Annotated in this window: 88 protein-coding genes, 1 other RNA gene and 1 pseudogene (1 of these 90 cut by a window edge); 81 read left to right on the top strand and 9 right to left on the bottom strand. The window is 46.1% G+C overall.

Features of this window, described 5'->3' with window-relative positions; genetic code table 11:
- Positions 1-195: 195 nt before the first annotated feature.
- From ACTO17_RS00955 to ACTO17_RS00940, 4 genes are read left to right on the top strand one after another with little or no spacing between them, the layout of a single operon-like run.
- A complete protein-coding gene (locus tag ACTO17_RS00955) occupies positions 196-1,233 on the top strand; it encodes an immunity protein Imm33 domain-containing protein (protein ID WP_482556540.1) in 1,038 nt (345 codons plus the stop codon).
- 18 nt (positions 1,234-1,251) lie between these two features.
- The gene (locus ACTO17_RS00950; RefSeq protein ID WP_482556539.1) at positions 1,252-4,791 is read left to right on the top strand and encodes a DNA polymerase III subunit alpha; all 3,540 of its coding nucleotides are present in this window, start codon (positions 1,252-1,254) and stop codon (positions 4,789-4,791) included.
- A gap of 43 nt (positions 4,792-4,834) precedes the next feature.
- Complete coding sequence (gene pfkA, locus ACTO17_RS00945) at positions 4,835-5,809, top strand: 6-phosphofructokinase (RefSeq protein ID WP_482556538.1); 975 nt, start codon at positions 4,835-4,837, stop codon at positions 5,807-5,809.
- An 18-nt stretch (positions 5,810-5,827) separates the two neighbouring features.
- The gene (locus tag ACTO17_RS00940; protein WP_482556537.1) at positions 5,828-6,637 is read left to right on the top strand and encodes a TrmH family RNA methyltransferase; all 810 of its coding nucleotides are present in this window, start codon (positions 5,828-5,830) and stop codon (positions 6,635-6,637) included.
- Positions 6,638-6,654: 17 nt separating this feature from the next.
- On the opposite strand, the gene ACTO17_RS00935 is transcribed toward ACTO17_RS00940, so the two are convergent.
- Complete coding sequence (locus tag ACTO17_RS00935) at positions 6,655-6,915, bottom strand: hypothetical protein (protein ID WP_482556536.1); 261 nt, start codon at positions 6,913-6,915, stop codon at positions 6,655-6,657.
- Between the two features lie 567 nt (positions 6,916-7,482).
- Between ACTO17_RS00935 and ACTO17_RS00930 the strand changes: the two genes are divergently transcribed.
- The 12 genes from ACTO17_RS00930 to ACTO17_RS00875 all read left to right on the top strand — a co-directional run bounded on the left by ACTO17_RS00930 (position 7,483) and on the right by ACTO17_RS00875 (position 20,245).
- Positions 7,483-8,049: a glycerol-3-phosphate responsive antiterminator gene (locus ACTO17_RS00930; RefSeq protein ID WP_482556535.1), complete on the top strand. Its 567-nt coding sequence runs from the start codon at positions 7,483-7,485 to the stop codon at positions 8,047-8,049.
- Between the two features lie 157 nt (positions 8,050-8,206).
- Positions 8,207-8,761: a hypothetical protein gene (locus tag ACTO17_RS00925; RefSeq protein ID WP_482556534.1), complete on the top strand. Its 555-nt coding sequence runs from the start codon at positions 8,207-8,209 to the stop codon at positions 8,759-8,761.
- Positions 8,762-8,905: 144 nt separating this feature from the next.
- The gene (gene glpK, locus ACTO17_RS00920) at positions 8,906-10,402 is read left to right on the top strand and encodes a glycerol kinase GlpK (RefSeq protein ID WP_482556533.1); all 1,497 of its coding nucleotides are present in this window, start codon (positions 8,906-8,908) and stop codon (positions 10,400-10,402) included.
- 39 nt (positions 10,403-10,441) lie between these two features.
- Positions 10,442-11,146: an MIP/aquaporin family protein gene (locus ACTO17_RS00915; protein WP_482556532.1), complete on the top strand. Its 705-nt coding sequence runs from the start codon at positions 10,442-10,444 to the stop codon at positions 11,144-11,146.
- A gap of 131 nt (positions 11,147-11,277) precedes the next feature.
- Positions 11,278-12,714: an NAD(P)/FAD-dependent oxidoreductase gene (locus tag ACTO17_RS00910; RefSeq protein WP_172535939.1), complete on the top strand. Its 1,437-nt coding sequence runs from the start codon at positions 11,278-11,280 to the stop codon at positions 12,712-12,714.
- Positions 12,715-12,749: 35 nt separating this feature from the next.
- A complete protein-coding gene (locus tag ACTO17_RS00905; protein WP_172535940.1) occupies positions 12,750-14,021 on the top strand; it encodes an NAD(P)/FAD-dependent oxidoreductase in 1,272 nt (423 codons plus the stop codon).
- 4 nt (positions 14,022-14,025) lie between these two features.
- Positions 14,026-14,385, top strand: coding sequence for a DUF1667 domain-containing protein (locus tag ACTO17_RS00900; RefSeq protein WP_482556531.1), 360 nt, complete (start codon positions 14,026-14,028; stop codon positions 14,383-14,385).
- A gap of 82 nt (positions 14,386-14,467) precedes the next feature.
- A complete protein-coding gene (locus ACTO17_RS00895; RefSeq protein WP_172535942.1) occupies positions 14,468-14,716 on the top strand; it encodes a YlmC/YmxH family sporulation protein in 249 nt (82 codons plus the stop codon).
- A 311-nt stretch (positions 14,717-15,027) separates the two neighbouring features.
- A complete protein-coding gene (locus tag ACTO17_RS00890; RefSeq protein WP_172535943.1) occupies positions 15,028-15,972 on the top strand; it encodes a flavodoxin family protein in 945 nt (314 codons plus the stop codon).
- Between the two features lie 27 nt (positions 15,973-15,999).
- Entirely contained in the window at positions 16,000-17,487 is a 1,488-nt protein-coding gene (locus ACTO17_RS00885) for an FAD-dependent oxidoreductase (RefSeq protein ID WP_482556530.1), read from the top strand.
- A gap of 80 nt (positions 17,488-17,567) precedes the next feature.
- Entirely contained in the window at positions 17,568-19,658 is a 2,091-nt protein-coding gene (locus ACTO17_RS00880) for an FAD-dependent oxidoreductase (RefSeq protein WP_482556548.1), read from the top strand.
- 11 nt (positions 19,659-19,669) lie between these two features.
- Positions 19,670-20,245 carry an NADH-ubiquinone oxidoreductase-F iron-sulfur binding region domain-containing protein gene (locus tag ACTO17_RS00875; protein WP_482556529.1) on the top strand — a complete coding sequence of 192 codons (576 nt, stop codon included), beginning with the start codon at positions 19,670-19,672 and terminating at the stop codon, positions 20,243-20,245.
- Positions 20,246-20,291: 46 nt separating this feature from the next.
- Here the strand turns inward: ACTO17_RS00875 and ACTO17_RS00870 are convergent, their stop codons facing one another.
- Positions 20,292-21,842 carry a PucR family transcriptional regulator gene (locus ACTO17_RS00870; protein ID WP_482556528.1) on the bottom strand — a complete coding sequence of 517 codons (1,551 nt, stop codon included), beginning with the start codon at positions 21,840-21,842 and terminating at the stop codon, positions 20,292-20,294.
- 175 nt (positions 21,843-22,017) lie between these two features.
- On the opposite strand from ACTO17_RS00870, the gene ACTO17_RS00865 reads away from it, so the two are divergent.
- The 12 genes from ACTO17_RS00865 (at position 22,018) to efp (ending at position 31,308) form a co-directional block, all read left to right on the top strand.
- Positions 22,018-23,328 carry a thiolase family protein gene (locus ACTO17_RS00865; RefSeq protein ID WP_482556527.1) on the top strand — a complete coding sequence of 437 codons (1,311 nt, stop codon included), beginning with the start codon at positions 22,018-22,020 and terminating at the stop codon, positions 23,326-23,328.
- A gap of 11 nt (positions 23,329-23,339) precedes the next feature.
- Complete coding sequence (locus ACTO17_RS00860) at positions 23,340-23,756, top strand: Zn-ribbon domain-containing OB-fold protein (protein ID WP_172535948.1); 417 nt, start codon at positions 23,340-23,342, stop codon at positions 23,754-23,756.
- 141 nt (positions 23,757-23,897) lie between these two features.
- Positions 23,898-24,137 (top strand): acyl carrier protein, encoded by a 240-nt coding sequence (locus ACTO17_RS00855; RefSeq protein ID WP_172535949.1) that lies wholly within the window; start codon positions 23,898-23,900, stop codon positions 24,135-24,137.
- A gap of 62 nt (positions 24,138-24,199) precedes the next feature.
- A complete protein-coding gene (locus ACTO17_RS00850) occupies positions 24,200-25,198 on the top strand; it encodes a phosphate acyltransferase (protein WP_482556526.1) in 999 nt (332 codons plus the stop codon).
- A gap of 6 nt (positions 25,199-25,204) precedes the next feature.
- Entirely contained in the window at positions 25,205-26,326 is a 1,122-nt protein-coding gene (gene buk, locus ACTO17_RS00845; protein WP_172535951.1) for a butyrate kinase, read from the top strand.
- Positions 26,327-26,365: 39 nt separating this feature from the next.
- A complete protein-coding gene (locus ACTO17_RS00840; RefSeq protein ID WP_172535952.1) occupies positions 26,366-26,875 on the top strand; it encodes a DUF1097 domain-containing protein in 510 nt (169 codons plus the stop codon).
- 110 nt (positions 26,876-26,985) lie between these two features.
- Positions 26,986-27,792 (top strand): MBL fold metallo-hydrolase, encoded by an 807-nt coding sequence (locus ACTO17_RS00835; protein ID WP_172535972.1) that lies wholly within the window; start codon positions 26,986-26,988, stop codon positions 27,790-27,792.
- Between the two features lie 11 nt (positions 27,793-27,803).
- Positions 27,804-29,069 carry an L-lactate MFS transporter gene (locus ACTO17_RS00830; RefSeq protein WP_482556525.1) on the top strand — a complete coding sequence of 422 codons (1,266 nt, stop codon included), beginning with the start codon at positions 27,804-27,806 and terminating at the stop codon, positions 29,067-29,069.
- A 101-nt stretch (positions 29,070-29,170) separates the two neighbouring features.
- A complete protein-coding gene (gene nrdR, locus ACTO17_RS00825) occupies positions 29,171-29,623 on the top strand; it encodes a transcriptional regulator NrdR (protein ID WP_172535953.1) in 453 nt (150 codons plus the stop codon).
- A gap of 78 nt (positions 29,624-29,701) precedes the next feature.
- Positions 29,702-30,223 carry a YqeG family HAD IIIA-type phosphatase gene (locus ACTO17_RS00820; RefSeq protein WP_482556524.1) on the top strand — a complete coding sequence of 174 codons (522 nt, stop codon included), beginning with the start codon at positions 29,702-29,704 and terminating at the stop codon, positions 30,221-30,223.
- A complete protein-coding gene (gene rpiB, locus ACTO17_RS00815; protein WP_482556523.1) occupies positions 30,220-30,660 on the top strand; it encodes a ribose 5-phosphate isomerase B in 441 nt (146 codons plus the stop codon). Before ACTO17_RS00820 ends, rpiB begins: the two co-directional genes overlap by 4 nt.
- Positions 30,661-30,750: 90 nt before the next feature.
- Positions 30,751-31,308: an elongation factor P gene (gene efp, locus ACTO17_RS00810; RefSeq protein WP_172535956.1), complete on the top strand. Its 558-nt coding sequence runs from the start codon at positions 30,751-30,753 to the stop codon at positions 31,306-31,308.
- A 50-nt stretch (positions 31,309-31,358) separates the two neighbouring features.
- Here efp and ACTO17_RS00805 read toward each other — a convergent pair whose 3' ends face one another.
- Positions 31,359-32,246 carry an AraC family transcriptional regulator gene (locus ACTO17_RS00805; protein ID WP_482556522.1) on the bottom strand — a complete coding sequence of 296 codons (888 nt, stop codon included), beginning with the start codon at positions 32,244-32,246 and terminating at the stop codon, positions 31,359-31,361.
- A gap of 225 nt (positions 32,247-32,471) precedes the next feature.
- Between ACTO17_RS00805 and ACTO17_RS00800 the strand changes: the two genes are divergently transcribed.
- From ACTO17_RS00800 to ACTO17_RS00780, 5 genes are all read left to right on the top strand, one after another.
- The gene (locus tag ACTO17_RS00800; RefSeq protein ID WP_482556521.1) at positions 32,472-33,386 is read left to right on the top strand and encodes a nucleotidyltransferase family protein; all 915 of its coding nucleotides are present in this window, start codon (positions 32,472-32,474) and stop codon (positions 33,384-33,386) included.
- Between the two features lie 6 nt (positions 33,387-33,392).
- Positions 33,393-34,496: a phosphotransferase enzyme family protein gene (locus tag ACTO17_RS00795; protein WP_482556520.1), complete on the top strand. Its 1,104-nt coding sequence runs from the start codon at positions 33,393-33,395 to the stop codon at positions 34,494-34,496.
- 320 nt (positions 34,497-34,816) lie between these two features.
- Complete coding sequence (galE, locus tag ACTO17_RS00790) at positions 34,817-35,833, top strand: UDP-glucose 4-epimerase GalE (RefSeq protein ID WP_172535960.1); 1,017 nt, start codon at positions 34,817-34,819, stop codon at positions 35,831-35,833.
- Positions 35,834-36,037: 204 nt separating this feature from the next.
- On the top strand, positions 36,038-36,463 hold the full coding sequence (locus ACTO17_RS00785) for a hypothetical protein (protein WP_172535961.1): 426 nt from the start codon (positions 36,038-36,040) through the stop codon (positions 36,461-36,463).
- On the top strand, positions 36,442-36,660 hold the full coding sequence (locus ACTO17_RS00780; RefSeq protein WP_172535962.1) for a type II toxin-antitoxin system HicA family toxin: 219 nt from the start codon (positions 36,442-36,444) through the stop codon (positions 36,658-36,660). Before ACTO17_RS00785 ends, ACTO17_RS00780 begins: the two co-directional genes overlap by 22 nt.
- A gap of 155 nt (positions 36,661-36,815) precedes the next feature.
- Here the strand turns inward: ACTO17_RS00780 and ACTO17_RS00775 are convergent, their stop codons facing one another.
- Positions 36,816-37,997 (bottom strand): HD-GYP domain-containing protein, encoded by a 1,182-nt coding sequence (locus ACTO17_RS00775; RefSeq protein ID WP_172535963.1) that lies wholly within the window; start codon positions 37,995-37,997, stop codon positions 36,816-36,818.
- A gap of 172 nt (positions 37,998-38,169) precedes the next feature.
- On the opposite strand from ACTO17_RS00775, the gene ACTO17_RS00770 reads away from it, so the two are divergent.
- From ACTO17_RS00770 to gpmI, 7 genes are all read left to right on the top strand, one after another.
- Positions 38,170-39,339 (top strand): cell wall hydrolase, encoded by a 1,170-nt coding sequence (locus ACTO17_RS00770; RefSeq protein ID WP_482556519.1) that lies wholly within the window; start codon positions 38,170-38,172, stop codon positions 39,337-39,339.
- Positions 39,340-39,715: 376 nt separating this feature from the next.
- On the top strand, positions 39,716-40,897 hold the full coding sequence (locus ACTO17_RS00765; protein ID WP_482556518.1) for an acetyl-CoA C-acetyltransferase: 1,182 nt from the start codon (positions 39,716-39,718) through the stop codon (positions 40,895-40,897).
- Between the two features lie 148 nt (positions 40,898-41,045).
- On the top strand, positions 41,046-41,885 hold the full coding sequence (locus tag ACTO17_RS00760; protein ID WP_172535966.1) for a 3-hydroxyacyl-CoA dehydrogenase family protein: 840 nt from the start codon (positions 41,046-41,048) through the stop codon (positions 41,883-41,885).
- A 135-nt stretch (positions 41,886-42,020) separates the two neighbouring features.
- Positions 42,021-43,175 carry an acyl-CoA dehydrogenase gene (locus ACTO17_RS00755; protein WP_172535967.1) on the top strand — a complete coding sequence of 385 codons (1,155 nt, stop codon included), beginning with the start codon at positions 42,021-42,023 and terminating at the stop codon, positions 43,173-43,175.
- 159 nt (positions 43,176-43,334) lie between these two features.
- Positions 43,335-44,120 (top strand): electron transfer flavoprotein subunit beta/FixA family protein, encoded by a 786-nt coding sequence (locus tag ACTO17_RS00750; RefSeq protein ID WP_172535968.1) that lies wholly within the window; start codon positions 43,335-43,337, stop codon positions 44,118-44,120.
- A gap of 79 nt (positions 44,121-44,199) precedes the next feature.
- Positions 44,200-45,246 (top strand): electron transfer flavoprotein subunit alpha/FixB family protein, encoded by a 1,047-nt coding sequence (locus ACTO17_RS00745; protein WP_172535969.1) that lies wholly within the window; start codon positions 44,200-44,202, stop codon positions 45,244-45,246.
- A gap of 394 nt (positions 45,247-45,640) precedes the next feature.
- Positions 45,641-47,182: a 2,3-bisphosphoglycerate-independent phosphoglycerate mutase gene (gene gpmI / locus ACTO17_RS00740; protein WP_482556517.1), complete on the top strand. Its 1,542-nt coding sequence runs from the start codon at positions 45,641-45,643 to the stop codon at positions 47,180-47,182.
- A gap of 187 nt (positions 47,183-47,369) precedes the next feature.
- Here gpmI and ACTO17_RS00735 read toward each other — a convergent pair whose 3' ends face one another.
- Positions 47,370-48,074, bottom strand: a complete 705-nt coding sequence (locus ACTO17_RS00735) for a hypothetical protein (RefSeq protein WP_482556516.1) — start codon at positions 48,072-48,074, stop codon at positions 47,370-47,372.
- Between the two features lie 203 nt (positions 48,075-48,277).
- Between ACTO17_RS00735 and ACTO17_RS00730 the strand changes: the two genes are divergently transcribed.
- The 13 genes from ACTO17_RS00730 to ACTO17_RS00670 all read left to right on the top strand — a co-directional run bounded on the left by ACTO17_RS00730 (position 48,278) and on the right by ACTO17_RS00670 (position 60,397).
- Entirely contained in the window at positions 48,278-48,559 is a 282-nt protein-coding gene (locus ACTO17_RS00730; RefSeq protein ID WP_482556515.1) for a carbon storage regulator, read from the top strand.
- A 232-nt stretch (positions 48,560-48,791) separates the two neighbouring features.
- A complete protein-coding gene (locus tag ACTO17_RS00725) occupies positions 48,792-49,994 on the top strand; it encodes a flagellin N-terminal helical domain-containing protein (protein WP_482556547.1) in 1,203 nt (400 codons plus the stop codon).
- 107 nt (positions 49,995-50,101) lie between these two features.
- A complete protein-coding gene (locus ACTO17_RS00720; protein WP_172539238.1) occupies positions 50,102-50,425 on the top strand; it encodes a hypothetical protein in 324 nt (107 codons plus the stop codon).
- Positions 50,422-52,302: a motility associated factor glycosyltransferase family protein gene (locus ACTO17_RS00715; protein WP_482556514.1), complete on the top strand. Its 1,881-nt coding sequence runs from the start codon at positions 50,422-50,424 to the stop codon at positions 52,300-52,302. Before ACTO17_RS00720 ends, ACTO17_RS00715 begins: the two co-directional genes overlap by 4 nt.
- Positions 52,303-52,342: 40 nt before the next feature.
- Complete coding sequence (locus ACTO17_RS00710) at positions 52,343-53,944, top strand: glycosyltransferase (RefSeq protein ID WP_482556513.1); 1,602 nt, start codon at positions 52,343-52,345, stop codon at positions 53,942-53,944.
- Positions 53,929-55,107 carry an FkbM family methyltransferase gene (locus ACTO17_RS00705; protein ID WP_482556512.1) on the top strand — a complete coding sequence of 393 codons (1,179 nt, stop codon included), beginning with the start codon at positions 53,929-53,931 and terminating at the stop codon, positions 55,105-55,107. The genes ACTO17_RS00710 and ACTO17_RS00705 overlap by 16 nt, the downstream gene beginning before the upstream one ends.
- Positions 55,108-55,157: 50 nt before the next feature.
- A complete protein-coding gene (pseB, locus tag ACTO17_RS00700; RefSeq protein WP_482556511.1) occupies positions 55,158-56,150 on the top strand; it encodes a UDP-N-acetylglucosamine 4,6-dehydratase (inverting) in 993 nt (330 codons plus the stop codon).
- Between the two features lie 70 nt (positions 56,151-56,220).
- Positions 56,221-56,853: a pseudaminic acid biosynthesis-associated methylase gene (locus tag ACTO17_RS00695; RefSeq protein WP_482556510.1), complete on the top strand. Its 633-nt coding sequence runs from the start codon at positions 56,221-56,223 to the stop codon at positions 56,851-56,853.
- Between the two features lie 13 nt (positions 56,854-56,866).
- Positions 56,867-57,574: a pseudaminic acid cytidylyltransferase gene (pseF, locus tag ACTO17_RS00690; protein ID WP_482556509.1), complete on the top strand. Its 708-nt coding sequence runs from the start codon at positions 56,867-56,869 to the stop codon at positions 57,572-57,574.
- 16 nt (positions 57,575-57,590) lie between these two features.
- Positions 57,591-58,640: a pseudaminic acid synthase gene (gene pseI, locus ACTO17_RS00685; protein WP_482556508.1), complete on the top strand. Its 1,050-nt coding sequence runs from the start codon at positions 57,591-57,593 to the stop codon at positions 58,638-58,640.
- A 19-nt stretch (positions 58,641-58,659) separates the two neighbouring features.
- Positions 58,660-59,793, top strand: coding sequence for a UDP-4-amino-4,6-dideoxy-N-acetyl-beta-L-altrosamine transaminase (gene pseC / locus ACTO17_RS00680; RefSeq protein ID WP_482556507.1), 1,134 nt, complete (start codon positions 58,660-58,662; stop codon positions 59,791-59,793).
- Positions 59,790-60,287 (top strand): GNAT family N-acetyltransferase, encoded by a 498-nt coding sequence (locus tag ACTO17_RS00675; protein WP_172536453.1) that lies wholly within the window; start codon positions 59,790-59,792, stop codon positions 60,285-60,287. The genes pseC and ACTO17_RS00675 overlap by 4 nt, the downstream gene beginning before the upstream one ends.
- 29 nt (positions 60,288-60,316) lie before the next feature.
- On the top strand, positions 60,317-60,397 hold the full coding sequence (locus ACTO17_RS00670) for a hypothetical protein (RefSeq protein WP_482556546.1): 81 nt from the start codon (positions 60,317-60,319) through the stop codon (positions 60,395-60,397).
- Positions 60,398-60,405: 8 nt separating this feature from the next.
- Here ACTO17_RS00670 and ACTO17_RS00665 read toward each other — a convergent pair.
- Positions 60,406-60,596, bottom strand: a pseudogene (locus tag ACTO17_RS00665) (helix-turn-helix domain-containing protein); the annotation flags it as partial.
- A 244-nt stretch (positions 60,597-60,840) separates the two neighbouring features.
- On the opposite strand from ACTO17_RS00665, the gene ACTO17_RS00660 reads away from it, so the two are divergent.
- The 7 genes from ACTO17_RS00660 (at position 60,841) to eno (ending at position 68,900) form a co-directional block, all read left to right on the top strand.
- On the top strand, positions 60,841-61,719 hold the full coding sequence (locus ACTO17_RS00660; RefSeq protein ID WP_482556506.1) for a phosphoribosylaminoimidazolesuccinocarboxamide synthase: 879 nt from the start codon (positions 60,841-60,843) through the stop codon (positions 61,717-61,719).
- A gap of 19 nt (positions 61,720-61,738) precedes the next feature.
- On the top strand, positions 61,739-63,181 hold the full coding sequence (purF, locus tag ACTO17_RS00655) for an amidophosphoribosyltransferase (RefSeq protein ID WP_482556505.1): 1,443 nt from the start codon (positions 61,739-61,741) through the stop codon (positions 63,179-63,181).
- A gap of 146 nt (positions 63,182-63,327) precedes the next feature.
- Entirely contained in the window at positions 63,328-64,779 is a 1,452-nt protein-coding gene (gene purB / locus ACTO17_RS00650; RefSeq protein ID WP_482556504.1) for an adenylosuccinate lyase, read from the top strand.
- A 155-nt stretch (positions 64,780-64,934) separates the two neighbouring features.
- A complete protein-coding gene (locus ACTO17_RS00645; protein ID WP_172536458.1) occupies positions 64,935-65,846 on the top strand; it encodes a hypothetical protein in 912 nt (303 codons plus the stop codon).
- Between the two features lie 132 nt (positions 65,847-65,978).
- Entirely contained in the window at positions 65,979-67,070 is a 1,092-nt protein-coding gene (locus tag ACTO17_RS00640; protein WP_482556503.1) for a hypothetical protein, read from the top strand.
- Between the two features lie 11 nt (positions 67,071-67,081).
- Positions 67,082-67,384: an STAS-like domain-containing protein gene (locus ACTO17_RS00635; RefSeq protein ID WP_172536461.1), complete on the top strand. Its 303-nt coding sequence runs from the start codon at positions 67,082-67,084 to the stop codon at positions 67,382-67,384.
- Positions 67,385-67,580: 196 nt separating this feature from the next.
- On the top strand, positions 67,581-68,900 hold the full coding sequence (eno, locus tag ACTO17_RS00630) for a phosphopyruvate hydratase (RefSeq protein ID WP_172536462.1): 1,320 nt from the start codon (positions 67,581-67,583) through the stop codon (positions 68,898-68,900).
- A 134-nt stretch (positions 68,901-69,034) separates the two neighbouring features.
- On the opposite strand, the gene ACTO17_RS00625 is transcribed toward eno, so the two are convergent.
- The gene (locus ACTO17_RS00625) at positions 69,035-70,801 is read right to left on the bottom strand and encodes an Ig-like domain-containing protein (RefSeq protein ID WP_482556502.1); all 1,767 of its coding nucleotides are present in this window, start codon (positions 70,799-70,801) and stop codon (positions 69,035-69,037) included.
- Positions 70,802-71,002: 201 nt separating this feature from the next.
- On the opposite strand from ACTO17_RS00625, the gene secG reads away from it, so the two are divergent.
- The 13 genes from secG (at position 71,003) to ACTO17_RS00560 (ending at position 83,258) form a co-directional block, all read left to right on the top strand.
- Positions 71,003-71,242 (top strand): preprotein translocase subunit SecG, encoded by a 240-nt coding sequence (secG, locus tag ACTO17_RS00620; RefSeq protein WP_172536172.1) that lies wholly within the window; start codon positions 71,003-71,005, stop codon positions 71,240-71,242.
- Between the two features lie 73 nt (positions 71,243-71,315).
- On the top strand, positions 71,316-73,469 hold the full coding sequence (rnr, locus tag ACTO17_RS00615; protein ID WP_482556501.1) for a ribonuclease R: 2,154 nt from the start codon (positions 71,316-71,318) through the stop codon (positions 73,467-73,469).
- A gap of 51 nt (positions 73,470-73,520) precedes the next feature.
- Entirely contained in the window at positions 73,521-73,985 is a 465-nt protein-coding gene (gene smpB, locus ACTO17_RS00610; protein ID WP_172536170.1) for an SsrA-binding protein SmpB, read from the top strand.
- 98 nt (positions 73,986-74,083) lie between these two features.
- The gene (locus tag ACTO17_RS00605) at positions 74,084-74,695 is read left to right on the top strand and encodes a hypothetical protein (protein WP_482556500.1); all 612 of its coding nucleotides are present in this window, start codon (positions 74,084-74,086) and stop codon (positions 74,693-74,695) included.
- A gap of 47 nt (positions 74,696-74,742) precedes the next feature.
- Entirely contained in the window at positions 74,743-75,468 is a 726-nt protein-coding gene (locus ACTO17_RS00600; protein ID WP_482556499.1) for a hypothetical protein, read from the top strand.
- Between the two features lie 97 nt (positions 75,469-75,565).
- Positions 75,566-75,912: a transfer-messenger RNA gene (ssrA, locus tag ACTO17_RS00595) on the top strand.
- 264 nt (positions 75,913-76,176) lie between these two features.
- A complete protein-coding gene (locus ACTO17_RS00590) occupies positions 76,177-76,872 on the top strand; it encodes a hypothetical protein (RefSeq protein ID WP_172538453.1) in 696 nt (231 codons plus the stop codon).
- Positions 76,873-76,967: 95 nt separating this feature from the next.
- The gene (locus tag ACTO17_RS00585; protein ID WP_172538454.1) at positions 76,968-77,645 is read left to right on the top strand and encodes a response regulator transcription factor; all 678 of its coding nucleotides are present in this window, start codon (positions 76,968-76,970) and stop codon (positions 77,643-77,645) included.
- Positions 77,642-79,111: a sensor histidine kinase gene (locus ACTO17_RS00580; protein WP_172538455.1), complete on the top strand. Its 1,470-nt coding sequence runs from the start codon at positions 77,642-77,644 to the stop codon at positions 79,109-79,111. Before ACTO17_RS00585 ends, ACTO17_RS00580 begins: the two co-directional genes overlap by 4 nt.
- A 117-nt stretch (positions 79,112-79,228) precedes the next feature.
- On the top strand, positions 79,229-79,963 hold the full coding sequence (locus ACTO17_RS00575) for a DUF4352 domain-containing protein (protein ID WP_482556498.1): 735 nt from the start codon (positions 79,229-79,231) through the stop codon (positions 79,961-79,963).
- 114 nt (positions 79,964-80,077) lie between these two features.
- Positions 80,078-81,004, top strand: coding sequence for a chemotaxis protein (locus ACTO17_RS00570; protein WP_172538468.1), 927 nt, complete (start codon positions 80,078-80,080; stop codon positions 81,002-81,004).
- Positions 81,005-81,304: 300 nt separating this feature from the next.
- On the top strand, positions 81,305-82,018 hold the full coding sequence (locus tag ACTO17_RS00565) for an IMP cyclohydrolase (protein ID WP_172538457.1): 714 nt from the start codon (positions 81,305-81,307) through the stop codon (positions 82,016-82,018).
- Between the two features lie 61 nt (positions 82,019-82,079).
- Positions 82,080-83,258, top strand: a complete 1,179-nt coding sequence (locus ACTO17_RS00560; RefSeq protein ID WP_172538458.1) for a phosphoribosylaminoimidazolecarboxamide formyltransferase — start codon at positions 82,080-82,082, stop codon at positions 83,256-83,258.
- Between the two features lie 162 nt (positions 83,259-83,420).
- Here the strand turns inward: ACTO17_RS00560 and ACTO17_RS00555 are convergent, their stop codons facing one another.
- The gene (locus ACTO17_RS00555) at positions 83,421-84,728 is read right to left on the bottom strand and encodes a tRNA(Met) cytidine acetate ligase (RefSeq protein ID WP_482556497.1); all 1,308 of its coding nucleotides are present in this window, start codon (positions 84,726-84,728) and stop codon (positions 83,421-83,423) included.
- The gene (locus ACTO17_RS00550) at positions 84,725-86,110 is read right to left on the bottom strand and encodes an MATE family efflux transporter (RefSeq protein WP_482556496.1); all 1,386 of its coding nucleotides are present in this window, start codon (positions 86,108-86,110) and stop codon (positions 84,725-84,727) included. Before ACTO17_RS00550 ends, ACTO17_RS00555 begins: the two co-directional genes overlap by 4 nt.
- A gap of 185 nt (positions 86,111-86,295) precedes the next feature.
- Here ACTO17_RS00550 and ACTO17_RS00545 point away from each other — a divergent pair, with 185 nt between their 5' ends.
- From ACTO17_RS00545 to smc, 8 genes are all read left to right on the top strand, one after another.
- The gene (locus ACTO17_RS00545; protein WP_482556495.1) at positions 86,296-87,486 is read left to right on the top strand and encodes an acetate/propionate family kinase; all 1,191 of its coding nucleotides are present in this window, start codon (positions 86,296-86,298) and stop codon (positions 87,484-87,486) included.
- 67 nt (positions 87,487-87,553) lie between these two features.
- Complete coding sequence (locus tag ACTO17_RS00540; protein ID WP_482556494.1) at positions 87,554-88,075, top strand: YceD family protein; 522 nt, start codon at positions 87,554-87,556, stop codon at positions 88,073-88,075.
- A 2-nt stretch (positions 88,076-88,077) separates the two neighbouring features.
- Positions 88,078-88,257: a 50S ribosomal protein L32 gene (gene rpmF, locus ACTO17_RS00535; protein WP_172538463.1), complete on the top strand. Its 180-nt coding sequence runs from the start codon at positions 88,078-88,080 to the stop codon at positions 88,255-88,257.
- Between the two features lie 182 nt (positions 88,258-88,439).
- Positions 88,440-89,102 (top strand): YesL family protein, encoded by a 663-nt coding sequence (locus ACTO17_RS00530; RefSeq protein ID WP_482556493.1) that lies wholly within the window; start codon positions 88,440-88,442, stop codon positions 89,100-89,102.
- A gap of 120 nt (positions 89,103-89,222) precedes the next feature.
- Positions 89,223-90,233 (top strand): phosphate acyltransferase PlsX, encoded by a 1,011-nt coding sequence (plsX, locus tag ACTO17_RS00525; RefSeq protein ID WP_482556545.1) that lies wholly within the window; start codon positions 89,223-89,225, stop codon positions 90,231-90,233.
- 12 nt (positions 90,234-90,245) lie between these two features.
- A complete protein-coding gene (acpP, locus tag ACTO17_RS00520) occupies positions 90,246-90,476 on the top strand; it encodes an acyl carrier protein (protein ID WP_135987546.1) in 231 nt (76 codons plus the stop codon).
- Between the two features lie 125 nt (positions 90,477-90,601).
- On the top strand, positions 90,602-91,318 hold the full coding sequence (rnc, locus tag ACTO17_RS00515; protein WP_482556492.1) for a ribonuclease III: 717 nt from the start codon (positions 90,602-90,604) through the stop codon (positions 91,316-91,318).
- 14 nt (positions 91,319-91,332) lie between these two features.
- Positions 91,333-92,981, top strand: the start of a protein-coding gene (gene smc, locus ACTO17_RS00510) for a chromosome segregation protein SMC (protein ID WP_482556491.1). It continues 1,912 nt past the right edge of the window; 1,649 of the gene's 3,561 nt are visible here — the first part of the coding sequence; the start codon lies at positions 91,333-91,335; its stop codon lies off the right edge, out of view.

Below are 92,981 nucleotides of genomic sequence, written 5' to 3'. Positions count from 1 at the left end.
AACTATAGTACAGCTAAAAAAAACAAGAAGTCATTTCTATTTGAGAAAAACATTTGTGGTAAACTCTGACCAATCAAACCCGAAAGTAAAGTTACACTATCATCCCGTAACAGTTTTTATTGCACTTTTTGGCAAATAAGGGTAAGATATATGCAAAGACATACTTTATTATGGAGAACAGGAAGGAAATCAGATATGAAAGAATATATTAAAGGGGCAGGCGGCACAGTTGTCAGCAAATCAATTCTGGAGGGGACGTCCAGGCTCAGGTGGTTTTTCCGGCAGGAGGCGGGCCATGGAAACGGCTGGATTGCCTTCGGAGACAAGGATACTCAGGAATATGTGGACAACCCGGACAATATGGCGGTGGTGGATTTTAATGTACTGGCAAATATTGAGCCGGCGGTGGTGAATGTTTTTTATCTTCCGGCAGGCACTGATTTGGAGTTCCGTTCAGATGGAACCGGCGCATATTTTATCAATACCCAGACCGGAGAAGAGATTCGGGAACGGGCCAAAAACCCGCTGCAGGAAGCCTTTGACAGGAATCTGAAATTTTTAAATCAGGAGACTTACCCGGAAGAATTATTCCGGGGCCTGTTTCAAAAGAGCGGCAAGTTAAAGACAGTTGTGATCGGCAAAGCGGATTTCCCCAGCGGGGAGGTGGTGCTGGCAGATCCTCTGGCTTATCTGGGAAGCGAATATACCATTACCCTGGAAAAACAGATTCCCAAAGGCAGCTATCCGGTGGAACTTGCAGTCTGTCCCTCAAAGCTTGCGGGAATGCGGATTGTGGCGGCCAGGCTGACAGTCAGCGGCAAAGAGTCGGTTCGCCATGAGATTGCAATGCCCAAAGGAAGCAAAATCGAAGATCTGGGGAAATCCGGCGTGTGGGGATTTTTCGGCGTAGACACGGGAATGGCGTGTTTTACCGATTCAAAGGTAGCCCAGAAATACAAAGAGTTTATTCAGAACTGGCAGGAAAAAAATCCGGGCAAAAATAAATACACAGATTATTTTGCGGCATTTTTCAAAGAGAGCGGTCAGAAATTTCCGGAAGTCCAAAGAGAAGGCGGCGATTTTATCCTCTGGCAGATTCCGGATACCAGGTATAAGCTGCCCATGTTTGCAAGCGGGTTTGGAGACGGAATTTACAGCGGCTACTGGGGACTGGATGTAAAGGGAAAACCGGCGGAGCTTGTGATTCCTTTTATCAATCCGGAATACATATAAGACGAAGGAACAGCTATTATGTCATTTGCACATCTTCATGTTCATACGGAATACAGTCTTTTGGACGGTTCCAATAAAATCAACGAATACGTGGCCCGGGTGAAGGAACTGGGCATGACTGCGGCGGCCATCACCGATCACGGCGTCATGTACGGAGTGATTGATTTTTACCGGGCGGCCCGGGAAGCCGGGATTAATCCGATTCTGGGCTGCGAGGTCTATGTTGCTCCGGGCTCCCGGTTTGACCGGGAGAAGGTGGAAGGGGAGGACCGGTATTTCCATCTGGTGCTGCTGGCGGAAAACAACCAGGGATATGCCAATCTGATGAAAATTGTATCAAGAGGGTTTACGGAAGGATATTATTACAGACCCAGGGTGGATCGGGAAGTGCTGGAGACTTACCATGAGGGGCTGATTGTTTTAAGCGCATGTCTGGCCGGGGAAGTGCAGAAGCTTCTTTCCAGAGGATTCTATGAGGAAGCAAAGGAAGCCGCCCTCTGGCACGATAAGACCTTCGGACACGGCAATTATTTTCTGGAGCTGCAGGATCACGGTCTGGCGGAGCAGCGGAATGTGAATCAGCAGCTGATGCGGCTGAGCCAGGATACCGGCATTCCCCTGGTGGCCACCAACGATATCCATTACACGTATGAAACTGACGTGGATTCCCACGATATCCTTCTGTGTCTGCAGACCGGCAAAAAGCTCTCAGATGAGAACCGGATGCGCTATGAAGGAGGCCAGTATTTTGTCAAATCCGAAGCGCAGATGCGGGAGCTGTTTCCCTACGCCCTGGAGGCTTTGGAGAATACCCAGAAAATTGCGGACCGGTGCCGGGTGGAAATTGAATTCGGCGTCACCAAGCTGCCGAAGTTTGACGTACCGAAAGGGTACACGTCCTGGGAATATCTGCAGAAGCTCTGCCGGGAAGGACTGGTTCGCAGATATCCGGCAGAACAGGAGGGTTTTGCCCGGGAGAAGCAGGTTTTTATTCCGGGCAAGGGGAAGCTCCCTCTGGCGGATTTGGAGAAACAGCTTCAATACGAGCTTGATATTATTCAGCAGATGGGATATGTGGATTATTTTCTGATTGTGTGGGATTTTATCCGGTTTGCCAGAGAGAATGGAATTGCAGTGGGGCCGGGGCGGGGCAGCGCAGCCGGTTCTCTGGTGTCCTATACGCTGGCAATCACCAATATCGATCCCATCCGCTACAGCCTGATTTTTGAACGGTTTCTGAATCCGGAACGTGTTACCATGCCGGATATTGATATTGATTTCTGTGTGGATCGCAGGCAGGAGGTCATTGATTATGTCAGTGAGAAATACGGCAGGGACCGGGTGGTGCAGATTGTCACCTTCGGTACCATGGCGGCAAGGGGCGTCATCCGGGATGTGGGCAGGGTAATGGACATGCCCTATGCCTTTGTGGACGGCATCGCCAAGCAGATACCCACGGAGCTGGGAATTACCATAGATAAGGCCATGGGAATGAACCGGGAGCTGCGGGAGCTGTATGAAAACGATGAAAGCGTCACCCGATTAATCGACATGTCAAAGCGTTTGGAGGGTCTGCCCAGACATACCTCCATGCACGCGGCGGGCGTGGTGATCAGCTCCAAGTCAGTGGATGAATTTGTTCCCCTTTCCAGAGGAAGCGACGGCGCCGTCACAACCCAGTTTACCATGACCACTTTAGAAGAACTGGGGCTTTTGAAAATGGATTTTCTGGGGCTTCGGAACCTGACGGTGCTTCAGAATGCCGTCAATCTGATTCAGGAAGGCCGGGGGGTTCAGCTTGATATTGACCGGATTGATTTTGACGATAAAGCCGTGCTGGATTCCATCGGAACCGGGAGGACGGAAGGCGTGTTCCAGTTAGAAAGCGGCGGGATGAAAAGCTTCATGAAGGAATTAAAGCCCCAGAGTCTGGAGGATATTATCGCAGGAATTTCCCTGTACCGGCCGGGGCCGATGGACTTTATTCCCGCCTACATCCGGGGGAAAAACAATCCGGATTCCGTCACTTATGACTGTCCTCAGTTAGAGCCGATTCTGGCGCCCACCTACGGCTGCATTGTCTATCAGGAGCAGGTGATGCAGATTGTGCGGGAGCTGGCAGGCTATACCCTGGGGCGCAGCGATTTGGTGCGCCGGGCCATGTCCAAGAAAAAAGGCTCTGTGATGGAAAAGGAACGGAAGAATTTTGTGTACGGCAATCAGGAAGAAGGAGTTCCGGGCTGTATCAGCAACGGGATTGAGGAGCGGATTGCCAATAAGATTTACGACGATATGATTGATTTTGCAAAATACGCCTTTAACAAATCCCATGCGGCGGCCTATGCGGTGGTGGCTTACCAGACTGCGTACCTGAAATATTATTATCCCCTGGAATATATGGCGGCTTTGATGACTTCCGTAATGGGGCATATCGGGAAAATATCAGAGTATATTTTCACCTGCCGGCAGATGGGAATTAAGGTGCTTCCCCCCAGCGCCAACGACGGGGAGAGCAATTTTTCCGTGTCGGACGGCGCAATCCGTTACGGTCTGTCCGCCATTAAAAGCGTAAATCATGCATTTATTCAGAATCTCTGCGAAGAACGCAGAGAGAGAGGGAAATTCACAAGCCTCAATGATTTTCTCACCCGGATGGCAGACAAGGAAATCAACAAGCGGGTGGTGGAGAATCTGATCAAAGCCGGCGCGCTGGATGATCTGGGCCCCACCAGAAAACAGTGTATGATGGTGTATGTGGGGATTATGGACGAAATTGTCCAGAATAAGAAAAATACCATGGCAGGCCAGCTGACGCTGTTTGATCTGGCGGACGAGGAGACGAAAGCGGATTTTGAGGTGAAGCTTCCGGATGTGGGAGAATATTCCAGAGAAGTATATCTGGGATTTGAAAAGGAAGTTCTGGGCATTTATATCAGCGGCCATCCCCTGGAAGAATATGCGGATAAAATGAAAAAAAACATTACCAGAGTGACCACAGACTTTATTCTGGAGGAGGAAACCGGGCAGACCAGGGTAAAGGACGGGGAACTGGCCGTGGTAGGCGGCATGATTGTGGATAAAACCATCAAATATACCAGAAATAACCAGACGATGGCGTTTCTCACCTTAGAGGATCTGGTGGGCAATCTGGAAGTGATTATTTTTCCTAAAATATATGAGAAATGCAGCAGCATTCTGAATGTGGATGAAAAAGTGTTTATCAAAGGCCGTGCGGTCACAGAGGAGGAGAAAAACGGAAAGCTGATCTGCGAGAAAATCTATTCCTTTGACGATACCCCCAAGGAATTGTGGCTGCAGTTTGCCACCCGAAAAGAGTATGAGCAGCGGGAGGAACAGGTATTGGATTTGCTGCGGGACGGATTTGGAAAAAACAGGGTTATCATCTATATTTCCGGTGAAAAAATGATGAAACGCCTGCCGGTAAACTGCAGCGTTGACGTCTCCTCTGAAAAAGTAAACACATTGACTAACATTTTCGGGGAAAAAAATGTAAAAGTTGTAGAAAAGAGCATTGAAAATCTTTCCAAAAGAGATTAGAATGTAAGAGACAATTCAGGATAGGAAAACAGGAGGGACGGTTATGGCAAAAGAAGTTCAGACAATCGGAGTGCTTACCAGCGGCGGAGATGCGCCGGGTATGAATGCTGCAATCCGTGCGGTGGTTCGTCAGGGCCTTGCGCGGGGCAAGAAAGTAAAGGGAATTAAGAGAGGATATGCCGGATTGCTTCAGGAGGAAATCGTTGACATGGAAGCAAAAGGTGTTTCAGATACGATTCAGAGGGGCGGCACGATTCTGCAGACCGCAAGATGCAGCGAGTTCCGTACGCCGGAGGGACAGGCGTTGGGAGCGGAGGTCTGCAGAAAACACGGCATCGACGGAATGATTGTAATCGGCGGCGACGGTTCTTTTAAAGGGGCTCAGAAATTGGCGGCTCTGGGAATCAACACCGTTGCAATTCCGGGAACCATTGATTTGGATATTGCATGCACCGAATATACCATTGGATTTGATACGGCAGTAAACACGGCCATGGACGCCATTGACAAGGTAAGAGACACGTCCACCTCCCATGAAAGATGCTCCATTATCGAGGTTATGGGCCGGGGCGCAGGCTATATCGCGCTGTGGTGCGGAATTGCCAACGGCGCAGAGGACATTCTGCTGCCGGAGAAATACGACTATGACGAGCAGAAATTAGTAAATAATATTATTGCAAACCGTAAGCGGGGCAAGAAGCACCACATTATTATCAATGCGGAGGGAATCGGACATTCCGCAAGTATGGCCAAGCGTATCGAAGCGGCTACCGGCCTTGAGACAAGGGCGACGATTTTAGGCCACATGCAAAGAGGCGGAAGCCCGACCTGTAAAGACCGTGTTTACGCCTCCACCATGGGCGCTTACGCTGTGGATTTACTGTGCGAAGGCAAGTCCAACCGGGTGGTGGGATACCGTCACGGAGATTTTGTAGACTTTGATATTGACGAAGCTCTGGCTATGGAGAAGCTGCTTCCGGAGTATCAGTTCCAGGTATGCAGAAACTTAAGCGTATAATTTCGGAAGGAAAAGGATATGATTACTAGCTCTGCCAATCCGCAGATTAAGCGAATCTTACAGTTGAATAAAAAGGCAAAAACCCGCTATGAGCAGCGGGTTTTTGTGGTTGAAGGAATAAAAATGTGCATGGAGGCCCCCAAAGAGCAGGTGGAGGCCATGTATGTTTCTGAATCTTTTCTGCAGGAGGAAAGCCGGCGGGAGAAGATTCAGGGGTATTCCTTTGAAGTGCTCGCAGACAGCCTGTTTCGGACCGTCTGCGATACCAAAACGCCCCAGGGAATTCTCTGCCTGGTCAAAATGCCGGAATACCGCCTGGAGGATTTATGGAAGCCTGCCCGGGCCTGCAGGGAAGGGCAGGAGAACCGGGGCAATCCCCATCTGCTGATTCTGGAAGGCATTCAGGACCCGGGCAATCTGGGAACCATGATACGGACGGGAGAAGGGGCCGGAGCGACAGGCATTATTATGGACAAAAACACGGTGGATATTTTTCATCCCAAGACCATCCGGGCCACCATGGGCTCCCTGTACCGGATGCCCTTTTACATTGCACCGGATCTGCCGGAGACAATTCTTTCTTTGAAGAAGCAGGGGATTTCCATCTATGCGGCCCATCTGGAGGGAGATATGGCCTACCATCAGCCGGATTACAGGAAGCCGGCGGGATTTCTGATTGGAAATGAGGGAAACGGGCTGAGCCGGGAAACGGCGGGGATGGCGGATACGCTGATCCGAATCCCCATGGACGGACAGGTGGAGTCTTTAAATGCAGCGGTGGCTGCGGCTGTATTGATGTATGAAGTAAGACGTCAGAGAGACAGATAAACAGACCGTTTCAGGATTTATTCTTCTATGATATGAATTTCCAGAAAGTCGAAATCAATGGTTTCCACAAAGTTGTCCTGACAGAACCGGGCTTTGCCGTGACGCTTGAATTCCGCAATCGTAGCGTCTAACCAGATTGGCTTGCTCAGATCGAAGGCATAACATGCCTGCTCCAGCGCGTCGAAAATTTTGTGGGTGCGTGTGTCCTCACTGTCATTGGTGATTACAGTGTCCTTTTGAAGATGATTGTTTTTCCATATTTTAAACCAGATACGCATAGGAGCTCCTCTCTTACTTTCATTCTGTTCCAAACCTTTGCAACACAGTAGAGTATATCGCAGGAAGAGAAGATTTTCAACTGCTTTCTATTTGAGCACCGGGACAAATGGAAAAGACCAGAGGTTCTGCCGGAGCAAAACCCTGGTCTAAAAGAGAGTGGGCAAAATTAAGTTATTCGTGACGGGAATCAGCCGTCACGCTTGACTGTGTCTGTATTATAGCTTCTCACGCAGGCGGTTGCAAGGGCAAAAAATGAGAAGTGTCAAAAAAACAGCGCGGTTTTTGACATTCGTTTCAAGATGTATGAAGTACTATACAATTCAACCAAATTGAAATGGCAGAATTTGAACGTTTTGGACATAATTTTATTTTTTTTGAAAGACGGCTTGAATTTTTCTGTTGAAAGTGCTAGTATAAAAACACAAGACAGAAGTTAACAAGGTGCCTGGAGAACGGAGAGTAAGGTTAGCACAGCAGAAATGTTGTTTATTAGCTTTGCTCTTTTTTCTTGTTTATTTAGGAGGTGAAAGAGTAGAGAGAAGTGAACGGAACTGGTATGGAGGCTTATGGAACAGAAATTTTATGATGCAATGACGGATTGCCCGGTAATTGCGGCGGTTAAAAATGTTGAGGGAATTGAGCGGTGCTTGGAATCTGATGTAAAAATCGTATTTGTATTGTTTGGAAATCTGTGCAGTATCAGCGGGATCGTGGAACGGGTAAAGGAAGCCGGTAAGATGGCCCTGGTACATATTGATTTGGTGGAAGGCTTAAGCGCCCATGAGGTTGCAGTGGACTATATCAGAAAAAATACCAGGGCAGATGGAATTATTTCAACAAGGCTGAATATGATTAATCGGGCGAAGGAGCTGTCCTTTTATACGGTTTTTCGGATATTTGTCCTGGATTCCAGAGCTTATCAGAGCATAGAGAAGCAAAGGAAGCAGATTCGGGCGGATTTTATTGAAATACTGCCGGGGGTTATGCCGAAGATTATACAGAAGATCAATAAGCTGAGCGTTCAGCCTGTAATCGCCGGCGGCCTGATTACGGATAAGGAAGACGTCATTGACGCATTGAATGCCGGAGCAATTTCAGTTTCAACCACCAACCAGGACATATGGTATATGTAAGGAGGAAACACCCTTATAGCGGTCTCTGCGCCGGAAGGCAGGGCGGAAAGAGAGACGCATGGGTACACCTCTGCGCCTGGAAAGCAGGGCGAAAAGGAGGAAGCGCCGAAAGGCACCCCTCTATGCCCAAAAAGCAGGGCGAAAAGGAGGAAGAGAGATGGGTAATACAAAGAGAAAGATTGCAGACGGACTGCAGGAAATGCTTCATGCAAAGCCGCTGCGCAAAATCACCGTACAGGATATTATGGACTGCAAGAATATGAAACGGCAGAGTTTTTATTATCATTTTCAGGATATTTACGGTGTGATTGAGTGGCTTTACAATGAAGATTTTGTAAAACAGGTTGCATACGATGAGAATGAAACCTTTGAAGACTGGATCAGCAAGGTGATAAGAATTATCAAAGAGAACCGATTCTTCTACCGGAAAGTTTTGGAGAACATCCGGAGAGAACGGCTGATGGAGGAATTGATTCCGGTGGTGGACGAACAGCTCAGAAAGCGGTTCTGGTCGGAGAAGCAGGGGAACTGCCTGGCAGAAAGCTTTATCGTCAAATCTGTCTGTCACTTCATGCTTGACTGTGTGGCAATGAAGAAGGGCCCCCAGGAGGAAGAAGTACTGGCGGCTGTGGAAAATATACGGGCAATGCTGCAGCATCCTTTTGGAAGCATTTTGGTGCTTCCCACAACAAAGTCCACGTTGACAGCCTGAGTTTTCGGCAGATGTACTGTGAAAATGGGGAATGCACAGTAAAAAATGAATAAATTGTACAAATAAGTATATGTGTCTAATGACAAAAACCAGGAAAAAAGATATAATAGCTTTATCAAGTTGAAACGGAGGAGGATTTTACAAATGGCAAAATATGTTATGGCGCTTGACGCCGGCACAACAAGCAACAGATGTATTCTTTTTAACGAAAAGGGTGAAATGTGCAGTGTAGCTCAGAAAGAGTTTACACAATATTTTCCAAAGCCAGGCTGGGTAGAACATGATGCCAACGAGATCTGGTCTACACAGTTGGGAGTTGCAGTAGAAGCAATGCAGAAGATCGGGGCTTCCGCAGATGACATCGCTGCAATCGGCATTACCAATCAGCGTGAAACCACGATTGTGTGGGATAAGAATACAGGCGAACCGGTTTATCATGCAATTGTGTGGCAGTGCCGCAGAACATCTGAATATTGCGACAGCCTGAAGGAGAAGGGCCTGGCAGATTCATTCCGTGATAAAACCGGTCTGGTAATTGACGCATATTTCTCAGGAACAAAGCTGAAATGGATTCTTGACAATGTAGAAGGCGTTAGAGAACGTGCAGAAAGAGGAGAACTTCTTTTCGGTACCGTTGAGACATGGTTAATCTGGAAACTTACCAAGGGCGCGGCTCATGTTACAGATTATTCCAACGCTGCACGTACCATGCTGTTCAACATCAACGATCTGAAATGGGATGAGGATATCCTGAAAGAACTGAATATTCCGGCCAGCATGCTTCCGGAAGCAAAACCCTCAAGCTGCGTATACGGAACCGCAGATCCTTCCTTCTTCGGCGGCCCGATTCCGGTCAGCGGAGCAGCAGGCGATCAGCAGGCAGCATTGTTCGGTCAGACATGTTTCACCGCAGGCGAAGCAAAGAATACATATGGAACCGGATGCTTCTTATTGATGAACACCGGCGAGAAACCGGTATTCTCCAATAATGGTCTGGTAACCACAATCGCATGGGGAATCGACGGGAAAGTTAATTATGCATTAGAAGGATCAATCTTCGTAGCCGGCGCTGCAATCCAGTGGCTGCGTGATGAGATGAGAATCATCGACAGCGCTCCGGATTCCGAGTACATGGCTAAGAAAGTAAAAGACACCAACGGATGTTATGTAGTTCCTGCCTTTACAGGACTGGGCGCTCCTCACTGGGATCAGTATGCAAGAGGAACCATCGTGGGAATTACCCGCGGCGTGAACAAATATCACATCATCCGTGCAACCTTAGAGTCTCTGGCATTCCAGGTAAATGACGTTCTGCAGGCAATCAAAGCAGATTCCGGCATTGAATTAAGCTCTCTGAAGGTAGACGGAGGCGCAAGCGCCAACGACTTCCTGATGCAGACACAGGCAGATATTATCAATGCTCCGGTAAACCGTCCGAGCTGCGTGGAGACAACCGCTATGGGTGCTGCTTATCTGGCAGGTCTTGCAGTTGGATACTGGGCAAGCAAAGAGGACGTTATCAAGAACTGGGCAATTGACCAGACCTTCAAGCCTCAGATTTCTGAAGAGGAAAGAGCGGAGAAAGTTATAGGATGGAATAAGGCTGTAAAATACTCCTATGGCTGGGCAAAAGAGGACTAGTAGACAAAAGTAGATTGAAGGCAGAAAGGGGAACACGAAATGTTACCATATATAGCAGAATTTGTAGGAACTATGATGTTGATCATGTTAGGTGATGGCGTAGTTGCTAACGTAACTTTGAACAAATCAGGAATGAAGGGCGCAGGCTCTATCCAGATTACCATTGCCTGGGGTCTTGCAGTTATGATACCGGCATTTATTTTTGGCGCTGCATCCGGCGCAAGCTTTAATCCGGCTTTGACACTGGCGTTGGCAGCAGACGGAAGTTTCCCGTGGAGCCAGGTGCCTGGTTATATTGCAGCACAGTTTGCAGGCGCATTTGTAGGCGCAATTATCGTATGGCTTGCATTCAGAGAGCATTTTGAAGCAACCGATGACCCGGGAACCAAACTTGGCGTATTCTCCTGTGGGCCGTCTATTCCAAACCTTCCAATGAACATCCTTGCAGAAGTAGTTGCAACATTTGTTCTGGTATTTGCAATCAAGGGTCTTCCGGCAGAAGCTCCTGCAGGCGTAGGCAACCTGTTAGTATTCGGAATTATCGTATCCTGCGGTATGTCCTTCGGCGGATTAACCGGATATGCTATGAACCCGGCCCGTGACCTTGGACCCCGTCTGGCGCATACCATTCTTCCAATCAGCGGAAAAGGAGATTCTAACTGGGGATATGGAATTGTTACATTAGTTGGACCAGTGATTGGCGCTTTGCTGGCAGTTGGTCTGTACTCAGTCATTCCATGGTAATTTCTTACACTGTGTGATGATAAATATGACATTGCGGAGATAGCAGAGAGGCAATGATTACATTCCCCGGACAGGGGAGTGTGATTGTTGCCTTTTGTATAACAGAAAAAAGAAAAGGATAGGTGAACAATATGTATGATGTAGTAATTATTGGTGCAGGCGTATCAGGAAGCGCTTCCGCAAGAGAGCTTTCCAGGTATAAACTGAATGTCTGCGTAGTGGAGAAGGAAGAAGACGTATGCTGCGGAACCTCCAAGGCAAACAGCGCAATTGTCCATGCGGGATTTGATGCAGAGGCCGGTTCTCTGATGGCGAAGCTGAATGTGGAAGGCAATCAGATGATGGAAGAGCTTTCCAAAGAACTGGATTTCCATTACAAAAATAACGGTTCTCTGGTGGTATGCCTGCACGAAGAAGAAAAGCCTAATTTACAGGAACTGTACGACAGAGGCATTAAGAACGGAGTGAAAGATCTGCGCATTATTGACAGGGACGAGTTGGTAAAATTAGAGCCTAATATCTCTGATGAAGCAGTGGCAGCTCTGTACGCGCCCACAGGAGGAATTGTATGTCCCTTCGGCATGAATATCGCTTTTGCTGAAAATGCGGCAACCAACGGCGTAGAGTTTAAGTTTGATACAGAAGTTACAGGGTTGGAGAAAAAAGACGGCAGCTGGGTTGTCAAAACAAATCAGGGTGAAATTGAGACCAGATATGTGGTAAATGCAGCAGGCGTTCATGCAGATAAGTTCCATAATATGGTAAGCGACAAGAAGCTTCATATCACACCGAGAAGAGGAGACTATTGTCTGTTAGACCGTTCAACAGAAGGATTTGTAACACATACGATTTTCCAGCTTCCAAGCAAGTTCGGAAAAGGCGTTCTGGTAACTCCTACCGTTCATGGAAATACACTGGTAGGGCCTACCGCAATTGATATTGAAAATAAAGAAGGCACCAATACCACACAGGAAGGTATTGACGAGTTAATTAATAAAGCAGGAACTACAGTGAAAGGGCTTCCCATCCGTCAGGTAATCACCTCTTTTGCAGGTCTGCGCGCCCATGAAGACGGCCATGAATTCTACATTGGCGAGCTGGAAGAAGCAAAAGGCTTTATCGACTGCGCAGGCATTGAATCTCCCGGATTAACCAGTGCGCCGGCAATCGGCAAAATGGTGGCGGAAATTGTCAAAGAACTGACCGGTGCAGAAGCGAACCCCGATTTCAACGGTTCCAGAAAAGGCATTTTAGATCCCAAGACCTTAAGCAACGAAGAGCGCGCAGCTTTGATCAAAGAGAATCCGGCTTACGGAAATATTATCTGCAGATGCGAGATGATTACCGAAGGCGAGATTATTGACGCAATCAAACGGCCTCTGGGCGCCAAATCCTTAGACGGCGTGAAACGCCGCACCAGAGCGGGAATGGGACGCTGCCAGTCAGGTTTCTGTTCTCCGAGAACCATTGAAATCCTTGCAAGGGAACACGGAGTAGATCCGGCAGAAATCACCAAAGCAGGCGGAAACTCCAAGATTATTGTAGGAATCAACAAGGATAGAATATAAATTGACGGGTAGTGCCAATTCAGGAGGGAAAGAACATGTTAAATTATGATATTGTAATAGTAGGCGGCGGCCCTGCAGGACTTGCAGCAGCCGTATCAGCAAAAAGAAGCGGAGTAGAATCTATCTTGGTGTTGGAAAGAGACAAGGAACTGGGCGGTATCCTGAATCAGTGCATTCACAATGGATTCGGGCTTCACACCTTCAAAGAAGAGCTGACCGGTCCGGAATATGCCGGAAGATTCATCGAACAGTTAGAAGAAGAGAAAATCGAATATAAGCTGAATACCATGGTTATGGACATTGCAGACAATAAAGTGGTAACCGCAATGAACCGGGAAGAGGGCATGTTTGAGATTCAGGCAAAAGCCATTGTCCTTGCAATGGGATGCAGAGAGCGTTCCAGAGGCGCGCTGAACATTCCCGGATACCGTCCCGCAGGTATCTACTCTGCAGGTACGGCACAGCGTCTGGTTAACATGGAGGGCTATATGCCCGGCCGTGAAGTTGTAATTCTTGGTTCCGGAGATATCGGACTGATTATGGCAAGAAGAATGACGTTAGAAGGCGCAAAGGTAAAAGTGGTAGCGGAGTTAATGCCTTATTCCGGCGGCTTAAAGAGAAATATTGTACAATGTCTGGACGACTATGGAATTCCTCTGAAATTAAGCCATACCGTAGTGGATATTGAAGGAAAAGAAAGAGTAGAGGCAATCACCATTGCAGAGGTAGGGCCGGACAGAAGGCCGGTACCAGGCACAGAGGAACGTTATACCTGCGATACACTGCTTCTGTCCTGCGGTCTGATTCCTGAAAACGAATTGTCCAGAAGCCTGGGCGTTGAAATGAGTCCTGTAACTTCAGGCCCGTTGGTAAATGAATGCCTGGAAACCAATGTGGAAGGCGTATTTGCCTGCGGCAACGTGCTCCATGTACACGATTTGGTGGACTTTGTTTCTGAGGAGGCTTCCGCTGCCGGAAAACATGCGGCAGAGTATGTCTTAAACGGCGCAAAGCATCAGGAATCCAGTGCAAAGGATATTCCGATTGTTGCAGTAGAAGGCGCTCGTTACACTGTGCCTAAGACCATCAATCCGGACAGAATGGATGAAAAACATACCGTTCGGTTCCGTGTAGGCGACGTATATAAGAACTGCTATGTATCCGTATATTTGAATGAAGAACGGATTATCCACAAAAAACGTCCGGTGGTAGCGCCTGGAGAGATGGAAGAAGTAGTATTGAAGAAAGAAGAACTGGCTGCATTTTCAAATCTGTCCCAGATTACTGTAAAAATTGAGGAGGCATAAATCTATGGAAACAAGAGAATTAATTTGTATCGGATGCCCCATGGGATGTCCGCTGAAAGTAGAAATGAACAATGATGAGGTAGTAAGCGTTAGCGGAAATACCTGTAAGCGCGGGGATGTATATGCCAGAAAAGAAGTAACCAATCCCACCAGAATCGTGACAAGCTCTGTCATTGTGGAAGGCGGAAGCCTTGCGGCTGTGTCTGTAAAGACCAAAGAAGATATTCCCAAAGGGAAGATCTTTGATATTATGAAAGATTTAAAAGGAGTAAAAGTTCAGGCGCCGGTACATATCGGAGATGTGATTGTCTCTGACGTGGCAGGCACAGGGGTAGATATTATCGCTACCAAGAACGTATTATAAGCCTATCCTAAATTTCATATAAAATTTTTAAATAACCAGCACCAATATCCCCCTGCGGCATACTATACAGCAGGGGGATATTATGCGTTTATGTGATTTAAAAGAAAAAGAGGTTATCAATGTCTGCAACTGTAAATGCCTGGGATTTGTGGTGGATTTGGACATCGATCCCTGTAACGGCTGCATCCTGGCGCTGATTATTCCGGGATGCGGAAGATTCTGGGGACTGTTCGGCAGGGAAAGCGAGCTTGTAATTCCCTGGAATCAGGTGGTAAAAATCGGGCCGGATATTATTCTGGTGGAAATTCCGGAGCCGAAGCCCCACAAATAACCTCTGAAATCAAAGAAAAAGGTTTGTCGGAAAATGAAATTCTGCGGCATATAGCTGTGATTGGCTCAAAAATCACGGCGTATATTGTGAGAATCCGTTTATGTTCCGGCAGCCTTTTTTCTTTTTCGGCCTGGAGCGTGTTTTTTTGCAGTGTTTGCAGGTGTTGTGCACCGACACAAAATGCAAAAAGGATTTTCATAAAATTTGAGGATGGAACACGATGTTAAAAAAAAGACAATTTAATATAATTACAGACAGAAAGAGTAAAGCATGTTTCAAACACGATCTAGGCCAAGAAAAGGAGAATCAACATGTCAGTGAAAGTAATGGGAATTGCGGCAGGCAGAAAGAACAGCAACAATGAAATACTGCTGAAAGAGGCGCTGATGTACTGTGAAGAGGCAGGTGCCGAGGTAACCATGATCAATTTAAAGGATTACAATATCCTGGACTGTACCGGCTGCACCTCCTGCACCATGGGGATGTCACAGGGAAAAAATACAGGCTGCGTACTGGATGAAAAGGACGATAAGAAAAAAATTATGGATGTGATGTTAGCGCAGGATGCAGTTATTTTTTCTGTGCCCACTTACGATTTGATGCCGGCAAGCGCGTATCTCACCTTTGCCCACAGAAGTTTAAGCTATGAGACGGCATTTTTAGAAACAATCGGCGCCATTGAACATAAAGACAGGGTTGCGGGGCTGATTGCAGTGGGCGGCTCCACCCGTTCCTGGCAGTCTATGGCATTGGAGGGACTGCAGGCAACCATGTTTACCACAGACCTGAAGGTGGTTGACATGATACTGGCAACCAGAGTTCCGGGACAGGCCCAATGTCTGTTGGATGATTCTCTGATTGCCCGTGCAAGGCAGCTTGGGGAACATATTATGACGGCGGTCAATACCCCGGTAAAAGAACGGAAATGGTTAGGAGAAGAAGATATGGGCTGGTGCCCCAACTGCCATTCCAATGCCCTGGTGTTGGGAGAACAGCAATGGGACGGGCTTTACTATCCCATTGAGTGCCAGGTTTGCGGCGCAGGGGGAACTTTGGAGCAGACAGAGGACGGAAAATGGAAATTTGTCATTCAAAAAGACGGCCTTCTAAAAGACAGGACTACCGTAGAAGGACGGGCAAAGCACCTGGAAGAGATTGCCCATACCCAGGGCGGCTTCTATTCCAATCCGGAAAACCGCAGAATTGTACAGGAAAAACTGGCAAAATACAAAGAAAAACAGTTTCAGACCATTTAATTACCAGAAAAAACAGGAGGTATCGCAATGAAAGAAATGAAGGCAGATGTGATTGTAGTGGCAGCAGGCTTATCCGGCCTTGCAGCAAGCATTGCGGCAGCAGAAAACGGAGCGCAGGTTTTGGTTTTTGAAAAGTCCAGCACCACAGGCGGGGCGGCAAATATGGGAATGGGGCCTTTGGGCGTAGGTTCCAGAATACAGAGGGAGCATATGATTTCTCTGACTCCGGGAGAAGCCTTCCGCAAACATATGTATTTTACCCATTACCGTGTGGACGCCCGTATGGTAAGAGATTATTATTTTAAGTCGGGAGATACCATTGACTGGCTGATGGATATGGGTGTGGAATTTGTAGGAGTGCAGCGTGCCTTCAGTGCGCCGGAGGATACCAGGGCCTATTCCGACGGAGAATTTACCTGGCATGTGTGCAAACCGGAAGGCGGCGGAGTTCCCGGTCCCCGCGCGGCCACTTCCATGACGAAAAAGATGACGGAGCATGCCGCAGAGCTGGGCGTGGAATTCCTGTTTGAGACGCCGGTTTCCAAGATTCTTATGGAGGATGGAAAGGCAGCAGGAGTTCTGGCAAAGACAAAAGACGGGGAAGAGATTGAAGCAAGAGCCAATTCTGTGATTATTGCAACCGGAGGCTTCGGGGACAATCCAAAGATGATCCAGGAAGAGACAGGCTATGAATTTGGAAAGACGATTTTTAACTTTGCAATCCCTGGAATGAAAGGGGACGGCCTGAAAATGGCATGGGAAGCAGGAGCAGGCAAAGAGCCCTGCAGTATGGAACTGATGTACCAGCTTCCGGATAATATGAACCATTTTATTTTAGACGGCGCATTTCGTCAGCCCTGTCTGTGGGTGAACCGGAATGGAGATCGGTTTATGCCGGAGGATCAGATTGGAAATACAACGTTTACCGGAAATGCCATTACAGCCCAGCCGGGAAGCATTGCGTTTTCCATATTTGACAGTAAACTTTTGAAAAAATATAAGAAAAAAGGGCCGGATATTGTTTCTCATGTACATCCCCATGATCTGTATGATCATTTTGATGAACAGTGGGAAAAAGATCTGGCAGAAGGCTACGAGCCTATTGCGCAGGCAGATACCATTGAGGAGCTGGCCGAAAAAGCCGGAATTGATGTGGAAGGGCTGACTGCCCAGATTGAAGAATACAATGAGATGTGCGACGCCGGATTTGATGAGATTTTTGAAAAAGACAGACGTTACATGCAGCCCATTGCTAAAGCGCCTTTCTATTGCTGCAGGCAGAACGTAGGGGCTTACGGTTCCTTAGGCGGCGTGAAGATCAACCATAAGACCCAGGTTCTTACCCAGGACGCCAAAGTGATTCCGGGTCTGTACTGTGTGGGAACAGACGCATGTAATATTTTTGGGGACAGTTATCCCTTTATCCTGTCCGGAAATACTATGGGATTCTGTTTAAACAGCGGACGTATTGCAGGAGAACAGGCTGCGGCAGAACTGGATGATTTTGAATATTAAATCCGGAATCCGAAGTTATGATTTTAATTTAATTCTAAGTCCAAAGCAGCAATTTGGAAGATTAAGGAATGGTAGCCGAAATGAACATTACAATTGACGGAAAAGTAATAGAAGCGAAAGAAGGGCAGAACATCCTGGAGGCTGCATTAGAAGGGGGAGTTTTCATCCCCCATCTCTGCAGCCATCCGGATTTGGAGGCAAAAGGCGGATGCCGGCTGTGCTCCGTGGAAATTGCAGGAGTGGAAAATGCCGTGCCTGCCTGTAAAACAGAAGTCAGAGAGGGCATGGAGATTACAGTAAACGGGCCGGAGTCGTCCAAAGTCAGGAAAATGGCCATGGAGCTGATTCTGGCCACCCATCCGGCCGATTGCACCGGATGCCCCAAATATGGAAAATGCGAGCTGCAGTCCATGTACCAGTATCTCGGCGTCAGCCCGGAAGGCTGGAGAAAGAAATCCAGAAACGTGGCAAATGACGACAGCAATCCCCTGGTTTCCCATCTGTTTACCAGATGTGTGCGGTGCGGAAGATGCGTCCGCGTCTGCCAGGAGTTAAGAGGGGTGAAGGTACTGGATTATGTTCAGACGCCGGCGGGCGTACGGGCGGGCGTACCGGAGGGAAAATCGTTGGAGGAAGCAGGGTGCCGGTTCTGCGGCGCATGTATTGAAGTCTGCCCCACCGGTTCCATTATGGATCAGGTGAAAATTATGAAGGAAGAGCGTTCTTACGCAGAAAACATAGTGCCCTGCAGAAGCGCATGCCCGGCACATATAGACATTCCCAGATATATCCGTTATATCAAAGACGGAGCCTTTGACAAGGCGGCGGCAGTGGTGCGGGAGAAAGTTCCGTTTCCTGAGACTCTGGGAAGCGTCTGCACCCATGCCTGCGAGGGAGAATGCAAGCGGGGAGAACTGAACGCGCCCATATCAATCTGCAAGCTGAAACGCTCTGCCGCCGTAAATGACAGCGGCGCATGGAAGCAGCGCGTCCGGAAGGATTCGGCCACAGGAAAGAAAGCAGCCGTGATCGGGGCAGGGCCGGCAGGACTGACAGCAGCCTGTTATCTGGCCAAAAAGGGCCATGCAGTGACGGTGTTTGAGAAAAATGAAAAGGCAGGGGGTCAGTGCCGCTATGGCATTCCGGCCTATCGTCTGCCGGATGAACTGCTGGACGGGGAAATTAATACCATGCTGGAAGCGGGCTTTGAACTGAAAACAGGAGTTTCTGTGGAAAGTCCCAGGGAACTTCTGGGCCAGGGATACGACGCTGTCCTGGTTTCCATTGGAACCCATCAGGGAACGAAACTTCCCATAGAAGGCAATGATTTGCCCGGAGTATATGTCAATGCAGATTTTCTGAAGCAGGCAAGACAAAAGACGCCCCTTCCGGTGGGAGAGAAAGTGATGGTGTTAGGCGGCGGAAATGTGGCCTACGACTGTGCCAGAACAGCAATTCGCCTGGGCGCAAAAGAGGTTCACATGGCATGTCTGGAAAGCGAAGCCCAGATGACTGCCACACCGGAAGAAATCGAGGAAGGGCGTCAGGAGGGCGTAATTCTCCATGCAGCCCATTCGTTTCTGCGGATTCTCGGAACGGACAAAGCAGAAGGGGTGGAAATTCAGAAAATTGATAAGTTTTATTTTGATGAAAACAAAAAAGCAGTGATAGAGTTAGTGGAAGGAAGCAGCCAGGTTATTGCCGTGGAACAGGTGATTTTTGCGGTAGGACAGAAGCCGGAGGGCACTGAGAAAATGGAGCTTGCCCTGACCCATGGGCCCTACATCCAGACAGATGAGCAGCTGCATACAAGCGTGGAAGGCATTTTTGCAGCCGGAGATGTTGTGACGGGAACAAAATCTGTGATTGAAGCAATTGCTGCAGGACGCAAAGCTGCAGAGCAGATGGACTTGTATCTGGGCGGCGACGGAGATATCAGCGAGAAACTTTTAGAGGAAGAAGAGATTTCTCCTTACCTGGGACAGATACCGGGATTTGCGGGCCGAAAACGGGTGGAACCGGAAGTGGCGGACCCGGCTGCAAGGGCAGGAGATTTTACCCTAGTGGAACAGCCCATGACCTGTGAACAGGCCCGGCAGGAGGCCGGCAGGTGTCTGCAGTGTGATTTGCGGCTTACGCTTTGCAGGCCGAAATTATGGAACGAGTATTAGGAGGTGCCTGTATGAGTATGCTGGATCAGGTAAATAATTTAAAAGACACCCAGTGCATTGTGGATATTCTGTGCAAAATGGTGTCCGAAAATGAATGTGTCAGGTGCGGAAAATGCGTGTTTGGATATGAGGGTGTCACGCAGCTTCAAATGATTCTGGGAGACATCACAGAGAAAAAAGGAAAGAGCACAGATATGGCGCAGCTGCAGGAGCTCTGCCAAATGATGAAAAGCCAGTCTCTTTGTGAGACAGGAGAAGAACTGGGCGCAGCCGTTCTTGCGGCAATTGACGCTTACCGGGCGGATTTTGAAGACCACATTGGGAAAAAAGGCTGCCGGGCCGGCGTCTGCAGAAAATTTATGACATATCATATTCTGGCAGAACAGTGCATCGGCTGCGGAGACTGCCTGGAGGCCTGCGAGGAAGAAGCCATTTTGGGAAAAGCAAAGTTTGTGCATGTGATTGAACAGAAGGAATGCATTCAGTGCGGAGCCTGCCTGGAAGCCTGCGGGGAGGATGCCGTTGTCCGGGCAGGGACGGTTAAGCCCAGATGCCCGAAGCGTCCCATTCCCTGCAAACGGCGGTAGAATTCTTCCCTTCCGGCTGCGTCCGGAAAGGTTCGGGGTTTGGACATTAATCGATCAGATGCAGATATTTCATAATCTTAACAGACAGGTTGTAATTCATATATTCTTCTCCTTCCGTAAAACTGCAGCCTGTAATCTGCCTGATTTTGCCCATGCGGTACAGCAGCGTATTTTTGTGGATATGCAGTGTGTCTGCAATGCTGCCGGGCTGGCCGGGGCGCTTTAGAAATTCGATGATAGTGTCCATAAAATCTGTGCCGTGCTCCTGGTCATAAAGATACAGCTTCATCAGGCCCGGCTGAATTAAAAACTGGATTCGGGGCTCTTCTTTTTCCAGAGTTTCCAGCATTTTGTATAGATAGTAATCGCTGAAATAATAAAATGAGGAAGCAGGAGACAGCTTGATCCCCAAAAGCACGGCGGACACTGCCTGCTGGTAAAAACAGGCGGTGTCTTCCAGATTTTGATAAAAATTACTGATGCCTGCTTTCAGCTGATTGGCGGCCAAATAGCTTTCTAACTGGTTCATTTCATAATCGCTGAGACGCTGGTTTAAGTTGCGGCTGATGAGAAACACAATGGTATTTTCGTATATTACATAAATACTCCCGGATAAGATAAGCCTCATCCGCTCCAGAATGACCTCCATTTTTAAATCGGAGGTACTGTATCCCACAGTGGGAATTGCAATAATATAAAAAGAGTCCTTCAGACTGTATCCCATGGCTTTTAAGCGTTCCCGGATGTGGTTGGTATTTTTTTTCGGGTGTTTGATTAAATCAATCAAAAAATAAGAATACATCACGCCTTTGTTCTGCCGGAATGAGGAGTCTTTCTGCAGCTCCATGGAAATCAGCTTGCTGAACCGGTGAAAAAATTCTTTGTCAAAATCATAAAAAGCGTGTTCCGATTCCAGCATCATCGCATGTCCGACACAGACGCCCTGGATTTCCACTGCGTCAATCAGCGTTCCCTTCTCCACCAATTGGTTGAAATGATAATAGGCATGGTTTGCCTGCTGCACTTTTTCATCCAGATTATTTCTGGAAATATACTGGATGCCTGTTTCGCTGATATATCCGGTGGCGCTTTCCTCCTGAAAGAAAATATTGTCAGGCACAATACCGTCAGACATGGCCAGGTATTTGTACTGCAAATCAACAACATATATGGGGTTGCCGAAGATATCGGTGGCTGTGTCAATCAGATATTGAAGCCCGTTGCCGGAAAACAGCGCGTTTACCAGAAGATGCATGCCGGCGGTAATCTGCTGGATTTCAGTCAGGCATTCTAAGATAAAGTTCAGGAAATCTCCCTGGGAAATTTCAGAATCAAACACTGCAATCTGGAAGGCGCTCTCTTCATACCGGCAAAAATCTGCGGACTGCTCCAGACAAAACAGGATGATGGGGATTTCCAGTTCAGGCTCGGGAATCAGATGGGCGGGAGCCAGATATAAAGTGGACGGCGAATAAATCTGGTTTTGGCCTGTCAGGATACGCGCATGAATCAAATCAGGATTCAGCCGGCGGTTTCCGTAAATGTCGGCCCGGTATCCCTGTTCTTCTAATTTGCTGAACAGCTGTATATATTCCATTATAAAATGTTCCTTTCGCTTTCGTGTTGTTCTTTTATTATATCTCAAAAAGCTTTGTGCGTGCACACGAAAAATGAAACCGTCAAAGGAAAAGATTGGATGCGGGCACGATGAATCAAAACGGAAAATTCACTATACTGAATGATATCAAACGAGAGGAAAGGAAGAGAAAATTATGGGTACTTTGGGAAAGTATGGAAGAAGCGTGTCGATTATCGGCGTGGGCTGCACTCCGTTTATGTACACGGTAGACCATCCGGAGACGGACGGGCTGACCGAGGGTGAAATGTTTGGCTATGCGGCGCTGAAAGCAATGGAAGACGCCGGCGTGAATCCCAGAGATGTGGATTTTTATTTTCACGGGGAAGCAAGTCCCCTGAACGGTTCTAACTATCTGACGCCGAATGTGCAGATTGCCAACTGGTTCGGAATGAAAGGAAAGGGTTCCATCCATCATTCCGAAGCGTGCTGCACCGGATATCTTGCCATTGAACAGGCAGTGAACGCCGTGGCTTCCGGAAAATATAACTGCGTCCTTACCGGAGCAGTGGAATTCGGCGACAGCACGCCTTCACCTGCCGACAATGTGGAGTCTCCGAAACATCCCTATAAAAGAGATAAGATGACCATGGATAAGTTCTTAAAGAGCACCTCATGGCTGTATGACCGCGCCTATACCAGAAGCTTGATGGCGGGCCAGGAATTGATCTATGACGATGCGGCGGAGTGGTATGTCAGGACCAGAGGCATTACGTCAGAGCAGATGAACCAGACCCTGAACTGGATGTGCATCAACAACCGGAGAAATGCTTCCGTCAATCCTTTGGCCATTGAGAGAAAGACTTATGAAGCTCTTGCCGGGGAAGCGGGCATGACGCTGGAAGAATACATGAATTCTCCCTACAATCCCAGAATGGGAGATTTCCTCAGGGCCGGCGGCATTGAGCTGAAATGCGACGGAGCTGCCGCAGCCATTGTGTGCGCAACGGAAAAAATTCCTGAGATTGCAAAGAATCTGAAACATAAACCCATCGAAGTGCTGGGCATCGGAAGCGCGGCCTGCGAGGCTACCACGCCCCATTTCGAAGTGCGGGCCACAGAAGAAGCGGTGCGGCAGGTCTATGAACTGACCGGATTGTCAGGAGAAGATCTGGATTTATTTTATGCCAATGATTTTATTATTACATCCCATCTGGTATCTGCGGAAATTGCCGGTTACCTTCCTTACGGAGAAGGATGGAAATATATCTGTGACGGGCGCACTGCCTGGGATGGGGACAAGCCCATCAACACCAACGGCGGCCGGACCTCCTTTGGGCACGCCCACGCGGCTTCCGGTCTTGCAGATGTATACGAAGCATGCAAGCAGCTGTGGGGCGAGTGCAAAGAGCACCAGGTGAAACAGACGCCCAAAACAGCAATGCTTAGAGGATACGGCGGAGCACAGAATGTTGCTGCAATTGTAATTCGTACATTAGAAGGATAGGAGGCGCTTTCATGAGCATTCAATTAGAAAAAGTAGTCCAGAAATTTTATGAGGGATTGGAAGAGGGGAAATTTATGGGCCGGAAATGCCCCCAATGCAGCAATGTGGAATTTCCTCCGGTATATGCCTGCAATGCCTGCGGCAATTATGAAACGGAATGGTATGAGATCAGCGGAAAAGCAAAGCTTCATTCCATCGTTCTTCCGGCTGCCCTTTCTTCCAAGCCGGAATATAAAAAGTTAGGCAAATACGCCTACGGCGAAGTGGAACTGGAGGAGGGCACAAGGCTGAACGCCGTTGTCCGTGGCATCAGCAAGAAAAACAGGACGGAGCTGTCTCAAAAACTTCCACTGAACTGCCATGCCGCTGTGTTTGAACGGGAAGGCGGTTTTAAGACAGTGGTGTTCGAGCTTGACGAAGAATCATAATGACAACAGAGATTTTCCGGTAAAAAGCGGAAAATATAAGAGTGTTTTGCAGGCAGCGGTTTGCTATATTGTACTTACACCGTTGTTCTGTGAATCTGAAACAGCTTATAAATAAATCTTATAAGAAAGAGAGAGAGGAAAATGGACAGAAAAGAATTGGAAACACAGGTACTCAATATGGTGGCAGCATCTTATAAACAGGAGGCGGCGAACCTTTCCATGGAAACGTTATTTAAAGAGGATCTGGGCGGTGCGTCCGTACAGATGGTGGCTCTTGTGGCAGAGATTGAAAATGAACTGGATGTGGAGCTGATGTTAGCAGACGCAAGCGGATGCGCCACCATCGGCGATTTGGTAAATCTGATTGAAGAAGAGATGTAAGGGATAAAAAGGGCGCCCCAAATGAAAATCTGGCAGGCCAGAGGAAAGGAGAACTACGGAAAATGGGAGTATTGGATGAAATTTACCGAAAAGCCAAAGAAAATCCCCAAAAGGTGGCGTTCCCGGAAGCCATGAATGAAAAGATGATGCAGGCTGCCTATGAGACAGGAAAAGAAGGTTATATTATCCCTGTTCTTGTGGGAATTGGCAGCGAGATCCGAGCGGCAGTCCGGGAAAGAGGCTACGAGGAACATGTGTTTGAGATTGTGGATATCAATGAGGAAGCATACAAGAAAAAGCTGATCGAGCAGTATGTGGCCCTTCCCCAGACGATTTTGAAGGAAAAGGCTTTAAACCGGAGGATGCAGAATCCCTTGTATTATGCCATGGTCATGCAGGCCGTGGAGGAAGCGGACGTAACCTTTGCAGGCATAGACAATACCACCGGAGACGTGCTTTTGGCAGGGCAGATGATTATAGGGTTAAAAGAGGGAATCAGCACAGTTTCCAGTATTGGCCTGTGCGATATCCCGGGCTTTGCGGGAAGCGAAGGAACCCTTCTTGCAGTGGGAGACAGCGCCGTGTGCACCAATCCCGATGCAAAGCAGCTGGCAGATATTGCGATTTCCGCCTGCGATACCGTGAAAGCTTTGCTGGACTGGGAGCCCCGGTGCGCCATGGTCAGCTATTCCACCCTGGGAAGCGGCCAGGGAGAACTGATTGATAAAGTAGTTCAGGCATTGGAGATTGCAAACGGGCAGCGGCCGGATTTGGCCATCGACGGCGAATTCCAGTTTGACGCCGCAATTTCGCCGGCGGTTGCTGAGAAAAAAGTAAAACGGGAAAGCAAGGTGGCAGGCAGAGCCAATATTGTGATCTGGCCGGATTTGAACGTGGGCAATGTGGGCGTGAAGCTGATTCAGCAGTTTGGACATGCCGACGCGTACGGCCCTATGCTTCAGGGCTTCAACAAGGTGGTGTGCGACTGCTCCAGAGGGGCTCCCGTTTCTGAAATCAAAGGCAATATTGTAATCAGCGCTGTACGGGCGGCAGGAGGATGAAAAGAAATGGAACAGTACAAGGTTTTGGCAATTAACCCCGGCTCTACTTCTACGAAAATTGCTTTATTTCAGGAGGAAACATGCATTTATACAAAAAATGTTTCCCATGACGCCGGAGAACTTGCAAAGTATCAGACAATTCCCGATCAGCTTCCATACCGAAGGGATATGATACTGAAGCTTCTGAAAGAAGCAGGGATTTCCCTGGAAGATGTGGATGTGTTTGTGGGAAGAGGCGGCGGCCTTCTTGCCATGGAAGGTGGAACTTACAGAGTATCGGAACTGATGTTGGAGCATGCCAGGACATGCGCCAACGGCGTAATTCATCCGGCTGCGCTGGGCTCTCAGCTTGCCAATGAATTTGCCGTGCAGTACAAAAAACAGGCCATGGTGGTGAATCCGCCGGATGTGGATGAACTGCAGGATCTGGCAAGGATGACCGGTATTCAGGGCGTAAACCGGATCATTCATTTACATGCGCTGAATTTGAAGGAAACAGCCATCCGGCACAGCAAAAATGTGCTGAACAGGGATTACGAAAGCTGCAATTACGTGGTATGCCACATTGGAGGAGGAATTTCCATCTCAGCCCACCGTCAGGGACGGATGGTGGACGGCTATGACATCGTAGGGGGCGAAGGCCCGATGGCTCCCACCAGATGCGGCAGCATTTCCGTGGCGGATCTTTTGGAATATATGGAGAAAAATCAGCTGAGCGCAGCAGAAGTGAAGAAACTGTGCACCAGAACCGGCGGTTTTGTCAGCCATGCGGGGATATCCGATGCGGTGGAGCTGACCAACCGGGCGAAAAACGGTGATCCCTACGCAGAAATGCTGTGGAACGCCATGATTTACCAGATTGTAAAATGCATCGGCGCCATGGCGGCGGTTCTCCATGGAAAAGTGGACGGAATACTTCTTGGCGGCGGCATGGTGCACAGTGATGATTTGGTGCGGCAGATTACTGAAAGCTGTTCTTTCCTGGCGCCGGTGACAGCCTACCCGGGAGAATTTGAAATGGAAGCAATGGCAGCCGGGGCAATCCGTGTGTTAAAGGGAGAAGAAACGTTAAAAGAATACACCGGAAAACCCGTATGGAGCGGTTTTGAATGGCAGCCAGTTCCTTAATTTCAGAATCACTGCATCAGTGAAAGGAATACAGGGCGTATGGAGAAAAAACAACAGAAAATAAATATGCTGACTCTGGCGCTTGGCATTGCGGCCCTGCCGCCCATCTGGGCGGTGGCGGCGCCTTATCTGGGCGTGGATGTGGGGGCAGTGGCTTTGATATGCGCCGGTCTTTATGTGGCAAACGGAAATAAAAGAAAGGACGCCCTTAAGATTACCGCAGGTTTTCTTGCCGGCGATGTGTGGGCGGTGCTTGCCGTCTGTGTGATGGAGACGCTGCCGTTAAACCCCAATCTGGAATTGTATCTGACCCTGTTTCTGATGGGCGGCCTTGCAGTTCTGCTGGGAGAAACCTTTCCGAATATATTTTATACTCCTGCCTGGCTCTGCGGGTGGGCCATCGGGCTTACCATTTTGGGGCCGCTGAAAATGTCAGAATTTGGGATGCTCCCCATACAAATCGGAGCTGCCATGGCAGTCGGCGTGTTTTATGTGGGCGTGGGAGTGGACGCTTTTCAGAAATTTTTAATTAAAAAAACAGAGAGGTAAGAAATAGGACTGCCCCATGAATGGAGTCTGATACAGAACAAAAACGGTGTTTGCAAAACATCCCGTCTGTATGGACCGTCCTGAATGGGGCAGTCCTTTCGCTGGAGCTTATGATTGCGATAACAAAAGTATTAGAGAATGTATATGTGTTAAAGGACCGGGCAGGCTGCTGTGCAAATCTGGTGGTGGGAAAAGAGAAGGCTCTTTTGTTTGACACCGGTTCCGGAATTGACAATTTGAGAGAAACCCTTGAGAGCATTACAGAACTTCCCCTTCTGGTGCTGAACAGCCATGGGCATTTTGATCATATCGGAGGAAACTGCCAGTTCGAGCGCGTATATCTTCCGAAACAGGATTTTTCCATTCTGGAAAGTTACGATACGGAGACTTTGAACCGTTGGCTCAGGGAACTGACCAGGGACAGCCTCTGGCCTTTTCTGGCGTCTCCCAGGGAATGGAAATGCATTCGTCCCCTGGAATTTGACAGCTTTGACCTGGGTCAGATGGCCTGCAGGATTATTCCCTTAAAGGGACATACGGCAGGTTCTGTTGGGATATGGATTCCGTCTTTGAAGCTGCTTTTGTCAGGAGACGCCTTAACCCCGGTGATGTGCCTGAACTTTCAGAATCATTTATCAGCAAAAATTCAGTACGAAACCTTAAAGCAGATTCAGAATCTGGAGTTTGACTGGTATTTAACCTCCCATCACGAGACGCTGTTTGAAAAATCCCTGACAAAACGGATGATGAAATGTATAGAAAACAGTGCGGGGAAGAAATTTCAGTTTTACCAGTATCCTCAGCCGCCCTATGCCAAAGGATGGATTTACCTGGATTCTCTGGGGGAGGAGCCAGTGGCTCTGATTCTGTCAGAAGAGGAAAAAAGGACGGCTCAAACAATGAATGTTTTAGATTAAGGAGAGAACAGATGGGAACACAGAACAATAAAATCAATTTGACAAAAAGGCGCTGGCTGGTGCTTCTGGCAAGCTGCCTGATTAATTTATGTATCGGCGCGCTGTATGCCTGGAGCGTATTTGCTGCTCCCATGGCGGCGCATCTTTCTGAAATCCTGGGAAAAGAATTGACAGCCGCGGATTTGTCCGTGGTGTTTTCCGTGGGAAACGGCCTGGGATTTATCACCATGATAGGCGGCGGGTTTCTGAATCAGAAAATCGGGCCCAGATGGGTGATATTTGCCGGCGGAATTTTATTTGGCGCTGGCTTTGTGATCTGCGGCTTTGCATCGGATATTCCCATGCTTGTAACAGGATACGGCCTGTTCAGCGGCCTTGCCATGGGGCTTGCATACGGCTGTACCATCAGCAATTCCGTGAAATTTTTTCCGGATAAAGCGGGGCTTGTGGGCGGAATTGCAACAGCGTCCTATGGAATATCTTCCGTTTTAGTGCCTCCTGTGGCAAACGCCCTGATTGACAGAGTGGGCGTAAGCAGAGCGTTTGTCTTAATGGGTATTGTCATTATCGTTACGGTAGGCATTTTTTCCCAGATGATCCTGAAATGTCCCGACGGGTTTGCGCCGGAGGGATGGACGCCTCCGGCCGCCCAGACAGAAAGCAAAAAAGCAGAGTCAGAGGAGAATAAAAACTGGAAGGAAATGATGAAAATGCCTGTTTTTTATCTTATGATTGTGATGCTGTTTTTCGGGGCTGTTCTGGGGATGATGGCTATTTCACAGGCCTCCAACATTGCCCAGGATATGATTGGGATGACGCCGGCTGCCGCTGCAATTGTAGTTTCTGTACTGGCTCTGTTCAATACATTTGGACGGATTCTGGCAGGAATGATTTCGGATCGGTTGGGCTGTATCCAGACATTGCGGGCAGTGTTTGGGGCAGCGATTCTGGCCATGGGAATTCTCTATCTGAGCGGAAACGGCTCTGCCGTGTTATTTTATGTGGGGATTTGTCTGGCGGGCGTCTGTTTCGGAGCTTTTATGGGAGTGTATCCGAGTTTTACGGCGGAGCGGTTCGGTGCGAAATACTCCAGCGTCAATTATGGGATTATGTTTATCGGCTTTAACTTAGCCGGACTGCTGGGGCCGATGATTGTAAGCAGGGTGTTTCAGCAGACAGGCGGTTACAGAGGCGCCTTTCTGGTGGCTCTGGGTTTTGCCGTTTTTGGCCTGCTCCTGTCTGTTCTGATCCGGGCCCGGGAGCTTCAGCGGGCATAAAATGTGGTTGACAATAAAAAAAAAGCAAGATATACTGAAAGAAATCAGAGCGTTTTCAAATGCGCTTGGAGTTGCAGCAGATAAAATCGGGGAGGGATATCATGAAATGTCCATATTGCAGCAGTGACAATACACGGGTGATAGATTCCAGGCCCGCGGACGACAATTATTCGATCCGCAGGAGACGGCTCTGCGATGATTGCGGGAAGCGTTTTACCACCTATGAGAAAGTGGAGACGATTCCTTTAATTGTGATAAAGAAGGATAACAACCGGGAACAATACGATCGGGCGAAAATAGAAGCGGGCATTCTCCGGGCCTGCCATAAGCGTCCGGTATCCGCAGACAGAATCAGCCAGCTGGTGGACACGCTGGAGGTGGACATTTTCAACAGAGAGGAAAAGGAAGTTTCCAGTTCCGAGATAGGGGAAATCGTAATGAACCGGCTGCAGGAGCTTGATCCGGTGGCATATGTCAGATTTGCGTCCGTATACCGTGAATTTAAGGACGTCAATACCTTTATGGATGAATTGAAGAAGATTTTGGACCAGTAAGCGGAACAAAAGAAAAGCTTATTATTGGATCAGTAAGCGGAACAAAAGGAAAGCTTATGTCACAGGAGAATACACAGTATGTTAGCAAAATTTTATCCCAATGAATATTTGGATTCCGCATATCAGATAGAATATGAGCGTTTGTTTCGGGAAGGATATCGGGGAATTATTTTTGATGTGGACAATACTCTGGTGCCCCACGGCGCTCCGGCAGACGAGGCGGCAAAGAAGCTGTTTGCCCGGTTAAAGAAGCTGGGGTATCAGTGCTGTCTGCTGTCGAACAATAAGGAGCCCCGGGTGAAGATGTTTAACGATCAGGTACAGGTGCAGTATATTTTCAAGGCGGGAAAGCCGAAGGTTTCCGGCTATGAACGGGCCATGGAGCTGATGGGGACGGATAAGAGCAATACATTGTTTGTGGGAGATCAGATTTTTACAGATGTATATGGCGCCAACCGGGCAGGCATCCGCACCATTTTAACAAAACCCATCCATCCAAAAGAAGAGATTCAGATTGTATTAAAACGGTATCTGGAAAGAATTGTACTGTTTTTTTATCATAGAAAACACCGGGCAGGCATGAAAGGAGAAGCGAAATGAAGATTGCAATTGGAAACGACCATTCCGCTGTGGATATGAAAAAAGAAATAACAGCCTTCGTGGAAGGACTGGGACATGAGACGGTCAATTTCGGAACAGACAGCACGGAAAGCTGCGATTATCCCATTTACGGCGAGAAAGTGGGAAGAGCTGTGGCGGCAGGGGAGGCGGACTGCGGAATTCTGATTTGCGGAACGGGAGTGGGAATTTCCCTGGCGGCCAACAAGGTTAAGGGGATTCGCTGCGGCGTGTGCTCCGACACTACCACCGCTCATTTAATCAGGGAGCATAACCATGCGAATATCATAGCGTTCGGCGCCAGAATTGTAGGGGTTGAGAAGGCAAAGGACATTGTGAAGGCTTATCTGGAAGCAGAACCTATGGGGGGACGGCATCAGGCGAGAGTTCAGATGATTTCTAAAATAGAAGAACAGTAAAAAAAGGTTGAAAAATTTGCCATTATAGTATAGAATGTAGAAAGCGTATGGGCGGATTGCGTCCAAATGTAGTTTAAGGAGGAAAATCCAATGATTTCAGCAGGAGATTTTAGAAATGGTATTACGATTGAATTAGAGAATAATATTTATCAGATTATTGAATTTCAGCATGTAAAACCGGGGAAAGGCGCAGCCTTTGTCAGAACAAAGTTAAAGAATATCAAGAGCGGCGGCGTGGTGGAGAAAACATTCCGCCCCACAGAGAAGTGCCCCCAGGCCCGTATCGACAGAGCGGACATGCAGTACTTATATTCTGACGGAGATCTGTTCCACTTTATGGATGTTGAGTCTTATGAGCAGATTGCCCTGGATTCTGCAGCCATCGGAGACGCATTGAAATTTGTCAAAGAGAATGAAATGGTGAAAATGTGTTCTCACAACGGCAGCGTGTTTGCAGTGGAGCCGCCTCTGTTCGTTGAATTAAAAATTACCGAGACAGAGCCGGGCTTTAAAGGCGATACCGCAACCGGCGCAACTAAGCCTGCAGTGGTGGAAACCGGCGCAACCGTATACGTTCCGCTGTTTGTAGAGCAGGAGGACGTAATTAAGATCGACACCAGAACCGGAGAATATCTCTCCAGAGTTTAGTTGACCTGATGGTCAGACGAACTTCCGCAGAGCAGAAAGCCGGAATGACGTTATTTGGAAAAAGCCTGAATGGAAAGGGCATATTCCGAAGGCGTCATTCCGGTTATTTTTTTAAATTGCCGGGAAAAATAGTGAATGGAATTATACCCCAGAAAGTCAGCAATCTGAGTAAAATTCATGTTTTCTTCCCGAATCAGTTCTTTCGCCCGGGTGATTTTCATCCGGGTAAAATATTCGATAATGCCGCCGCCGCATTTACTGCGGAACAGGTTTTGAAGCTGTGAGACGCCGATTAAGTTATCATGGCAGATTTGTTCCAGGGTAAGAGTCTCGGTTAGCCGGTTTTCCATATAAGTCAGAATATGCCGGAAGGTTTCATCGTCCCGTTTTAATTTTACAGACTTGTCCAGACGGGTGTCTGCCGGGGGCTGACAGCTTTTCCGGTACAGGGAAATAAGAAAATGCTCTAAGGAGAGCTGTATCATCTGTTCAGAACCGGGGCGCCGGTCCGGATTGCCGGAAAGCTGCCGGGTGTAGGGATTGTCTAAGGGAGTCAGAAACGCGTCGCCGGCTTCTGCCAGGACGGCCGCCAGGAGATGACGCTCCGTTTCCCCCAGAGGAAGGATTTTATCTTCAAAAAAAGAGATGGCAGGGGAATGGCACACAAAAGAAACCACAACAAGATTGGGGGCAATCACGCCGTCGGTGGCCACGGAATGAAACTGTCCCGGTTTGTGAAAGATAATGCTGCCTTTTTTCAGCCTGTGGGTTGCCTGGTCTGCCGTAACCGTCACTTCTCCCTTGTCCACACAGAGAAATTCCCAGAAATCATGGGATTCCCCGTCGAATCTGAAATCCCTGCTGTACTCAAAATAATGGATGGTGACGATTTGCGGGATGTGGAATAATTTTGTCAGCGGATATTTGTAAAAGTCCATACGAACCTCCTTTCCGGCTGCCGAATATGCCTGAAAACAATGTTTCGGCGGATGGTTTCTGCAAATTCAGAGGGTGTTTTATTTTATAAAAGGGGGTGAATCCTATTGTTTATTTTAACATAATATCGTGCAAAAAAGTAAAAATATTGTGCAAATACAGAAAAATTTTTTTGTATTATTATGGTAACTACCAGAAGAAATTCAAAGAATCAGGAGGGTTTAATTATGAAGAAACCAACATTGGTAATTATGGCGGCAGGCATGGGAAGCCGATACGGCGGACTGAAGCAGATTGATCCGGTGGATGAGCAGGGTCATATTATTATGGATTTTTCGATTTACGATGCGGTGGAGGCCGGCTTTGAAAAAGTGGTCTTTATTATAAAGAAAGCCAACGAAGAAGTGTTCAAAGAGTGTATCGGCAACCGTGTTTCCCGGAAAATGCAGGTGGAATATGTATTTCAGGAATTGGAAAAACTTCCGGCAGGATATCAGGTTCCGGAAGGCCGGGAGAAGCCCTTTGGCACAGGCCATGCAATTTTGTGCTGCAAGGATGTGTTGGACGGCCCCTTTGCGGTAATTAATGCAGACGATTATTACGGAAAACATGCGTATAAGACAATTTACGATTATCTCACCAGCCATCAGGATGACGAAACATACCGTTATGCCATGGTGGGATATGATTTGAAAAATACTTTGACAGAGAATGGCCATGTGGCAAGAGGAGTCTGCGGGACAGACGCGGAGGGATATCTGACAGAAATCTGCGAACGCACCCATATTGAAAAGCGGGGCAGCCAGGCAGTGTATACAGAGGACGACGGCAAAACCTGGACGGAGATTTCCATGGACAGCACAGTTTCCATGAATATCTGGGGATTTTCCGAAAGTATTTTAAAGGAACTGGAACTGGGATTTGAGAAGTTTCTTGAAGAGGAACTGCCAGGTAATCCGCTGAAAGCAGAGTATTATCTGCCTATGGCAGTGGGAAGCCTGCTGCGGGAAGGAAAGGCAAGCGTACAGGTGCTCAGCTCCAGAGATCAGTGGTTTGGCGTTACTTACAAAGAGGATAAGGAAATGGTGGTCAATGCCATTGCGGAATTGAAGAAAAAGGGGTTATATCCGGAGGAATTTTAACAGAAAATGGAGGAGAAGGTAATGCAGGAACAGGCAAGAGAAGCAGTCAGTCATTTTGAACTGGAAGGAGTGACAGGGGAACCAAGGCCCTTTGGCAGCGGCCATATCAATGATACTTTTCTGGTGGAAGGGGAAAAAAGGTGCGTGCTGCAGCGGATGAACCGGACTATTTTTTCCAGTCCCGGGGAGGTTATGGAAAATATTGTGGGAGTGACAGAGTTTTTAAAAAAGAAAATTGCGGCAAACGGCGGAGACGTTATGCGGGAAACTCTGACAGTGATTCCCACCAGGGAAGGAAAATCTTTTTATCAGGATACCCAGGGCGAATGCTGGCGGATGTATTATCTGATTGAGGGCGCCTTAAGCTATGATCGGGTGGAGAGAGACGAGGATTTCTATGAGAGCGCGCTGGCTTTTGGAAACTTTCAGCAGCTTCTGGCTGACTATCCGGCAGAAACCCTTCACGAGACAATTCCAGGATTCCATGATACAAAAGCCAGGTATGAAGTATTTTTAAAAGCGGTGGAAGAGGATGTGTGTGGCAGGGCGAAGAATGCAGAGAAAGAAATCGAATTCTTCCGTTCCAGGAAAGAGGTTGCCTGCGTACTGGGCGATATGCTGAAAGCGGGAAAGCTGCCCCTTCGTGTTACCCACAATGATACCAAGCTGAATAATATTATGATAGACGAAGAAACCAGAAAGGGTATCTGCGTTATAGATTTGGATACGGTAATGCCGGGGCTGACGGCCCATGATTTCGGAGATGCCATCCGGTTCGGCGCCAGCACCGGGGAAGAGGATGAGCAGGATTTGTCTAAGGTAAGCTGCGACTTAGAGCTGTTTCGGATTTATACCCAGGGATTTTTAGAGGGCTGCAGGGGGAATCTCACCGATCTGGAAATTGCCATGCTTCCCATGGGGGCAAAAGTGATGACCTACGAAAACGGCATCCGTTTTCTGACAGATTACCTGAAAGGAGACGTTTATTTCAAAATCCACCGGGAAGGACACAATCTGGATCGGTGCCGCACCCAGATGAAGCTGGTGGCGGATATGGAAGAAAAATGGGAGCAGTTAGAAGAAATTGTCAGGGAACTCAGCGGAATTTGAAGCGGATGTGGGACAGTGTTTCAGATTTGCCGCCCTGTGCGGCCATGGAAAAGTCCAATTACCATTTTACTAAAATAATAGTAAAATAAATTTGGTATTTACTAAATTATGGAATTGTGATATACTTTCTCATAGGTCATGGGGAGGGAAAATCCCTGGCGGCTGGCATTACAGCGAACAATCGTAGTTCGATACACAGTCCGGCAGTTTTTGTCCGTATCCAAATATAAAACGTTCGCTCTAAGGTCAAACCAGTTTTCTGAAAATTACATGCAATTTTTGCACAATTGTGTGCAGACTATGGACAGGAGGGAATCATTATGGCAATTTTAGTAACAGGCGGAGCAGGCTATATCGGAAGCCATACCTGCATTGAGCTGATTCATGCAGGCTATGAAGTGGTAGTTGTGGACAATCTGGTTAATTCCAGTGAAGAAGCAGTCCGGAGAGTGGAGAAAATTACCGGAGCCAAAGTGCCTTTCTACCAGGTGGATATCCTGGATGCGCCGGCTTTGAGCCAGGTGTTTGAAAAAGAAAAAATTGACAGCGTTATTCATTTTGCAGGATTGAAAGCCGTAGGGGAATCTGTACAGAAGCCTCTGGAATATTATCATAATAATATTACCGGAACATTGATTTTGTGCGATGTGATGCGGAAACATGGAGTGAAAAATATTATTTTCTCCTCTTCTGCAACAGTTTACGGCGATCCGGCCGTCATTCCCATTACAGAGGAATGCCCGAAGGGTCAGATTACCAATCCTTACGGACAGACCAAGGGAATGTTAGAGCAGATTCTCACGGATTTCCATGTGGCGGACCCGGAGTGGAATGTGGTTCTGCTTCGCTACTTTAATCCCATTGGCGCCCATGAAAGCGGAATTATCGGAGAGGACCCCAAGGGAATTCCCAACAATCTGGTGCCCTACATTGCACAGGTGGCAGTGGGCAAGTTAAAATGCCTTGGCGTATTCGGCGACGATTACAATACGCCGGACGGCACAGGCGTGCGGGATTATATCCATGTGGTTGACCTGGCCAAAGGCCATGTGAAGGCATTGAAGAAGATTGAGGATAAGTCCGGGGTGAATATCTACAATCTGGGAACCGGAAACGGCTACAGCGTACTGGATGTGGTAAAGGCATATGAAAAAGCCTGCGGAAAACCCATTCCCTACGAAATCAAACCCAGAAGAGCCGGTGATATCGCCACCTGCTATTCCGACGCCTCCAAGGCAAAGAAGGAGCTGGGCTGGGAAGCTGAATTCGGCATTGACAGGATGTGCGAGGACTCCTGGAGATGGCAGAGTACAAATCCGGACGGATACCGCAGCTGATGTTTGCGGTATCCTGCAGACGCCTGCGCTGAGCTGGCAGAGAACGCCTGGTGTGTAAACAGATTGATTTGATTGTTTAAGTTTGGTAAAATTCCGTTTTTGCCAGGTTTTATAAAAATGATATAAACGTCATATAATAAAGCGTACAGTGTTGACATTGTGTACGCTTTATTATATGATGGAGGTGCAAAGGAGATGATAGATATGTTGATGGAACAGGCTACAGCTGTCAGAAAAAAATGGAGTGCGGTTTGCGATAGTGTTATTCATGAAAAACCTAAATTTATCAAGCGCACACGAGATAAAATGTGGTTTTCTAATTTGGAAACAATGTCTGATATTTTGCAGATTTATCAGTTTACAGCATTAAAATATATAGAAGATGATGGTTCTGTTACACTGTCTCTTAATGAAATTGATCTTATAGAAAACGGAAAAGATGAACAGGAAGTCCGTCTGAATATGGGGAAAGCTATATTTGAATATGCTCTGGATTATTATAATGAGTACGAAATGTATTCACATAGTCCAAACAGAAAGAAACATATCCCTTACATTTTTAAAGCATTGATTATTGACAATCCAGAACAGATAGGAGATATGATACAGTGCCAAGATGGAAAGAACTAAAGAGATTTTGTGATAGGGATGGATGGGAGCTATATAAAGATACAGATCATTATTTCTATCGGAAAATGAATGATGATGGTAATATCAAATTGACTAAGGTTTCAAAAGGTTCAGGAGAAATTCGTCCTCATATGTGGAGGGAAATATTAAATAAACAATTGCAAGTTACGCAAGAATTTTTTAATAGTAAAATATAAATGAAGAGCTGCAAAGCATTTGGAATAATGTATTGAAAATAAGAAAAATATAATCATCTCAAGAAGTAATTGATGGGGCTGTGGCATTAAGAAATAAATATACAAGATACAATATTTGTATGTTTACTTCTTAATGCGGCGGCCCCCTTTAAAAATCACAAAACCCTTCCTGCGGCCAGAATCTTGCTCCGCTTCTCCTGATACCGCTTTGCCGTCTCCTTTGTCTTAGGATCGCTGGCATATTTTTTCAAAGTTTCCTGATCCACCTTCAGCCGGAGATCCATGGTTTTCATCACATCTGAAATGTGCATGGTTTTCTGGAACCTGGCGTCGGTAAAGTCAATGCGCCGGTTATCCGAAAAGAGAATTACTACAGGCTGCGCATAATTCTTGTCATTTTCTTCAATGATAATACCTTTCTGCCCGTTGGAGAAGTCCACGCAGCATCCCCCCGGAAGGATATGGACACATTGGGTAAGGGCAGCCACAAAGGGGGCGGGATAGTAGTCCGGATGCTCCCGGAGAAAACGCACCGCCCGGATTTCAGAAACCGGCTCTTTGTCCAGATTCATGGAAGTCAGTTCATCAAACATGCTTGCCACATGAAGCACATGGGTGCCGTTTCGCCAGCGGATATTCTTTTGCAGGGGAATTTTGACATTGTGCTCTAGCCTTGTCATCTGCCCCACAAGCTGAAGCGTAAGCTCCGGCAGCTTATAATCGTTGTAATCCGGGTGAAGAAGCTGATAGCCCTTTTCCAGATAGCCCCTGACCAGACGCCGTTCATCCGGAGACAGCAGGGCGTCGCCTTTTTCCTGAATCTCATCGGGAACCAGTAAAAGGCCGATATCGTGAAGAAGGGCGGCGCATACGATGGCAAGCTGTTCTCCGTAAGAGTAGTGAAGCCTGTGCACCATCATGGCAGACAGAATCGCCGTGTTCAGGCTGTGTTTGTAAACATAATCGCCGTTGCTGCGCAGATTTTTGGCAAAATTAATCTTATGCTCCAGGGAACCGAAATCCCTCAGGATGGTCTGTGCCAGACTTGTCAGGTTCTGAGGGGCCATGTTGTTGGTAAGCAGGGCAAGATCGTCTTTCAGACGGAACGTGGAAACAGTGAGAAAACGCTCCAGTTCAATGTCCTCTTCGCTTAAAGGCGGCGCCGGTTCTGCCGGCTCTAAAATGTAAACGCCCCAGAGACCGAAATTTTCGATATTAGCAATTCCCTGGCGGGTCAGACGGGTCTCCCGTTCAAAAAGCATAACTCCCTTTTTATTGTAAATAGGCCGGGCGAGACGCATGCCGGGCTTTAAATGGTTGATTTTTACGTATTGCACGAAAACACCTCCGAATCCTGTTACGAACTGTAATTGTATTTTATATCGGATAAAATCAGCGATTGGCAAAGACTGTCAGGGGATAATTTCTGCATTGCTTTACAGACAACAGTGTGATAAAATTTTATCAGCAGTTTACAAAGGAGCGAAAATTGAGATACTGGAGGATGCCATGAAAAAAGCAGGAAGAATTCTGGCGTTGGTTTTCCTTTTGTGCTGTTTCTCCAATCTGGCAGTTTTTGCAACCCAGGGGAAAATTGATAAAGTCCAGGAAGGAATCAAAGATTTAGAGCAGCAGAAAAAGGAAGCAAAAAGTCAGGCGGACAGCCTTTCTGACAAAGCGGGAGGGCTGGAAGGAGATTTGAAAGCGTTCAACAGCAGTCTGGAAGCGGCCGCTGCCAGGTTAAATGAAACAGAAGAGCAGCTAAGCAGTACCAGAATCAGTCTGGAGGAGACCAGAGCTGCCCTGGAAGCGGCCAGGCTGAAAGAGCAGGAACAGTATGAGGCCATGAAAAAGAGAATCCGGTTCATGTATGAAATGGACATGGAGGGAATGATAGAAGTGCTGCTGAGCGCAGAGAATTTTGCAGATTTTCTGAACAAAGGGGAATATATTGTAAATATTCACAATTACGATCGGAAAATGCTTGGAGAATACCGGGCTACGAAAGAGGAAATTGCAGGAAAAGAACAGGAGCTTGAGGAGCAGGAACAGCAGCTTGCAGATCTGCAGGCGCAGCAGGAAGAAAAGAAACAGGAGCTGGCCGTATTGGTGGACAGCACTTCCGAGAAGCTGAGCGCTGCCAGAAAACAGCTTGCAGACGCCCAGGCTGACGTGGAGGCTTATGAAGCGGAGATTGAGCGGCAGAAAGCCTATGAAGCAGAACTGGAGGCCCAGAAAGCAGCCGAAGACGCAAAGAGACTGGAAGAGATCAAACGGCAGGAAGCGGAAATGAAACAGAAGCAGAAAGATTCGGCAGGAGGCGGGAAGATCGCCCCAAGCAGCGACGCTTCCGACATTGCGCTTCTGGCTGCACTGATTCAGTGCGAGGCCGGTGGAGAAAGCTATGAAGGAAAACTGGCAGTGGGAAGCGTTGTGATGAATCGTGTGAGCAGCTCCCATTTTCCCAATTCAGTGGCGGGAGTCATCTATCAGAGCGGACAGTTTTCTCCGGTGGCAAGCGGGCGGTTTGCCTCCGTACTGGCAAAAGGAGCCAACCAGAGCTGTACCCAGGCGGCAGGCGAGGTGCTCGGCGGAAATATTACCATCAGCTGTCTGTATTTCAGACGGAATGACGGTTCCATTCCAGGCGCCGTCATTGGCAATCATGTATTTTATTAATACATAGAAAAGACATGGCAGAATAAGGAAAGGCGGTTTTTGTGCAATATATACAAAGACTGCCTCTTTTTTTCGGGAAAAAGGCCGAAAAGAATGACAAAAATATAACAAAGATAGACAAAAAGGCAGCGGGATAGGGCAGGCAAGATAATTCTTGCAATTTACACGGAAATGTGCTAGGATACACTTATCGAGAGAAGAAAATACGGGAAAAACGGGAATCAGCAAAAGTACTTTGCGGGTCTGGCATCATGAAAAATGCCAACAGCCTGTTTTCCTTTTTTTGGCAAAAGATTGTTAAAAAAATAACATTGATTTTGGTGATTTTGTCAAAATATTTTCGCGATACACTATATTTAAAAAGGAGACGAAGAAAATGGCAAAGAAAGTTGTTTTGGCAGGCGCATGCCGTACCGCAATCGGAACTATGGGAGGGGCTTTAAGCACAACCCCGGCACCGGTATTGGGATCTATCGTTATCAAAGAAGCATTAAGCAGGGCAGGCGTTCCGGCAGATAAAGTTGACCATGTATACATGGGATGCGTTATTCAGGCAGGTTTGGGACAGAACGTAGCCCGTCAGGCATCCATCAATGCAGGTTTGCCAATCGAGACACCGGCAGTTACCGTTAACGTAGTCTGCGGTTCCGGTTTGAACTGTGTAAATATGGCTGCTCAGATGATCCAGGCAGGCGATGCTGATATCGTCGTAGCAGGCGGTATGGAAAATATGTCAATGGCTCCTTATGCAGCTATGCAGGGACGTTACGGATACAGAATGAACAATGCTGCTTTGGTAGACACCATGGTAAATGACGCATTGTGGGATGCATTCAATCAGTATCATATGGGAATTACCGCTGAAAACGTAGCAGAGCAGTGGGGACTGACCAGAGAGCAGTTAGACGAGTTTGCAGCATCTTCACAGCAGAAATGCGAGAAGGCAATCAATGACGGCAAGTTCAAAGATGAAATCGTTCCTGTAGAAGTAAAACAGAAAAAGAAAACAGTGATCGTAGATACAGACGAAGGTCCCCGTCCGGGAACAACTAAAGAAAGCATCTCCAAATTACGCCCGGCATTCAAACCGGATGGAATCGTGACTGCAGCAAACGCTTCCGGCATCAATGACGGCGCAGCGGCAGTAGTTGTTATGAGCGAAGAGAAAGCCAAAGAACTTGGCGTGAAGCCAATGGCAACTTTCGTAGCAGGCGCTCTTGGCGGCGTAGATCCTTCCATCATGGGTGTAGGTCCGGTTGCTTCCACTAAGAAAGTATTCGAAAAGACAGGCTTGACCATTGACGATATGGATCTGGTAGAGGCAAATGAAGCATTTGCAGCTCAGTCTCTTGCAGTGGCTCATGACCTGAACTTTGATATGAGCAAAGTAAATGTAAACGGCGGCGCAATTGCACTTGGACATCCGGTAGGAGCCAGCGGATGCCGTATCCTTGTTACATTATTACATGAGATGCAGAGAAGCGATGCAAAGAAAGGTCTTGCAACTCTGTGCATCGGCGGCGGTATGGGATGCTCCACCATCGTGGAAAGAGACTAAATCCTGCTGTTTCGATTCTGCCTGAGGGCAGAAATGTTCATAGATTATGGAATCGGTATATTTTTGCTGATACCAGAAAATGAGAAAGCTAATATGGATACCGGAGTTCTGCTCCGGTATCCTGTAGAATAATTTAAGGAGGACTATCATGAAAGTTGGCGTTATTGGAGCAGGAACCATGGGTTCCGGAATTGCACAGGCATTTGCACAGACAGAAGGATATGAAGTATGCCTTTGCGATATTAATGACGAATTTGCTGCAAATGGCAAGAACAAAATTGCAAAAGGATTCGAGAAGAGAGTTGCAAAGGGCAAAATGGATCAGGCAAAAGCAGATGCAATCCTTGCAAAAATCACTACAGGAACGAAGGAAATCTGCGGTGACTGCGATTTAATCGTAGAAGCAGCATTGGAAGTAATGGATATTAAAAAGCAGACATTCAAAGAACTGCAGGAGATCGTAAAGAAAGACTGCATGTTTGCAACCAACACTTCTTCTCTTTCCATCACAGAGATTGGCGCAGGACTTGACAGACCGGTCATCGGTATGCATTTCTTTAACCCGGCTCCTGTTATGAAGCTGATTGAGGTTATCAAAGGTGAGAACACACCGGACGAAATGAAAGACAAAATCGTTAAAATCTCCGAAGAAATCGGCAAAACTCCGGTAGAAGTAAATGAAGCTGCAGGATTTGTAGTAAACAGAATCTTAATTCCTATGATTAATGAAGCAGTTGGCATCTATGCAGACGGCGTTGCTTCTGTAGAAGGCATTGACACTGCTATGAAGCTGGGTGCAAATCATCCGATGGGACCTCTGGCTTTAGGAGATTTGGTTGGACTTGATATCTGCCTTGCAATTATGAACGTTTTGTATGATGAGACAGGAGATCCCAAATACCGTCCGCATCCATTGTTAAAGAAAATGGTTCGTGCAGGTAAGCTGGGACAGAAAACCGGTATCGGTTTCTATGATTACAGCAAATAATACATATTGACAAAGGCACGGCCTCAGCAGGCTTTGGCCTGCACTGTATTGAATGTGAGGAGCTGCCGCATTGGATTCGTCTGAATGCGGCAGTCCCATTCCATAAAATAAAAGAAAGTTTGGAGGAAAAGTATCATGGATTTTTCTTTAGATAAAAAACATGAAATGGCGAGAACTCTGTTCAGAGAGTTTGCTGAAAATGAAGTAAAGCCTCTTGCTCAGGAAGTTGACGAGACAGAAAAATTCCCAAGAGGAACCGTAGAAAAAATGCAGAAAATAGGATTCATGGGTATTCCAATTCCCAAGGAATACGGCGGACAGGGATGCGATCCTCTTACCTACATTATGTGCGTAGAGGAATTATCCAAGGTTTGCGGCACTACAGGCGTTATCGTATCCGCTCATACCTCCCTTTGCTGCGATCCTATTATGACATACGGCAACGAAGAGCAGAAGCAGAAATATCTTGCGCCTCTTGCAAAAGGTGAGAAGTTAGGCGCATTTGCCCTGACAGAGCCGGGCGCAGGCACCGACGCACAGGGATGCCAGACCAAAGCGGTATTAGACGGCGACGAATGGGTATTAAACGGCTCCAAATGCTTTATCACCAACGGCAAAGAGGCTGATATCTATATCGTAATCGCTATCACAAGCGTAGTGGAGGACAGGAGAGGAAGAAAGAAAAAGAACTTCTCCACCTTTATTGTAGAAAAAGGAACTCCGGGCTTCTCCTTCGGAACCAAGGAAAAGAAAATGGGTATCCGCGGATCTGCTACATATGAATTGATTTTTGAAGACTGCAGAATCCCCAAAGAGAATCTGCTGGGGCCGGAAGGCAAAGGATTCCCAATTGCAATGCATACATTGGACGGCGGACGTATCGGTATCGCAGCTCAGGCTCTTGGTATTGCAGAGGGCGCACTGGAGGCAACCGTTGCTTACACCAAAGAAAGAAAACAGTTCGGACGCTCCATCGCTGCACAGCAGAATACCCAGTTCCAGCTGGCAGATATGGCAGCTAAGATTGAAGCAGCGCAGCTTCTGGTTTACAAAGCAGCTATGGCAAAAGCAACTCAGAAGGTTTACTCTGTAGAAGCGGCAAAGGCAAAATTATTTGCAGCAGAGGTTGCTATGGACGTAACAACAAGATGCGTTCAGCTCTTCGGCGGATACGGATATATCAGAGAATATGATGTAGAGCGTATGATGCGTGACGCTAAGATCACAGAGATTTATGAAGGAACTTCTGAGGTTCAGCGTATGGTTATTTCCGGCGCATTGCTGAAATAAAATATCATTCAGCTGTGTTGAGTGACAAAAGAAATGGCCGTCCATCGGATGAAAGCCAAAGATTATAAATCTCAATATGCCGTGGCAGGCAAAACGGCCGTCCCTGTGAAGGAAGCCGGGAACTTTGCCGCAAAAATAAAACATAAGGAGTGAATTACCGTGAAAATCGTTGTATGTATAAAACAGGTGCCAGATACCAAAGGCGGAGTAAAATTCAATCCAGACGGTACTCTGGACAGAGGCGCAATGCTCACCATTATGAATCCGGATGACAAAGCCGGGTTAGAAGCAGCCCTTAGATTAAAAGAACAGTATGGTGCAGAAGTAACTGTACTTACCATGGGACTTCCCAAAGCAGACGAAGTTCTCCGTGAAGCTATGGCAATGGGTGCAGACAAAGGTATCCTTGTTACAGACAGAGTGTTGGGAGGCGCAGATACATGGGCTACCTCTACCACAATCGCAGGAGCAATCCGGAATCTGGAATATGATTTAATTATTACCGGACGTCAGGCAATCGACGGCGATACCGCACAGGTTGGGCCTCAGATTTCTGAACATCTGGATATTCCGGTGATTTCCTATGCACAGGAAATCAAAATTGACGGGGACTATGTAGTGGTTCAGCGTCAGTATGAAGACAGATATCATGAATTAAAGGCAAAAATGCCATGTTTAGTTACCGCTCTTTCCGAGTTAAACGAGCCGCGTTATATGACGCCGGGCGGAATCTTTGATGCTTATGACAAAGAAGTGACTGTATGGGGCCGGGCAGATTTGAAAGATGTAGATGATTCTGACCTTGGATTAAAAGGATCACCCACAAAGATTGCAAAGGCATCTGACAAAGTGAAAAAAGGCGCCGGAGAAAAAGTGGTTCCCGATACACCCGAAGATGCAGTTGCCTATATTACAGGTAAATTGAAAGAGAAACACGTAATCTAAAGAAAAGTTCAAAAGCTCACGAAAGAGCGAATCAGATGGATTGCGAATATCCGTAAAAATAAGGAAAGTGGTGAAAATAATGGGTTTAGAAGCATATAAAGGAGTATATGTCTTTGCACAGCAGGTGGACAATGTATTAAGTGGAATTGCTTTTGAATTACTGGGCAAAGCGAAAGACTTGGCAAAAGATTTAAGCACAGATGTAACAGCAGTATTGATTGGTTCCGGCGTGAAGGATTTGGCAGATCAGCTGGCAGAGTACGGCGCTGACAAAGTAATCGTTGTAGATGATCCGGAATTGAAAGAGTACAGAACAGAGCCTTATACACATGCTCTTTCCTCTGTGATCAATGAGTATAAACCGGAAATTATGTTAGTAGGCGCTACTGCAATCGGACGTGACCTTGGGCCCCGTGTATCTGCAAGAGTGAAAACCGGTCTTACTGCAGACTGTACCGTACTTGAAATCGGCGACTTCCCGCTGAATCCGGTGCCGGGTAAAGAAAATGAGCAGAAACACAATCAGCTGCTTATGACACGTCCTGCATTTGGCGGCAACACAATCGCAACTATTGCATGTCCGGACAACCGTCCTCAGATGGCAACCGTACGTCCCGGCGTTATGCAGAAAATCGATCCGATTAAGGGTGCAAAAGCAAACGTAGTGGAATACAATCCAGGATTTGCTCCCAATGACAAATATGTGGAAATCCTGAATGTGGTAAAAGCTGTAAAAGAAACCGAAGATATCATGGAAGCAAAGATTCTGGTTTCCGGCGGACGCGGCGTTGGAAGCGCAGAGAACTTCAAGCTGCTGCAGGATTTGGCAGATGTTATCGGCGGAACCGTAAGCTGTTCCCGTGCAGTTGTAGAAAACGGATGGAAGCCGGTAGATTTACAGGTAGGACAGACTGGTAAAACAGTTCGCCCCAATGTATATTTTGCAATCGGTATTTCTGGAGCAATTCAGCACGTAGCAGGTATGGAAGAAGCAGATATCATCATCGCAATTAACAAAGATGAAGATGCTCCAATCTTTGATGTAGCTGATTACGGCGTAGTTGGGGACTTACATAAAGTTGTTCCGGCTTTGACAGAGGCTTTGAAGGCTGAAATGGCGAAATAGCAGATAAGCTATAAAACCCTGTGCGGCTTCTGGCAGTGAATATTCATTGCCGGAAGCCGCATTTTGCCATTTCAGCAGGGAACGGCTGGAGAATTCATGAAATTAATTGTATTTTTCTTTTCGGTTGTGATATAATTTGCCTTGAGGAGGGACCCGGCGCAAAACCAAGAAAAAACAAAACAGGGAAAGCCGGGAGGAGCCCTGAAGGCCTTGCCTTGAAAAGTCCCCGGCGCAAAACCAGGAATGATCAAACCCAAGAAGCCGGGAGGAGCCCTGAAGGCCTTGCCTTGAAAAGTCCCCGGCTCAAAACCAGGAATAGCCAAACTCAAGAAGCCGGGAGGAGCCTTGAGAATGAAATATCATTTTAAAGAGAGAAAGGGAGATGGAAAATCTTATGAGTAAAAAACCTGCAGTATTAATGATTTTAGATGGATTTGGGTTGAATGAAAAACATGAAGCAAATGCAGTTTACGAGGCTAATACCCCCAACATTGACGGCCTGATGAAAGATTATCCTTTCGTCAGAGGCTATGCCAGCGGTCTTTCGGTAGGATTGCCGGACGGACAGATGGGCAATTCCGAAGTAGGCCATTTGAACATGGGTGCAGGAAGGATTGTATATCAGGAATTAACCAGAATCAGCAAGGAAATTGAAGATGGAGATTTCTTTAAAAATGAAGCGCTGCTGAAGGGAATTCAGAATGTGAAAGAGAATCATTCTTCCCTGCATTTATACGGACTGTTGTCTGACGGCGGCGTACACAGTCATATTACCCATTTATACGGGCTGTTGGAGCTGGCAAAACGGGAAGGAATTGAAAAGGTATATGTGCATTGCTTTCTGGATGGCCGCGATACTTCTCCAACCTCCGGTAAAGGATTTATGGAAGCGTTAGAAAGCAAAATGCAGGAAATCGGCGTTGGACAGATTGCGACAGTGATGGGACGTTATTATGTGATGGATCGTGACAACCGTTGGGACAGAGTGGAAACTGCTTACAAAGCCCTTGCTTACGGTGAAGGAAAGCGGGCAGCCAATGCGGTGGAAGCGGTGGCTGCATCTTACGAAGAAGATGTAACCGATGAATTTGTGGTTCCCACAGTAGTGGAAAAAGACGGCAAACCGGTTGCAGCCATAGAAGATAAAGACACCATTATTTTCTTCAATTTCCGGCCGGACCGCGCAAGGGAAATTTCCAGAACCTTCTGTATGGATGAGTTTGACGGTTTTGACAGAGGCCCCAGGAAACAGGTGACTTACATCTGCTTTACAGAGTATGATGTGACCATTCCCAATAAGACAGTGGCATTCCATAAAGTGGAACTGACCAATACATTCGGACAATTCCTGGCAGACCATGGCAAGACCCAGGCAAGAATTGCGGAAACCGAGAAGTATGCCCATGTTACCTTCTTCTTTAACGGCGGCGTAGAAGAACCCAATGAAGGGGAAAAGAGAATTCTTGTCAATTCTCCCAAAGTGGCGACGTATGACCTGAAGCCGGAAATGAGCGCCTACGAAGTATGCGATAAACTGGTGGAAGCCATCAAATCCGATCAGTATGATGTAATTATCATTAACTTTGCAAATCCGGATATGGTAGGCCATACCGGCGTGGAAGCGGCAGCCATCCAGGCAGTGGAAGCAGTGGACGCCTGTGTGGGCCGGGCTGTGGAGGCCCTGAAAGAAGTGGACGGCGTAATGTTCCTGTGCGCCGATCACGGAAATGCAGAACAGTTAATTGATTACAACACAGGAGAAAGCTTTACAGCGCATACCATTAACCCGGTGCCCTTTATCCTGATTAATTATGACGACAGCTATACGCTGCGCGAAGGCGGCTGCCTGGCAGATATTGCGCCTACCTTAATTGAGATTATGGGCATGGATCAGCCAGAGGAGATGACGGGAAAATCCCTGCTGGTAAAACGGTAAAAAGGTTTCCGGCAATCTATAAGATAAGCTGAGATACAGAAGTTTTACAGAAATTTAGTTGGAGATAAATAAATCCCCGCATATATATTGTGATTTTTAACAGCACAGTATATATGCGGGGATTTTCTTTTCCGGCAGTTATGCAAGACAGATTTTGTGAACGGAGTCTGCCAAAAAAGGGTCTGGGTTATAGGGATATATTCAGACTTGCAGGTTTATCCCTTCCAAAAAAAGTAAAAAACTCTGCGTGTTCCGTTTTCTCCGGGTTCTCGCTGTCCTTGAAACGCTCCCGGATTAAAGCACGGAAAGAATCTTCCAATTCAATAAATTCACAGTCATATGCATAATGGCTGTGGTCCGCAGCTGAACAGTTGATAATATTCAATGTAACCAAAAATCCTGGCATTGTTCCCAGCGTAATGCAGGCATGGAATTGGCATTGCGGCGGAAGGATACTCTCTGAAATGAATCCGACGCCATGCTCAGAAATATGAGTCAGCACAAGTGGGACTTCCAAATGATGGATGCCTGAAACATCCTGTCTGTACAAATCACAGATGTGAAGATGAACATCAATGGGAATTCGTTGGCTTCTGCGTTTTTCCAGCATGGTTGTTTTAACCTCCTTTGTAGAATATGAAACCGTATCATTCAAATTGACGTATGGTATTTTTGTATGATACTGGTATTTTAGTACTAGTCTACCATGGAGAATCAGAGATGACAAGTATTTTTTTGAGGATTTGGAAAAATAGAATGTTTGTAAACTAAAAAAGCAAAATAGCAGCTTTTTGAACCATTTTATGGAAAAAAAGTATAGAAAAATGCAACAAATTCTATCAATTTGTTGCATTTTTATTTTACACAGATAATATCGGCTCTTTTCAATCATACTTAACCTCTCTTTTTAATAATTTTCAAAAAATTTTCCCTGACATAGTTCAAAATCCCGCTGTTTCTCAGGGGTTTTGGGTCCATGCAACAGTTTGATAGAAACTGTTGCATCCAAAAAATCATCAGGAAGTGAGTGTTCTGCCGTTGTTTCAAATAGAAGTTATCCATCGTGCGGCAGGAACAAAAAACAAGGAGGTTCCCATGCTGAAATTAACAGTAAAGGCAGGCGAGTACTTACTGGTTGGAGATGACGTCAAAGTGGTGTTTACCGGAGGAAGTTCCAATAATCTGCACATTCTGGTGGATGCGCCAAAGTCCATGAACATTGTAAGGAGCACCGCGTTAGAGAAATACGGAATGGCGGCAGAGCCGGGAAATGAAGTGAAGCATCACAAGGATAAGGAGTTGTCCCCGGAAGCCAAAGAGAAAATCAGGGCAATTCTTATGGAAGAACGGCGGAAAGCCAGGAAGCAGAAGCAATAGCAATAGCGGCAAAAAGCCGGGAAACAGAAATAATAACGGTAATAATGTGGGGGTAACCTAGGGCTCCTGCTTATTATATACGGCCCCTCGTTCAGAGAGCGGGAAGCCAAAATGCACGCAAACGGATTTGCGGCATTTACCCTTTGCAGGGCAGGGGGTAGCGGATACCCGGAATCATATGATGTCCGGGCATACAAGACCATAAACAACAAGGAGGAAAAATATTATGGCAATGATCGTACAACACAACCTTACAGCAATGAATTCTAACCGTCAATTGGGAATTACCACAGGTTCACAGGCGAAATCTTCTGAAAAGTTATCTTCTGGTTACAGAATCAACCGTGCAGGTGATGATGCGGCAGGTTTGACAATTTCAGAAAAAATGAGAAGTCAGGTGCGTGGCTTGAGCCGTGCGTCTGTAAATGCTCAAGATGGTGTATCTTTAATCCAGACAGCTGAGGGTGCTTTGAATGAAGCTCATTCTATTCTCCAGAGAATGAACGAACTGGCAGTGCAGGGTGCTAATGATACCAATGAAAGCATTGACCGTGAAGCGATCAATAAAGAGTTGGATGCATTGACAACAGAGTTGGACAGAATTTCTACAACGACTCAGTTTAATAAACAGAACTTATTAGACGGAAGTTTCCAGAGCAAGAATCTTCAGGTTGGAGCAAATTCAGATCAGAAGATACAGATTACGATTGGAAATATGGACGCAAAGACTCTCGGCTTGAAATCAATTACGAAAACAATTGATTATGACAAACAGTCAGGAAATAAACCTACCAAAATTATTTATGAAGGAATGGCAGTGAGTTATAAGAGCGCTTATGCAACCAAGAAATCTGCCCTTACTGCAGCAAGATTATCTTTAGCAAAGAAGATTACCGCAAAATATACATCGAATTTGTATACCAAACAGTTTGATAAAGATACTGGCAGCGCATTCTATGTAGGCTTAAACGATGGAAAACGCTATATGTCAATTAAGGCTGTTATTACTGCTGACAGAGCAAATGCGATTACTGCTATGAAGGCAGCATTGTCAGCTGATTTCGGAAAGTATGTAATGGTGACTGCAACATCGGCTAAAAATGCGCTTTCTTCTTATAAAGTGTCAGGCCAGCAGGTTGCTGTAGATAATTATGCAGTTGCAAATGATTCTATTACAGCAATTCAGGAAGCAATTAACCGTGTATCAAATCAGAGATCTGCGCTCGGTGCAATTCAGAATAGATTAGAGCATACGATTGCCAACCTGGATAATGTAGCAGAGAATACTCAGGCAGCAGAATCCCGTATTCGTGACCTTGATATGGCTTCTGAAATGGTGGAATACAGCAAGAACAATATTCTTGCACAGGCAGGCCAGTCTATGCTTGCACAGGCAAATCAGTCCACACAGGGTGTATTGTCATTGTTACAGTAATAGAAAGCATATTTGTCAGATAAAGAAAGCAGAGGGTATGGGCAGCCAGCCGTACCCTCTGCTTATTTCGGGGAAAGATCTTTAGGATATGACAGGAGATTGATAGCATGGAAGAAAAAGCAAGGAAACTATGGGTGGTGATTGATACTATTTGCGGCGGATACCATATGTACAAAGATGAAAAAGTGATAGAAAAGGCAAAAAAGGCTGCTGGGCAGATTCAGGAATATTGCAAATTTTTTCTTCAGGGAAATATTTTTGGTATGGAAGAAAAGGAATATCAGGAATTATGTAATTATGTCATACGGACGCTGGAAGATTTTATACAGGCTGCTGAACAGGAAGATACTGTTTTGATGCTGGATACGCTGGATTACGGATTGCGGGAACTTGTGGACATTTATAGAGAAGATAATGAGGCAATAGCATGAAAGAGACTATTTTTGAAAAAAATCTGAAGGCAATGGAAAAGTGGTATCCGGATTTTGCAGATCTGATTCGGCAGAAAAAATATAAGGAAGATGACACAAAAGTGTGGACAGAACAGTCGCAGGATGGAGAAGTGATTTTTTGCATTGAAAGGGAAGGGAAGAAACTTTACCTGGGAGGAAAACGCAATGCCAAAAAGTCTGTGGAACTGTGGCAGGAACGTTTGGGGAAAATTCATAAATATGCGCCGGTATTTTTATTTGGAATTGGCAGTGGGGCGTATTTGAAATCCATGATTCAAAATTCTCCCAAGGAAGCGAACATTGTGGTCTGTGAACCGTCTGTTATGATTTTTCTTACGGCTTTAAAAGAAATTGATTTATCAAAAGAAATTCAGGACAGACCCATTGCCTTTATCGTGGAAGGATTAAATGGTACAGAATTCATTCCTGTGATGCAGGCCCTTTTGACATTGGAGACATTGGAATTTTTTGTGGAAGAAGTTCATCCGAATTATAAAATTGCATTTCCGGAACAATTGCGGGAGCAGATAAAACAGTTAACCAGATATTCTGATGGCTTTTTTGTGAGTTTTCATACCAGAAGACTGCTTCAAGAGCACGCAGCACAGAATGTTCTGTATAATCTGCCGCATGTGGCAGAAGGGTATCATACCATGCAGCTTTCGAAAGTCATTCCATATAAAGGCGCTGCAGTGCTGGTGTCGGCAGGACCGTCCCTGAATAAAAATATTGAAGAACTGAGAAGAGCTAAAAATCATTTGTTTTTAATTGCAGTAGATACGGCGGTAAAGCCGTTGCTGAAGCAGGGGATTGTTCCGGATGTATTTATCACATTGGATGGCCGAAAACCGCTGGATTTGTTGGAAGGTGCGCAGTATTTGCCTGTAGTGTCCAACACGGTAGCAAGGTATGAATTGCTAGACAGACAAAAAGGGAAGAAAATATTCTTTTTTGACGGATATCAGTTGCCTCAAGAATTATATTTTCAAAATGGTAAAGTATTGCCCAGGGTGGCAATTGGAGGTTCTGTAGCCTGCAGCGGTTTTTCTTTGTTGTATAAAATGGGATTTGAAACAGTGATCCTTGTAGGACAGGATTTAGCTTATACCGATAACAAATCTCATGCGGATGGTACATTTCAGGAAAAAATGCCTCAGGAAAATACAGAGCATATGATTCGGGTGAGAGGAAATTATCAGGATACGGTACCTACGTTGACAAATTTGAAGATCTATCTGGATTGGTTTGAGGATTATATTAAAGGAGCGAAAGAGCGCGGGAATTTTCGGGTTATCAATGCGACAGAAGGCGGTGCTTATATAGAAGGAACAGAACTCATGACGCTAAAAGAGGCATTGGATGTATGTATCGGAGAGGAAACAGATTTTGCAGGTTTGGTGGAAACCATGGAATCGGCATTCACACAGGAAGAAAAAGAGAAAGCTTATGATTACCTGAGGGAAGTTCCAAAGCAGTTTGAAGAAATTGAAAAACTGGCCCGGCAATTAAGGCGGGAATACCGAAAAATTCAGAAAATAGAAAAATCAGGAACAGGAAGCGGTCAAAGTTTATCAAAAGCATTAAAAAGGGTAAAGAAGCTTACAGAAAAATACTATGAATATCCAGGGTACCAATTGATCGAAGAAACATTGGGAACAGCGGAATATATTCTTCAGACAGAATTTTATTATGAAAAAGAAGATATGGAAACAGAAGATGAAGTGTTGCAGGCGGCAGTTCAGGGAATAACCTATAGCGAAGTCCTAGAGGAATGCGCAAAATTAATGCAGGAATTGTCTTGCAAGATGGTAGAACGGGCAGATGCTTTGCGCACTTGGACATCTTGCAGCAAGTAATTTAGTTATGCGGACGTTTTTGGATAAGGAAGGAAATAGCATGGGTTTTGGGGATGAGGTTGCAAAAGTATTGCGGATAATGCAAATGGAGAAAAAGGTATATAAAGATTATCTTCCGATGGAAGCAGTTGATGCAGGAAGTGAAATGGTAAAGAGTGTAGAACCTTTGTGGGAAGGGGTAAAAAAGAGTATTTGCAGTCTGTTGGAAAGAGAAATGCCTTATAGTTCGCCCTATGCATCAGTTTGGTGGTATTCTGTATTGCTGCAGATTGAAAAAACCCCGGATGCTGTTTTTCGCTTTATTAGTTATATAAGGCGGCATAAGAATGTATTTTCAGTGAATACACAGTGCTTTTTATACTATCAGATAAGCTTGCTGGTTTTCACTCAAAGAGAGTGGAATACGGAAAAAATCAAATTAGAATTGTGGAGTTTTTATAAAGAGATAATAGAAGAATTTGCGGAAGAAGCAGAAGTACCTCTGGAAGAAATACCTGAACCCAAAAGAAACAAAAATTTGGTTGTAGTGGTTACGGAACAATTTCTGGATATTCGGCATGGCCCAACGAAAACTGTATTGGACAGATGTAAGATTCTGATAGAGGAAATGGGGAAAGAAGTAATACTGATTGACAGTTGTGAATTAGTCAGTTTAGAGGGGAAAATTCCTTTTTACGGAGTACAGCAGGGAGGCCGTAACAAAAAAACAGATGAAAAAGAACAGATGTGGAAAGGGGCGAAAATTCCATATATTCGATGCGGTAATTCTATGCCGGATATAGAAATAATTAATTGGTTCCTCCAAAAATTACGCAGCATGGCTCCTGGCTGGGTTTTAGTTATCGGAGGGGGAGGCATTCTTGGAAATCTTTTAGGAAAGATGGTTCCGTCCATATCCATAGGAACTGTCCCATCGGAACTGGGAATTACTTGTACAAAATACCAGACGTTAGGGAGGAAGTTGACACAACAGGATATAGATTATCTTATTCAGGCAGGACGTACTAAGGAACAAGTAATAGAAGGGATATTTACAAGCAGTTTGAAACCTCAGGAGGAGCATATTACAAAAGGGATGTTGGGCATTGCTGAAAGTAGTTTTTTGATTGCAGTGGTTGGTTATAGGTTGGCGGATGAAATAACCAAAGATTTTTTGGAAATGCTGGAAGAAGTTTTACAGGAAAATATGCACGTAGCTTTTTGGGGGAAGTTTTGCAAGTATGAGGAAAAGATAAGAGATTATCCTAATCTCAAGAAAAAGTCTTCTTATTTTGGGGTTTGCGATGACATTCTTTCACGTATGGAGGTAAGTGACCTTTATCTGAATCCAGTTAGAAAGGGTGGCGGAACTTCTTGCGTGGAAGCAATGTTTCAAGGTGTTCCGGTTGTAACAGTGAATTATGGGGATGTTTCTGTAAATGCAGGAAAAGAATTTTGTGTGGAAAATTACCGGGAAATGCAGGAAAAGATTCTCAGGTATTGTCAGGATAATGAATACTATACCGTAATGTCAGATAAAGCAAAGAAGAGAGCGGAGGCGTTATTAGATACAAAGACAGAATTTGTGAGGATTATGAAAGAAGCAGAGTTTCGGGAGCAGGGCAAAAAGAAGAAGGAGAATGCGTTATGCAGGAACAATTAAGCGCTATTATTCAAAATATAAAGATAATTCTGAGAGCAATAAAAGAAGGACGGGCAGGAAAAGAGGCAATATTAGATGTACAAATGTCAGTTGGAGAAGTTAATCGTATTTTATATCATGTCTCGCAATTGAAATTTCAAAAAGACTACGATTTGAACTTAGTGGAAAGTGATTTGGAATATATAAATGAAGCTGAATTACTTCTGGATATATGGGAACAGTCATTGCATAGGCGGGCGGGAACACGCACAGATGCAGAGTTCTGGGATATCTATGAGTATTTTAAATATGTGGATATTAATGATATTTTTCAGGAAACTCTGCAGAAATTTATGGCTCTTCCAGAGGGATTGCGGATAGAATATTTCGCCCTGCCGTATCGTTATACTTTCTTAAAAAATAAAATAGATTACAGCTGCAATGATTTTTCCCTGATTGCTCAGCATGTGGAACTGATGGTAAATGGGATCGAAAAGTATAAATGGCTTTATGAGCATATGGCAGATAACAGAAGCAAAATGACTTTAAACGGGATTATCCGTTACTGGTTTGAGTTTGATCTCAATAAGCTTTCTGCGTTGTGTGAAACTACATTTTCTGATTATTATGACATGGATATTCTGGAATGCGGCGAAAATGATGTAATCGTGGATTTAGGAGCATATACCGGGGATTCCATATTAGATTATATTTACACGTACGGGAAATATCAAAGGATTTACGCATATGAAATTACACCCTGCACATATCAGACCTTATTGCAAAATATATCAGAATACCAAAACATTATTCCTCTGCAAAAGGGCGTTGGAAGCCAGAAGGGAAAAATGTTCCTGGATGAAGATAAACAAAGAGGCGGTAATCATCTTTTAGACGAAGGGGAAATTCCGGTAGAGGTGGTAACACTGGATGAAGATATCAAAGAGCCGGTTACCGTGATTAAAATGGATATCGAAGGGGCTGAAAAAGATGCAATTTTGGGTGCGGAGTCGCATATCCGGAAGGAAAAGCCAAAATTATTGATATCGTCTTACCATATTCCGGAAGATATCTTTGAAATTCCGCAGCTGATTCACAGTATACGGGGAGATTACAAGTTTTATATGCGTTTTTATGGACATGGATGTCTGTGGCCTTGTGATTATGTACTGTTTGCGGTTTGATAGACAGCGGGATACAGGAGAAAATATTTAGAACAATATGGAGGAAACCTATGCTGAACAACAAAACGATACTGATTACCGGAGGCACAGGCTCATTCGGAAATGCTTTTACGAACTATGTGCTGGAGCATTACAATCCAAGAAAAATCATCATTTATTCCAGAGATGAATACAAGCAGTTTGTGATGAAAAATAATTACAGGGAATATGAGAAAGAACTGAGGTTTTTTATCGGCGATGTTAGGGACAGAGAGCGGATGTGCCGGGCTTTTGACGGGGTGGATTACGTAATCCATGCAGCAGCCTTAAAACAGGTTCCGGCCTGTGAATACAATCCCATCGAAGCCATTAAGACGAATATCAACGGCGCAATCAATGTGATTGAAGCAGCTTTGGACTGCGGTGTGAAGAAGGTGGTGGCCCTTTCCACAGACAAGGCGGCAAATCCGGTGAATCTGTATGGGGGAACCAAACTGGTATCTGACAAACTGTTTGTTTCAGCCAATTCCTATGCCGGTTCCAAGGATATCAGCTTTTCTGTGGTGCGGTACGGAAATGTGGCGGGAAGCCGGGGGTCTGTCATTCCATTTTTTAAAGAAATCGTAAAAAACGGCGGCAGAGAGCTTCCCATTACCGATTACCGCATGACCAGGTTCTGGATCAGTCTGGAACAGGGCGTGGAGCTGGTAATTAAGGCATTGCAGGAGGCGAAGGGCGGAGAAACATTTATCTCAAAAATTCCTTCCTTCAAAATTACAGATTTGGCCCAGGCCATTTTGCCCGGATGCGAAATGCCCCAGGTGGGCATCCGGGAAGGAGAGAAGCTTCATGAAATTATGGTGACAGAAGAAGATTCTCCTATGACCTATGAATATGAAAAACATTTTATTATTTATCCTCATTACAGCTGGTGGGGAAAGGAAAAAGTGATTCCGGGCGGCAGGAAGGTTCCGGAAGGGTTTGAATACAGCTCCGGAACGAATCCGGATTGGCTTGGGACAGAGGAACTGAGAAAACGGCTGGGAATGTTTGATGCAGAGTAAAAACAGGCGGTTTTTGGAACAGGCGCAGTTGTCAGCCCATCATCATTTTTAGAAAAGAGAGGATCAGAATATGGCATACAGGACAGAACAGGAAGAATTTTGGAGCGGCCAGTTTGGAGACGCATACATAGAGAGAAACCAGAACCATCAGATTGTGGCTGCAAATGCGGCTTTATTTGCCGAAGCGCTGAAGTTGACAGAGCATGTGGAAACAGTGGCGGAATTTGGGTCGAATATCGGTTTGAATTTGAGGGCGATTCATACGCTGCTGCCCAAAGCGTCTCTGGAGGCGGTGGAAATCAACCATAAAGCGGCAGAACTCCTGCGGAAGGATTCTTTTTTTGAAGTTCCGGTAAAAGTGCATGAAACTTCTATTTTGGAATTTGAGCCTGCGGCGCAGTATGATTTTGTCCTGCTCAAAGGGGTATTGATTCATATAAATCCCAATGAACTGGAGCATGTATATGAGAAATTGTACCAGTCCTCCAGACGTTATATCCTTCTGTGCGAGTATTACAATCCAACGCCTGCGGCTATAGAATACAGAGGACACAAGGAACGGCTGTTTAAGAGGGATTTTGCGGGAGAATTTCTGAAAAAATATCAGGATGTAAAACTGCTGTCTTATGGATTCCGTTATCATCTGGATTCCAATTTCCCTATGGATGATATCACATGGTTTTTAATGGAGAAAAAGCAATAGAGGCGCGTAAAAAATGGAGAAACGGATATTAGGAATTATCCCGGCCCGGGGAGGAAGCAAACGGATTCCGCAGAAAAATATCAGGGAGTTCTGCGGAAAGCCCATACTGGCTTATTCCGTGGAAGCGGCCCTTAAGACAGGACTTTTTGAAGAAGTCATGGTGTCTACAGACAGTGAGAAAATTGCCGGGACCGCAAGGCAGTGCGGGGCGTCTGTACCCTTTATGAGAAGCAGGGACGCATCGGGGGATTATGCCACCACAGCAGAAGTATTGCAGGAAGTTCTTGAAAATTACAGGAAACAGGGCAGAACATTCGATTATATGGCCTGCATTTATCCCACAGCTCCTTTTGTAACCGCCAGGAAGCTGACAGAAGCGTTTCGTGTCATGGAAGAAACAGGGGCGGCGGCAGTTCTTCCGGTAGTTGCATTTTCCTATCCGCCCCAGCGGGCCTACATTGTAAAAGACGGCCGGCTGAAAATGAAATGGAAGGAAAATTACAGGATGCGTTCTCAGGATTTGGAACCTCTGTATCACGATTGCGGGCAGTTTTATATCTATGAAGTAAACCAGTTTCTGGAGCAGAAGGGACAGATTACGGAAGGCATTGTTCCGATTTTTGTGGATGAGATGGAGATGCAGGACATTGACCATGAATCAGACTGGAGGCTGGCAGAACTGAAATATGAAATGATGCAGAAAAAGCAGAAGGAAAAGTAATTGGAGGGAGCCGGGATTGAACAAAGAAATACAGTTGGGAAACCATATCATTTCAAAACAGAGCAGTGTTTATATAGTGGCGGAGCTGTCCGCCAACCATAACATGGATTACGGACGCGCATGCGCCATTATTGACGCGGCTGCAGATGCCGGAGCGGATGCGGTAAAGATTCAGACTTATACGGCGGATACCATAACCATCGACTGTAACGCACAGGAGTTTCAGGCCCATGGCCTGTGGGAAGGCATGAATCTGTATCAGCTCTATCAGAAAGCCTATACTCCCTGGGAATGGCAGGAGGGGCTTATCCGGTATGCCAATGACAGGGGGCTGGATTGTTTTTCTTCTCCTTTTGACGCTTCAGCCGTGGATTTTCTGGAGCGGCTGCATGTGCCTGCCTACAAAATCGCGTCTTATGAAATCAATGACATTCCGCTGATCAAAAAAGCGGCGCAGACAGGAAAACCAGTGATTCTTTCAACGGGAATTGCCAGGCTTTCAGATATCGAACTGGCGGTTCATACCTGCAAAGAAGCGGGAAATGAAAATGTAATTCTTCTGAAATGCGTCTCGGCCTATCCTGCTCCCGCAGAAGAAATGAATCTGAGAGTAATCCCCCATATGGGGCAGGCGTTTGGCTGTCTGACTGGTTTGTCGGATCACACATTAGGAGCGGAAACAGCCGTTGCGGCAGCTGCATTGGGGGCAAAAGTCATTGAAAAGCATCTGACCCTGAAGCGGGCAGACGGCGGCGTAGATGCTGCTTTTTCCATGGAACAGGAAGAATTTGCAGAAATGGTCTGTCAAATCCGCAGAATAGAGAAAGCCCTGGGAACCATAACTTACGATTTGAACCAGAAACAGAAGGAGAGCAGGCGTATGTCCCGATCTCTTTTTGCGGTGAAGGATATCCGGCAGGGAGAAACATTGACAGCGGAAAATGTACGTTCCATCCGGCCGGGGACAGGACTGCATACGAAATATTATGAAGATATTCTTGGAAAGACGGCAAGGGAAGATTTGAAAAAAGGAACACCGCTGAACTGGACACTAATAAATAAGTGATAAAGAAGAGGAAAAGATTATGATACCATATGGACGTCAATGGCTGGACGATGAGGATATACAGGCAGTAGCGGAAGTGATGAGATCCGATTTTATCACCACCGGGCCGAAAGCGGATAAGTTTGAACAGGAAGTGGCAGAATACACAGGGGCGAACTATGCGGTGGCAGTTTCCAACGGGACGGCGGCGCTTCATCTTGCCTGTCTTGCGGCAGGGATACAGCCGGGAGATGAAGTAATCACCACGGCAATGACTTTTGCGGCTTCTGCGAATTGCGTACTGTACTGCGGCGGCAGACCGGTGTTTGCGGATATCGATCCCATTACATACAATATTGATCCGGAGGATCTGCGGCGTAAGATCACTTCCCGCACCAAAGCGGTGATACCGGTGCACTTTACAGGCCAGCCCTGCAGAATGGATGAGATCCATCAGTTAGCGGAAGAATATGGGCTGACAGTGATTGAGGACGGAGCCCATGCCCTGGGAGCGGCATACAAAGGAAAGAAAATCGGCGGACTGTCTCAGATGACGACTTTCAGCTTCCATCCGGTGAAGCCCATTACCACAGGAGAAGGCGGAATGGTGGTTACGAATGATGAAAGGCTGTACCGGCGTCTGAAGCTTTTGCGCAGCCATGGGATTACAAGAGAAGAAGATCTGATGGAAAAAAATGAAGGCGGATGGTATTACGAACAGTTGGAATTGGGCTACAATTACCGGATGACGGATATTCAGGCGGCGTTGGGCAGCAGCCAGTTAAAGAAGCTGGATCGATTTATTGCAAAAAGAAGAGAAATTGCAGACACTTACAGCCGGGCGTTTGCCGCAGAGCCGGACATGATTCTTCCCACGGTGATACCGGAAGCGGAAAGCGGCTGGCATCTGTATGTGATTCAGGCTGCAAAGCGTGACCGGAAGGAAGTTTATGATGCATTGAGGAAAGCAGGGCTGAACATCAATGTACATTATATTCCGGTGTATCATCATCCTTATTACCGGAACCATGGATACGCAGATGTATTCTGCCCCAATGCAGAACAGCTTTATCAGAGAATGGTCAGCCTGCCTATATTTCCGGCATTGAAGGAGGAAGAGCAGGAGTATGTGATTGATGTGGTGAAGAAAGCGGTCAGGGGGACGGAAGGATGAGCGCCAAAGTATCCAATTTGTCCACAGAGCGGCTGTTCTTACGTGAAATCACAGAAAAAGACACCGCCCTCATTGTAACATTCCGTTCAGACCCGGAAGTGTATCAATATTTCCTGTCGCCCCATCCCCTGACAGAAGAGGAGCATCTGAACTGGTTCCGAACCCGGTATCTTTCCGATGACAACTGTATGAACTGGGCGGCAGCCCTAAAAGACAGCGGAGAAACCATCGGAGTATTCGGAATCAAAAGACAGGAGTCTGAACACACCGCTGAAGTGAGTTATATCTTGTCCCCGGAATTTCAGGGGAAGGGATACGCCGGGGAAGCGGTGGAAGGCATGATAAGGTTTGCTTCCGAGGAGTGGCATTGCCGTTTTGTGTCGGCGCAGATCCATGTGGAAAATCAGAAGTCCGCTGCATTTGCAAAGGGCTTGGGGTTTGAATGCTTTGGCAGGAGAGGAAAGTTTGAGCTGTATCGGAAAGTGATTATGTGATATCTGATTGACGATGTATAGTTGATGCGGTGAATATGTTCCTTAGGCAAGTGATTTTACAAAAAGGTATTCCTTTTGAAGTAAAATATCCGGAGGATATATTTATGTAACGCTATTTGCTGATGTCCTTGAAGTCCGCCGCTTCATAGTTTCCCAACGCAGACTTGGAGAGGTGTGTCTGCTCCGCAAGCTGTTCCAGTGTCAGCCTACGCTCCACACGCAGGTTTTCAATCGTTCTTGTATGGATAGTTCATCGGTGAACAGCGCTTTGAAAACAGAATGACCGTCCGAAAAGGAATATCCCGGCATGGGAAGCGCCGCAACGAGCCACTTCGGGACAAAAAGGCGAACAGCCTTATCCGCCGGGAGTGCTGCAACTGCGAGGGCGGGGACTGTATTGTACTTGATGTATCTCCTTTGGGGACTTACCCTTTTCAGCGCATGATGGACGATGTAGATTCGCTGATGCTTTTTATATTGACGAATCAAAACCCCCTGTATTATAATAAACCCGATATATTAGCAGATACCGGAACGCAGAATGGAGGAGACAATGAGTATTCAGGAATTTAAACCAGTAAAAGAAGGAAAAGTACGTGAAGTTTATGACAATGGGGACAACCTTATTATTGTGGCCACAGACAGAATCTCGGCCTTTGATGTGATTTTAAAGAACAAAATCACCCAGAAAGGCGCAATATTAACACAGATGTCTAAATTTTGGTTCGACTTTACCAAAGATATCGTGCCCAATCATATGCTTTCTGTGGATGTCAAAGATATGCCGGAATTTTTCCGCAGTGAGAATTTTGACGGAAACAGCATGAAGTGCAGGAAGCTGAATATGCTTCCAGTGGAGTGCATTGTCCGGGGTTATATTACCGGAAGCGGCTGGGAAAGCTATCAAAAGGACGGAACAGTCTGCGGAATCAAGCTGCCGGAGGGACTGAAGGAATCGGACAAGCTGCCGGAGCCCATTTACACGCCTACCACCAAGGCAGACCTGGGGCTTCATGACGAGCATATTACATTTGAGGACAGTGTGGAGATACTGGAAAAGCTTCATCCGGGCAAAGGCGCAGATTATGCGAAGCAGATTCAGGAATGTACCATCAATTTATATAAGAAATGTGCGGAGTATGCATTAAGCAAAGGAATTATCATTGCAGACACCAAATTTGAATTCGGTTTGGATGAAAATGGAAACGTGGTTCTGGGGGATGAAATGCTGACGCCGGACAGCTCCAGATTTTGGCCCCTGAATGGGTATGAGCCTGGAAAATCACAGCCTTCTTTTGACAAACAATTTGTCAGAGACTGGCTGAAACAGAATCCGGACAGTGATTATCTGCTGCCGGAAGAGGTGGTAATCAAAACGGTGGATAAATACAAAGAAGCATATGAGCTTCTGACCGGGGAGAAGTTTGCGTAAGATTGACTGGAGAACAATTATGGACAGTAAAATGGAATTATATACGGATTCCGATAAACTTCAGGAAGAATGCGGTGTTTTCGGCATCTATGATTTTGACGGAAATGATGTGGCGTCCACCATCTATTACGGGCTGTTTGCGCTGCAGCACAGGGGGCAGGAAAGCTGCGGAATTGCCGTCAGCGATACCAAAGGGCCCAAAGGCAAAGTGATTTCCCAGAAGGGCATGGGACTGGTCAACGAAGTGTTTACCCAGGAATCCTTCAAGGATCTGAAAGGAGACATCGGCGTCGGCCATGTACGTTATTCCACGGCAGGCGCTTCCACCCGGGAAAATGCCCAGCCTTTGGTGCTGAACTACGTTAAGGGGACGTTGGGCCTTGCCCATAACGGGAATTTAATCAATGCCGGTGAACTGCGTAAGGAACTGGCATATACCGGGGCAATTTTTCAGACCACCATTGATTCTGAAGTGATTGCTTACCATATTGCCAGGGAGCGGCTGAATACCCATACGGTGGAGGATGCGGTATGCCGGGCGGCAAAGAAGCTGAAAGGAGCCTTTTCCCTGGTGGTGATGAGCCCCAGGAAATTAATCGGAGCCAGAGATCCCTTTGGATTTAAGCCTCTTTGCATAGGAAAACGGGAGAATGCCTATATCCTTGCCTCTGAAACCTGCGCCCTGGAAACCATCGGAGCAAAATTTCTGCGGGACGTCCTTCCGGGAGAAGTGGTAACAATTACGCCTGAGGGAATCAAATCCGATACCAGCCTTTGCCTGCCAAGAGAGCAGGAGGCAAGATGTATTTTCGAATATATTTATTTTGCAAGGCCCGACAGCCGGATTGACGGGGTTAGCGTTTATGCCTCCAGAATCCGGGCGGGACAGTTTCTTGCCATGGATTCTCCGGTGGAGGCGGATCTTGTGGTGGGCGTGCCGGAATCCGGCAATGGGGCGGCTTTGGGATATGCCATAGAATCCGGCATTCCCTACGGCCATGCATTTGTGAAAAACGGTTACGTCGGCCGTACCTTTATCAAGCCAGGGCAGAGCAGCCGGGAATCCAGCGTGCGGGTAAAGCTGAACGTACTGTCAGAGGCGGTCAGGGGAAAACGGGTGATTATGATTGACGATTCCATTGTGCGGGGAACCACATCCGGCCGGATTGTGCGGATACTTCGGGAATCCGGGGCAAAGGAAGTGCACGTGCGTATTTCTTCCCCGCCTTTTTTATGGCCCTGCTATTTTGGGACGGATATTCCGGAGCGGGGGCAGCTGATTGCCTGCGGCCGTTCTTTGGAAGAAATCCGTCAGGTTATCGGAGCCGATACCCTGGGCTATCTGAAGATTGAGCGGCTTGCCGAAATGTCCGAGGGGCTGCCCATCTGCAAGGGGTGCTTTACCGGGAATTATCCCATGGAACCGCCTGCAGGAGATATCCGGGGAGATTTTGAGCGGTAAAAACTCCAGGAAAAAGTAACAGGGCAGTTTGCCCGAACTGTTACAAGAGAAAGAATGGAATCCTGCGTTTTCGCCTATACGGTAAGCGCAGGAAATCAGGGCCATTTTATATTTTTCAGAGTAAACGATAAGGAAGGAGAAAAACAATGGCAACAGACAGATACAACAGCCCATTGTCAGAGCGGTATGCAAGTAAGGAAATGCAGTACATTTTTTCCCCGGATATGAAATTTTGCACCTGGAGAAAATTGTGGATTGCCCTTGCGGAAACAGAGATGGAGCTGGGATTAAGCGAGAATGGCAAGCCTGTCATTACCGAAGAACAGATCGAGGAACTGAAAGCCCATGCTGAGGATATCAATTATGAGGTGGCAAGGGAGCGGGAAAAACTGGTAAGGCACGATGTGATGAGCCATGTGTATGCTTACGGTCAGCAGTGCCCCAAAGCAGCCGGAATTATCCATTTAGGCGCAACCTCCTGTTATGTGGGGGATAATACCGATATCATTGTAATGGACGAAGCGTTGAAACTGGTTCAGAAAAAACTGGTAAACGTCATTGCTGAACTGGCCAAATTTGCAGATGCTTACAAAGAGCTGCCTACCCTTGCATTTACCCATTTTCAGCCGGCGCAGCCAACTACGGTAGGAAAGCGCGCCACCTTATGGCTGCAGGAATTTCTGATGGATCTGGAGGATTTGGAGTATGTGATGGGCAGCCTGAAGCTGTTGGGCTCCAAAGGAACCACAGGCACCCAGGCAAGTTTTCAGGAGCTGTTTGCAGGAGATCAGGAGACCATTGATAAAATTGATCCCATGATCGCAAAAAAAATGGGATTCAAAGAATGCTATGCGGTATCAGGGCAGACTTATTCCAGAAAAGTGGACACAAGAGTGCTGAACGTTCTGGCAGGAATTGCAGCCAGCGCCCATAAAATGTCCAATGACATCCGGCTTTTGCAGCATTTAAAAGAGGTGGAAGAGCCCTTTGAGAAAAATCAGATTGGCTCCTCTGCCATGGCTTATAAGAGAAACCCCATGCGCAGTGAGCGGATTGCATCTCTGGCCCGTTATGTGATGGTGGACGCTTTGAATCCGGCCATTACCTCCGCCACCCAGTGGTTTGAACGGACTTTGGATGATTCCGCCAATAAACGTCTGTCAGTGCCGGAGGGATTTCTGGCTGTTGACGGCATTCTGGATTTATGCCTGAACGTAGTGGACGGACTTGTGGTGTATGAGAAAGTAATCCGTAAGCACATGATGGCCGAACTGCCCTTTATGGCAACGGAAAATATAATGATGGATGCAGTGAAAAACGGCGGCAACCGTCAGGAAATGCATGAAAAAATCCGTCAGCTTTCCATGGAAGCAGGCAGACATGTAAAGGAAGAAGGGAAAGAAAACAATCTTCTGGAACTGATTGCGGCAGATCCGGCCTTTCATCTGACCTTGGAGGAACTGGAAGGTTCCATGGAGCCTTCGAAGTACGTGGGACGCGCGCCTCTTCAGGTGGAGAAATTCCTGGTCCGGGCGGTGCAGCCGGTGTTGGAAGAACGGAAAGAAATGCTGGGCATGACGGCTGAGATTAATGTGTAATTGCCGCGGGTTTTAAGGATTTTTGAGATGGAATAAAAGTTTGTAAACAAAGGGAAATGCTTTGAAGAAAGTAATTTCCCTTTGTTTATAATATTTGAGAAAGATAAATTTTGTTATAGGAAAATTAGAACAGATTTGGGAGTATCATGGATGAAATGAAGAACGAAAAAACGTATACGGTTAATTTTCCGGTTCGGATGTTAGCGAATACAAATGGATTTAATTTTATTAACAGTATTTATTATGAAATAAACAATCGTAAATATGAAGAGATTACGTTTGATTTTCAGCTGACAAATATTTTTGAGACAAATTTAATTGCTTTTTTAGGATATGCTATTGAGAAAATATATTCAAATCAGATTATTTTTGAATTGAAGATAGGGCAGGAACGTTATTTGTGCGAAGACCAGAGCATTGTATTAAGAAAAATTTTTGAGTTTTATTCACTGGATAAAAGCCCGGCTCTTTTGCCCCGAAAAATCGGAAACAGAAATCTGGCAGAAGAAGAACAGCTGCTTTTAAGAGATTTAAAAGAATTGGAATTGAATGAATATAATAAAATCAGAACAATACTTAGCGAATTGATGGCAAACCTGAAAATGCATACGATTTATTTAGACGGATATTTTGCCGGATACCATGATTATAAAAACCATCAGATATTATTTTCTATAGTGAATTATGATATTACATTTGCAAATCATATCAAACAGGCAAATAAAATGGAATTTGAAAATGATTTTGAAGCAATTGTGTGGGCGTTGAAGAAAAATAATACAACCCGGCAGGACAGCGGCGGTATAGGGTTGTATATTTTAAGAAAATATATCAGCGATATGAATGGGAAATTTTCTGTTTTATCTGGAAATTCTTATGTAGAGTGCGACAAAATGTGCTATAATGAAGAAAATGAAAATTTAATCAGAGTAAGTAAACGAAAAAATTTATCACAGCGTTTTGAGGGAACTACCATAACTTTATATATTCCGGATCATAAAGGGAATTTGATGGATGAGAAGAAAGTTTTGGAAGAAATATGTTTACGATGTCTGTTGGAGGTCTAAATGGAGTGTGTCATTCAGTTTTTGGACAATGCGCATCAGAGGGAACTGAGACTGCTTGCGCAAAGGAGAAGTGAGAAATATGAAGATACGATTGAGCAATATAAGAAATAATTTCTGGTTCAGCTGCAGTATTTGAAAAAAGATTGCGGAAATAAGGAATGTGCCTATTCTCAGGCATGTAAAATTATAAAGAATGAAATATATGCACAGCCCAAAGCGCAGATTGAAGAATTTTTTAATGAAATAAAAAATATATATTTATTATGGATAGATTCCGGAGTGAAAGACGCTTTTGACAAGTTAGATAATCTTTTGGAAAGATATAAGATTAATTCATTTAAAGCTGAAATAAGCAGTTCAGATATTTTTTTCAAAGGGCGTGTGAGCGAAGAATATCTGACAAGATGGGATATGTTTCATATACCATTTAATAAGCGGCATTTAATTGGGAATCAAAGATATAGCTTAACGGGACAGCCAATTGTATACATGGGAAAATCTGTCGTGGATTTGGTAGAAGAACTGGGGGTGAAAGAACTTGAGAATTTTAAAGTATCAACAATTCAACTGCCGGATGGTATAAAGGTTTTTGATCTGCGGAATTCTGTATTAGATGATTTAATCGTTATGGATATTGAGTGGCTGTTAGGCATTAGTGAAAATTTTGACGTACGGAATTTTTATAAGTTGTTACTGTCTTCCGTTTGCAGTTTTGTAAGGAGACAGGCATCGGCAAGTTACAGCTTTTGTGAAGAATACGTTATTCCCCAATTATTGGCGCAAGTTTTGAAAAACAAGGGATATGACGGAATATTGTATCAGTCTACAAAACGGTTTAAAGATGTAGATATGGAGGAGCGTGAACATAAAGGGTTTGAATTCAGTTATAAATTGGGTTATACCGAGAATATAGCATTATTTACCAAGATAAATCGCCAACATGTATACGATCAGGAACTTTTTCATCGAATTAATATAAGTGTTCCCGTTACAATAGATATGATTGATGAAGTGTCATTGGAAGATTTGGAAAGAATAAAAGAAGAAATAAATAAAAGCAATAAGGAACAGGAAAAAGTAACGATTGCAGATAAAATAGTGTCAGTGTATGCGCGGGCATATGATAACATACAGTATCATGGAATAGAATATGCCAAGTCAGATGTAGGGAAAATACATTTATATCATTTGTATGAAGTGCTGCATCAGATTTTAATTGATTAGAGGAAAAATGTATGTGTAAAATTAATGTAAAAACGATTATTCAAAGTCCCCTTGCGGATGATGATAAAAAGGGAGATTTACTGTTTCATGAAATTAAGGCGAAAGCTTATGAAGGTGAATCAAAAGAGATATGTTTAGATTTTAAAGACGTTGATTTAGTGAATACAGCGTTTTTAAACAATGCAATCGGGCGGTTATATGATGCAAATAAGTTTGATATGAGCAGTACGCGCATAAAGATCATTAACATGGAAAAGAGCATGTTGGAGTTATTAAAAGAAAGTGTGAGGACAGCAAGGCTGATGTATGGTTAAGCCCGTGAACGCCCCGCAATAAATCCGCCAGTTCTGCACCCATTTCCGTATAATTACAAAATTCCTGCAAATACTGTATACAGGAAAACTTTGCAGTACAGATGAATTGGGCCAAAATAGTTCTGCCATGGAAAGGCTGTTTCTTCCAGGCAGGTGAAAGTGTTTTCGCGCAGTTCCCAAGGAAAGGAGAGCAGACATGAGTTTTTCTTTGAATATTACCAATATCCATGCAAGGGAAATTTTAGATTCCCGGGGAAATCCAACCGTGGAAGCAGATGTGACGGTGGAGGCTTCCAGTAACGGGAAAAAGACCACCGGACGGGCGGCAGTGCCTTCCGGGGCTTCCACCGGGCAGTTTGAAGCCGTTGAATTGAGAGATGGAGAGCCAAGGTATTTCGGGCTGGGCGTCCAGAATGCAGTCAAGCATGTCAATGATAAAATTGCCAAAGCATTAATTGGAAAAAATGCGCTGAATCAGGTGGAAATAGACCGGATTCTGATTGCAGAGGACGGCACAGACGACAAAATCAATCTGGGCGCCAACGCAATGCTCAGCGTGTCCCTGGCAGCGGCAAGAGCAGCGGCAAAGGCCATGGAACTGCCCTTGTACCAGTATTTGGGCGGCACAAATGCAAAACAGATGCCGGTGCCGATGATGAATATTTTAAACGGAGGCCGCCATGCAGACAATACGGTGGATTTCCAGGAATTCATGATTATGCCTGTGGGAGCCAAAAGCTTCCGGGAAGGGCTTCGGATGTGTGCAGAAGTTTACCATAATCTGAAAAAAATCTGTGAAAAAGAAGGACTTTCCACTGCTGTGGGAGATGAGGGCGGATTTGCGCCGGATTTACCGGACGCCGTCTCTGTGCTAGAGCTGATTGGACATGCCGTTCAGGCTTCCGGATATGAGCCGGGAGAAGATTTTAAAATTGCCCTGGACGCAGCAGCCAGTGAATTATATGATGAAAAGACAGGCATGTATCATTTTCCGGGAGAGTCTAAGGTTAAGGGAGAAAAAATTGCAAGAAATACAGCTGAAATGATTGGCTATTACCGGGAGCTGATTGAGAGATTCCCAATTATTTCCATTGAGGACGGTTTAGACGAAGAGGACTGGGACGGATGGCAGGCCATGACAGAACAGCTGGGAGAGCGGATTCAGCTTGTGGGCGATGATTTGTTTGTGACAAATACCAAACGTCTGGATGCAGGAATCAAGCTTCGAACCGCCAATGCAATTTTGATTAAGGTAAATCAGATCGGAACCCTGACAGAAGCCATGGAGGCCATTGAAACAGCCCATAAAAATGCCTACCGGGCCGTGATTTCCCATCGTTCCGGGGAAACGGAGGACACCTTTATCGCAGATTTAGCAGTGGCCGTCAATGCCGGACAGATTAAGACAGGGGCGCCCTGCCGGGCGGAACGCACCGCCAAGTACAATCAGCTTCTCAGAATTGAAGAACAGTTGGGAGTGGTAGCGGAATATAAGAATCCCTTTAACAAATTCTAAACCATGTTTGAAATTGAAAATGGCATTAATTCCAATTTATTTCACTGGATATATTGAAATGCCAAAAGTCCGTAAAGGAAGAGATTTCAACCTTTACGGACTCTATCATTTTGACGCGGCTTTGTTCTTACGCGTTATTTATAGCAGGTATAAAAATTCCACCGGGACAGATCAATCTGCTCGATGTTGTCTGTATCGATTACGTTGCTGTCTGTAGGAGGACAGAACTGATAATTTGTTCCATCTTCGATAGACTGCGCCACCATATGCCATGCCTGCCATTCTGGCGTACCGTATTTATATTTGTAATACAAATTTTCCAGAGGATAATTGATCATTTTACCAAAGGCCGTTAAAAGGGCGGGCGAGGTATAGGAATTGAATTCAAATTTTTCAAATTTCCAGAAAGGAACCCCTTCGTCTGCGGCAAGGGAAATATAGTGGCCGCTGTCTGCCGCTGTTTTGGTGTAAACAGAATGGCTGCGCATATAGCTTGTAATGGTCTGCATTTTTTCCTTTTTTGTCATGGAATTCGTAGTCACCTGGTTAATGAGAGACTGCATCCATGCGGTCTGCTCCTTGTCGATATCCTTTATATCGATATAGCCCAGTTCAGCATTTTCTATGATTGGCCTGCCCAGGCCGTCTTGGCCGCCTGGGAGATCATAGATTTTGTTTCCCTTGCTGTCAATGGCAAATTCCTGGACAGTGATACTGGTTTTTCCGGGAATCTCAAACATAAAAAGGCCCAGATAGCCGCCGTCTGTTTTATATAAAAAACTGGGCGTCATAACCCCCATGCTTTTTAAATCTTCGTAAACAGTGCCGTTACCAGGCATGAATAACGGCTCATTCTCTTTCTGGGTTGCAGTATCATAGAAGAACAGGTTAAAGTTATCCGTAGAGGGATTTTCCGTTTTCACGTATACAATACTGAATAAATTGGCGTATGGCTGATTAAGAAAATTTATTTCATAGGTGTACTTTGGTTTAAAATCCGTGACCGTGATCTTGCGGCTTACGCTTTTGCCGTCCACGGTAGCTTTGATGGTGGTGGTTCCGGCCTGCTCCGCATAAAGGAGCACAGATTCCCCTTCAACATCATTCTTATCCGCTTCGATAACAAAATCCGCAACTTCGGTATTGGAGGATTTCCAGGATATCTTCCCGTGTTTGGAAGAACTGCACACGACGCGGATTCTTCTTTCAGAGGATGTGTACATGGCGCTGATTGTGTCCTCGGCAAAGGAGATGCCGCCGGATTTTTTGATCTTCACCCTGCAGGATGCTTTTTTTCCAGTTCCGTCCGCTGCCTTTGCAGTAATGACGGCAGTTCCGGTTCCAACCCCTTTCACGGTTCCCCTGCTGCTGACGGTCGCGATTTTTTTGTTTGAAGTTGTCCATACAACGTCTTTGCTGCCTCCTGCGCTTGTTTCCACGGAAGCTTTCAGCTTTAACGTATTGCCTTTTGCAATGGAGGCGGAAGTTTTATCCAGTTTCACGCTGGTCACTCTGCCTTTGACGACTTTCACCGTAACGACGGCTTTTTTCTTCTTGTTTTTTGAGGAGCTTACAGTAATCTTTGCGGTTCCTGCCTTTTTACCGGTAATCACGCCCTTGGCTGTGACAGATGCGATTTTTGGGTTTGAACTTTTATATTTTACTTTTTTGTTGGCTGATTTATCCGGTGAAACCGTAACAGTTGTTTTCAGGGTCGCTTTTTTGCCTTTTGCCAGTTTGATGGTTTTGCTTCCGGTCAATGAGTCTGTGGAGGTTACTTTTTTTACAATTATTTTTGATGCTGCCTCCGCTGTCCTCTCAGTGCCGGCAAACCATGCCAGGGCGCTGAATAACAGTGCGATTCCCACCGCATAAATCCGCCTGTGCTGCTGCTTTTTCATAATTTACTCTCCTTTCTTTTCAGTCAGTGTTCCAAAGCGTGCCATATAAAAATATGATAATATTTTTACAAAAAATTGTCAACTTTTATAACTAAGCTGTAATTATGGGAATGATTTTTCAAACAATCCCTTGAAATGCATTCCAAAATATGCTACTATAAAACAAGTTGTGAGCATCACAGTCACAGGAGGTATGGAGAAATGGCAGTTTTGAAAACGATTTTAACTGTAGTATTTATTTTGATAAGCATTGGTTTGACAGTAATTGTTTTAATGCAGGAGGGCAAATCTGCAGGACTTGGAACCATCAGCGGCGCCGCAGATACGTACTGGGGCAAGAACAAAGGCCGTTCCAGAGAAGGAGTTATGGTGAAGATTACCAGAGTTCTGGTGGTTTTGTTCCTGGTAATTGCCGCTGTATTGAATATCGGAAGCTTATAAGCAGCCAGGGAGCTGTATTGTACACAAGAGACTGTCGCTTTGCGGCAGTTTTTTCGTATTATAGGAGAAATATATGGAGAGAAGTTTATTGGAAAACAGAAAGAAAATGATTTATGAATTCATGTGCAGTGATCTCTATGTGCCCATGAAAATAAAAGAGCTGGCCGTGCTGCTGAATGTGCCCAAAGCGGAACGGGAAGATTTGGAAGAAATGCTTACAGAGCTGATGCAGGAAGGAAAGATAGAAGTTTCCAAGCGGGGCAAGTATTCCAAAACAGAAGGAAAATTCTTAAAGGGCACATTTACCGGAAATGTCCGGGGATTTGGATTTGTCACCATCGAGGGAGAGCCGGAGGACATTTTTATACCGGAGGAGAGGATCAACGGCGCCATGCATGGAGATTTGGTGCAGATTGCGCTGCTGCCGGGAAAGGCGGAAGCCGGAAAACGCCGAGAGGGAGCGGTGGTAAAAATTTTGCAGCGGGGAGTGCTCCAGGCAGTGGGCACATTCCAGAAAAGCAAAAATTTCGGATTTGTGGTGCCGGACAACCTGAAGCTTGGACAGGATATTTTTGTGCCTGCCGAATGTTCCATGGGAGCTGTGGACGGACATAAAGTTGTGGTGGAGCTTACGGATTACGGCAGCGAAAAACGCAAGCCCGAGGGAAAAGTGGTGGAGATTATCGGGCATATCAATGATCCGGGAACAGACATTATGTCCATTGTAAAAGGATACGATCTGCCCACAGAATTTCCGGAAAAAGTATTAAAACAGGCCGTCAATGTGGGAAAACCTGTGAGTACAGCAGATATGGCAGGACGCAAAGACATCCGGGACTGGCAGATGGTGACCATTGACGGAGAGGACGCCAAGGATTTGGATGACGCCATCACGCTGACCAGAGAGGGAGAACATTACCGTCTGGGAGTTCATATTGCAGATGTGACCAATTATGTACAGGAGCGCAGCGCATTGGATGTGGAGGCGCTGAAACGGGGAACCAGCGTGTATCTGGTGGATCGTGTCATTCCCATGCTGCCCCATCATTTATCCAACGGAATCTGCTCTCTGAATGCAGGAGAGGATCGGCTGGCATTGAGCTGTATCATGGTAATTGATGAAAAAGGAACTGTCATTGACCATGAAATTGCAGAGACTGTGGTACGTGTGGATCGCCGCATGAGCTATACAAGCGTACGGAAGATCCTGAAGGACAGAGATGAAAAGGAGCGGGAGGAGTACAAAGAACTGATTCCCATGTTTGAGGACATGGAAAAACTTGCGGCGATTCTGCGGGAAAAGCGCAGAAAACGAGGCTCCATTGACTTTGATTTTCCGGAGACGAAAATCATTCTGGACAGGCAGGGAAAACCTCTGGAAATCAAGCCCTATGAACGGAATGTGGCCACCAGGATTATTGAAGATTTTATGCTGATTGCCAATGAAACCGTGGCCCAGGACTTTTTCTGGCAGGAGCTTCCCTTTGTATACCGTACCCACGATACGCCGGACCCGGAGAAAATTAAAAGCCTCAGCCTGTTTATCAATAATTTCGGCTATTCCATCCGAATCAGCCAGGACGAAATCCATCCCAAAGAACTGCAGAAATTGCTTGGGAAGATTGAGGATACGCCGGAGGAGCCGCTGATCAGCCGACTGACGCTGCGTTCCATGAAGCAGGCCAAATATACCACGGACAATACCGGGCATTTCGGCCTTGCGGCCCAGTATTACTGTCATTTTACTTCGCCGATCCGCCGGTATCCGGATTTGCAGATTCACCGGATTATCAAGGAAACTCTGCGGGGAAAAATGAACGGAAAACGGATTTCCCACTATGAGAAAATTTTGCCGGAGGTGGCGGCCCAGTCCAGCGCCAGAGAGCGGCGGGCAGAGGAAGCGGAACGGGAAACAGATAAATTGAAAAAAGTGCAGTATATGTCGGAACGCATTGGAGAAGAATTTGAGGGGGTCATTTCCAGTATTACATCCTGGGGCATATACGTGGAGCTGCCCAATACCGTGGAGGGTATGGTGCATGTGACAAATCTGCAGGGTGATTATTATCACTATGAGGAAGCGGCCCATGAGATGGTGGGGGAGACCACCGGAAAACGGTATAAACTGGGGCAGAAGCTGAGGGTTGTGACAGCCAGTGCCGATCCTGTGATGCGCACGATAGATTTTGTGCTGCCAGAGGAGGATTTGGAAATGAGCGGCCAGTAAAGCGGCCCAATTCACACAGTATTTCAGGAAAACTCAGGAGAGGATAAGCAGATGGGAAAAGAAAGCAGGAAGTTAATTGCCAATAACAAAAAAGCATTTCACGATTATTTTATAGAGGACAAATATGAAGCAGGAATCAGTCTGGCCGGGACGGAGGTAAAGTCCCTGCGGATGGGAAAATGTTCCGTGAAGGAATCCTTTATCCGCATTGAGAACGGGGAAGTCATCATCTACGGAATGCACATCAGCCCCTATGAAAAAGGAAATATCTTTAACAAAGATCCCCTCCGTCCCCGGAAGCTTCTGATGCATAAATATGAAATCAATAAAATTGCCGGGAAAATGGCGGAGAAAGGCTACACGGTGGTGCCCCTGCAGGTATATTTCAAAGGAAGCCTGGTAAAGGTGGAAATTGCGCTGGCCCGCGGAAAGAAGCTCTACGATAAACGCCAGGACATCGCCAAAAAAGACATGCGCCGGGAGTCGGAACGAGAGTTTAAAATAAAGAATATATAAAAGCCCCGGTTAAAAATCTGCCCGACCATGACGAAATAGATAGAAGAAAATGGTAAATCAAACAGTATAGGCCGAACAGGAAAGGGCAGGTGACCTTAATGAATATGTTTACAGTCAGTACCGGGCTGCAGACTGCCGGCAGCTTTCAGTCAAAAAGTGTTTTTGCCGGCAATTTGCCGGGGCTTCACAACAGCATGCTTAAAAGCGCAAAGGATAAAATGGAGCGTCAGCAAAAAGCCGGAACTGAGATTGCATTCTGGGAGAAACAGAAGGAAAATCTGAAACAGAAGGAATGCGGCACCGTGGAAGAGATAGCCAAGAAGCTGGAGATGTTACATAATTATGAAGATGAGATTGCAGCAGTGAAGGCAGCTTATAACAGGGAGCAGATGTCTCATATTCTGGACGAAGCAGAAGAACAGGGCGAGAAGAACGCCAAGGCGGCTGAGAAACTGGAGCCAAAGACACCGGAAGAAAGACAGGAAGAAATGGTGGAAGAAGCTTTGGGCATCGAAGAGGACGAAAGCATTCTGGACGAAATGATGGACGAAATGACGGAGTCTGTGGAAGAGGTTTCAGAAGAACTGCAGGAAACGCAGGAAGAGATAACCGACAGCCTGACAGAGGAAATCATGGAAGAATCTGCGGAATCTGCAAAGAACGCGCCGCAGCAGCTGAACATGTACCGAAGGTTTGATATAAGGATATAATGAAAGTCAGAACGCCTTAAGAAAATAATTTGCGGAGAAGATTTGTCATGAAGAAAGTATTGGATTTTATAATTGTAATTGTTTCACTGGCAGCAGCCACATTTGTGTTCGCCGGATTTAATATGGAGGGAATTCTGCTGAAAATGAATCAGCCGGAAACCATCGGCAGCAAGGAAATCGAAGCGAATCCGGGAACGGTTTATATGGGATATCCTGCAGGCGAGGGTATTCCGGAGGTGCGGAGTCAGTCAGAATGGGAAGAAACGCTGAATGATGTGGATTATGTGAAAGTGATCCCTAAGTCCCTTAAGAAAACCAATGTGTACAGCCTGGCAGAATGGGCAGATCCTTTCCGCAGACGGCGCAACGGCGCAGTTGGTAAACAGAAGCCGGCCGTGCGGCAGTCCCCGATAGATGTTTTTGTGGAGTATATTCCTTATTATATTCTGGAACTGGAAGATGGAAGCAAAATTCTGGCCCAGGTCAGCCAGAATACGGCGAAAGCCCTTGAAAAAGGAGAATCAGACGCAATTCCCATCGGAAGAAAGCATGGATTTTCCCAGGGAGCCAAAAATATGCTGTCAGACATTTGCGAAGAGAATCAGGTTTCAACCGAATACGTCTGGTATGCCATTGACAATGAATGGCAGAAAAAGAATTCTTTTGGAATCCTGATTGGAAAAGCGGCAGTGGCAGTGGTGTTCTTTTTTGTATTGGCAGTGATTCTGGAATTAGTGGCAGATAAGCTGTTGGGAAAGCGGAAAGAATCTTAATTTCCGCTTTCCGAAAGGCAAATTTTCCGGAAAGGGTTCTTGACAAAAAGAAAGTCTGAATTTATAATAGACAGAAGCTAACAGCATCAGCGAACCAGGGGTTGTACTGGTTTCGACGGGGGTTGTGCAGCTATGGAAGCCATTGGCGGCTCCTGACCGCCTCAACAACGGGAACAATAAATATAAACGCTGAAGATAATTTAGCAATCGCTGCCTAGTTGCAGCAGTCGGCCTTAGACCACCCACAGTTTAAGTAACCGGCTTCGACGATGTGGGAAACGACGTATGCAAAGCTTTGCGCATGCGGGCGTATTATGAAGCTACTGAAACCGGAAGCCTGTCATTCGGCGTTCGGCAGAGGGAATGTCAAAGGAATGACTGTAATGGGAGATGCCATAGTGAATTGACTTTCGGACAGGGGTTCGATTCCCCTCAGCTCCATTATTTGTGGTAAGGAGGAACCCACGAAGTGGTGGGATGTTCCAGTATAAAATAATAAATCCACCTGCTATTAATTTTAAGCAAATAGCGGATGGATTTATTTTATTTCCAGTATTACAACCAACAGTCTGTATTTCGATACACAGGAACTGCCGGATTGTGTGTCCATCATCTGCTATGACAACAAAGAATCCCGCTTGTCAAAGAAGAAAGGATAGAATATAATAGCGTTAAAGAATACACAGGCAGGATAAGGCAGGGAAAACAATGGAAAAAAATAGTATTACAGTGGAAGGCTTTACCTTTACAGACCCGGAACTGGCGCGTAAAGCCATGCACGAGGCAGAAAGCATCCAATACGTCAAAGGGAAACTGGATATGGGAAACCCAAGGATGGTTCATGAAATGTACCGGAAGCTGATTGCAGAAAAGGTATTTGAAACTCCGGTGGGACTGGCATATTTAAAACAACTCAGGGATTATCTGTCAAATGTGCCGGAAATCCAGAGAAAAGATCAGGCTCCCGGTGCAGCGGCAGAGCCCTTAAGAAAGAGCAAGGCTTCTGCAGCAGCGGCAAAACCCGCAGGAAAGAATCAGGCTCCTGGCTCTGTGCAGGGAAAAAGGCAGACCCAGAAAGCGCCCCTTTCGGATGCAGAAGAACTGGCAGAGTGGTATGAAGAGAATTTGGGACAGGAAAAGCAGAAACGGCGGGCCGCAGAATTAAAACAGCGTCAGATTGAACAAAAACTGAAGAGCAGCAGGGGGCTGTTTCGGGTCAGTCTGGCAGGCAATCTTTTCCTGCTTCTTGTGGCCATTGGAATGATTGTGATTACGCTTTTGGATGACAGTCCCAATATTATCAATTATAAGAATAAAATTCTGAATCAATACACAGAATGGGAACAGGAATTAAAAGAGCGGGAGCAGCTCATAAAAGAAAAAGAACAGGAATTAGGCTTATAGAATCCGCAGAAACAGCGGATTTTTCACAAATATTCCATAAATGCATGATACCATAGAACATAATACTTGGATGAAAACGGAGGGTGTACGCAGAAATGGAAAAGTTAAAAATACTGGTGGTGGATGATGAGAGCCGGATGCGCAAGCTGGTGCGTGATTTTCTGGTGAAACAGAATTTCGAAGTGGTGGAGGCCGAGGACGGAGAGGATGCTCTGAATAAGTTTTATGAACAGAAAGATATTGCCCTGATTATTCTGGACGTCATGATGCCGAAAATCAACGGCTGGGAAGTGTGCAAAGAGATACGGGAGAACTCCAGGGTTCCGGTTATTATGCTGACGGCCAAGGGAGAAGAGAGCGATGAACTGATGGGATTTGACATCGGCGCAGATGAATATATATCAAAGCCCTTCAGTCCTAAGATTTTAGTGGCCCGGGTAGAAGCGATCCTGCGGCGCACCGGGAAAAAAGAAGAAGAGACGCTGGAAATCGGCGGGATTCTCATAGACCGGCTGGGGCATCAGGCGTCAGTGGACGGAACAGAAATGGAATTAAGCTATAAGGAATTTGAATTGCTTACGTATTTTGTGGAAAACAAAGGGATTGCCCTTTCCAGGGAGAAAATTCTCAATCATGTCTGGAATTATGATTATTTCGGCGATGCCAGAACCATCGACACCCATGTGAAAAAACTGCGCAGCAAATTGGGGGACAAGGGAAATTATATTAAGACTATCTGGGGCATGGGCTATAAGTTCGAGGTGGAGTCATGAAATATTCCATCACAGGCAAAATCACAGCAATTATGCTCAGTCTTGTTGCCGGCACAGTGTTACTGTGCTGGTTTATTAATACAACTCTTTTGGAAACTTACTATGTGGAGCATAAGCAGCAGAAACTTCTGGAAACTTATGAAATGGTGAATAAGGCCAGCAGCTCCGGAGAAGCGTGGACGGAGGAATTTGCCATCCGTCTGGAAAAAGTATGCGCCAACAGCAACATTACCAGAATGATTATCGGTTCTGACAACATCATTTTAGATTCCAACGTTGGAGATGACGAAACGCTGCTGCTTCAGTTTTTGGAGCTGATTTTCCGGAAAAATAAAAATGTGGAAATATTAGAAAGCACAGATCGGTATGTGGTGGAAAAGATGTCAGATAAGAGACTTAAGACGGATTATCTTGTGTTATGCGGGAATCTGTCCGATGGAAACTCCCTTCTGATGCGCACTGCATTGGAGAGCATTAAAGAAAGCGTGGATATTGCCAACCGTTTTCTGGCCTATGTGGGAATTGTGGCCGTAGTTCTCTGCGCTGTGATTATTTATGCAGTAACCCGTAAGATTACCAATCCTATTTTGCAGCTTGCAGACATTTCAAACCGAATGACTAATTTAGACTTTGACGCAAAATTTCCAAGCAAAGGGAAAAACGAGATTGACATGCTGGGGGAGCATATGAATCAGCTGTCAGAAACTTTAGAGCGGACTATCTCGGAGCTGAAGAGCGCCAACAATGAACTGAAAATTGACATTGAAAAGAAAACGGAAATGGATGAGATGCGCAAGGAATTTATTTCCAATGTTTCCCATGAATTGAAAACGCCTATCGCATTGATCCAGGGCTATGCGGAAGGGCTGCAGGAATGCATCAATGATGATGCGGACAGCCGGGAATTCTATTGCGATGTGATTATGGATGAAGCGGACAAGATGAATCAGCTTGTGAAGAATCTGCTTACCCTGAATCAATTGGAGTCCGGCAGCGAACAGGTAGTATTTGAACGGTTTGATTTGCTGGAGGTTATCCAGGGGGTTGTCAACGCCACCGCCATTTTGCGGGAACAAAGCGGCGTTGCCCTGCAGGTGCACGGGACAGGGCCTAAGTATGTCTGGGCAGATGAATTTAAGACAGAACAGGTGCTGACTAATTATATCAGCAATGCCATTCACTATGCCGCCGGAGAAAAGAAAATAGAGATTTTTGTAAGACCCAATACGGAAACAGTAAGAGTGGAGGTATTTAATACAGGGAACCCCATTCCGGAGGAAGAGCTGGAGCATATCTGGGATAAATTTTATAAAGTGGATAAGGCGAGAACCAGGGAATACGGCGGAAACGGAATCGGCCTGTCCATTGTAAAAGCGATTATGGATTCTTTTCACAGAGAATGCGGTGTGGAAAATCTTAGAAACGGTGTAAGATTCTGGTTTGAACTGGATTGTAAAAGCCAGTAGTTTTGCGTGGAAAATTTTAAAAACAGGAAATTGTGGTTGCCCTACGGAATAAATAATGGTAGAATACAAGATAGAGAAACAGGAATATGCGCTTGAGCATAAAAAGGAGACATACTTATGAAGAAATTCATAAAACAGGGATCAGCATTAGTGGCTGCAGCAATTCTTCTTGCCGGATGCGGAGAGGAGATGGTTCCGCTGACAGAGAGTGAAGCGTTGGTTATCGTCAATTACTCTGCAGGAACCCTTGCAAAGCATAACAGACATCAGCAGGAAGGAATGGCGGCAGTATACCCCAAGGAGGAAGAAGAGGAAGTGATTCCGGAGGAAGAGGAAGTGAAGAAACCGGAAGAGCAGGAGAAACAGGAAGAGAACGGCGGACAGCAAAGCAGCAGCGGGGAAAACGAAGCGTTCGGCTCAGAGAAACCGGCCCCTGAAGCAGTTACCTTGACAGAAGCCCTGGCAATTCCGGGCCTGGAATTTTCTTATAAGGATTATTCTGTCAGCAATACTTATAAACAGGGAGATTATTTTTCACTGGATGCGAAAGAGGGAAATACGTACGTAATATTGAATGTGAACATAGCAAATACAGGCTCAGAAACAGTGAACTGTGATTTGCTTTTAAAGCAGCCGATTTTTACGTTAAAGATAAATGAAGAACCGGGAGTAAAGAATGAAGTCAGCATGTTGGAAAATGATGTATCCACTTACATCGGCGCCATCGAAGGGGGACAGACCGTGGCAGGTATCCTGATATTTGAAGTGCCGGCGGCGTCAGCGGAAAACATTTCATCCCTTCAGCTTACACTGCAGATGAATGAAACGACAACTGAGATAAATATGAAATAAATTTTAATAAATTGAAAAAATGTTCTATATTTTTCAGAAAGTATGTGCTATAATGTAGGCAAAGCATGTATGAATATTGCACGGAAATATACCGGAGAGGAGCGAGTTACTATTATGGATACAAATATTCTTTTGGAGAATGGCACAAATGAGCTGGAGGTTTTAGAATTTACATTAGCTGGAAATCATTACGGTATCAATGTAGCGAAAATACGGGAAATTTTGACATATCAGCCCGTTACTCCGATTCCTAATGCACATCCAAGTGTGGAAGGTATATTTATGCCAAGAGACACCATGATAAGTGTAATTAATCTGCGTAATTGCCTGGGGCTTCCAGATATTGACAGAGACGGATTATTCATTATTACTAACTTTAATAAACTGAATATTGCGTTCCATGTGGATGAAGTATGCGGCATTCACAGGCTTTCCTGGGCAGATATCATCACCCCTGACGCCACCATTAATATTGAAGAGAACGGCGTGTCTACCGGAGTGATTAAGTTAGAAGATCGGCTGATTGTAATTCTTGACTTTGAGAAGATTGTAACGGATATCAGTCCGGAAACAGGACTGCAGGTATCTGATTTGGATGATTTGGAAGAACGCAACAGAAGCGATTCCCCGATTATGGTGGCAGAGGATTCTCCGCTGCTGTCCAAACTGATCACAGACTGCCTGAAGAAATCAGGATATACCAAGCTGAATGTCAATAACAACGGACAGGAGCTGTGGGATAAGCTCAATGATTTCCGCAAGTCAGGAGAAGTAGATGAAAAGGTACATATGGTCATTACGGATATTGAGATGCCTCTGATGGACGGACACCGTCTGACCAAACTGATTAAGGAAGATGATGAGCTCAAGCATATTCCGGTTGTTATTTTCTCATCTCTGGTAAATGAAGAAATGAGACGCAAGGGTGAGATGCTTGGTGCAGACGCTCAGCTTACCAAACCGGAAATCGGCAAACTGGTTAATGCAATTGATGAACTTCTGGATAAAAGAAAAGAATTCCTGGCTCAGAGACAGGGATAAGGCTCTGAAGAGTGGAATTTCTGAATCTTCCGGAGAGAATAAGAACGCAGCATTTTTAATAACTTTAAGAGCAGGAACTGCCGGAAGGTTACACTTCCGGCAGTTTTTAGCGTGGTCAGGAAATCTTCTCCAAGAACTGCAAATAACTTTGCAATTTACTTGTAATGGGAAAAACTACATGGTAGAATGGGCATAGGCCATCACAGGAATTGCAGAAAGCCGGAGATGATGCTGGCGCTGCCCTGAATATGGCACAATCGCAGCAATCAAAGACAGCAAGCATAAGGAGGAGACCAAGGAGTGAATAAGTTATCGTTGGAAACAGAGTTAAAGGGTAATTCTTATCCGGGAAGGGGAATTGTAATCGGCAAGTCAAAAGACGGCAGGTATGCAGTAACTGCTTATTTTATTATGGGAAGAAGTGAGAACAGCAGAAACCGTATTTTTGTGGAAGATGGAGAAGGCATCCGCACACAGGCATTTGACCCGTCCAAATTAAGCGATCCCAGCCTGATTATTTATGCGCCGGTGAGAGTGCTTGGCAACAAGACAATTGTGACAAACGGAGATCAGACCGATACGATCTATGAATTGATGGACAAGCAGCAGACCTTTGAGCAGTCACTGCGCACCAGGGAATTTGAGCCGGACGCTCCCAACTATACCCCGCGGATTTCCGGCATTATGCATGTGGAGCACGGCAGCTACAATTATGCAATGTCTATTTTAAAGAGCAATCATGGGAATCCTGATTCCTGTAACCGGTATACGTTTGCCTATGAGAATCCTGCAGCCGGGGAAGGCCGTTTTATCCATACTTATATGGGAGACGGAAATCCATTGCCCAGTTTTGAGGGAGAGCCGAAACTGGTGGAGCTGGACGGAGAACTTCATGAGTTTGCCCGGAACATCTGGGACAGCCTGAACGAAGAGAATAAAGTTTCTCTTTTTGTCAGATATATTGAAATTGAAACAGGAAAGTATGAATCTGTTATTATCAATAAGAATAAATAAATACCTTTGCGTCGGGGAATCGGGCGTATGATAGTGAAAAAGTACAGATATGGAGGAAATTATGCAGGAATTAGAATTAAAATATGGGTGCAATCCCAACCAGAAGCCATCCAGAATCTACATGGAGAACGGAGAACTTCCCATTAAGGTGTTAAACGGCAAGCCGGGATATATTAATTTTCTGGACGCTTTCAATGGATGGCAGTTGGTAAAAGAATTAAAGAAAGCGACAGGGCTTGCGGCGGCAACTTCTTTTAAACACGTTTCCCCTGCCGGCGCAGCAGTGGGGCTGCCCTTAACAGAGGTGGAGAAGAAGATTTACTGGGTAGATGATTTGGATATGGAGTTTACGCCCCTTGCCAATGCTTACGCAAGAGCCAGAGGCGCAGATCGCATGTCGTCTTTCGGAGATTTTATTTCCCTGTCGGATGTCTGCGATAAGGCCACGGCTTTGATTATCAAGCGGGAAGTTTCTGATGGAGTGATTGCGCCGGGATATGAGCCGGAAGCATTGGAGATTTTAAAGGCAAAGAAGAAGGGCAATTACAATGTGATTGAGATCGATCCGGATTACATGCCCAATCCTCTGGAGCGGAAGGAAGTGTTCGGCATTACCTTTGAACAGGGCAGAAACGAGCTGAAAATTGACAATGATTTCTTTGGAAATGTGGTGACGGAAAACAAAGAGATTCCGGAATCTGCCAAAATTGATTTGGCAATCGCCATGATTACGCTGAAATATACCCAGTCCAATTCTGTATGTTATGCCAAAGGCGGACAGGCCATCGGCATTGGGGCAGGACAGCAGTCCAGAATCCACTGTACCCGTCTTGCCGGACAGAAAGCGGACAACTGGTTTCTGCGTCAGTCCCCCAAGGTGCTGGGATTGGAGTTTGTAGACGGCATCGGCCGGGCAGACCGAGATAATTCCATTGATTTGTATATCGGAGAAGATTATATGGATGTTCTGGCAGAGGGCGCCTGGGAGAAGATTTTCAAGGTGAAGCCGGAAGTGTTTACCAGAGAAGAAAAGCGGGAATGGCTGGATCAGATGAACGGAGTTTCCCTTGGTTCCGATGCATTTTTCCCATTCGGCGATAATATTGAGCGGGCGCATAAAAGCGGCGTTTCCTATGTGGCGGAACCGGGCGGTTCCATCCGTGACGACCATGTGATTGAGACCTGCAATAAATATAATATGGCGATGTGCTTTACGGGGATTCGGTTGTTTCATCATTAGTGCTGCGGCGAACGATTATATTTGGATACGGACGGAACTGCCGGAATGCTGCCCAGTTTGCGTGAGGAAGGATGCCCCTGTAGTTCCGTCCGTATGAAATAAATAGACAAGAGTAAAAACATCAGACATTTGAAGCATTGGAACAGATTTAAGCAAAAGCCTCTACAGCAAAATCAAAGGCTGTCTGAAATCCTTCGGCAGGCTGTTATCCCCTTTAGCAGCCAGGCCGATGCGGTACAGATCAGCAGCGGCCAGATCCAGGGAAAGAAGGCGCTGCAGGGAAGCAGCCTGCGTCCCGGGACGGTCAGTGGTATGCTCGGTAAGAGGAAGGCCGTTTGACCGTGAAGGGGAGCTTTCATCTTTCCATAAAGAAGCGGGATTTGTCACAAAGGGCAGATTTCCGCTTTTTTTGACGGCGGACAGCAAAGGGGCGGATTTTTTGCGAAAGCCCAGCACCCGCAGGCAGGCGGGCTTTGGAACAGCCTGGTAATCCTCCTGATAAATATTCAGTATCACATGCAGACATACCCGGCTGAGACGGGTATAGGTAAAGTTTTTACACTTCAAACGGCTGCAGAAGCTGTTCCAGGAAAGGAAACTGCCGGATTCCTGTTTCATGCGCCTTGCCAGATCCGGGGAGCTGTCTGCATAGCGGGAAAGCTGCTCCGGGGATTCTGTAAGCAGCTTGTAGTGAAGCAGCGGGGAGAAATCATTTTCCTGTAAAAAGGGATGAGGATATTCTTTTAAAATATCCAGAGCTGCTTTGGGCATGGAAAGCTCCACAGAGGATGGAAGCAGGCGATTCGTTTCTAAGAGCTGGGCCCGCAGGGCTGAGGCAGAAGAAAATACCTGTCCCGGCGCAGTATCGTGATAGGATTGTCCCCGGCGCAGCAGAGGGCAGGGAATGATCCGGGATTGACAGCGGGATAAAGCTTTCAGGTATTCCACAGCCAGAATATTGTTTGGGGAATCCAGAATGGAGGCGGATGGGGGAAAATGGGCCGGATTCTGTACTGAAAAACAGGAGTTTAACGCCCGGGCCCGTGCAGCGGGAAAGGACAGCCCCTTTTTCAGTTCCTGCTGCAAGGCATCCCGGAAGGGTTCCGGTTCCCGGCAGAGGATATCCGCAGTTTCCTTTAGAGAAGAAAAATCTTCCGTTTCCGTTCCAAATCCCAGATGCGTGACTACGCCGCAGCTCTCCAGTAAGGCAACGCCGCCTGCTGCAAAATATTCTGCGCTGGCACAGGCATAGAGCGCAGGCAGCTCTAGTACCAGGTCTGCGCCGCAGCTTAAAGCCATCCGGGCGCGGCTGTATTTTTCCATCAGGGCGGGGGCCCCCCGCTGAACAAAATTTCCGCTCATGGCAATGATGACAAAATCTGCGTCCGTTTCTTTTTTCAGGGTTTCTATCTGATAAGCATGTCCCTGGTGGAACGGGTTGTATTCTGCAATAATTCCAAGTACATTCATGTAAGCTTCCTTTCTTCTTGGCCGAACGTTTTTTCAAGCTGGCGAAACAGCCGGAACAGAACGATGACGGCGGCGGCGGCCAGGATCAGTTCGGCCGTTAACTGCGCATAGGCAAGCCCGTACAGGGGGAAGAAGTAATTCAGCACAAACAATGCCGGGATTTCCAGGATAATCTTGCGGAGTATGGCAAAAAGAAAGGATTTTTTTCCCATGCCGCAGGCCTGAAATACGCCCACTGCCAGAAAGTCCATGCACAGAAAAGGCGTTCCCATGCACAGGCCCCGCAAAAATCTGGAGCCGTAGGCAATAATCGCAGGGTTTTTCATAAATAGTGAGGTGAGAGGCCCAGCGCCCAGAAAATAACCGGCGGATACCAGTATCATGAAAGAAAGGGTGATTTTCACAGTAAAAGTCAGTGTGTCTTTCATGCGTTTGATATTTCCGCTGGCATAATTGTAGCTGATCAGGGGCATAATGCCTTGAGAAAATCCCAGTGCAATGTTCAGAGGCACCATATTGATTTTCTGTACGATTCCCATGGCCGCCACTGCGTCTGCGCCGTAAGAGGAAGTGAAATTATTCAGGACAGTCATGCCCGTCACATTTAAAAGGTTCTGGATGGAGGCGGGAATTCCCACGGCAAATATTCCGGCGACGATCATTTTCTGGAAGCCGAAATGGGTTGGGCGGATGGAAACATAAGTCTGTCCCCGTTTTACAAACAGCAGAAGGAAAAAATAGCCGCAGGCGGTGCAGTTGGACAGAAAAGTGGCAAGCCCCGCGCCGGCTGCTCCCATATTCAGTCCCTGAGGGAGAATAAATATGGGGTCAAGAATCATATTCAAAAGGCATCCGCTCATGGTGCCGATACTGGCATGGAGGGAAGAGCCTTCCGCCCGCACCAGATAGGCCAGAACCACATTCAGGATAGACGGCGCCGCGCCGAAGTTTACCGTCCATTTCAGATATTCCCCGGTGGCTGCGGCAGTCTGGCTGTCTGCGCCCAGCATGGTCAGCATGGGGGTCTGAAACAGGGTGCAGAGGGCAGAAAACAGGATGCCGCTTATCAGCGCAAAATAGAAACCGAAGGCAGAACTGCGGTATACCGTGTCGTAATCTTTTCTCCCAAGCCCCCGGCTCATCATACTGGAGGCGCCGATTCCGAACAGATTGTTGACTGCGTTAAAAGCCAGAAGCGCCGGAGCTGCCAGAGTAACGGCCGCATTCTGGATGGGATCATTTAAAATACCTACGAAATAAGTGTCTGCAAGGTTATAAATTACCATAACCAGAGAGCTGATGATGGTAGGGACAGCAAGGGTCATCACCGCTTTTGGAATAGGTGTCTGTTCAAATAACTGTGTTTTTTCTTTATTTTCCATAAATGACAGTTTCCTTTCGTTTTTGAGGCGGGTTTTTCATTCCTCATTCATACTATGGTACAGGATTTTGCTTCTGTTTACAAGGATTAACTGGAAAAAAGCCCCTTGTATCATAATTTGGATTGGTTTATAATGGAATTGTACATGTTATAAATCTAATAATGGAAGAGAATAGGAGAAGAAAAATGAATGTATTAGTAATTAATTGCGGAAGTTCTTCCCTGAAATATCAGGTCATCAATTCTGATTCTGAGGAAGTGTTGGCAAAAGGACTGTGCGAGAGAATCGGCCTGGACGGAAGGCTTGTGTATCAGAAGGCCGGCTGTGACAAGGAAATTACAGATGCGGACATGCCCACCCACAAACAGGCCATTCAGATGGTATTGGATGCGCTGGTAAATCCGAACACCGGAGCCTTAAAGAGTCTTGAGGAAATCGGCGCAGTGGGCCACAGGCTGGTGCACGGCGGAGAGAAATTCGCATGCTCCACAGTATTAAACGAGGAAGTGCTGAAGGTTGTGGAGGAATGCAGCGATCTGGCTCCTTTGCATAATCCGGCTAATTTAATCGGAGTTCGGGCCTGCCAGGAATTGATGCCGGGCGTGCCGATGGTAGGCGTATTTGACACCGCATTCCATCAGACCATGCCGGAGAAAGCATACCTCTACGGCATTGACTATGATTATTATGAGAAATATAAAGTGAGAAAATACGGGTTCCACGGAACTTCCCACAGTTATGTGTCCAAACGCGCGGCGGAGCTTCTTGGAAAGCCCTATGAAGAGCTGAAAACCATTGTCTGCCATCTTGGAAACGGCGCTTCCATCTGCGCGGTGAAAAACGGAGAATCTGTGGACACTTCCATGGGACTGACTCCCCTGGAAGGACTGATTATGGGAACACGTTCCGGCGATATTGATCCGGGGGCCATGGAATATCTGGCAAAGAAAGAAAATCTGGATCTGGAAGGCATTATGGCTATCTTAAATAAGAAATCCGGCGTACAGGGATTGTCCCACATTTCCAGTGATTTCCGGGATCTGGAAGCAGCTGCTGAAAAAGATGACAAAGGCGGAATCCGCGCATTGGAGACTTATATTTACCGTGTGGCAAAATATGTGGGCTCCTATGTGGCGGCCATGAACGGCGTGGATGTGATCTGCTTTACGGCAGGAGTTGGAGAAAACGGGCCGGATACCAGAAAGGGCGTCTGTGATTACCTGGGATATCTGGGGCTGAAACTGGACGATGCGGCCAACCAGGTAAGAGGGGAAGAGAAGATTATTTCCACTCCGGATTCCAAAGTCACCGTGCTCTGTCTGCCTACCAATGAAGAACTGGCAATTGCCCGGGAGACCGTGGAACTGACAAAATAATAAAAGAAATGATTGACAAACCATCTTCTGGCAGTTATAATATACCAAGTGTGGATAGGAGACTGTCATGAGAGTAGAATTAGCGGACATAATTTCCTGTGAGAATAAGGAAATGTCACAGCAGGTAGAAATTGAATTATCGTCCTTTGATTCCAGACTGGGACAATTTCCCATTCGGACGAAACAGCCCTTTGCAATGAAGTTTGCCAATGAGGACGGGAAGCGACTGTTGATTCAGGGGGAAACAGAAGTTGCAATCGGAATTCCATGTGACCGCTGTCTGGAGGAAGTGAGCCGGACATTTTTCATTGAGGTGGACAAGGAGATTGACCTTACCGGAAGCAATGAAGAGCTGAGCATGGAGAATCTGAGCTATATGTCAGGAACAAGTCTGGATGTAGATCAACTTATTTTTGGAGAAATTTTGGTGAGTTGGCCAATGAAGGTTCTGTGCAGAGAGGATTGCAAAGGCATCTGCAAACGGTGCGGAATGAATCTGAATCAGGCAGAATGTCAGTGCCAGAAAACGGAACCTGATCCAAGAATGGCAGCAATCCAGGATATTTTTAACAAATTTAAGGAGGTGTGACCATGTCAATATGTCCAAAAAATAAATCTTCCAAAGGCAGAAGAGACAGAAGAAGAGCAAACTGGAAAATGACTGCTCCGACTTTGGTAAAATGCAGCAAATGCGGCGAATTAATGATGCCTCACAGAGTATGCAAGAACTGCGGAAGCTATAACAAAAAAGAAATTATCCCTCAGGATTAATCCGGGGTGCAAAAAGGGCCTTTCCAATAATGGGAGGGCTCTTTTGTTATGATTTATTCCTAACCTGTAACACTCTTTTTCGCAGAAGGAAAATTTTATTTCCGCAGACATTGACATTTCAAAGGAAATAGGTAAGAATAGGTGATAGAACTAAAATACCAAAAGAGAGAGGAAATTACATTATGAAGCTTTTTAATCCGGACAGCGGCATTATGAGATCATTGTCCAAGTTTACGGACTGCATCTGTCTGAGCCTGCTGTTTTTTGTAAGTTGTATTCCCATTGTCACCATAGGAACGGCCTCCACAGCATTGTACTATACGGTGCATAAGGTGCTCCGTCATGACAGGGGGTATATGTTCCGGGATTACGTGACCTCTTTTAAGGAGAATTTTAAACAGACTGTGCCGGTGTGGATAGCGGCTCTGGCTGTGGGGATTGTGATGTGGCTGGATTTGCAGATTGCGAATTTTTATGCGGCTTCTGCCGCCTATTTTTCCGCCCTTTCCGCAGTTAGTTTTCTGGGGCTTGTCATCTGGTTTGCCTGGGTTTCATACCTGTTTCCTTATATGGCGCGTTTTGAGAACACCAGGAGACGTTCCATGAAGAACGCAATTTTGATGGTAATTGCCCATCTGCCCATGACCGCGCTGATGCTGGTGGTTGCTGCGGCCATAGGATTTGCGGTTTATCTTTTGCCCTATATGATTTTTATTATTCCTTCCGTTTACGCCTGGCTTCAGAGCTATATACTGGAGCGGATTTTCCGCAGATATATGAGCGAAGAGGACCGGGAAGCGGAGGATGCCAAATACAAAGCGGACGATGATATGGCAGAACGTTGATTTTTAGGTTGATTTCTCCGGATACTTATAGTATATTCTTAGGTGGGTATTCGATAAACAGGAAATTTTTAACAGACGTTGCCTGTTTGCGAGCCATAAGGAGGAATTTTCATGCAGGAAATGATAAAAGTAGCAGTCGACGCCATGGGCGGAGATTACGCGCCCGCCGAAATGGTAAAAGGGGCAATCAATGCTGTTACGCTGCGGCGGGACATTATGGTATATCTGATTGGCCGCCAGGATGTGGTAAAAGAAGAACTGGCGAAACATTCCTACAACGGGAACCAGATTGAGGTGATTCACGCCGAAGAGGTAATTGAAACCGCAGAACCTCCAGTGATGGCAATTCGAAAGAAAAAACAGTCATCCATCGTGGTGGGATTGAACATGGTGAAGGAGAAGAAGGCAGACGCTTTTGTGTCGGCAGGAAGCTCCGGGGCCATACTGGTAGGCGGACAAGTTATCGTCGGAAGGATTAAGGGTGTGGAACGCCCGCCGCTGGCGCCGCTGATTCCCACAGAACAGGGAGTGTCTTTACTGATTGACTGCGGCGCAAATGTAGACGCCAGACCTTCGCATCTGGTCCAGTTTGCGAAGATGGGCTCCATTTACATGGAAAACGTGTTGGGCGTTAAGAAGCCGAAGGTGGCGATTGTCAATATTGGTGCAGAGGAAGAAAAAGGAAATGCACTGGTAAAAGAAACATTTCCTCTGCTGAAAAACTGCCCGGACATCAATTTTACAGGCAGCATTGAAGCGAGAGAGATTCCCCATGGAGAAGCAGACGTGATTGTGTGCGAGGCATTTACCGGCAATGTTATTTTGAAGCTTTGCGAGGGATTAAGCGGGACGCTGATCCATGTGATAAAGCAGGGCATGATGTCGAGTCTCCGAAGCAAGATTGGCGCGCTGCTTGTGAAGCCATCTTTGAAAAAGACCCTGAAAGCCTTTGATGCGACAGAATACGGCGGTGCGCCGCTGTTAGGGCTGAATGGTCTGGTAGTCAAGACTCACGGAAGCGCAAAGGCGAAGGAAGTGACCAATTCCATTATCCAGTGCGTTACGTTCAGTGAGCAGGAAATTAATGAGAAAATCAGAAAGAATATTGGAACATCTCCCATGGAGGAGTAGAAAGGAACGAGCATGGAGTTTGAAAAATTAAAAAAAATCATTGCAGAAGTATTAAACGTTGATGTGGATGAAATTACAATGGATACTACATTTGTAGATGACCTGGGGGCGGATTCTCTGGATATTTTCCAGATTATCATGGGACTTGAAGAAGAATTTGACATTGAAATAGCCAACGAGGAAGCAGAGAAGATTGTAACGGTAGCAGATGCAGTAGAGCAGATTAAGAATGCAACAAACTGATGGACGAGCCGTACAGTGAGCATAAAGATTGATTGCCTGTGTGCAGCAGGCAATGTCAGATGACAACCACTTTCACATTTTGCGGGAAGTGGTTGCATTTGATTAGAGTAATCGGAGGTTTTAAGATGAAATTGCAGAAAGAATTGGAAGGAAAATTAGGGTATCAGTTTCAAAACAGCAGATTGCTGACCCAGGCCCTGACCCACAGCTCTTATGTGAATGAGCACCATATGAGCCGGCTGGCAGATTACGAGCGGCTGGAATTTCTGGGGGATGCGGTGCTTGAGATTGTGACCAGTGAGTTTTTGTTTCACAGATATCCCAAAAACCCGGAGGGGGAGCTGACCAGAATGCGGGCAAGCATTGTCTGTGAGCCTACGCTGGCCTTCTGCACCAGAGAACTGGAGCTGGGCAGATACCTTCTGTTGGGAAAGGGGGAAGCCCAGACCGGAGGAAGGGAGCGGAAATCAGTATTGTCCGATGTGCTGGAGGCGCTGATTGGGGCAATTTATTTGGATGGTGGTTTTGCTAGTGCAAAAGAGTTTGTACATCGTTTTGTGTTGAACGATATCGAGCACAAGCAGCTCTTTTATGATAGCAAGACTATCCTGCAGGAAGTGGTGCAGGCTAATTTCGGGGAAGGGCTGAGCTATTGCCTTCTGGCAGAAGAAGGGCCGGATCACGATAAAAAGTTTATTGTGGAAGCGAGAATAGACGAAGAACCCTGGGGAACAGGCTGCGGAAGAACGAAAAAGAGCGCGGAGCAGGAGGCGGCCTACGAAACGCTGCTTATGCTTAAGAAGCGCAAAAACATTAAGATTCCCCGCAGTTTGGCACAGTAGCGTCGGAGGGACAGATGTATCTAAAAAGTATAGAAGTTCATGGATTCAAGTCATTTGCCAATAAGATCCTGTTTGAATTCCACAATGGAATTACCGGAATCGTGGGGCCTAACGGAAGCGGAAAAAGCAATGTGGCAGACGCAGTGCGCTGGGTTTTGGGAGAACAGCGGGTGAAACAGCTTCGGGGCGCCAGTATGCAGGACGTTATTTTTTCCGGCACTGAGAACCGCAGGCCTTTAAGCTACGCTTATGTGGCAATTACGCTGGACAACGGAGACCGGCAGTTAAACGTGGATTACAACGAAGTGACAGTGGCAAGACGTGTCTACCGTTCCGGGGAAAGTGAATATCTGATTAATGGGACGACCTGCCGCCTGAAGGATGTATATGAGTTATTCTATGATACGGGAATTGGAAAAGAAGGATATTCCATCATCGGCCAGGGCCAGATTGAGCGGATCTTAAGCGGCAAGCCGGAAGAGCGGCGGGAGTTGTTTGATGAAGCGGCGGGAATTGTCAAATTCAAACGGCGAAAGGCCACCGCCCAGAAAAAATTAGAAGATGAACGCCAGAACCTTCTGCGCGTCAGCGACATTCTTGCCGAGCTGGAGAAGCAGGTGGGGCCTTTGGAGAAACAGGCGGAAAAAGCCAGGCATTACCTGAAAAAGAGGGAAGAGCTGAAAGAGTATGATGTGAACATGTTCCTGATGGATATGGAACGTATCCAGGAGGATTTGAAATCTTTAGGGGAGAAAACAGAAATTGTCGAAGGGGAGCTGCAGGAGTCTAACCGTTCCTATGCAAATATCCGGGCGGAGTATGCTCAGATGGAGCAGGACATGCAGCAGACAGACGACAGGCTTGCGGCGCTTCGGGAAAAGCTGGGAAACCATACGGTGCAGAAGGGAAAACTGGAAGGCCAGATTAACGTGCTGAACGAACAGATTCACGGAGCCAGACAGAGTGAAGAGCATTTTAAGGCCAGACAGCAGGCCATTGAAAAAGATCGCCGGGAACGGTTGGAGCAGAGAGCGTCCTGCCAGAAGGAAAAACGGCAGCTTGACGATCAGACAAAGTCCCTGGAGGAACAGAAAAGCCAGGTGATGGCCAAATATCAGGAGATCCAGGAGGAAATTGCCCGCTGCACCAGGAAAATTGAAGATGGAAAAACGGAAATTATTGAACTTCTGAATAATAAAGCCTCCATCAAAGCCAGACAGCAGCGTTATGATACCATGCAGGAGCAGATTAATATCCGCAAAGCTGAGATGAATAAACGGCTGTTGGAACAAAAAAGCGAGGAAGAAGAACTGCAGTCCATGTTGGAGGAATATGGGCAAAGCTATCAAAAGGCCAGAGAAACCTGTCAGAACTTGGAGTCAGAACTGCAGAAATCAGAAGAAAAGAACCGGGAATGGCAGGCAAAACGGGCGGAGACGTTAGAACGGATGGAGCAGGACAATGCCCGTTACCACAGAGAAAAATCCCGCCTGGAGTCTTTGATTAATATTGCGGAGCGCTATGACGGCTACGGCAATTCCATCCGCCGTGTGATGGAGCGGAAAGAATCAGAGCCGGGATTGCTGGGAGTTGTGGCTGATTTGATTCAGGTGGACAGGCAGTATGAAATTGCCATTGAAACAGCTCTGGGGGGAAGCCTCCA

The sequence above is a fragment of the Petralouisia sp. genome, from assembly GCF_056822245.1.
This window is presented reverse-complemented; position numbering and strand designations above follow the sequence as displayed.

Coding starts and splice junctions, on each gene's coding strand:
- ACTO17_RS00870 (WP_482556528.1), bottom strand. CDS start 21,842: ATGGAATATATACAGCTGTTCAGCAAATTAGAAGAACAGGGATACCGG.
- ACTO17_RS00570 (WP_172538468.1), top strand. CDS start 80,078: ATGGATACAAATATTCTTTTGGAGAATGGCACAAATGAGCTGGAGGTT.
- ACTO17_RS00820 (WP_482556524.1), top strand. CDS start 29,702: ATGTTAGCAAAATTTTATCCCAATGAATATTTGGATTCCGCATATCAG.
- ACTO17_RS00840 (WP_172535952.1), top strand. CDS start 26,366: ATGGAGAAAAAACAACAGAAAATAAATATGCTGACTCTGGCGCTTGGC.
- ACTO17_RS00915 (WP_482556532.1), top strand. CDS start 10,442: ATGTTACCATATATAGCAGAATTTGTAGGAACTATGATGTTGATCATG.
- ACTO17_RS00705 (WP_482556512.1), top strand. CDS start 53,929: ATGCAGGAACAATTAAGCGCTATTATTCAAAATATAAAGATAATTCTG.
- ACTO17_RS00800 (WP_482556521.1), top strand. CDS start 32,472: ATGAAGAAACCAACATTGGTAATTATGGCGGCAGGCATGGGAAGCCGA.
- rpmF (WP_172538463.1), top strand. CDS start 88,078: ATGTCAATATGTCCAAAAAATAAATCTTCCAAAGGCAGAAGAGACAGA.
- nrdR (WP_172535953.1), top strand. CDS start 29,171: ATGAAATGTCCATATTGCAGCAGTGACAATACACGGGTGATAGATTCC.
- ACTO17_RS00955 (WP_482556540.1), top strand. CDS start 196: ATGAAAGAATATATTAAAGGGGCAGGCGGCACAGTTGTCAGCAAATCA.
- ACTO17_RS00715 (WP_482556514.1), top strand. CDS start 50,422: ATGAAAGAGACTATTTTTGAAAAAAATCTGAAGGCAATGGAAAAGTGG.
- ACTO17_RS00555 (WP_482556497.1), bottom strand. CDS start 84,728: ATGAATGTACTTGGAATTATTGCAGAATACAACCCGTTCCACCAGGGA.
- ACTO17_RS00645 (WP_172536458.1), top strand. CDS start 64,935: ATGAAGAACGAAAAAACGTATACGGTTAATTTTCCGGTTCGGATGTTA.
- ACTO17_RS00890 (WP_172535943.1), top strand. CDS start 15,028: ATGTCAGTGAAAGTAATGGGAATTGCGGCAGGCAGAAAGAACAGCAAC.
- ACTO17_RS00860 (WP_172535948.1), top strand. CDS start 23,340: ATGAGCATTCAATTAGAAAAAGTAGTCCAGAAATTTTATGAGGGATTG.
- galE (WP_172535960.1), top strand. CDS start 34,817: ATGGCAATTTTAGTAACAGGCGGAGCAGGCTATATCGGAAGCCATACC.
- ACTO17_RS00585 (WP_172538454.1), top strand. CDS start 76,968: ATGGAAAAGTTAAAAATACTGGTGGTGGATGATGAGAGCCGGATGCGC.
- ACTO17_RS00785 (WP_172535961.1), top strand. CDS start 36,038: ATGTTGATGGAACAGGCTACAGCTGTCAGAAAAAAATGGAGTGCGGTT.
- ACTO17_RS00765 (WP_482556518.1), top strand. CDS start 39,716: ATGGCAAAGAAAGTTGTTTTGGCAGGCGCATGCCGTACCGCAATCGGA.
- ACTO17_RS00805 (WP_482556522.1), bottom strand. CDS start 32,246: ATGGACTTTTACAAATATCCGCTGACAAAATTATTCCACATCCCGCAA.
- ACTO17_RS00605 (WP_482556500.1), top strand. CDS start 74,084: ATGAATATGTTTACAGTCAGTACCGGGCTGCAGACTGCCGGCAGCTTT.
- ACTO17_RS00580 (WP_172538455.1), top strand. CDS start 77,642: ATGAAATATTCCATCACAGGCAAAATCACAGCAATTATGCTCAGTCTT.
- ACTO17_RS00900 (WP_482556531.1), top strand. CDS start 14,026: ATGGAAACAAGAGAATTAATTTGTATCGGATGCCCCATGGGATGTCCG.
- gpmI (WP_482556517.1), top strand. CDS start 45,641: ATGAGTAAAAAACCTGCAGTATTAATGATTTTAGATGGATTTGGGTTG.
- ACTO17_RS00950 (WP_482556539.1), top strand. CDS start 1,252: ATGTCATTTGCACATCTTCATGTTCATACGGAATACAGTCTTTTGGAC.
- pfkA (WP_482556538.1), top strand. CDS start 4,835: ATGGCAAAAGAAGTTCAGACAATCGGAGTGCTTACCAGCGGCGGAGAT.
- buk (WP_172535951.1), top strand. CDS start 25,205: ATGGAACAGTACAAGGTTTTGGCAATTAACCCCGGCTCTACTTCTACG.
- pseB (WP_482556511.1), top strand. CDS start 55,158: ATGCTGAACAACAAAACGATACTGATTACCGGAGGCACAGGCTCATTC.
- ACTO17_RS00930 (WP_482556535.1), top strand. CDS start 7,483: ATGGAACAGAAATTTTATGATGCAATGACGGATTGCCCGGTAATTGCG.
- ACTO17_RS00755 (WP_172535967.1), top strand. CDS start 42,021: ATGGATTTTTCTTTAGATAAAAAACATGAAATGGCGAGAACTCTGTTC.
- glpK (WP_482556533.1), top strand. CDS start 8,906: ATGGCAAAATATGTTATGGCGCTTGACGCCGGCACAACAAGCAACAGA.
- ACTO17_RS00540 (WP_482556494.1), top strand. CDS start 87,554: ATGAGAGTAGAATTAGCGGACATAATTTCCTGTGAGAATAAGGAAATG.
- ACTO17_RS00735 (WP_482556516.1), bottom strand. CDS start 48,074: ATGATTGAAAAGAGCCGATATTATCTGTGTAAAATAAAAATGCAACAA.
- ACTO17_RS00720 (WP_172539238.1), top strand. CDS start 50,102: ATGGAAGAAAAAGCAAGGAAACTATGGGTGGTGATTGATACTATTTGC.
- ACTO17_RS00835 (WP_172535972.1), top strand. CDS start 26,986: ATGATTGCGATAACAAAAGTATTAGAGAATGTATATGTGTTAAAGGAC.
- ACTO17_RS00925 (WP_482556534.1), top strand. CDS start 8,207: ATGGGTAATACAAAGAGAAAGATTGCAGACGGACTGCAGGAAATGCTT.
- secG (WP_172536172.1), top strand. CDS start 71,003: ATGGCAGTTTTGAAAACGATTTTAACTGTAGTATTTATTTTGATAAGC.
- ACTO17_RS00865 (WP_482556527.1), top strand. CDS start 22,018: ATGGGTACTTTGGGAAAGTATGGAAGAAGCGTGTCGATTATCGGCGTG.
- ACTO17_RS00855 (WP_172535949.1), top strand. CDS start 23,898: ATGGACAGAAAAGAATTGGAAACACAGGTACTCAATATGGTGGCAGCA.
- pseF (WP_482556509.1), top strand. CDS start 56,867: ATGGAGAAACGGATATTAGGAATTATCCCGGCCCGGGGAGGAAGCAAA.
- purF (WP_482556505.1), top strand. CDS start 61,739: ATGGACAGTAAAATGGAATTATATACGGATTCCGATAAACTTCAGGAA.
- ACTO17_RS00545 (WP_482556495.1), top strand. CDS start 86,296: ATGAATGTATTAGTAATTAATTGCGGAAGTTCTTCCCTGAAATATCAG.
- eno (WP_172536462.1), top strand. CDS start 67,581: ATGAGTTTTTCTTTGAATATTACCAATATCCATGCAAGGGAAATTTTA.
- efp (WP_172535956.1), top strand. CDS start 30,751: ATGATTTCAGCAGGAGATTTTAGAAATGGTATTACGATTGAATTAGAG.
- ACTO17_RS00600 (WP_482556499.1), top strand. CDS start 74,743: ATGAAGAAAGTATTGGATTTTATAATTGTAATTGTTTCACTGGCAGCA.
- ACTO17_RS00695 (WP_482556510.1), top strand. CDS start 56,221: ATGGCATACAGGACAGAACAGGAAGAATTTTGGAGCGGCCAGTTTGGA.
- ACTO17_RS00935 (WP_482556536.1), bottom strand. CDS start 6,915: ATGCGTATCTGGTTTAAAATATGGAAAAACAATCATCTTCAAAAGGAC.
- ACTO17_RS00675 (WP_172536453.1), top strand. CDS start 59,790: ATGAGCGCCAAAGTATCCAATTTGTCCACAGAGCGGCTGTTCTTACGT.
- ACTO17_RS00940 (WP_482556537.1), top strand. CDS start 5,828: ATGATTACTAGCTCTGCCAATCCGCAGATTAAGCGAATCTTACAGTTG.
- ACTO17_RS00850 (WP_482556526.1), top strand. CDS start 24,200: ATGGGAGTATTGGATGAAATTTACCGAAAAGCCAAAGAAAATCCCCAA.
- ACTO17_RS00730 (WP_482556515.1), top strand. CDS start 48,278: ATGCTGAAATTAACAGTAAAGGCAGGCGAGTACTTACTGGTTGGAGAT.
- ACTO17_RS00560 (WP_172538458.1), top strand. CDS start 82,080: ATGCAGGAATTAGAATTAAAATATGGGTGCAATCCCAACCAGAAGCCA.
- ACTO17_RS00575 (WP_482556498.1), top strand. CDS start 79,229: ATGAAGAAATTCATAAAACAGGGATCAGCATTAGTGGCTGCAGCAATT.
- pseC (WP_482556507.1), top strand. CDS start 58,660: ATGATACCATATGGACGTCAATGGCTGGACGATGAGGATATACAGGCA.
- ACTO17_RS00590 (WP_172538453.1), top strand. CDS start 76,177: ATGGAAAAAAATAGTATTACAGTGGAAGGCTTTACCTTTACAGACCCG.
- ACTO17_RS00660 (WP_482556506.1), top strand. CDS start 60,841: ATGAGTATTCAGGAATTTAAACCAGTAAAAGAAGGAAAAGTACGTGAA.
- ACTO17_RS00830 (WP_482556525.1), top strand. CDS start 27,804: ATGGGAACACAGAACAATAAAATCAATTTGACAAAAAGGCGCTGGCTG.
- ACTO17_RS00910 (WP_172535939.1), top strand. CDS start 11,278: ATGTATGATGTAGTAATTATTGGTGCAGGCGTATCAGGAAGCGCTTCC.
- ACTO17_RS00530 (WP_482556493.1), top strand. CDS start 88,440: ATGAAGCTTTTTAATCCGGACAGCGGCATTATGAGATCATTGTCCAAG.
- rnc (WP_482556492.1), top strand. CDS start 90,602: ATGAAATTGCAGAAAGAATTGGAAGGAAAATTAGGGTATCAGTTTCAA.
- ACTO17_RS00725 (WP_482556547.1), top strand. CDS start 48,792: ATGATCGTACAACACAACCTTACAGCAATGAATTCTAACCGTCAATTG.
- ACTO17_RS00880 (WP_482556548.1), top strand. CDS start 17,568: ATGAACATTACAATTGACGGAAAAGTAATAGAAGCGAAAGAAGGGCAG.
- ACTO17_RS00745 (WP_172535969.1), top strand. CDS start 44,200: ATGGGTTTAGAAGCATATAAAGGAGTATATGTCTTTGCACAGCAGGTG.
- ACTO17_RS00635 (WP_172536461.1), top strand. CDS start 67,082: ATGTGTAAAATTAATGTAAAAACGATTATTCAAAGTCCCCTTGCGGAT.
- ACTO17_RS00905 (WP_172535940.1), top strand. CDS start 12,750: ATGTTAAATTATGATATTGTAATAGTAGGCGGCGGCCCTGCAGGACTT.
- ACTO17_RS00770 (WP_482556519.1), top strand. CDS start 38,170: ATGAAAAAAGCAGGAAGAATTCTGGCGTTGGTTTTCCTTTTGTGCTGT.
- ACTO17_RS00885 (WP_482556530.1), top strand. CDS start 16,000: ATGAAAGAAATGAAGGCAGATGTGATTGTAGTGGCAGCAGGCTTATCC.
- ACTO17_RS00710 (WP_482556513.1), top strand. CDS start 52,343: ATGGGTTTTGGGGATGAGGTTGCAAAAGTATTGCGGATAATGCAAATG.
- ACTO17_RS00875 (WP_482556529.1), top strand. CDS start 19,670: ATGAGTATGCTGGATCAGGTAAATAATTTAAAAGACACCCAGTGCATT.
- purB (WP_482556504.1), top strand. CDS start 63,328: ATGGCAACAGACAGATACAACAGCCCATTGTCAGAGCGGTATGCAAGT.
- plsX (WP_482556545.1), top strand. CDS start 89,223: ATGATAAAAGTAGCAGTCGACGCCATGGGCGGAGATTACGCGCCCGCC.
- rpiB (WP_482556523.1), top strand. CDS start 30,220: ATGAAGATTGCAATTGGAAACGACCATTCCGCTGTGGATATGAAAAAA.
- ACTO17_RS00550 (WP_482556496.1), bottom strand. CDS start 86,110: ATGGAAAATAAAGAAAAAACACAGTTATTTGAACAGACACCTATTCCA.
- rnr (WP_482556501.1), top strand. CDS start 71,316: ATGGAGAGAAGTTTATTGGAAAACAGAAAGAAAATGATTTATGAATTC.
- ACTO17_RS00625 (WP_482556502.1), bottom strand. CDS start 70,801: ATGAAAAAGCAGCAGCACAGGCGGATTTATGCGGTGGGAATCGCACTG.
- acpP (WP_135987546.1), top strand. CDS start 90,246: ATGGAGTTTGAAAAATTAAAAAAAATCATTGCAGAAGTATTAAACGTT.
- smpB (WP_172536170.1), top strand. CDS start 73,521: ATGGGAAAAGAAAGCAGGAAGTTAATTGCCAATAACAAAAAAGCATTT.
- ACTO17_RS00895 (WP_172535942.1), top strand. CDS start 14,468: ATGCGTTTATGTGATTTAAAAGAAAAAGAGGTTATCAATGTCTGCAAC.
- ACTO17_RS00760 (WP_172535966.1), top strand. CDS start 41,046: ATGAAAGTTGGCGTTATTGGAGCAGGAACCATGGGTTCCGGAATTGCA.
- ACTO17_RS00795 (WP_482556520.1), top strand. CDS start 33,393: ATGGAGGAGAAGGTAATGCAGGAACAGGCAAGAGAAGCAGTCAGTCAT.